General features: G+C 64.1%; 114 protein-coding genes (2 of these 114 only partly in view). 66 read left to right on the top strand and 48 right to left on the bottom strand.

Annotated features, from left to right (window positions below; all coding sequences use genetic code 11):
- Positions 1-303, top strand: partial view of a response regulator transcription factor gene (locus tag ACTXGA_RS08240; protein WP_443392668.1) — the 3' end only. It extends 396 nt beyond the left edge of the window; the window shows 303 of its 699 coding nt (coding positions 397-699); its start codon lies beyond the left edge, outside the window; its stop codon occupies positions 301-303.
- Between the two features lie 25 nt (positions 304-328).
- Here ACTXGA_RS08240 and ACTXGA_RS08235 read toward each other — a convergent pair whose 3' ends face one another.
- The 5 genes from ACTXGA_RS08235 to ACTXGA_RS08215 form a co-directional block, all read right to left on the bottom strand.
- Positions 329-1,489 (bottom strand): hypothetical protein, encoded by a 1,161-nt coding sequence (locus tag ACTXGA_RS08235; RefSeq protein WP_443392667.1) that lies wholly within the window; start codon positions 1,487-1,489, stop codon positions 329-331.
- Between the two features lie 21 nt (positions 1,490-1,510).
- Complete coding sequence (locus ACTXGA_RS08230) at positions 1,511-1,699, bottom strand: hypothetical protein (protein WP_443392666.1); 189 nt, start codon at positions 1,697-1,699, stop codon at positions 1,511-1,513.
- A 166-nt stretch (positions 1,700-1,865) separates the two neighbouring features.
- Positions 1,866-3,068 (bottom strand): hydantoinase/carbamoylase family amidase, encoded by a 1,203-nt coding sequence (locus ACTXGA_RS08225; RefSeq protein ID WP_443392665.1) that lies wholly within the window; start codon positions 3,066-3,068, stop codon positions 1,866-1,868.
- Between the two features lie 191 nt (positions 3,069-3,259).
- The gene (gene fdhF, locus ACTXGA_RS08220) at positions 3,260-6,043 is read right to left on the bottom strand and encodes a formate dehydrogenase subunit alpha (protein WP_443392664.1); all 2,784 of its coding nucleotides are present in this window, start codon (positions 6,041-6,043) and stop codon (positions 3,260-3,262) included.
- Positions 6,044-6,288: 245 nt separating this feature from the next.
- The gene (locus ACTXGA_RS08215; protein ID WP_443392663.1) at positions 6,289-7,611 is read right to left on the bottom strand and encodes a GGDEF domain-containing protein; all 1,323 of its coding nucleotides are present in this window, start codon (positions 7,609-7,611) and stop codon (positions 6,289-6,291) included.
- 240 nt (positions 7,612-7,851) lie between these two features.
- Here ACTXGA_RS08215 and ACTXGA_RS08210 point away from each other — a divergent pair, with 240 nt between their 5' ends.
- The 15 genes from ACTXGA_RS08210 to ACTXGA_RS08140 all read left to right on the top strand — a co-directional run bounded on the left by ACTXGA_RS08210 (position 7,852) and on the right by ACTXGA_RS08140 (position 20,580).
- Positions 7,852-8,712 carry a branched-chain amino acid aminotransferase gene (locus tag ACTXGA_RS08210; RefSeq protein WP_443392662.1) on the top strand — a complete coding sequence of 287 codons (861 nt, stop codon included), beginning with the start codon at positions 7,852-7,854 and terminating at the stop codon, positions 8,710-8,712.
- A 32-nt stretch (positions 8,713-8,744) separates the two neighbouring features.
- Complete coding sequence (locus tag ACTXGA_RS08205) at positions 8,745-9,398, top strand: hypothetical protein (RefSeq protein ID WP_443392661.1); 654 nt, start codon at positions 8,745-8,747, stop codon at positions 9,396-9,398.
- A 90-nt stretch (positions 9,399-9,488) separates the two neighbouring features.
- On the top strand, positions 9,489-9,944 hold the full coding sequence (locus ACTXGA_RS08200) for a universal stress protein (RefSeq protein ID WP_443392660.1): 456 nt from the start codon (positions 9,489-9,491) through the stop codon (positions 9,942-9,944).
- Positions 9,945-10,006: 62 nt separating this feature from the next.
- Positions 10,007-11,059: a COG3904 family protein gene (locus ACTXGA_RS08195; protein WP_443392659.1), complete on the top strand. Its 1,053-nt coding sequence runs from the start codon at positions 10,007-10,009 to the stop codon at positions 11,057-11,059.
- Positions 11,060-11,143: 84 nt separating this feature from the next.
- Positions 11,144-11,707: a NifU family protein gene (locus ACTXGA_RS08190; RefSeq protein WP_443392658.1), complete on the top strand. Its 564-nt coding sequence runs from the start codon at positions 11,144-11,146 to the stop codon at positions 11,705-11,707.
- Complete coding sequence (gene tsaB / locus ACTXGA_RS08185) at positions 11,697-12,344, top strand: tRNA (adenosine(37)-N6)-threonylcarbamoyltransferase complex dimerization subunit type 1 TsaB (RefSeq protein ID WP_443392657.1); 648 nt, start codon at positions 11,697-11,699, stop codon at positions 12,342-12,344. Before ACTXGA_RS08190 ends, tsaB begins: the two co-directional genes overlap by 11 nt.
- Positions 12,334-12,747: a GNAT family N-acetyltransferase gene (locus tag ACTXGA_RS08180; RefSeq protein ID WP_443392656.1), complete on the top strand. Its 414-nt coding sequence runs from the start codon at positions 12,334-12,336 to the stop codon at positions 12,745-12,747. Before tsaB ends, ACTXGA_RS08180 begins: the two co-directional genes overlap by 11 nt.
- A gap of 126 nt (positions 12,748-12,873) precedes the next feature.
- Positions 12,874-13,878, top strand: coding sequence for a BMP family lipoprotein (locus tag ACTXGA_RS08175; RefSeq protein WP_443392655.1), 1,005 nt, complete (start codon positions 12,874-12,876; stop codon positions 13,876-13,878).
- Positions 13,879-13,998: 120 nt separating this feature from the next.
- Positions 13,999-15,603, top strand: coding sequence for an ABC transporter ATP-binding protein (locus tag ACTXGA_RS08170; protein WP_443392654.1), 1,605 nt, complete (start codon positions 13,999-14,001; stop codon positions 15,601-15,603).
- Between the two features lie 95 nt (positions 15,604-15,698).
- On the top strand, positions 15,699-16,793 hold the full coding sequence (locus ACTXGA_RS08165; RefSeq protein WP_443392653.1) for an ABC transporter permease: 1,095 nt from the start codon (positions 15,699-15,701) through the stop codon (positions 16,791-16,793).
- A complete protein-coding gene (locus tag ACTXGA_RS08160) occupies positions 16,793-17,422 on the top strand; it encodes a LysE family translocator (protein WP_443392652.1) in 630 nt (209 codons plus the stop codon). Before ACTXGA_RS08165 ends, ACTXGA_RS08160 begins: the two co-directional genes overlap by 1 nt.
- Before the next feature lie 3 nt (positions 17,423-17,425).
- On the top strand, positions 17,426-18,391 hold the full coding sequence (locus ACTXGA_RS08155; RefSeq protein ID WP_443392651.1) for an ABC transporter permease: 966 nt from the start codon (positions 17,426-17,428) through the stop codon (positions 18,389-18,391).
- 88 nt (positions 18,392-18,479) lie between these two features.
- Positions 18,480-19,394 (top strand): sulfite exporter TauE/SafE family protein, encoded by a 915-nt coding sequence (locus ACTXGA_RS08150; protein WP_443392707.1) that lies wholly within the window; start codon positions 18,480-18,482, stop codon positions 19,392-19,394.
- Complete coding sequence (locus tag ACTXGA_RS08145; protein ID WP_443392650.1) at positions 19,394-20,152, top strand: TIGR02186 family protein; 759 nt, start codon at positions 19,394-19,396, stop codon at positions 20,150-20,152. The genes ACTXGA_RS08150 and ACTXGA_RS08145 overlap by 1 nt, the downstream gene beginning before the upstream one ends.
- Positions 20,149-20,580: an acyl-CoA thioesterase gene (locus tag ACTXGA_RS08140; RefSeq protein WP_443392649.1), complete on the top strand. Its 432-nt coding sequence runs from the start codon at positions 20,149-20,151 to the stop codon at positions 20,578-20,580. Before ACTXGA_RS08145 ends, ACTXGA_RS08140 begins: the two co-directional genes overlap by 4 nt.
- A gap of 185 nt (positions 20,581-20,765) precedes the next feature.
- Here ACTXGA_RS08140 and uvrC read toward each other — a convergent pair whose 3' ends face one another.
- The 5 genes from uvrC to ACTXGA_RS08115 all read right to left on the bottom strand — a co-directional run bounded on the left by uvrC (position 20,766) and on the right by ACTXGA_RS08115 (position 28,098).
- A complete protein-coding gene (gene uvrC, locus ACTXGA_RS08135) occupies positions 20,766-22,637 on the bottom strand; it encodes an excinuclease ABC subunit UvrC (RefSeq protein WP_443392648.1) in 1,872 nt (623 codons plus the stop codon).
- A 308-nt stretch (positions 22,638-22,945) separates the two neighbouring features.
- On the bottom strand, positions 22,946-23,737 hold the full coding sequence (locus tag ACTXGA_RS08130) for an SDR family oxidoreductase (protein WP_443392647.1): 792 nt from the start codon (positions 23,735-23,737) through the stop codon (positions 22,946-22,948).
- Between the two features lie 10 nt (positions 23,738-23,747).
- Positions 23,748-24,695: a calcium/sodium antiporter gene (locus ACTXGA_RS08125; protein ID WP_443392646.1), complete on the bottom strand. Its 948-nt coding sequence runs from the start codon at positions 24,693-24,695 to the stop codon at positions 23,748-23,750.
- A 192-nt stretch (positions 24,696-24,887) separates the two neighbouring features.
- Positions 24,888-25,685 (bottom strand): S49 family peptidase, encoded by a 798-nt coding sequence (locus ACTXGA_RS08120; protein ID WP_443392645.1) that lies wholly within the window; start codon positions 25,683-25,685, stop codon positions 24,888-24,890.
- Positions 25,686-25,896: 211 nt separating this feature from the next.
- Complete coding sequence (locus ACTXGA_RS08115; RefSeq protein WP_443392644.1) at positions 25,897-28,098, bottom strand: primosomal protein N'; 2,202 nt, start codon at positions 28,096-28,098, stop codon at positions 25,897-25,899.
- A 55-nt stretch (positions 28,099-28,153) separates the two neighbouring features.
- On the opposite strand from ACTXGA_RS08115, the gene fsa reads away from it, so the two are divergent.
- Positions 28,154-28,807, top strand: a complete 654-nt coding sequence (gene fsa, locus ACTXGA_RS08110; RefSeq protein WP_443392643.1) for a fructose-6-phosphate aldolase — start codon at positions 28,154-28,156, stop codon at positions 28,805-28,807.
- Between the two features lie 190 nt (positions 28,808-28,997).
- Here the strand turns inward: fsa and ACTXGA_RS08105 are convergent, their stop codons facing one another.
- Both ACTXGA_RS08105 and parA read right to left on the bottom strand, forming a co-directional pair.
- A complete protein-coding gene (locus tag ACTXGA_RS08105) occupies positions 28,998-29,840 on the bottom strand; it encodes a DUF6206 family protein (RefSeq protein WP_443392642.1) in 843 nt (280 codons plus the stop codon).
- A 24-nt stretch (positions 29,841-29,864) separates the two neighbouring features.
- Complete coding sequence (gene parA, locus ACTXGA_RS08100) at positions 29,865-30,506, bottom strand: ParA family partition ATPase (RefSeq protein ID WP_443392641.1); 642 nt, start codon at positions 30,504-30,506, stop codon at positions 29,865-29,867.
- Between the two features lie 153 nt (positions 30,507-30,659).
- Between parA and ACTXGA_RS08095 the strand changes: the two genes are divergently transcribed.
- The gene (locus ACTXGA_RS08095; protein WP_443392640.1) at positions 30,660-31,361 is read left to right on the top strand and encodes a hypothetical protein; all 702 of its coding nucleotides are present in this window, start codon (positions 30,660-30,662) and stop codon (positions 31,359-31,361) included.
- Between the two features lie 76 nt (positions 31,362-31,437).
- Here ACTXGA_RS08095 and ACTXGA_RS08090 read toward each other — a convergent pair whose 3' ends face one another.
- Both ACTXGA_RS08090 and ACTXGA_RS08085 read right to left on the bottom strand, forming a co-directional pair.
- On the bottom strand, positions 31,438-31,854 hold the full coding sequence (locus ACTXGA_RS08090) for a DUF4864 domain-containing protein (RefSeq protein ID WP_443392639.1): 417 nt from the start codon (positions 31,852-31,854) through the stop codon (positions 31,438-31,440).
- 76 nt (positions 31,855-31,930) lie between these two features.
- Positions 31,931-33,508: a lysine--tRNA ligase gene (locus tag ACTXGA_RS08085; protein ID WP_443392638.1), complete on the bottom strand. Its 1,578-nt coding sequence runs from the start codon at positions 33,506-33,508 to the stop codon at positions 31,931-31,933.
- Between the two features lie 103 nt (positions 33,509-33,611).
- Between ACTXGA_RS08085 and ACTXGA_RS08080 the strand changes: the two genes are divergently transcribed.
- Both ACTXGA_RS08080 and ACTXGA_RS08075 read left to right on the top strand, forming a co-directional pair.
- Positions 33,612-34,034: a tellurite resistance TerB family protein gene (locus ACTXGA_RS08080; protein WP_443392637.1), complete on the top strand. Its 423-nt coding sequence runs from the start codon at positions 33,612-33,614 to the stop codon at positions 34,032-34,034.
- A 181-nt stretch (positions 34,035-34,215) separates the two neighbouring features.
- A complete protein-coding gene (locus ACTXGA_RS08075) occupies positions 34,216-34,644 on the top strand; it encodes a L,D-transpeptidase (protein WP_443392636.1) in 429 nt (142 codons plus the stop codon).
- Positions 34,645-34,718: 74 nt separating this feature from the next.
- On the opposite strand, the gene dacB is transcribed toward ACTXGA_RS08075, so the two are convergent.
- Together dacB and ACTXGA_RS08065 are read right to left on the bottom strand one after the other, a co-directional pair.
- Positions 34,719-36,224, bottom strand: a complete 1,506-nt coding sequence (gene dacB / locus ACTXGA_RS08070; protein WP_443392635.1) for a D-alanyl-D-alanine carboxypeptidase/D-alanyl-D-alanine endopeptidase — start codon at positions 36,222-36,224, stop codon at positions 34,719-34,721.
- A 58-nt stretch (positions 36,225-36,282) separates the two neighbouring features.
- On the bottom strand, positions 36,283-36,888 hold the full coding sequence (locus ACTXGA_RS08065; protein WP_443392706.1) for a nicotinate-nucleotide adenylyltransferase: 606 nt from the start codon (positions 36,886-36,888) through the stop codon (positions 36,283-36,285).
- 248 nt (positions 36,889-37,136) lie between these two features.
- Between ACTXGA_RS08065 and ettA the strand changes: the two genes are divergently transcribed.
- Positions 37,137-38,792, top strand: a complete 1,656-nt coding sequence (ettA, locus tag ACTXGA_RS08060) for an energy-dependent translational throttle protein EttA (protein ID WP_443392634.1) — start codon at positions 37,137-37,139, stop codon at positions 38,790-38,792.
- Positions 38,793-38,796: 4 nt separating this feature from the next.
- Positions 38,797-38,988, top strand: coding sequence for a hypothetical protein (locus ACTXGA_RS08055; RefSeq protein WP_443392709.1), 192 nt, complete (start codon positions 38,797-38,799; stop codon positions 38,986-38,988).
- Here ACTXGA_RS08055 and ACTXGA_RS08050 read toward each other — a convergent pair.
- The 3 genes from ACTXGA_RS08050 to ACTXGA_RS08040 form a co-directional block, all read right to left on the bottom strand.
- Positions 38,907-39,329 (bottom strand): REP-associated tyrosine transposase, encoded by a 423-nt coding sequence (locus tag ACTXGA_RS08050; RefSeq protein WP_443392633.1) that lies wholly within the window; start codon positions 39,327-39,329, stop codon positions 38,907-38,909. The genes ACTXGA_RS08055 and ACTXGA_RS08050 overlap by 82 nt on opposite strands.
- 366 nt (positions 39,330-39,695) lie before the next feature.
- Positions 39,696-40,169 (bottom strand): DUF2938 family protein, encoded by a 474-nt coding sequence (locus tag ACTXGA_RS08045; protein ID WP_443392632.1) that lies wholly within the window; start codon positions 40,167-40,169, stop codon positions 39,696-39,698.
- A 37-nt stretch (positions 40,170-40,206) separates the two neighbouring features.
- Positions 40,207-40,866, bottom strand: coding sequence for a hypothetical protein (locus ACTXGA_RS08040; RefSeq protein ID WP_443392631.1), 660 nt, complete (start codon positions 40,864-40,866; stop codon positions 40,207-40,209).
- A gap of 215 nt (positions 40,867-41,081) precedes the next feature.
- Here ACTXGA_RS08040 and ACTXGA_RS08035 point away from each other — a divergent pair, with 215 nt between their 5' ends.
- Positions 41,082-41,552, top strand: coding sequence for a hypothetical protein (locus tag ACTXGA_RS08035; protein WP_443392630.1), 471 nt, complete (start codon positions 41,082-41,084; stop codon positions 41,550-41,552).
- A gap of 276 nt (positions 41,553-41,828) precedes the next feature.
- On the top strand, positions 41,829-42,035 hold the full coding sequence (locus tag ACTXGA_RS08030) for a cold-shock protein (protein WP_443392629.1): 207 nt from the start codon (positions 41,829-41,831) through the stop codon (positions 42,033-42,035).
- Between the two features lie 33 nt (positions 42,036-42,068).
- Here ACTXGA_RS08030 and ACTXGA_RS08025 read toward each other — a convergent pair whose 3' ends face one another.
- Together ACTXGA_RS08025 and ACTXGA_RS08020 are read right to left on the bottom strand one after the other, a co-directional pair.
- Positions 42,069-42,455 (bottom strand): acyl-CoA thioesterase, encoded by a 387-nt coding sequence (locus tag ACTXGA_RS08025; RefSeq protein WP_443392628.1) that lies wholly within the window; start codon positions 42,453-42,455, stop codon positions 42,069-42,071.
- A gap of 79 nt (positions 42,456-42,534) precedes the next feature.
- A complete protein-coding gene (locus tag ACTXGA_RS08020; RefSeq protein WP_443392627.1) occupies positions 42,535-42,990 on the bottom strand; it encodes a hypothetical protein in 456 nt (151 codons plus the stop codon).
- 267 nt (positions 42,991-43,257) lie between these two features.
- On the opposite strand from ACTXGA_RS08020, the gene ACTXGA_RS08015 reads away from it, so the two are divergent.
- A complete protein-coding gene (locus ACTXGA_RS08015; protein WP_443392626.1) occupies positions 43,258-43,692 on the top strand; it encodes an RbsD/FucU family protein in 435 nt (144 codons plus the stop codon).
- Positions 43,693-43,975: 283 nt separating this feature from the next.
- Here the strand turns inward: ACTXGA_RS08015 and ureG are convergent, their stop codons facing one another.
- The 12 genes from ureG to ACTXGA_RS07955 form a co-directional block, all read right to left on the bottom strand.
- Positions 43,976-44,587: an urease accessory protein UreG gene (gene ureG / locus ACTXGA_RS08010; protein ID WP_443392625.1), complete on the bottom strand. Its 612-nt coding sequence runs from the start codon at positions 44,585-44,587 to the stop codon at positions 43,976-43,978.
- Positions 44,584-45,219 carry an urease accessory protein UreF gene (locus tag ACTXGA_RS08005; RefSeq protein ID WP_443392705.1) on the bottom strand — a complete coding sequence of 212 codons (636 nt, stop codon included), beginning with the start codon at positions 45,217-45,219 and terminating at the stop codon, positions 44,584-44,586. Before ACTXGA_RS08005 ends, ureG begins: the two co-directional genes overlap by 4 nt.
- Positions 45,215-45,685 carry an urease accessory protein UreE gene (ureE, locus tag ACTXGA_RS08000; RefSeq protein ID WP_443392624.1) on the bottom strand — a complete coding sequence of 157 codons (471 nt, stop codon included), beginning with the start codon at positions 45,683-45,685 and terminating at the stop codon, positions 45,215-45,217. Before ureE ends, ACTXGA_RS08005 begins: the two co-directional genes overlap by 5 nt.
- Positions 45,682-46,269: a hypothetical protein gene (locus ACTXGA_RS07995; RefSeq protein ID WP_443392623.1), complete on the bottom strand. Its 588-nt coding sequence runs from the start codon at positions 46,267-46,269 to the stop codon at positions 45,682-45,684. The genes ureE and ACTXGA_RS07995 overlap by 4 nt, the downstream gene beginning before the upstream one ends.
- Before the next feature lie 112 nt (positions 46,270-46,381).
- Positions 46,382-48,091, bottom strand: a complete 1,710-nt coding sequence (gene ureC / locus ACTXGA_RS07990; RefSeq protein WP_443392622.1) for an urease subunit alpha — start codon at positions 48,089-48,091, stop codon at positions 46,382-46,384.
- 367 nt (positions 48,092-48,458) lie between these two features.
- Positions 48,459-48,854, bottom strand: coding sequence for a carboxymuconolactone decarboxylase family protein (locus ACTXGA_RS07985; protein ID WP_443392621.1), 396 nt, complete (start codon positions 48,852-48,854; stop codon positions 48,459-48,461).
- On the bottom strand, positions 48,854-49,159 hold the full coding sequence (locus tag ACTXGA_RS07980) for an antifreeze protein (RefSeq protein WP_443392620.1): 306 nt from the start codon (positions 49,157-49,159) through the stop codon (positions 48,854-48,856). The genes ACTXGA_RS07985 and ACTXGA_RS07980 overlap by 1 nt, the downstream gene beginning before the upstream one ends.
- A 3-nt stretch (positions 49,160-49,162) precedes the next feature.
- Positions 49,163-49,981, bottom strand: a complete 819-nt coding sequence (locus ACTXGA_RS07975; protein WP_443392619.1) for a cyclase family protein — start codon at positions 49,979-49,981, stop codon at positions 49,163-49,165.
- Positions 49,982-50,023: 42 nt separating this feature from the next.
- Positions 50,024-50,341, bottom strand: a complete 318-nt coding sequence (locus ACTXGA_RS07970; protein ID WP_443392618.1) for an urease subunit beta — start codon at positions 50,339-50,341, stop codon at positions 50,024-50,026.
- Positions 50,338-50,496 carry a hypothetical protein gene (locus tag ACTXGA_RS07965; RefSeq protein ID WP_443392617.1) on the bottom strand — a complete coding sequence of 53 codons (159 nt, stop codon included), beginning with the start codon at positions 50,494-50,496 and terminating at the stop codon, positions 50,338-50,340. The genes ACTXGA_RS07970 and ACTXGA_RS07965 overlap by 4 nt, the downstream gene beginning before the upstream one ends.
- 40 nt (positions 50,497-50,536) lie before the next feature.
- Complete coding sequence (locus ACTXGA_RS07960; protein ID WP_443392616.1) at positions 50,537-50,839, bottom strand: urease subunit gamma; 303 nt, start codon at positions 50,837-50,839, stop codon at positions 50,537-50,539.
- Between the two features lie 4 nt (positions 50,840-50,843).
- Positions 50,844-51,686 (bottom strand): urease accessory protein UreD, encoded by an 843-nt coding sequence (locus ACTXGA_RS07955; RefSeq protein WP_443392615.1) that lies wholly within the window; start codon positions 51,684-51,686, stop codon positions 50,844-50,846.
- A 379-nt stretch (positions 51,687-52,065) separates the two neighbouring features.
- On the opposite strand from ACTXGA_RS07955, the gene urtA reads away from it, so the two are divergent.
- The 6 genes from urtA to urtE all read left to right on the top strand — a co-directional run bounded on the left by urtA (position 52,066) and on the right by urtE (position 58,276).
- Positions 52,066-53,346 carry an urea ABC transporter substrate-binding protein gene (gene urtA, locus ACTXGA_RS07950; protein WP_443392614.1) on the top strand — a complete coding sequence of 427 codons (1,281 nt, stop codon included), beginning with the start codon at positions 52,066-52,068 and terminating at the stop codon, positions 53,344-53,346.
- Between the two features lie 104 nt (positions 53,347-53,450).
- Positions 53,451-55,394, top strand: coding sequence for an urea ABC transporter permease subunit UrtB (urtB, locus tag ACTXGA_RS07945; protein ID WP_443392613.1), 1,944 nt, complete (start codon positions 53,451-53,453; stop codon positions 55,392-55,394).
- Between the two features lie 2 nt (positions 55,395-55,396).
- On the top strand, positions 55,397-55,612 hold the full coding sequence (locus tag ACTXGA_RS07940) for a hypothetical protein (protein ID WP_443392612.1): 216 nt from the start codon (positions 55,397-55,399) through the stop codon (positions 55,610-55,612).
- Complete coding sequence (gene urtC, locus ACTXGA_RS07935) at positions 55,609-56,775, top strand: urea ABC transporter permease subunit UrtC (RefSeq protein ID WP_443392611.1); 1,167 nt, start codon at positions 55,609-55,611, stop codon at positions 56,773-56,775. The genes ACTXGA_RS07940 and urtC overlap by 4 nt, the downstream gene beginning before the upstream one ends.
- Positions 56,772-57,515 carry an urea ABC transporter ATP-binding protein UrtD gene (urtD, locus tag ACTXGA_RS07930; protein WP_443392610.1) on the top strand — a complete coding sequence of 248 codons (744 nt, stop codon included), beginning with the start codon at positions 56,772-56,774 and terminating at the stop codon, positions 57,513-57,515. Before urtC ends, urtD begins: the two co-directional genes overlap by 4 nt.
- 62 nt (positions 57,516-57,577) lie before the next feature.
- Positions 57,578-58,276, top strand: coding sequence for an urea ABC transporter ATP-binding subunit UrtE (gene urtE, locus ACTXGA_RS07925; RefSeq protein WP_443392609.1), 699 nt, complete (start codon positions 57,578-57,580; stop codon positions 58,274-58,276).
- 16 nt (positions 58,277-58,292) lie between these two features.
- Here urtE and ACTXGA_RS07920 read toward each other — a convergent pair whose 3' ends face one another.
- Positions 58,293-59,816, bottom strand: coding sequence for a trimethylamine methyltransferase family protein (locus tag ACTXGA_RS07920; RefSeq protein ID WP_443392608.1), 1,524 nt, complete (start codon positions 59,814-59,816; stop codon positions 58,293-58,295).
- Positions 59,817-59,978: 162 nt separating this feature from the next.
- On the opposite strand from ACTXGA_RS07920, the gene ACTXGA_RS07915 reads away from it, so the two are divergent.
- From ACTXGA_RS07915 to ACTXGA_RS07900, 4 genes are all read left to right on the top strand, one after another.
- Positions 59,979-62,405, top strand: a complete 2,427-nt coding sequence (locus ACTXGA_RS07915; RefSeq protein ID WP_443392607.1) for an FAD-dependent oxidoreductase — start codon at positions 59,979-59,981, stop codon at positions 62,403-62,405.
- Positions 62,406-62,488: 83 nt separating this feature from the next.
- Positions 62,489-62,956: a DUF411 domain-containing protein gene (locus ACTXGA_RS07910; RefSeq protein WP_443392606.1), complete on the top strand. Its 468-nt coding sequence runs from the start codon at positions 62,489-62,491 to the stop codon at positions 62,954-62,956.
- A 327-nt stretch (positions 62,957-63,283) separates the two neighbouring features.
- On the top strand, positions 63,284-63,856 hold the full coding sequence (locus tag ACTXGA_RS07905) for a hypothetical protein (protein ID WP_443392605.1): 573 nt from the start codon (positions 63,284-63,286) through the stop codon (positions 63,854-63,856).
- A gap of 478 nt (positions 63,857-64,334) precedes the next feature.
- Positions 64,335-65,297 carry an aldo/keto reductase gene (locus ACTXGA_RS07900; RefSeq protein ID WP_443392604.1) on the top strand — a complete coding sequence of 321 codons (963 nt, stop codon included), beginning with the start codon at positions 64,335-64,337 and terminating at the stop codon, positions 65,295-65,297.
- Here ACTXGA_RS07900 and ACTXGA_RS07895 read toward each other — a convergent pair.
- Complete coding sequence (locus ACTXGA_RS07895; RefSeq protein ID WP_443392603.1) at positions 65,282-66,121, bottom strand: metallophosphoesterase; 840 nt, start codon at positions 66,119-66,121, stop codon at positions 65,282-65,284. The two genes, ACTXGA_RS07900 and ACTXGA_RS07895, sit on opposite strands and share 16 nt — an antisense overlap.
- A 182-nt stretch (positions 66,122-66,303) precedes the next feature.
- Here ACTXGA_RS07895 and ACTXGA_RS07890 point away from each other — a divergent pair, with 182 nt between their 5' ends.
- The 8 genes from ACTXGA_RS07890 (at position 66,304) to ACTXGA_RS07855 (ending at position 75,884) form a co-directional block, all read left to right on the top strand.
- Complete coding sequence (locus tag ACTXGA_RS07890) at positions 66,304-67,122, top strand: ABC transporter substrate-binding protein (protein ID WP_443392602.1); 819 nt, start codon at positions 66,304-66,306, stop codon at positions 67,120-67,122.
- Between the two features lie 132 nt (positions 67,123-67,254).
- A complete protein-coding gene (locus ACTXGA_RS07885; protein ID WP_443392601.1) occupies positions 67,255-68,067 on the top strand; it encodes an amino acid ABC transporter permease in 813 nt (270 codons plus the stop codon).
- Complete coding sequence (locus ACTXGA_RS07880) at positions 68,067-68,795, top strand: amino acid ABC transporter ATP-binding protein (RefSeq protein ID WP_443392600.1); 729 nt, start codon at positions 68,067-68,069, stop codon at positions 68,793-68,795. Before ACTXGA_RS07885 ends, ACTXGA_RS07880 begins: the two co-directional genes overlap by 1 nt.
- 148 nt (positions 68,796-68,943) lie before the next feature.
- The gene (locus ACTXGA_RS07875; protein WP_443392599.1) at positions 68,944-70,887 is read left to right on the top strand and encodes an SH3 domain-containing protein; all 1,944 of its coding nucleotides are present in this window, start codon (positions 68,944-68,946) and stop codon (positions 70,885-70,887) included.
- Positions 70,888-70,928: 41 nt separating this feature from the next.
- Positions 70,929-73,499 (top strand): DUF4384 domain-containing protein, encoded by a 2,571-nt coding sequence (locus ACTXGA_RS07870; protein WP_443392598.1) that lies wholly within the window; start codon positions 70,929-70,931, stop codon positions 73,497-73,499.
- A gap of 13 nt (positions 73,500-73,512) precedes the next feature.
- On the top strand, positions 73,513-74,238 hold the full coding sequence (locus ACTXGA_RS07865) for an OmpA family protein (RefSeq protein WP_443392597.1): 726 nt from the start codon (positions 73,513-73,515) through the stop codon (positions 74,236-74,238).
- 214 nt (positions 74,239-74,452) lie between these two features.
- Positions 74,453-74,923, top strand: a complete 471-nt coding sequence (locus ACTXGA_RS07860; protein ID WP_443392596.1) for a MarR family winged helix-turn-helix transcriptional regulator — start codon at positions 74,453-74,455, stop codon at positions 74,921-74,923.
- 61 nt (positions 74,924-74,984) lie between these two features.
- Positions 74,985-75,884: an FkbM family methyltransferase gene (locus ACTXGA_RS07855; protein WP_443392595.1), complete on the top strand. Its 900-nt coding sequence runs from the start codon at positions 74,985-74,987 to the stop codon at positions 75,882-75,884.
- Here ACTXGA_RS07855 and ACTXGA_RS07850 read toward each other — a convergent pair.
- The gene (locus ACTXGA_RS07850) at positions 75,874-76,998 is read right to left on the bottom strand and encodes a Gfo/Idh/MocA family protein (protein ID WP_443392594.1); all 1,125 of its coding nucleotides are present in this window, start codon (positions 76,996-76,998) and stop codon (positions 75,874-75,876) included. The two genes, ACTXGA_RS07855 and ACTXGA_RS07850, sit on opposite strands and share 11 nt — an antisense overlap.
- Before the next feature lie 139 nt (positions 76,999-77,137).
- On the opposite strand from ACTXGA_RS07850, the gene ACTXGA_RS07845 reads away from it, so the two are divergent.
- From ACTXGA_RS07845 to ACTXGA_RS07805, 9 genes are all read left to right on the top strand, one after another.
- On the top strand, positions 77,138-78,169 hold the full coding sequence (locus tag ACTXGA_RS07845) for a LacI family DNA-binding transcriptional regulator (RefSeq protein WP_443392593.1): 1,032 nt from the start codon (positions 77,138-77,140) through the stop codon (positions 78,167-78,169).
- A gap of 212 nt (positions 78,170-78,381) precedes the next feature.
- On the top strand, positions 78,382-80,283 hold the full coding sequence (locus tag ACTXGA_RS07840) for a bifunctional 5-dehydro-2-deoxygluconokinase/5-dehydro-2-deoxyphosphogluconate aldolase (protein ID WP_443392704.1): 1,902 nt from the start codon (positions 78,382-78,384) through the stop codon (positions 80,281-80,283).
- Positions 80,280-80,708, top strand: a complete 429-nt coding sequence (locus ACTXGA_RS07835; protein ID WP_443392592.1) for an OsmC family protein — start codon at positions 80,280-80,282, stop codon at positions 80,706-80,708. Before ACTXGA_RS07840 ends, ACTXGA_RS07835 begins: the two co-directional genes overlap by 4 nt.
- On the top strand, positions 80,705-82,519 hold the full coding sequence (gene iolD, locus ACTXGA_RS07830) for a 3D-(3,5/4)-trihydroxycyclohexane-1,2-dione acylhydrolase (decyclizing) (protein ID WP_443392591.1): 1,815 nt from the start codon (positions 80,705-80,707) through the stop codon (positions 82,517-82,519). The genes ACTXGA_RS07835 and iolD overlap by 4 nt, the downstream gene beginning before the upstream one ends.
- 63 nt (positions 82,520-82,582) lie before the next feature.
- Positions 82,583-83,482, top strand: coding sequence for a myo-inosose-2 dehydratase (iolE, locus tag ACTXGA_RS07825; protein WP_443392590.1), 900 nt, complete (start codon positions 82,583-82,585; stop codon positions 83,480-83,482).
- Positions 83,483-83,486: 4 nt separating this feature from the next.
- Positions 83,487-83,726, top strand: coding sequence for a hypothetical protein (locus ACTXGA_RS07820; protein WP_443392589.1), 240 nt, complete (start codon positions 83,487-83,489; stop codon positions 83,724-83,726).
- Positions 83,723-84,889: a phytanoyl-CoA dioxygenase family protein gene (locus ACTXGA_RS07815; protein WP_443392588.1), complete on the top strand. Its 1,167-nt coding sequence runs from the start codon at positions 83,723-83,725 to the stop codon at positions 84,887-84,889. Before ACTXGA_RS07820 ends, ACTXGA_RS07815 begins: the two co-directional genes overlap by 4 nt.
- Before the next feature lie 44 nt (positions 84,890-84,933).
- The gene (gene iolB, locus ACTXGA_RS07810) at positions 84,934-85,758 is read left to right on the top strand and encodes a 5-deoxy-glucuronate isomerase (RefSeq protein ID WP_443392587.1); all 825 of its coding nucleotides are present in this window, start codon (positions 84,934-84,936) and stop codon (positions 85,756-85,758) included.
- 60 nt (positions 85,759-85,818) lie between these two features.
- The gene (locus ACTXGA_RS07805) at positions 85,819-86,271 is read left to right on the top strand and encodes a hypothetical protein (protein WP_443392586.1); all 453 of its coding nucleotides are present in this window, start codon (positions 85,819-85,821) and stop codon (positions 86,269-86,271) included.
- 3 nt (positions 86,272-86,274) lie between these two features.
- Here ACTXGA_RS07805 and ACTXGA_RS07800 read toward each other — a convergent pair whose 3' ends face one another.
- The 4 genes from ACTXGA_RS07800 to nudC all read right to left on the bottom strand — a co-directional run bounded on the left by ACTXGA_RS07800 (position 86,275) and on the right by nudC (position 90,029).
- The gene (locus ACTXGA_RS07800) at positions 86,275-87,678 is read right to left on the bottom strand and encodes an FAD-binding oxidoreductase (protein ID WP_443392585.1); all 1,404 of its coding nucleotides are present in this window, start codon (positions 87,676-87,678) and stop codon (positions 86,275-86,277) included.
- Complete coding sequence (locus ACTXGA_RS07795) at positions 87,675-88,469, bottom strand: DUF4198 domain-containing protein (RefSeq protein ID WP_443392584.1); 795 nt, start codon at positions 88,467-88,469, stop codon at positions 87,675-87,677. Before ACTXGA_RS07795 ends, ACTXGA_RS07800 begins: the two co-directional genes overlap by 4 nt.
- Before the next feature lie 79 nt (positions 88,470-88,548).
- Complete coding sequence (locus ACTXGA_RS07790) at positions 88,549-89,010, bottom strand: SRPBCC family protein (protein ID WP_443392583.1); 462 nt, start codon at positions 89,008-89,010, stop codon at positions 88,549-88,551.
- 53 nt (positions 89,011-89,063) lie between these two features.
- The gene (nudC, locus tag ACTXGA_RS07785) at positions 89,064-90,029 is read right to left on the bottom strand and encodes an NAD(+) diphosphatase (protein ID WP_443392582.1); all 966 of its coding nucleotides are present in this window, start codon (positions 90,027-90,029) and stop codon (positions 89,064-89,066) included.
- A 179-nt stretch (positions 90,030-90,208) separates the two neighbouring features.
- On the opposite strand from nudC, the gene ACTXGA_RS07780 reads away from it, so the two are divergent.
- On the top strand, positions 90,209-92,188 hold the full coding sequence (locus ACTXGA_RS07780) for a bifunctional 2',3'-cyclic-nucleotide 2'-phosphodiesterase/3'-nucleotidase (RefSeq protein ID WP_443392581.1): 1,980 nt from the start codon (positions 90,209-90,211) through the stop codon (positions 92,186-92,188).
- 49 nt (positions 92,189-92,237) lie between these two features.
- Here the strand turns inward: ACTXGA_RS07780 and ACTXGA_RS07775 are convergent, their stop codons facing one another.
- Both ACTXGA_RS07775 and ACTXGA_RS07770 read right to left on the bottom strand, forming a co-directional pair.
- Positions 92,238-93,095: a 2-keto-4-pentenoate hydratase gene (locus ACTXGA_RS07775; RefSeq protein ID WP_443392580.1), complete on the bottom strand. Its 858-nt coding sequence runs from the start codon at positions 93,093-93,095 to the stop codon at positions 92,238-92,240.
- Positions 93,096-93,323: 228 nt separating this feature from the next.
- On the bottom strand, positions 93,324-94,085 hold the full coding sequence (locus ACTXGA_RS07770; protein ID WP_443392579.1) for an NAD kinase: 762 nt from the start codon (positions 94,083-94,085) through the stop codon (positions 93,324-93,326).
- Between the two features lie 172 nt (positions 94,086-94,257).
- Between ACTXGA_RS07770 and glyA the strand changes: the two genes are divergently transcribed.
- On the top strand, positions 94,258-95,553 hold the full coding sequence (gene glyA, locus ACTXGA_RS07765; RefSeq protein ID WP_443392578.1) for a serine hydroxymethyltransferase: 1,296 nt from the start codon (positions 94,258-94,260) through the stop codon (positions 95,551-95,553).
- Between the two features lie 181 nt (positions 95,554-95,734).
- A complete protein-coding gene (locus ACTXGA_RS07760; protein WP_443392577.1) occupies positions 95,735-96,121 on the top strand; it encodes an ester cyclase in 387 nt (128 codons plus the stop codon).
- 64 nt (positions 96,122-96,185) lie between these two features.
- Here the strand turns inward: ACTXGA_RS07760 and ACTXGA_RS07755 are convergent, their stop codons facing one another.
- Together ACTXGA_RS07755 and ACTXGA_RS07750 are read right to left on the bottom strand one after the other, a co-directional pair.
- Positions 96,186-96,440, bottom strand: coding sequence for a hypothetical protein (locus ACTXGA_RS07755; RefSeq protein WP_443392576.1), 255 nt, complete (start codon positions 96,438-96,440; stop codon positions 96,186-96,188).
- A 4-nt stretch (positions 96,441-96,444) separates the two neighbouring features.
- A complete protein-coding gene (locus tag ACTXGA_RS07750) occupies positions 96,445-96,945 on the bottom strand; it encodes a transposase (protein WP_443392575.1) in 501 nt (166 codons plus the stop codon).
- A 364-nt stretch (positions 96,946-97,309) separates the two neighbouring features.
- On the opposite strand from ACTXGA_RS07750, the gene ACTXGA_RS07745 reads away from it, so the two are divergent.
- Positions 97,310-98,230: a manganese-dependent inorganic pyrophosphatase gene (locus ACTXGA_RS07745; RefSeq protein WP_443392574.1), complete on the top strand. Its 921-nt coding sequence runs from the start codon at positions 97,310-97,312 to the stop codon at positions 98,228-98,230.
- Positions 98,231-98,377: 147 nt separating this feature from the next.
- Here ACTXGA_RS07745 and sfsA read toward each other — a convergent pair whose 3' ends face one another.
- Positions 98,378-99,085, bottom strand: a complete 708-nt coding sequence (gene sfsA, locus ACTXGA_RS07740) for a DNA/RNA nuclease SfsA (RefSeq protein ID WP_443392573.1) — start codon at positions 99,083-99,085, stop codon at positions 98,378-98,380.
- A gap of 49 nt (positions 99,086-99,134) precedes the next feature.
- Between sfsA and ACTXGA_RS07735 the strand changes: the two genes are divergently transcribed.
- The 4 genes from ACTXGA_RS07735 (at position 99,135) to ACTXGA_RS07720 (ending at position 102,187) form a co-directional block, all read left to right on the top strand.
- The gene (locus tag ACTXGA_RS07735; protein WP_443392572.1) at positions 99,135-99,869 is read left to right on the top strand and encodes a competence/damage-inducible protein A; all 735 of its coding nucleotides are present in this window, start codon (positions 99,135-99,137) and stop codon (positions 99,867-99,869) included.
- A gap of 62 nt (positions 99,870-99,931) precedes the next feature.
- Positions 99,932-100,696, top strand: a complete 765-nt coding sequence (locus tag ACTXGA_RS07730; protein ID WP_443392571.1) for a GNAT family N-acetyltransferase — start codon at positions 99,932-99,934, stop codon at positions 100,694-100,696.
- Positions 100,693-101,262, top strand: coding sequence for a peroxidase-related enzyme (locus ACTXGA_RS07725; protein ID WP_443392570.1), 570 nt, complete (start codon positions 100,693-100,695; stop codon positions 101,260-101,262). Before ACTXGA_RS07730 ends, ACTXGA_RS07725 begins: the two co-directional genes overlap by 4 nt.
- A complete protein-coding gene (locus tag ACTXGA_RS07720; RefSeq protein WP_443392569.1) occupies positions 101,234-102,187 on the top strand; it encodes an OmpA family protein in 954 nt (317 codons plus the stop codon). Before ACTXGA_RS07725 ends, ACTXGA_RS07720 begins: the two co-directional genes overlap by 29 nt.
- Positions 102,188-102,265: 78 nt before the next feature.
- On the opposite strand, the gene ACTXGA_RS07715 is transcribed toward ACTXGA_RS07720, so the two are convergent.
- The gene (locus ACTXGA_RS07715) at positions 102,266-103,171 is read right to left on the bottom strand and encodes a LysR family transcriptional regulator (RefSeq protein WP_443392568.1); all 906 of its coding nucleotides are present in this window, start codon (positions 103,169-103,171) and stop codon (positions 102,266-102,268) included.
- A gap of 205 nt (positions 103,172-103,376) precedes the next feature.
- Here ACTXGA_RS07715 and ACTXGA_RS07710 point away from each other — a divergent pair, with 205 nt between their 5' ends.
- The gene (locus ACTXGA_RS07710) at positions 103,377-103,820 is read left to right on the top strand and encodes a DUF4399 domain-containing protein (protein ID WP_443392567.1); all 444 of its coding nucleotides are present in this window, start codon (positions 103,377-103,379) and stop codon (positions 103,818-103,820) included.
- 77 nt (positions 103,821-103,897) lie between these two features.
- Here ACTXGA_RS07710 and ACTXGA_RS07705 read toward each other — a convergent pair whose 3' ends face one another.
- Both ACTXGA_RS07705 and ACTXGA_RS07700 read right to left on the bottom strand, forming a co-directional pair.
- Positions 103,898-104,458, bottom strand: a complete 561-nt coding sequence (locus ACTXGA_RS07705) for a type 1 glutamine amidotransferase domain-containing protein (RefSeq protein WP_443392566.1) — start codon at positions 104,456-104,458, stop codon at positions 103,898-103,900.
- 104 nt (positions 104,459-104,562) lie between these two features.
- Positions 104,563-106,587 (bottom strand): FAD-dependent oxidoreductase, encoded by a 2,025-nt coding sequence (locus tag ACTXGA_RS07700; RefSeq protein ID WP_443392565.1) that lies wholly within the window; start codon positions 106,585-106,587, stop codon positions 104,563-104,565.
- Between the two features lie 130 nt (positions 106,588-106,717).
- Here ACTXGA_RS07700 and ACTXGA_RS07695 point away from each other — a divergent pair, with 130 nt between their 5' ends.
- The 5 genes from ACTXGA_RS07695 to rsfS all read left to right on the top strand — a co-directional run.
- Complete coding sequence (locus ACTXGA_RS07695; RefSeq protein ID WP_443392564.1) at positions 106,718-107,812, top strand: hypothetical protein; 1,095 nt, start codon at positions 106,718-106,720, stop codon at positions 107,810-107,812.
- Between the two features lie 52 nt (positions 107,813-107,864).
- Positions 107,865-108,857 (top strand): deoxyribose-phosphate aldolase, encoded by a 993-nt coding sequence (gene deoC / locus ACTXGA_RS07690; protein WP_443392563.1) that lies wholly within the window; start codon positions 107,865-107,867, stop codon positions 108,855-108,857.
- 38 nt (positions 108,858-108,895) lie between these two features.
- A complete protein-coding gene (locus tag ACTXGA_RS07685; RefSeq protein WP_443392562.1) occupies positions 108,896-109,180 on the top strand; it encodes a hypothetical protein in 285 nt (94 codons plus the stop codon).
- Positions 109,177-111,513: an aldehyde dehydrogenase family protein gene (locus tag ACTXGA_RS07680; RefSeq protein ID WP_443392561.1), complete on the top strand. Its 2,337-nt coding sequence runs from the start codon at positions 109,177-109,179 to the stop codon at positions 111,511-111,513. Before ACTXGA_RS07685 ends, ACTXGA_RS07680 begins: the two co-directional genes overlap by 4 nt.
- A gap of 229 nt (positions 111,514-111,742) precedes the next feature.
- Positions 111,743-111,961: the 5' portion of a ribosome silencing factor gene (gene rsfS, locus ACTXGA_RS07675; RefSeq protein ID WP_443392560.1), read on the top strand. It continues 135 nt past the right edge of the window; only the first 219 of its 354 coding nucleotides appear in the window; its start codon is at positions 111,743-111,745; its stop codon lies off the right edge, out of view.

Below are 111,961 nucleotides of genomic sequence, written 5' to 3'. Positions count from 1 at the left end.
AATGGCTGGACCGCGCATTTCGACCGCTACGCGCTCGAGGATGAAACCGGCGCGGAAACCGCCTTCAGCCATGCCGAGGGCGAGGTGCTGCGGCTCTTCCTCGAAAGCCCGAAACGCCTGATCACCCGCGCCCACATGCAGGAAAGCCTTGGCGGCGCGGCAGGCGAAAGCTTTGACCGGGCGATGGACGTGCGCATCTCGCGCCTGCGCACGAAACTGCGCGAAGACCCGAAAAACCCGCGCCTGATCAAGACGATCTACGGCGCGGGCTACATTTTTCTCGGCGACGTCAGCTGGAGCTGATCAGGCGGCACCCGTAGGGCGGGGTTCACCCCGCCGCCGACACCAATACCTGCCACAGCGGATACACCACCCCGCCCGGCAAGGCCCCGATCGAATTCGTCACTGGCACGATCACCAGCGGCGCGGCCCACAGCGCCCTCTGCCACCGGCCCGGCGGCTCCGCGACCCGCAACCTTCCCAGCGCCAGCGCCAAACCCATCGCCACAACACCGCAGAACACGTGCATCCCCACCCAGCGCCCCCAATCCAGCGCGACCGGGTACAGCGGCACAAAGGGCAACGCCAACCCAAGGCCAATGGCAATCCCGACACGGGGATGATCCGACCGCCACAGGATCAGCGCCAAGGGCATCAGCGCCACCAGATAGGCCAGTGCAAAGCTTCCCACCGCCAGCGGGTTCAGCAACTTCCGCACTTCTCGCATCCCCTGCGCGCGGTCCATTTCCAGCCACTGGATTGCGCCGTCGCAAATCAGCGGGTCCATGCCCCGTTCCAGCAGCGGACGACAGACCAGCGCCGCCTCCGGCACCTCGGAAAACCGCAGCGCATAATGCAGCGCCAGACCGGCGGCGATGCTGCTCGACACCGCCAGCGCCGCCAACAGCCAGCCCGCGACCTGCCCCCGGCCCAGCCACAACAGCAACAGGTAGCAGGGCAGCAGCAGCACCAGCGCCTCGTGCCCCAGAAACCCCAGCCACAGCAGCCCGGTCCCGGCCACCAACAGCGGCGCCGCACGCCGCACCAGCGCCAGCGCACACAGCGCCAGCGCCGTGAACCCCACCAGTTCCTTGCGCAGCGCGCCCTCGTGGCCCGCCACCCAGAGCACGGCAAAGAACCCGCAGGACAGCGCCAGCGACAGCGCGATCTCCGGTCCCAGAATCCGCAACAGCCGATGCACCGTCAGGCACAGCCCGACAATCAGCACCATCTGCACGCCACAGACCAGTGCCAGCAGCGGCACGCCCGTCAGGTCGTGCAGCGCGATAAAGGTATCTCCGAAAAAGGCCCGGCGCACCTCGACCAGCGTGCCATTGATCAGCCAATCGCCCTGCCGCCACGCGCTGCCACCTGTCGCGAAATCCCACCCGATCCGCAGCCCCAGCACCAACGCCGCAGCGGCAAACAGCACGTCCAGCGCCCGGTGCGGAATGGTCACAGCAGGATGCAGGATGGGTGATCGGCGCATCGCCGCGCCGCGCGCCGCGCCTTATGGCCCGGCAAAGCTGTATCCCACCGTCTGCCCCAGCAGGGAATGGATCCACGGCAGCACCATCACGGCGACCACGCCCACCACGGCGCCGATGCCCAACCGGATCGGGGCCGAGCCCAGACTGGGTCCGGCAAGGCCAAGAACACCGCAGACGGTGGCGTAAAAGACAAGCGAAACAGGGTCCATGACGGCACCTCCCTGCCCCTCAGCCTAGAACAGCTCTGCCCCTCGGGGAAGGTCGGATTGGCCTGACCCGAAAGGGCGGCTTTCCTAAGGAATGGTAAATTCGCGCCTGTAACCCATTGATCTGGCATTCCCCCTAAGCTGTCCACGCGTGGACATCACCCGGCCATCACCCCGCCAATCTCTCTACCGCCCCGGCCAGAACCTTCAGCCCGGTCACAAGATCCGCCTCCGCCGTGTCCTCGGCGAAATCATGGCTGATCCCCCCGATCGACGGCACGAACAGCATCCCCGTGGGCATCACCCCGGCCAGGTTCGAGGCATCATGCAGCGCCCCCGACGGCATGGTCCGCCACCGCCCCGGAACGACCGCCTCCGCCGCCTCGCCCAGCGCCGCCCGAACGCGCCCATCCATCGCCACCGGCGCCACGCCCAGCATCGGTCCCATGCTCAGATCCAGCCCCCGCCGCGCCGCCACCTCGGCCGCCGTCTCCCGCACGATCCGCTCCATCCGGTCCAACCGGTCCGGATCGCCGTCACGCCACTGCATCGAAAACGTCACCCGCCCCGGCACGATGGAATGGGCATTGGGATGGACCGAGACATGCCCCACCGTCCAGACCGTCGCCGGCGTGACCACATCCCGAAACCGCGCATTGATCAGCCCGTTGACCTCCGCCAGCCCCTGAAAGGCATCCTTGCGCACCCCCATCGGCGTGGTGCCCGCATGGTTCTGCTGGCCGTCCAAGGTGATCGCCATGTCCCGAATGCCGACGATGGCCTCCACCACGCCCACCGCCTCACCGCACGCATCCAGAACCGGCCCCTGCTCGATATGCATCTCCAGAAAGCCTGTGAACCGCGCCGGATCGACCCAATCGCCCAGCCGCTCTCCCATCGCAGCGCGCGCCTCGGCCAGCGTCACCCCCACCGGATCGGTCAGCCCGTCGACCTGCGCGCGCGACAAGGCCCCGGTCCAGGCGGCACTGCCGGTGGTCACGCCAAACCGGCCCTCTTCATCCTGAAACGACACGACCGACACGGCAGGTCCCCCGGCCGCGCGCACCGCCCGCGCCACTTCCAGCCCCGCGATGACCCCCAGGGCACCATCCAGCCAGCCCCCCTCGGGCTGGCTGTCCGAATGCGACCCGATCAACAGCGACGGCCCATCCGCTAAACCAAAGAGCGAGCCCATCGGATCAAACACAGGGTCCAACCCCGCCTCGGCCATCCGCCCGGCCAGCCAGTCCCGTGCGGCGATATCGGCCTCCGAATAAGCAGGGCGGATCACCCCCTTGCCAACGCCCGCCGCGCCGAACCCCCGCAGGGCGTGAAGATCATCAAGGAAACGATCGGGATCAACGGGTATCATGGGCATCTCCGCAAGGTATCACCCCGGACGACACACCCCGGGCTTCTTCTCTTTCTAAATACGCAATCTGCCCCGAGCCACAGGCGCGACACCGGCGGAACCCGATCACGACCGCCCCAAGCGGTCCGAGGCGACGGCCGCAGGCCGACGCCGAGACAGCCTGCGCGCGCCGTCAGGCGCGCACATTTGGATCACTCGGCGGCCACCTGCCCCGCGTCGACCTTCTCGACCCGGACAGCGGAATACTTGAACTCCGGGATCTTGCCGAATGGGTCCAGCGCCGGGTTGGTCAGGATGTTGGCCGCCGCCTCGACATAGGCGAAGGGCAGGAACACCATGTCCTCGGCCACCGCGCGGTCCGCCCGCGCCATGACCTCGACCGAACCCCGCCGCGTGGTCAGCCGCACGACCCCTCCGGGATCGACGCCCAGCCGCCGCAGCGTCTTGGGATGCAACGAACAGTTCGCCTCCGGCTCCATCGCGTCCAGCACGCTGGCCCTACGGGTCATCGACCCGGTGTGCCAATGCTCCAGCTGCCGCCCGGTGGTCAGGATCATCGGGAAACGCTCGTCCGGCACCTCGGCGGGCGGCGTCACCCGCGCAGGCGTGAACTTGGCCCGTCCGGCCCGACGGGGGAAGCCGTCGCCAAAGACCACCGCCTGCCCGGGGTCGTCCGGACCGTTACAGGGATAGGTGACGGCGGATTCCGCCTCCAGCCGTTTCCAGGTGATGTGATGCAGGCTGCGCATCGACATCTTCATCTCGTCAAAGACCTCGCGCGGATCGTCGTAGTCCCAGTCCAGCCCGACGCGCCGCGCCAGATCAACGATGATCTCCCAATCCTCGCGAGCCTCGCCCGGCGGGTTGACCGCCTTGCGCGCCACCTGAACCTGACGGTTGGTATTGGTCACGGTTCCGGATTTCTCCGGCAGGGCCGAGGCGGGCAGGATGACGTCGGCAAAATTGGCCGTTTCGGTCAGAAAGATGTCCTGCACCACAAGGTGATCCAGCTGCGCCAGCGCCTTGCGGGCGTGTTCCACATCCGGGTCCGACATGGCCGGGTTTTCACCCAGGATATACATGCCCTTGATCTCACCCCGGTACACGCGGTCCATGATCTCAACCACGGTCAAGCCCGGTGCGGCCTGAATCTCGGTCCCGCGCCAGATGTGCTTGAACAGTTCCCGAACCTCGCCATCCGTGACCGACTGGTAATCCGGCAGCACCTGCGGGATCAGCCCCGCGTCCGAGGCGCCCTGCACGTTGTTCTGGCCGCGAAGCGGGTGCAAGCCGGTGCCCGACCGCCCCACCTGCCCGCAGAGCAGCGCAAGCGAAATCAGGCAGCGGGCGTTGTCGGTGCCGTGGATGTGCTGCGACACACCCATGCCCCAGAAGATCATCGCCCGCTGGGCGCTGGCATAGCTGCGCGCGACGGTGCGGATTGTCTCTGGATCAATGCCGCAGAGTTCCGACATACGCTCCGGCGTAAAAGCACGGATGTGGTCGCGGAATTCAAAGAACCCCTCAGTGAAGCCCTCGATATACTGCCGGTCGTAGAGCTTTTCCTCGACGATCACGTTCATGATCGCGTTCAGCAGCGCCACGTCGGTGCCCGGGCGGAACTGCAGCATGTGCTTGGCGTGCCGCTTCATCGCGGTGCCGCGCGGATCCATGATGATCAACTCGCCGCCGCGCTTCGCGAACTGCTTGAAGAAGGTCGCGGCGACAGGGTGGTTCTCTGTCGGGTTGGCACCGATCACGATGGCCAGATCGGCATTCTCGATCTCGTTGAAAGTGGCCGTCACCGCGCCGCTGCCCACGTTTTCCATCAGCGCCGCCACCGACGAGGCGTGGCACAGCCGCGTGCAGTGGTCGACGTTGTTGTGGCCAAAGCCCTGTCGGATGAACTTCTGGAACAGGTAGGCCTCTTCGTTGGTGCATTTGGCGCTGCCAAAGCCCGCGACAGAGGTGCCGCCATAGTAGCTGCGCAGGTCCGCCAGACCATGCGCCGCCTTTTCCATCGCCTCTTCCCAAGTCGCCTCGCGGAAGTGCGTCCACGGGTTGTTTGGATCGACGTTCAGCCCCTTTTCCGGCGCGTCAGAGCGGCGGATCAGCGGTTTGGTCAGGCGATGGGGGTGGTGAATATAGTCGTATCCGAAACGGCCTTTGACGCAGAGCCGTCCTTCGTTCGCGGGGCCGTTGATGCCTTCGACGTATTTGACCTGACCGTCCTTGACCTTGATCGACACCTGACAGCCGACACCGCAGAAGGGGCAGACGGATTTGACCTCTTCGTCGAAATCCGCGCGGTCACCCACCTGATTTTCATCCACCACGGTCGACGGCATCAGCGCGCCCGTCGGACAGGCCTGCACGCATTCGCCGCAGGCCACGCAGGACGACGCGCCCATCGGGTCGGCAAGGTCAAAGACCGGGTAGGCATCGTGACCGCGCCCTGCCATGCCGATCACGTCGTTGACCTGCACCTCGCGGCAGGCCCGCACGCACAGACCGCACTGGATGCAAGCGTCAAGGTTGACCTTCATTGCCACGTGGCTGTCGTCCAAGAGCGGGATGCGCTCTGCCTCCAGCGTCGGAAAGCGTGATTCCGTAACATCGTTCTGGGCCGCCATGTCCCAAAGTTGTGAGGATTTGTCATGTGCTGCCGCCTGTTCCGGCTGGTCGGCCAGCAGCAGTTCCATGACCATCTTGCGGGCGGTTTCGGCCCGGGCGCTGGCGCTTTTGACCACCATGCCCTCGGACGGTTCGCGGATGCAGGAGGCGGCCAGCACCCGCTCGCCTTCGATTTCCACCATGCAGGCGCGGCAGTTGCCGTCGGGGCGGTAACCGGGCGCGGGCTTGTGGCACAGATGCGGGATCTTCAGGCCACGGCCATTGGCCACTTCCCAGATGGTCATGCCTTTTTCCGCCTCGACCTCTTGGCCATCCAGCGTGAATCGGATCGTTTCGGACATGCGCGTCTCCCGTCGTTTGCGCAATCTTTAACAATCGGCGGCCTTCGTGCGACTGACAATCCCGACCTTCAGAGGCGTTTTTGCGGCCCCGGCGTTTCCGATACAGGTCAGTGGGCCATGTTGAGGGGCGGCAGGACACCTTCGCCGAGGTCCATCCGGTGCCCAGACGATCTGTCACCACCGCGCGCGCGATCGCGAGGCGGGCACAGCCGGTTTCCAGTCCGCCACGTCGGTCCGGTCCGCGTTCAGTTCAGGTTTCCGTGAAAAGCCGGGGCGTTCAGGGCGCGTTTTTTCGCCCAGTACATGGCCGCATCCGAGTGTGCCAGCAGGGTTTCCCAATCCTCCCCCATGCCGCCAATTGCCACCCCGATCGACGGGCGCAGGACGCTGGCATGTTCCTCGAACCGGATGGTCTGGCCACACAGATCGGCAATCCGCTCGGCGACCTTGCGGGCGGCGCGGTCCGGATGCCGGTCGACAATCAGACAGATGAATTCGTCGCCGCCCAGACGCGCCACGAAATCGCCGTCGCGCACCGCGCTGCGCAGCCGGTCCGCCGTCACCTGCAGGGCCATATCGCCGGACTTGTGGCCGTGGGTGTCGTTCAGCGCCTTGAAGTCATTCAGATCGAGGTTCAGAACGCCAACCCGGCCTTCTTCCAGCGCAGCCTGCAAGGACGAGGTCTGCAGCGTTTCCTCCAGCCCCGCGCGGTTCAGCAAACCGGTCAGCGGATCGGTCGAGGCGCGGACCGTTGCCACGTTCAACCGCCGCGCCTGCCGACCAAAGAAGCGGCCAGCGGCAAAACAGATGGCCAGCATGGCAAATCCCGTGGCCACGACCACCGGCAACCCCTCTTGCCGCAACCCGGTCCCGGGGGCCGGCCTGTCCCAGCTCAGTTGCGCCACCTGGCCGTCCGGCCCCATCAGCCACAGCCCGTCCCGGCCGTCCGCATCCTCGAAAGGCGTCAGGTCTGGTCGACTGGCCCCTGTCAGCTGTTCCAGCCGCATCAGCAGCGTTTCGGCCTCGGTCACGCCGACCATGATCGGATACTCCTGCTCCGCCGCCGCTGGCAGGTTCTCGGGGGTGATCCGGGCCACGGCGACAAGGGCTGCGACGCCGTCCCAGGGCGCAAAGCCGGATACCGCGCCATATGCCTCGGGCGGGCTGTCGCGCAGGTCCGCAAGAAAGGGGGCCATGCGTGCCGCATCGAACTGAGTCGCCGGGTCGGCAGCGTCCGGCGATCCATAGGCGTGCAGCAGCGTGCCATCAGGGGACAGAAGGAAGATCCAGTCAAACAGGTCGCTCTCTGCCGCCGCCGAGCCGATGTTGTCGTACAACCCCGCCTCGTCGCCAGCGGTCATCAGGTCATGGGCCAGCGTCCAATGGGCATAGTCCCGCACCGCCAGCGACAACATCGCCAGCCGTTCTTCAAGGATCAGCTGGTGCGCCTCGCGCATGTGCTCCCGCGCCTGAACGTCGATCCGGTGCGTCAGCCAGAACAGCATGGCCACAAGCGCTGTCACCGACAGCGCCCCAAGGCACAGAAGAAGCGTATAGATGTACCGCATCCGACCGATGGTCCTGCATCCGGGTTTTGCTCGCCTGACCAATCACGCAGGAAAGTGTTGAGATCTCCTTTCAGGCAGACCTTGAATTTCGCCATGTCCATGGCATCGCAGGGCCGGGTTTGCCGTGCCGGAGCGCGCAGCCCGATGGGGCGGAGCCCCTCTCCCGCCCCGCCGCCGATTGACCTCTGGACCTCGCTGCCGCCGCCGCCTAGCCTGCGCCCGAATACGAGGGAGATCACCATGGCAACCGGCAGCAATATCCGCACCTTTTTCAACGGCTCGTGGCAGGACGGTGACGTCATGGTGATGCGGGCCGCCGATCATGGCGCGTGGCTTGGCTCCAGCGTCTTTGACGGCGCGCGTTATGTGCAAGGGGTTTCGCCGGATCTGGACCTGCATTGCGCCCGCGTGAACCGCTCTGCCGAGGCGCTGATGCTGCGGCCCACGATGACGACCGAGGACATGGTTGCGATCGTCGAAGAGGGGCTCAAGGCCTATGCCCCGGGAGCAGCGGTCTACATCCGCCCGATGTACTGGGGCATCAACGGCGACGTGACCGCCATCGTTCCGCAGCCCGACGAGACCGGTTTCGCCATCTGCCTCGAAGAGATTCCGATGGCGCCGGACACTGCCAGCGCCACGCTGGGCTACACCCGGTTCCGCCGCCCGGTGCTGGAGGATGCGGTGGTCAACGCCAAGGCCGGCTGCCTGTACCCCAACAACGCGCGGATGCTGGCAGAGGTCCGGTCGCGCGGGTTTGCCAATGCGCTGGTCGCGGATGCAATGGGCAATGTGGCCGAAACCGCCACCGCTAACATCTTTATGGTGCGCGATGGCGTGGTGTTCACTCCCATTCCCAACGGCACCTTCCTGTCCGGCATCACCCGCGCCCGCCACATCGCCAATCTGCGCGCCGATGGAGTCGAGGTGCAGGAAACGGTGCTGACCTTCCGGGACTTCGATGACGCCGATGAGGTCTTCATGTCCGGAAACATGAACAAGGTGACACCCGTCACCGCGTTCGAGGACAAGTCCTATCAGGTCGGCCCCGTGACCCGCCGGGTTCGCGAACTCTATTGGGACTGGGCGCTGAGCGCCTGAGACCGGGGCGCGGTTCCGGGACAGGACAAGCCATGGACGTGAAACTGGGCATCCTGCTGGTGATCCTCGGCCTGTTTGTCGCGATCATCACGGCGGTTCACCGGGCCAACCGGCCCGCCCCGCGCCGCGTGCAGGAACGACCGCTCGGCCCGTCGCTGGACGACCAGATCTCGGGCCTCGCCCGTGCCGAGCTGGTGCTTTTCCCCGGCGTGACCCGCGACGACCTTATCGACTTCGGACCAGAGGAAACCTATCGCGGCGATCCCTGGCGACTGCTGTTGATGACTTACGCGATCCGTGTCGATCGGCCGCCACATCCCCCCTATTGTCCGCGCGCATGCCGGGTCTGTTTCGACAGCCTCGACTCGCTGGATGATTTCGAAACCGCCATCAAGGATCTGGCCCGTGTCGCCGAGGTGCCCTGCGAGGTCGAACGCGGCGATGGTCTGCGGCTGCGGATCGGAGGATCCGTCCGCGCGCTGTCGCCTGTTCTGTCCGAAAGGAAAATGGACTTCGACACCTTTCAGGTGGTGCTGGACATGCTGCAGGAGGCCATGCCCGAGGGAAGGCGCCTTTACGGGCTGGATTTCCATCCACAAATCGCCTTCTACAACCTTGACGACGCCGGGTTCGAACTGATCGAAGAACGCTTTCCCGGCCTTTTGACCGAAGACCCGCTGCCCTAGGGCCTGCCCTGCCACACCGGCCCGACGCTGACCGACAATGCTGGACAGCCGGGTGCCCCTCTGCCACGATCCCCGCTCAGGAGAGAAAAAATGCGCAAGTTCCTCGTCGTTCTGGATGACAGCCGCGAATGCCTGAACGCCATGCGCTTTGCCGCCATGCGCGCGGCCAAGAGCAAGGGTGGTGTAGCCATCCTTTCGGTTATTCCGCCGGACGAATTCAACCATTGGATCGGCGTCGGCGACATCATGCGCGAAGAGGCGCGGGAACGCATTCAGGCGCATTTCGAGGTCTTCGCCAAGTGGATGCGGGACAAGCAGGGCGTGGACCCCGAACTGGTCATCCGCGAGGGCGATCCGATCACCGAGATCCTGGCACAGGTCAAGGATGACCCGGAAATTGGCCTGTTGGTGCTGGGCGCAGCCGTGGACAAGAAAGGGCCCGGCCCGCTGGTCAGCCAGATGACCCGCAACGCGGGAACCCTGCCGATCCCGATCACCGTTGTGCCCGGCGATATGTCCAAGGAGCGGCTGGAGGCGATTACATAGGCCTCGGTCTAACGGCTCGCCCGATCTTTTTCACTGACATCATTTGGTTTCTTGCTTCGATCATGCGTTTTGTCATTTGCTTGCTTGCCATTCTTTTCGCCGCCCAAGGATCGCGTGCCGAAACGGCGCTGGAGTATGAGTGCCTCGGCAATCACTTCGAAACATGCTTTGTTGTCATCGACGGACAGATCGAACCCGGCCTCACAGACAGACTTCGACGAGAATTCCCGGAAGGGATCGAAGGCCGGCGTCTGTACCTCAACAGTCCGGGCGGAAATTTGGGCGAGGCGCTAAAACTTGGACGTTATATCCGAAGCACCGGCCTTATCACCCTGATCGGCGCCAAACGGGCGGAACGCTTCAACGAGGATGGCAGCAAAAAATTCCTCGAGGGCGACTTTCCCAAAGCTGGCATCTGCGAAAGCGCATGCGTCTATGCCTTCATCGGCGGCCAAGAAAGATACTTGGCAGACGGCCAGACGCTCGGGCTTCATCAGTTTCGAGCCGAAAAAGGCGAGATCAACAGTCAGTCAGCGCAAGTGATCGCCGGGGATCTGGTCAGCTACATGGTCGAAATGGGCGTGGACGCCCGGATCTTCAAACTCGCTTCGGGTACGGGGTCTGACGACATGTACAGACTGACACACGATCAAGCGCTCCAATACGACCTGATCACGCCGCGAGGATATGAGCCTTTCTTCATGGAACCCTACAGGAATGGGGTGATCGCATCCTCCCGGCGCGCCAGTCCGACGAACGGGTATGATCTGGCGAACCAGATCACCTTCTTGTGCCGGAACAATGAGCCCTTCGCCTTGATTCGCGCTGTAGGTGTGAACACAAACCTCGCGTCAGAGGCCACCACGGCAACGATCTCCATGGATGGGCGGAACTACCCGGGAACCGCGCGCGTCGAAGCCCGATCAACCGGGGACTGGGACTACATTACGCTGTCGCTGACCCGCTCCATGGCAGATGACCTGATCGGCGCTGATGAGGTGTATTTGGCAGCCGAATACAGCCGCGCCTCAGGGGCCGCACGCCGGGTATCCCTGGATCTGTCTGACATGGACCGGGCCATGATAAAGTCGGCATTCACCCTTTGCATCGAGTGACACACTTTTTAGAACCGTTCCAATCCTTGACGCTGAGCGCCCCGAAGCGCATATAGGCAAGACGCCATAAAAAGGTGATCCCAGATGTTCATTCAGACCGAATCCACGCCCAACCCCGCCACGCTCAAGTTCCTGCCCGGTCAGACCGTGCTGGACATGGGAACGGCTGACTTCCCCTCGCCCGAGGCGGCAGGCGCCTCTCCTCTGGCGCAGCGTCTCTTTGCCGTGGACGGCGTGACCGGCGTCTTTTTCGGCAATGATTTCGTCACCGTCACCAAGGGCGACGCGACCGATTGGGACCATGTCAAACCAGCGATCCTTGGCGCGATCATGGAGCATTTCCAATCCGGCCAGCCGGTGATGGCGGATGGCGCGGCGCAGGCCGGCGGCCATGCGGATCACAGCGGAGAGGATTCCGAGATCGTCGGCCAGATCAAGGAACTTCTGGACAGCCGCGTGCGTCCTGCCGTGGCTCAGGACGGTGGCGACATCACCTTCCACGGATTTGACCGCGGTGTGGTCTACCTGCACATGCAGGGCGCCTGCGCGGGCTGCCCCTCGTCCACGCTGACGCTGAAGATGGGCATCGAGAACCTGCTGCGCCACTACATCCCCGAAGTGACCGAGGTGCGCCCGGTTGCCGTCTGACCTCCTCGTTCTGGCTTTTGATACATCGGCGGCGCATTGCGCCGCCGCTTTGCTATGCGGGCCTATGGTTCTTGCCTCCCGCCACGAAGAGATGAAGCGCGGACAGGCCGAGCGCCTGATGCCCCTGCTCGAAGAGCTTCTCGAGGAGGCCGACCGCAACTGGTCCGATCTTGACGCCATCGGCGTGGGCATCGGCCCCGGCAATTTTACCGGCATCCGCATTTCCGTCAGCGCCGCACGCGGGCTGGCACTTGGCCTTGGGATCCCGGCGGTGGGCGTGTCCATCCTTGATGCCCTGGCCTTGGACGCCGGGTTTGTCCTGACCGCCGTCGAAGCACCGCGCGGCACGCTCTATTCGCAAATTCCCGGCGGTCAGCCGGTCCAGTCCTCGCTGGAAGAAATGCCGCTGCCGCCCGCCCGTGCAGAGGCCAACGTGATTGGACACAGGGCCGAAGAGATCGCGGCGCGCACCGGCGGCCTTGTTCTTCAGGCAAAATACCCCCTCGCCGAGGCCATCGCGCGAAAAGCCATGCGGCGGATGCACAACGTCTCGCTGCCGCGTCCGGCGCCGCTCTATATCCGCCCGGCGGACGCCGCGCCGTCACGGGACACGAAAGCGGTGATCCTTGACCCCTGAAGCCGCGTCGGACATCGCCGCACGCGCCTACCGGCACATGACGCCGTGGCGTGCGGACCAGATCGCCGCCACGCTGCGGCAGCCCACCGCCCTGCTCAGCACATCCGACCATGCCTTCGTTCTGGGTCAAGTCATTGCCGATGAGGCTGAAATCCTCGCGCTTGCCTGTGACCCGGACTTTCAACGCCAAGGCGAGGCCGCCCGCGCCCTCGACAGGTTCCACACCGCCGCCGCACAGCGGGAGGCCACGCGTGTTTTCCTGGAGGTCGCCGCAAGGAACGCCCCTGCCCGCGCCTTCTACGAGGCGCGGGGATATACCCGCGCCGGGCTGCGCAAAGGCTACTACCCACGGCCCGACGGAACCCGTGATGATGCGTTGATCATGACGCGGGCACTGCCCTGACGTCACGCCGCCCGGACCCGAAGCACCCCAAAAACCGGTTGACCCCTCCCGTGCGCTGCGGCTTTGATTGCCGCATCACAAACGGAACGGATGGCTTGTCCATCCGTCACACTCAGGGAGTTTTCCATGACGTTCATTGCCAAGACCCTCGGCACCGTCGCCGCACTGGCACTTTCCGCCGGTGCCGCGATGGCCGATGCCGCGCTGATCTACGACCTCGGCGGCAAGTTTGACAAATCGTTCAACGAGGCCGCATATACCGGCGCCGAACGCTTTGCGACCGAAACCGGCGGCACCTACCGCGACATCGAAATCCAGTCCGAAGCCCAGCGTGAGCAGGCCCTGCGCCGCTTTGCCGAGGCCGGCTTCAACCCGGTCATCACCACCGGCTTCGCCTTTGCCGAGCCGATCGGCTCAGTCGCGCCCGACTATCCCGACACCAAGTTCGTGAACGTCGACGGCTGGCTGCCCGAGGTGCCGGAGAACGTCCTGCTGATCAACTTCCAGGAACATCAGGGATCGTACCTTGTCGGCATGATGGCCGCGATGAAGTCCGAATCCGGCACCGTCGGTTTTGTCGGCGGGATGGACATTCCGCTGATCCGCCACTTTGCCTGCGGCTACGCGCAAGGCGCCAAGGCGGTGAACCCGGACATCAAGATTATCTCGAACATGACCGGCACCACCCCCGCCGCATGGAATGACCCGGTGAAGGGCGCCGAACTGGCCAAGGCGCAGGTCGGCCAGGGTGCGGACATCATCTATGCTGCCGCCGGGGGCACCGGTCTGGGCGTTCTTCAGACCGCCGCGGATGAGGGCATCCTGTCCATCGGCGTCGACAGCAACCAGAACCACCTGCACCCGGGCAAGGTGCTGACCTCGATGCTCAAGCGCGTCGATGTGGCGGTTTATGAATCCATGAAGGCGGGCGCCGATCTGGAAACCGGCAAGTTCATGACGCTGGGACTCGAGGAAAGCGGCGTCGGCTACGCGATGGACGACAACAACGCCGACCTCGTGACCGAGGACATGATCGCCCGTGTCGAGGAAGCCAAGGCCGCGATCATCGACGGCTCGCTGGACGTGGTGTCCTACTACGCCAACGACAGCTGCCCGGCGCTGGACTTCTGATCTGATTGGCGGACCGGGAGACCTGTCCCGGTCCGCACCCCGCTCATGTCGGGCCATCCATGGCCTGAACCAGGGTCCGCCCTCACGGACGGACCCGAGCAGTTTGCACAAGGCTCCGCAATGACCGATACCCCCGCCATCGAGCTCAAGGGCATTTCCAAGGCCTTTGGCCCCGTGCAGGCCAACAAGGATATCTCGATCCGTGTGATGCCCGGCACGATCCACGGCATCATCGGTGAAAACGGCGCGGGCAAATCGACCCTGATGTCGATCCTCTACGGCTTTTACAAGGCCGACGCGGGCCAGATCTTCATCAATGGCAAGAAGACCCAGATCCCCGACAGCCAGGCCGCCATCGCGGCGGGCATCGGCATGGTCTTCCAGCATTTCAAGCTGGTCCAGAACTTTTCTGTCCTCGAAAACGTCATCCTCGGGGCCGAGGACGGCGGGTTGCTCAGGCCCTCGCTCGCCAAAGCGCGCGGCGTGCTCAAGCAACTGGCCGCCGACTACGCCCTGAACGTCGACCCCGACGCGCTGGTCGAGGATCTGTCGGTTGGCCATCAGCAGCGGGTCGAAATCCTCAAGGCGCTGTACCGCGAGGCGGAAATCCTGATCCTGGATGAGCCCACCGGCGTTTTGACCCCGGCCGAGGCGGATCACCTGTTCCGCATCCTCGAAGGGCTGAAGCGCGAAGGCAAGACGATCGTCCTAATCACCCACAAGCTGCGCGAGATCATGGAGATCACCGACTCCGTCAGTGTCATGCGGCGCGGTGAAATGACCGCCACAGTCAAGACTTCGGAAACCTCTCCAGAACAGCTGGCCGAACTGATGGTGGGCCGCAAGGTGCTGCTGCGAGTGGACAAATCCCCACCGAAGCCGGGCAAGCCGGTGCTGGAAATCGAAAACCTGCGCCATACCGACGAGAGCGGTGTCGAACGGCTCAAAGGCATCTCCCTGACCGTGCGGGCGGGCGAAATCCTTGGCATCGCGGGTGTCTCCGGCAACGGCCAGTCGGAACTGCTGGAGGTGCTGGGCGGCATGGTTCCCGCAACCGGCACGATCCGCGTCAACGGCGATGAAATCGACCTGACCGGCAAACATTCCGATGGCCAGAGCCGCCGACGCCGCGGCATCGCCCATGTCCCCGAAGACCGCCAGCACGAGGGGTTGATAATGCCCTTCACAGCCTGGGAAAACATCGCCTTCGGCTATCACCACGACCCGAAATACCAGAAGAACGCCCTGCTGATGGACAATGACGCCATCCGTCAGGACGCCGAAGAAAAGATGCAACGCTTTGACGTGCGCCCGCCGAACCCGGCGCTGGCGGCGCGCAATTTCTCGGGCGGCAACCAGCAGAAGATCGTTCTGGCGCGTGAAATCGAAAGCGATCCGGAAATCCTGCTGGTCGGCCAGCCCACGCGCGGCGTCGACATCGGCGCCATCGAATTCATTCACCAGCAGATCGTCGCCCTGCGCGACGCGGGCAAGGCGGTGCTGCTGGTTTCGGTCGAACTGGATGAAATCCAGTCGATGTCCGACCGCATCGCGGTGATGTTCGACGGCAAGATTATGGGTGAGCGCCTGCCCGAAGAGACCAACCAGACCGAACTGGGCCTGCTGATGGCTGGCGTGACGGAAATGCCGGACAAGCCACTGATCGAGGCGGTGGACGAACAATTCGAAGCCCAGAAAAACCGGGGGGCCACGAAAAATGTCTGACATGCACGTCTGTGGCCGCTGCCTGATCGAAAAACGCCCGCCAGAGACCTGTGTCGCCGGGCCCGAAGTCAGAACAACACGCACCGGAGGCGCACATGGATAAGATGCCCGCCTGGGCCGATGCGGTCCTCGTTCCCCTGATCTCGATCCTTCTGGCGGCGATCCTGTCAGCACTGGTCATCCTCGCCATCGGTGAAAACCCGATCGAGGCCTTCAAGCTGATGGTGCAGGGCGCGCTGATGCGCTCCTCCGGCTGGGGCTATACGCTTTATTACGCGACAAACTTTACCTTCACCGGCCTTGCGGTCGCCGTCGCCTTTCACGCCCGCATGTTCAATATCGGCGGCGAAGGACAGGCGCTGATCGGCGGGCTTGGCGTGGCACTGGCCTGTCTCTACATTCCGTGGCCGCACTGGACCTTGGCCCTTGTCGGGACCACAATGATCGCCGCAATTTTTGGTGCGGCATGGGCCTATATCCCCGCCATCCTGCAGGCGAAACGCGGCAGCCATATCGTCATCACAACCATCATGTTCAACTTCATCGCCGCGGCGGTGCTGAACTACGTGCTGGTGAACCTGCTGCGGCCCAAGGGCTCGATGGAACCCGCCACCGGCGCCTTCCCTGAGGCGACACATCTGCCGACCTTCCAGCAGATGTTTTCCACCTCGGAAACCGTGCTGTTCCGGGGATCGCCGGCCAATGTCACCTTTTTCCTTGCCATCCTTGCCTGCATCGCCGTCTGGCTGCTGATCTGGCGCACCCGTCTTGGTTATGAAATCCGTTCATTCGGGCATTCCGACACGGCGGCGCGATACGCGGGCATCTCGCCCGTGCGGACCACCGTGATCGCCATGCTGATCTCGGGCGGACTTGCAGGCATGATGGCGCTGAACACCACGATGGGAGAGGCCGAACGGCTGGTCCTGAACGCCTCCGAAGGGGCGGGTTTCATCGGTATCGCGGTGGCGCTGATGGGGCGCTCGCATCCCGTGGGCGTATTCCTTGCCGCGCTGCTGTTCGGCTTCCTGTATCAGGGCGGGGCGGAACTGGCCTTCTGGGCGAATATCCCGCGTGAACTGGTGACGGTCATTCAGGCGCTGGTGATCCTGTTCACCGGCGCGCTGGACAACATGGTGCGCTCGCCGCTGGAAAAAATCTTTCTCGCCATGCGCAAGGGCAAGGCGTGATGCTGGTCGAATATCTGCCTTCCCTGCTGGTCGCATGGGGCGTCCATGCGCTGGCGCTGGCTTCTCCGGGGGCCAACGTGCTGGCGGTGATCGGCACCGCGATGAGCGCCGGACGGAGTGAGGCCTTGGCCATGAGCGCGGGCATCGTCTCCGGTTCTGTCCTGCTGGCCTCCGGCACCATTGCGGGCCTTGGCGCGCTGATCCTGACGTGGTCGCAGGCCGTGCTGGTCATCAAGCTGTTTGGCGCGGGATACCTTGCTTGGCTGGGGTACAAATCCCTGCGCAGCGCCGCCCGCCCCTCTTCCGATCCCGCGCTCAGCGCGCTGACCGGCAGCCCGGCGAAACTCTACCGTCAGGGCCTGATCCTGCAGATCAGCAACCCCAAGGCCATCCTTGCCTACCTCGCCATCGTCACGCTGGCACTGGGCGGCACCGCCCCTGCGCCCATCGCGGCGCTGTTCGTGATCGGGGCCGCGACCAACTCGGCCATCATTCACGCCCTCTACGCTTTGACCTTCTCTACCCGGCCGATCGTTGCGTTGTATCTGCACGCCCGCCGGGGCATCGACGCCGCCCTCGGCGCCTTTTTCTGTTTCGCCGCCGTCCGGCTGGCCCTGTCGAAAGGCTGACACATGGATCTCGCCACGATCATTCAGGTCCTCGAATCCTCCATTCGCCTGTCGACCCCCCTGCTCTTGGCCTGCCTTGCGGGGCTGTTTTCCGAACGGGCCGGGATCTTTGACATCGGGCTTGAGGGCAAGATGCTGATCTCCGCCTTCTTCTCGGCCGCAGCAGCCTTCTACACCGGCAACGTCTACCTTGGCGTTCTGGCGGGGATTGCCGCCTCACTGGTGTTGTCGGCGATCCACGGGCTGGCCTCGATCACCTTCCGGGGCAATCAGCTGATCTCGGGCGTCGCGCTCAACTTCCTCGCCTCCGGAATGACCGTGCTGATCGCGCAGGATTGGTTCCAGCAGGGCGGCAAGACGCCGACACTCCAAGGCGCGGCCCGGCTGCAACCGATCAATTTCCCCTTCGCCGAGAGCATCCGCGAGGTGCCGGTGATCGGCCCGATCTACGCTGACCTTTTGTCGGGCCATGCCTCGCTGGTCTATGTGGCGCTGCTGCTGGTGCCGGTGACGTGGTGGGTGCTGTTCCGCACCCGCTTCGGACTGCGCCTGCGCGCCGTGGGTGAGGCACCCGAGGCGGTGGACACCGCCGGGGTTTCTGTCATCGGGCTGCGCTTTGCCGCTGTCGGTATCTGCGGCATTCTCTGCGGCATCGCGGGGGCCTATCTGGCCACCGGCCTGCAGCCCTTCTTTGGCAAGGAAATGACCGCAGGGCGCGGCTATATCGCGCTGGCGGCACTGATCTTTGCCAAATGGCGGCCATGGTACGCGCTTGGCGCCTGCCTGTTGTTCGGCTTTCTGCAGGCGGTGGCGCTGCGGTTCCAGAGCATCCACCTTGGCCCGGTGACGGTGCCGGTGCAGGTGATGGACGCCCTGCCCTACATCCTGACCGTCGTCATCCTCGCCGGATTCGTCGGCAAGGCAATCCCGCCCCGCGCCGGCGGAGAACCCTACGTCAAGGAACGCTGACCACAGGCACGCAAGTCCTGAAAAATTCCTGCCCAATCCGTGCAATGCTGCGCTTGCACAGGCTGGTGCAATGGGTCTAGCTTGGGACATGCAGGTCTACCTTCCCATCGCCGAGGTCTCTATCAATATCTTCCTCCTGCTTGGCCTAGGCGGCCTTGTGGGCGTGCTCTCTGGCATGTTCGGGGTGGGCGGCGGATTTCTCCTGACGCCGCTGCTGTTCTTCATCGGCGTGCCACCGGCTGTCGCCGTGGCCACCGGCGCCAACCAGATCGTCGCCTCCTCTGTCTCGGGCCTGATGGCCCATCTCAAGCGCAAGACAGTGGACCTGCGCATGGGCACGGTGCTGTTGATCGGCGGCCTGATCGGCGCAGGTCTGGGCGTCTTTCTGTTCAACTACCTGAAGTCGCTGGGTCAGGTCGATCTCCTGATCAACCTTTGCTACGTGGTCTTTCTCGGCATCATCGGCGCGCTGATGTTCGTCGAAAGCCTGAACGCCCTGCGCAAATCCCGCCGTGGTGCCCGCCCGCCCCGCAAGAAACACAACTGGGTTCACAACCTGCCGTTCAAGATGCGCTTTCGCACCTCGGGCCTCTATATCTCGGTTATTCCGCCGGCTCTGGTGGGGCTCAGCGTCGGCGTCCTTTCGGCGGTGATGGGGGTCGGCGGAGGCTTCATCATGGTCCCGGCCATGATCTACCTGCTCAACATGCCGACCAAGGTGGTTGTCGGCACCTCGCTGTTCCAGATCATCTTTGTCACCGCCTTCAGCACGATGCTGCACGCCACCACCAACTACACGGTCGACGTGATGCTGGCGGTCCTGCTGATCGTCGGCGGCGTGATCGGGGCGCAGGTGGGCACCACCATCGGCACCCGCCTGCGGGCCGAACAACTGCGCATCCTGCTGGCCGGTCTGGTTCTGCTTGTCTGCGGCAAGCTGGCGCTGGACCTGTTGCTCACCCCTTCCGAACTCTACCTCATCGCCGGGCCGGGGGGGCACTGATGCGGTACCTGATTGCCCTCTTCCTGACGCTGCTCTCCCAGCCCGCCAAGGCCGAGGAAGTCGTGCTTGGCCTCAGCCATGACACCGTCCAGATCTCGACCGATTTCGACGGCTCCGAAATCCTGATCTTCGGCGCGGTCAAACGCGACAGCACCATTCCCGACGAACCGCTTCAGGTCATCGTCGCCGTCGCGGGCCCCAAGACACCGCTCACCGTCTGGCGTCAGGCGCGCCGCTTCGGCATCTGGATCAACGCCCACGCGGTTGAGGTCGACGCCGCGCCCAGCTTCTACGCCATCGCCACCTCGACCGCCTGGAACGAGGCGATTTCCGACACCGAGGACCTGCGCCACCGGATCTCGATCCCGCGCGCCATCCGCTCTGTCGGCGCGCCCATGGACATCCCCGACGCCCAGAGCTTCACCGACGCGGTGATCCGCATCCGCACTGAGGCGGGGCTCTACCAGCTCCATGAAAACACCGTCACCCTGCGCGAACAGACGCTCTTCGACACGGCCATTTCCATGCCGGCAAACCTGACCGAAGGCGCCTACCCCACCCGCATCTTCCTCACCCGTGGCGGGGCCGTTATCTCGACCTATGAAACGGTGATCGAGGTGCGCAAGGTCGGCCTTGAACGCTGGCTCTACATTCTGTCACGGCAGCAACCCTTCATCTACGGGCTGATGTCGCTGGCCATCGCCATCGCAGCGGGCTGGGGCGCCTCCTCCGCCTTCCGCATCCTGAGATCGCAATGAGCCGCACGCCCCCTGGCACCCGCGCCGAATACCGCGCGTTTCGCATGCTGCCCACCCGCTGGATGGACAACGACGAATACGGTCACATGAACAACGCGACCTACCTGTCGCTCTTCGACACGGCGATCAGCCTCTGGCAGATGGACAATGGCATCGCCATACGCGGCCCCGGGGCGCTGCGCTTTCTGGTGGTCGAAACCGGCTGCCGCTACCACGCCGAAGCCGGCTTCCCGGACGTGATCCATGCCGGTCTGCGTATCGCGCATCTCGGCACTTCCTCCATGCGGACAGAGGTCGGGCTGTTCCGCAATGACGAAACCACGGCCTGTACCGAAGGCTTCTTCACCCAGGTCCTGACCGGCGACGACGCCCGCCCAATGCCGATCCCGGATGAGATCCGCGCCCGCCTTCAGACCCTCCTGACCTGACAGGCCGCGCCGCGGATCCGCCGCCCGACCCGCCCGACACCACTCCCGTCTTCTTTGGGCTCAGAAATACCTCGGGGTGAATTGGTCCCGGACATGGTCCGGGGGCAAGAGGGGCAGCGCCCCTCGCCCGCTTGCGGGGTCCCCCCGCAAGCTCCCACAGACGCTCCGCAGGCGCGCCCGCCGGATCACGCCTTTTCGTGAAAAAACGCGTAGATCCGTTCCGCCAGGGCCTCGCTCACCCCCTCGACCGCCTTCAGATCGGCAAGATTGGCGCGGCTCACCGCCTTGGCCGATCCGAAATGCGCCATCAGCGCGCGTCGGCGCGCGGCGCCCACACCCGGCACCTCGTCCAGCGGATTGGCCAACTGCGCCTTGGCCCGCTTGGCCCGATGCGTGCCGATCGCAAACCTGTGCGCCTCGTCGCGCAGGCGCTGCACGAAATACAGCACCGGATCGTTGTGGCGCAGCGCAAAGGGCCGCTGCCCGGGGCGGTGGAACTCTTCCTTGCCGGCGTCCCGGTCGATCCCCTTGGCCACCCCCACAAAGGGCACGTCGTCCACACCATGTTCCGCCATGATCTCGGCCACAGCGCTTACCTGCCCGGCGCCGCCGTCGATCAGCATCAGGTCCGGCCACAGCCCCTTGTCGCGGTCGGGATCGTCCTTCTGCAACCGTGTCAGGCGGCGATGCAGGACCTCCTTCATCATGCCAAAGTCATCCCCCGGCACCAGATCCTCACCCTTGATGTTGAACTTGCGGTACTGGTTCTTGATGTAGCCGTCCGGCCCGGCCACGATCATCCCGCCCACGGCATTGGTGCCCTGGATATGGCTGTTGTCGTAGACCTCGACCCGCGCGGGCGGCGCATCAAGGCCAAAGGCCTCTGCCAGCCCCTTCAGCAACTTGGCCTGCGCCGCGCTCTCGGACATCTTGCGGCCAAGGCTCTCCCTGGCATTGCGCAGCGCCCCGTCGATCAACTCCGCCTTCTCGCCCCTCTGCGGGACGGTGATCTCGACCTTGCGTCCCGCCTTCTCGGCCAAGGCTTCACACATTAAGTCCACATCCTCGATCCCGTGGCTCAGAAGCAGCAAGCGCGCCGGTTCCTTCTGGTCGTAGAACTGGCCCAGAAAGGCCTCCATGACCTCTGCGTGACTTACGTCCTCGCCCACGCGGGGATAGAAATCCTGATTGCCCCAGTTCTGGTTCGCGCGGATGAAAAACACCTGCACACAGGCCTGCCCGCCTTCCATGTGCAGCGCGATCACGTCGGCCTCGGCGGTGGTCTGCGGGTTGATCCCCTGCGCCGTCTGCACCTGAGTCAGCGCGCGGATACGGTCGCGCAGGGCGGCCGCGCGCTCGAACTCCATCGCCTCAGAGGCCTCTTGCATCTGCGCCTTCAACTGCGCCTGGATCTGCGTCGATCGCCCCGACAGAAACCGCTGCGCGTCCTTGACGCTGGCGCCGTACTCCTCGGGGCTGATCTTGCCCACGCAAGGCGCGCTGCAGCGCTTGATCTGGTGTTGCAGGCAGGGCCGCGTGCGCGTCTCAAACATCGAGTCAGTGCAGTTGCGCAGCAAAAACGCCTTCTGCAACTGGTTCAGCACCCGGTTGACCGCGCCCGCGCTGGCGAAGGGACCATAGTAGTGGCCCTTTTCCTTCTTCGCGCCGCGATGCTTCTTGATCATCGGGTATTCGTGATCGGTCACGAGGATGTTCGGAAACGACTTGTCGTCGCGCAAGAGCACGTTGAACTTGGGCTTCAGCTGCTTGATCAGGTTCTGCTCAAGCAGCAGCGCCTCTGTCTCTGTCCGCGTGGTCAGGAACATCATCGACGCGGTGTCAGAGATCATCCGTTCGATGCGCCGCGAATGCTGCGCCGAGGGCCGGGAATAGCTCGACACCCGCGCCTTCAGGTTCCGCGCCTTGCCGACGTAGAGCACGCGCGACTGCTCATCCAGCATCCGGTAGACACCCGGAGAACTGTCCAGCGTCCTCAAATAGCCCTGAATCACCTTGTAGCCTGTCAGGACCGGATCGGTGCTTTCCTCACCCTGCATTCCACCTCACCCGTTAACGTTGTGTTAAGCTTCGATTCTGCTCTTGGCTGCAATGCCATGGTTGCCGTTTCAAGTAGGATTGCATCCACTGAATATGTGGATAAGTCTGTAGGCAAAATCTGGGCAGGTCGATTTTTTCCTTGTATTGAGCCTACTTCACAGGATTGCACAAAATTTAGGCGATAAATCAATCCATTGATTATAAAGGATATTTTTTACCACGTTACGCAAACCCTTGAGAAACTTTACATTTTTGTAACGCTTTTGTCAGGGCTCTGTGACCAGTGCAAAACTCTTTCGGATAGGTCCTATTCCACCCCGGTGACATCGGGAGTCTGCCATGCGAGGTGCTGCCCCCCGTCCACGCAGAACAGCTGTCCCGTGACGCTTTTGGCCGACAAAAGGTAAACCAGAGCCGCCGTGATATCCTCGGGATCAGAGCCGCGTTCCAGCACGGTAGCGGCCCGCTGGCGGGCAAAGGCCTCTGCGTCCTGCCGTCCGCCTTGCAGCGTCGGCCCCGGCCCGATGGCGTTCACCCGCACCCGTGGGGCCAGCGCCTGCGCCGCCGTCCGGGTCAGCGTCCAGAGCGCCGATTTGGCCAGCGTGTAGGTCATGAATTCGGGCGTCAGCTTGCGCACCCGCTGGTCGATCATGTTGACCACCAGCCCCTGCGCCACAGGCTCTCCCCGGTCATCGTACAGGGGATCGGGCATCTGCGCAGCCAGCGCCTGCATCAACACAAACGGCGCGCGCAGGTTGGAGCCGAAATGCCGGTCCCAGCTGTCGCGCGTGGCACTGCCGATATCGTCATGCTCAAAGATCGAGGCGTTGTTCACCAGAACCGTCAGCGGCCCGCCCAGCGCCTCCGCCGCCCGCCCGACCAGCGCCCCGGTCTGCGCCTCGTCCAGCAGGTCCGCCTGCAGCGCCGCGGCCTGCCCGCTCCGCGCCCGAATGCCTGCGACTACCTCCTCGGCGGCCGCCTCGGACCCGGCATAATGCACCGCCACAGCGTAGCCCTGTTCCGCCAGCGTCTCGGCCATCGCACGGCCCAGCCGCCGACCAGCGCCTGTCACCAGCGCGCGCCCCGTCACATCGCTCATGTGCGCTCCTTCACAACAGTACGATTGTGACATAGCCCAGATAAAGCGCCGTCAATCCGATCCCCCAGGGGCGTGTCAGATCGCGGCCGAAAAAGACGAAAGGCAGCAGGATCAGCGACGCGCCCAGCATCACCCACAGGTCGAACTGCAAAAAGCCCGGACCGACGCCGATCGGCGCGATCAGCGAGGCCACCCCGATAATGGCCAGCAGGTTGAACAGGTTGGAACCGATCACGTTGCCGATGGCCACATCCGCCTGTTTGCGGATTGCCGCCATGACCGTCGTCGCCAGTTCCGGCAGGGAGGTCCCCAGCGCCACCAGCGTGAGTCCGATCACCGCGTCCGGAACCCCGAACATGCGGGCGATTTCCTCGGCGCTGTCCACCAGCAGATCCGCCCCCAGCGGCAGGCCGATCAGGCCCAGCGCCAGAAACAGCCCGATCTTCCACCACGGCATGTCCGGATCTGCGCCCTCGGGCTCTTCCAGGTCTTCCTCGGCCTGCCCGGCCGCCCGATGCGCAAGGGCATCGCGCACCTGGCTGCCCAGGATCACCACAAGAACCGTCAGCAGGATCAGCGCCGAGATCCAGTCGAACACCCCGCGAAAGGCCAGCGCGATGAACAGAACGGACCCCGCCAGCATCTGCAAATAGCTCTTGCGGGTGTCGCACTGGCTGGTGTGCATGATCGTGATCAGCGCGGGCACCCCCAGCACCAGCAACACGTTGGCGGTGTTGGATCCCACGACGTTGCCCAGCGCGATGCCCGGTGCACCGTTCAGTGCCGCCTTGATGGAAATCAGCAATTCCGGGGCAGAGGTGCCAAAGGCCACGATGGTCAGGCTGACGATCAGCGCCGGGATCCCCATGCGCAGCGATACGTTCACCGCCCCTTTGACCAGCGCATCCCCGGCCAAAAGCAGAATCAGCAGGCCCAGCCCCGCATAGACGAAAACCATCTCAGCTTTTCCCCTTTTGGCAGTCGCAGGGACCCTTGCCGATCTTGTAGCGCCCGCACTTCGGGCATTTCTGAGACCCTATCCGCGTGCGCTTGCGCAGGGCGTCCAGTTGCTTGGACCCCGGCATCCGGAATTTCCCGAAAAAGCCAAGAACAGCGATAAACGCCAGGAACAGCGCGACAATCTTGACGATCAAGACAGACCAAACCGCGCAAATTCAGCGCGTTCCTCGATCTCGCCCAGTGCGCCCTGCACCGCAGAGGCACCCAGTCGCGGCAAAAGCGGCTTGCGCGCCTCATAGCGCTTGAACCGCACCTTGTCTCCGAACATCTCTTTCATCTTCGGGACCAGATGACCGACACCGTCGATCAGACCCTCGTCCAGCGCCGCCTGACCAACCCAGACCTCACCGGTGAACAGGTCGGGATTGTCCGACAGCTTGTCGCCGCGCCGGTCCTTCACATGGCCGATGAAGGTGCCGTGCAACTGCTCCAGCAGCTTGCTCAGCCGTTCGACATCCTCTTCCTTTTCAGGGCGGAACGGGTCCAGCATGCTCTTGGATTTTCCGGCCGTGTGCACGCGCCGTTCGATCCCCTGCCGCTGCAGAAAGACCGGCAGGCCAAAGCCCGCGGAAATCACGCCGATGCTGCCCAGAACCGAACTGGGATCGGCCCAGATCTCATCGGCCGCACTGGCAATCCAGTAGCCGCCAGAGGCCGCCACATCCTCGACAAAGGCATAAACCGGCACCTCGGACTCTACGGCCAACCGCCGGATCCGCGCCCCGATCAAAGAACTCTGTACCGGAGAGCCGCCGGGAGAATTGATCTCCAGCGCCACGGCGTCCGGCTTGGACTTGAACGCCTTTTCCAGGATTGTGGCCAGCGACCGGTCGCTGATGCTCGACCGCCCGGCCATGCCGATCGCGCCCTGCAGGCGCACGACAGAGACCCGCGGAGCGGATTTCATGAAAGGGATCCAACGTCTCATGCGCAGCGATGTAGAGGCGGGCCGCTGGACAAACAAGGCAGACACCGAAAAGACCCGACGTTGTGGCCCAATGGCCGCTTGTCTTTGCCGGAAAACCGGGCACCGAAAAGACCGCATCAGCGGGGCAATCCGCCTCTCTCTCGCGCACCCCCCCAAGGGACGGTGGGCGGGGCGATGTTGCCGAAGGCGACGAGCGTCGTCCCTCTGTCCCTCAGAAGAAACTCTGAGGGTCGATATCGATCGCCATCCGCAAATCGCCCGACAGCCGCACCTGCGCCGCCCAATCGGCCAGCGCCCCCTGCAGCGCCACACCCTTCGGTGCCTTGATCAGCAGGCGAACCCGGTGCCGCCCCCGGACCCGTGCAATCGGCGCGGGCGCGGGACCATAGACCTCGGCCCCGATCTCGCGCAGCACCCCGTCATTCCGTGCGAGGTAGTTGCCAAGGTCAAACACCTTGCCCACATCGCCACCGGACAGGATCACCCCGGCCAGCCGCCCATAGGGCGGCATGCCCACCGCCCGGCGCTCATCAGCCTCGGCGGTCCAGAACGCCTCTTCATCCCCACCCAGAATCGCCCGGATCACCGGGTGCTCGGGCTGATAGGTCTGCAACAAGGCCTCGCCGGGTTTTTCCGCCCGCCCCGCGCGCCCCGCAACCTGCCGCATCAGCTGAAAGGTCCGCTCGGCCGCGCGCAGGTCCGATCCCTGCAGGCCAAGATCCGCGTCGATCACCCCCACCAGCGTCAGCAGCGGAAAATTGTGCCCCTTGGCCACCAGTTGCGTGCCAATGACGATATCCGCCCCGCCCGCCGCAATCGTCTCGATCTGCGCCTTCAACTCGCGCGCCGTGCCGAACAGGTCCGAGGACAACACCGCGATTCGCGCATCGGGAAAGGCTTCCGCCGCTTCCTCGGCCAGACGCTCGACCCCCGGCCCCACGGCGGCCAGCTTGCCCTCGACCTGACAGGAGGGGCAAACCTCCGGCAGCGGTTTGCTCTCGCCGCACTGATGACAGACCAGCCGTTTCAGGAACCGATGCTCGACCATCCGCGCGTCGCAATGGTCACAGCCGATCTGCATCCCGCAGGCCCGGCACAGCGTCACCGGCGCATAGCCGCGCCGGTTGATGAACAGCAGCGCCTGTTCGCCCTTTTCCATCCGCGTCTTGACTGCGCGTTGCAGGCTGGGCGAAATCCAGCGGTTCGACGGCAGATCCTCGGCCCGCATGTCCAGCGCCTTCATCTCGGGCAGCACCGCGGCCCCGAAACGCGACGTCAGGTCCAGACGCTTGTACTTGCCCGCGTCCGCATTGGCCCAGCTTTCCAGCGAGGGTGTGGCCGAGGCCAGCACCACCTGCGCCCCAAGGATCGAGGCGCGCAGCACCGCCATGTCCCGCGCGTTGTAGAGAACCCCGTCTTCCTGCTTGTAAGAGGTGTCATGTTCTTCATCGACGACGATCAGGCCCAGCCGCTGAAACGGCAGGAACAGGGCAGAGCGCGCGCCGACAACCACCTGCGCCTGCCCGTCTCCCACCATGCGCCAGACGCGGCGGCGTTCGGTCATGGTCACCCCGGAATGCCACTCGGCCGGGCGCGCGCCAAACCGCGCTTCGACCCGCGTCAGGAACTCGGCCGACAGCGCGATTTCCGGCAACAGGACCAACGCCTGCCGCCCCTGCCGCAGTGCCTCTGCCACGGCCTCGAGGTACACCTCGGTCTTGCCGGAGCCTGTGACGCCCTTCAACAGCACGGTTTCATAGCGCCCGGCCCGCTGACCGGCGCGCAGAACCTCTGCCGCCATGCCCTGATCCGGCGTCAATTCCTTGTTGCCCCGGTCCGGATCCAGCGGCGGAAAGCCGGTGTCACGCGGCGTGTCCTCCTCAAGGATCGCGCCGCTCTTGACCAGCCCCTTGACGACAGAGGGCGTCACCCCCGCCATCTCGGCCAGTTCCTTGAGCGTCAGCGCCAGCCCGCCCACCTCGCGCGCGGCATCGATCACCCGCGTGCGCGCATCGGTCATGCGTGGCGGCTCGCCCTCGCCCAGCCGGTAAACCTTGCGCATTGAGGGCGGATCGCCCAGCCCCGGCGCCCGCGTCGCCAGCCGTAGCATCGCGGGCAAGGGCGTCAGCGTGTAGGCGGCGGCCTTTTCGATGAAAACGCGCATCTCCTCGCGCATCGGCGCGGCGTCCAGCACCCGATTCACCCTGCGAATCTTCGAGATGTCGAAATCCCCGCGCCCCGGTCCCCAAACCACGCCCAGCACTTTGCGCGGCCCCAAAGGCACCTCGACAAAGGCCCCCAGCCAGCAACCGCCCTCCGGCGCGCGGTAATCCAGCACCCGGTCCAGCGGCTGCGTGGTCAACACCCCGACAAGGGCGCCTTCTTCAAAGAATTCCGGGGTAGTGATCGGCATGCAAAAGGGGTAAATCGCTGAACACGAAAGGCCAAGCCATCAAGGAGCGTAGCCGATGAAATTCTTCGTAGACACCGCAGAGATCGACGCCATCGCGGAACTGAACGACCTGGGCATGGTCGACGGCGTCACCACCAACCCGTCGCTGATCATGAAATCCGGCCGTGACATCCTCGAAGTCACCAAGGAAATCTGCGACCTCGTCTCGGGCCCGGTTTCTGCCGAGGTGGTCGCCACCGAGGCCGACGCCATGATCGCCGAAGGCCGCAAGCTGGCGGAAATCGCCGAGAACATCGCCGTCAAGGTGCCGCTGACCTGGGACGGGCTGAAGGCCTGCAAGGTGCTGACCGACGAAGGCCGCATGGTCAACGTCACGCTGTGCTTTTCCGCCAATCAGGCCCTGCTGGCCGCCAAGGCGGGCGCAACCTTCATCTCGCCCTTCATCGGGCGGCTGGATGATCTGAACATGGACGGTCTGGAACTGATCGCCGACATCCGCGAGATCTATGACAACTACGGATTCGAGACGCAGATCCTCGCCGCCTCGATCCGCACCGCCAACCACATGTCGGACTGCGCCAAGATCGGCGCCGACGTGGCCACCGCGCCTCCGGGTGTCATAAAGGCGATGGCGAACCACGTGCTGACCGACAAGGGGCTGGCTCAGTTCCTGAAAGACGCGGAAAGCGCGGGCATCAAGATCGTCTGACCGCGCAAGTCCCGAACAAAGGAGTGGGGGCGCTGCCCCCACACCCCCGGCGGTATTTGAAAAGAGAAGAAACGAATAGGCGCGCCCCTTGCTTCTTCTCTTTCTAAATACGCCTCTTACCATTTCTGATTTTCGAAACGGTATGGGCAGCGCCTGCCCCTTTGCCGCAGAGGTTCTGGCCCGAACGGGTTCAGACGTTCGGCTCTCCCTGCAATCCCAACAGCTTGCGGAAACCGGTCCAGTAGCCCGGCAGCTTCGGCGGATCTTGCAGTCCGGCCAGCGCCTCCTCCGCCCAGGGCGCCATGGCGCGCGTGGCGAAGTCGCGGCCCCAGTCCAGATAGGCGCCCGCGTGTTCTGGCCGCAACCGGCAGGCCGAACCCACCAGACCGACCAGCGTTTCCGGTGGCGAATACCATTCGTCCTGAATGCCCGTGACCCGCCGCTGCATCAGCGGCCCGACAATCCGCATCAGCCGTTTGTCGGAAAAGGTCAGCAGCATACGCCCCATTTCCGCGCGCGAGTAATGGATCAGCGGCGGGAAGGTGTCGAAGAACACCGCCTCACCCGCGACAACCGCGAAATTCCGGATCGAGGGGTGAAAGCCGATCCGCCCCTCCTGCCCCTGTGCCCAGAGCCAGAACCGCGCGATGACCTGGCCCGCCGCCTCCATCATCTGCAAGGTTTCTTCCAATGAACCGGACTGCATCCGCGGGCGCATCAGGCTGTCGGTCGGCAGGGCCTGCTGCACGATCACCGGCACCTGCGCCCCGTCCAGATCCACGGTCAGCATCTCTGTCTCCGGCATCGGCACGCCCGCCGCCAGCAGGGCCGCCACGTAATCATCATGGCACCGCAGCAGCCGGTCCAGCTCCGCCGCATCGCGTAGCCCGCGATAGACCTTGATCACCTTGTCCGAATACGGCCCCTCGGCCGGCCGGAACGGTGCGCAGAAATAGCCGAGGCGGGAAATCGTCTGGCCGCGCGCATCGGCATCGGCGCGGATCAGGCGGGCAAGTTCGGCGGTATCACGCATGGGCAGGTCTCCTTCGCCGCTCGTTTACGCGCTCCCGAGCCGCTGCGCCACCTCCTCCAGCAGCGCCGCGATCTCATCGCGCGCACGGCTCTTGCCGCCTTCCTGTGCGCCGCGCCCCTGTCCCATCGCTTCGGCATAGCCGACACGGTTGCCCAGGGCCGCCTTTGCCACATCGGCCCCCAGCCGGGTTGCCGCCTGAACCACTTCGGCGTTCAGCCGCGTGCCGACGCGGGTCCGGTTCATCACCAGCAGCGTCGGACAGCGTTCGCGGGCGGCCAAATCCAGCACGCCTTCGGTCGCCCAGAGATCCACATGGCTGACGGACACCGGCACCACCACCAGATCCGCAACCCGCAGGGCCGGACGCAGATCGCTGTCCGCCTTGGGCGGCGTGTCGATGATGACGATATCATTGGCCGAGGTCAGCTTGCGCACCTCGTAGGACACGCCCCAGGCCGATGAGGTGGCGAAATCCATCCCCTCGCAGCTCTCCGGCGCGTTGTCGACACGGGTCATGAACCAGCGCCCCAGACTGCCTTGGGGGTCGAGATCGACCAGAGCCACCGTTTTGCCCTGCGCGCGGAACCCCAGCGCCAGATGGGCGGCCAGCGTGGTCTTGCCGCTGCCGCCTTTCTGCTGCGCCACCGTGATCACTTGTCCTGCCATTTGCGCTCCCCCGCGTGCATGTGGGCCGACTGTGCACGGGCCATGCGGGGGAATCCAGACCCGGCCGCACAATGCGCCCCGGCCTTTTGGCAAAAACGGTCTCTGGCGGCGGAACGCCGGATTTACAATCCGTTAACCAACGTGAAGATAGGGTTGCTGGATACAGCCGCTGCCACGGTTATTCCCATGCGCCTTGCCGCCCTGCTCTTTGTCATAATCTGCCTGGCCGCCCCCGGGGCCGAGGCCGGAGCTTGGCCGCGCCAGAAGGGCGACGGGTTTGCCAGCGTATCCGTGCGGCTTGGTTGGCCCCAGGATGTGAGGGAATGGATTTCGCTTGAACCGACGCGGGACTATTCCACGCTCTACGTCGAATATGGCCTGACGGATCGGCTGACACTGGGGCTGGACCTTGGCCACTCGGTTTCGGGGGCCGGCAAGACCGTGGCCTTTCTGCAATACCCGCTCCGCCGGGCCGACACCGGCCCGAAGGTCACCGGGCAACTGGGTTTCGGCGTGATTTCCGGCAAGGAGGTCGTGCGCCCGGGCGTATCTCTTGGCTGGGGACTGGAGAAAGGCTGGATCTCGGTCGACAGCGTGGCCGAGGCCTATCTCCAGACGGGACACGTCGACTACAAGGTGGATTTCACTTGGGGGCGCAATATCGGCAAGAACGGGCACAAGCTGATCCTGCAGCTTCAGACCGGCCAACCGGACGCGCGTGCGCCTTTTGCGCGGCTTGCACCCTCGCTAGTGGTGCCGGTGCGCGGCAGGTTCAAGGTCGAAACCGGGGTAACGATCGGACTGACCGGAGACAAGTCCGTCGGCTTGAAACTGGGCCTCTGGACGAACTTCTGAACTTGGCCCCAAAGGTCACGGGCCGCCGCGCAGCGGGCCAAGACAACCCCCACGGTGACGGCCCGGGGGGCTCCGTTCAGGCAGACACACCGGGCGCCGGAAGCACCTTCACGGCGGCAATCCGCCATGCGCCATCAACCTGAACCATCTGGTACTCCAGCACAAAGCGTTTGCCCTCCGCATCAGAGACCAGAACCTGTTGCGACAATTCCCCGTCAATCGTTCGCAGCGGCCCGAATTCCACGTCGCTTGGCCGCCAGACCATCGGGTAGCCCCGCCGCACCATGGCCCCAAAATTCTCGGGCGTGCGGAACATGTAGCGGATCGACGGGCTGGCGAAATCAAAGGCCGCCCCGAAATCATCCTTCAGGAAGGCGTCGATCTGGCTCTGGATTGTCCCTTCGATGGCGGGGTTCGGGGTCAGTGCATCCTGGGCCCAGACCGCCCCGGTCAGGCCGATACCGGCGACCAGTCCCAACAGTACCTTGCGCATGGCATTCTCCTCGTGGCTTTCCCAAAGGTAAGCCACAAGGAGACGAGGTCAAAATCACGCCCCGGTGACGACGCGCTCAGCCCAGTTCGCCCGCAAGGCCCCTTTCGATCAGCGCCACGGTCTCATCGACACCGTAGAGCGCGATGAACCCGCCGAACCGCGGTCCCTGGCTCTGGCCCAGCAGCACCTCGTAAAGCGCCTTGAACCAGTCGCGCAGGTTCTCGAACTCATGCGCCTTGCCAACGGCAAAGACCATCGACTGCAGCGTTTCGTCGTCGGTCGCCCCGTCATGCGCCCGCAGCTGCGCGGCAAGGTCTTCCATCGCGGCCCGCTCTTTCTCGTCCGGCGCGCGGAAGGTCTTGTTCGGCAGGACGAAGTCCTCGCAGTATTTCACCGCATAGCCCGCCGCCGCATCCAGATCGGGATGCGTTTCCGCCGTCGCATCAGGCGCATAGCGGCGGATGAAACCCCACAGTGTTTCCTTGTCATGCGCACCCGCCGCGCTGGCAAGGTTCAGCAGCATCGAGAACGGCACCACCATCTTCGATTCCGGCACCTCACCGTTGTGGATATGCCAGACCGGGTTCGCCAGCTGCGCCTTCTGATCCTGCGTCGCGTAGGCGCGCAGCTGCTGGTGATATTCGTCCATCGCCTTGGGGATGACGTCAAAATACATCCGCTTTGCCGTCTTGGGCTTGAGGAACATGAAATAGGACAGCGACTCGGTCGAGGCATAGGTCAGCCACTCGTCGATCGAGATGCCGTTGCCCGAGGATTTGGAGATCTTCTGACCCTTGTCGTCGAGGAACAGCTCATAGGTGAAATGCTCCGGCGCCTTTGCCCCCAGCGCCCGGCAGATGCCGTCATAGATCGGCGTGTTGGTGCTGTGGTCCTTGCCATACATCTCGAAATCGACGCCCAGCGCGGCCCAGCGCGCGCCGAAATCCGGCTTCCACTGCAGTTTCACATTGCCGCCGGTGACGGGCAGCGTCCATTCGCGCCCATCTTCGTCGTCAAAGGTGATCTCACCCTTTTCCGCGTCCACGTTCTTCATCGGCACGTACAACACGCGCCCCGTTTCCGGGTGGATCGGCAGGAAGATCGAATAGGTTTGCTGGCGCTCCTCGCGCAGCGACTTCAGCATGATCTTCATCACGTCGTCATAACGTTCCGCCGCCCGCAGCAGGATCGGATCGAACTGGCCCGAGCGATAGAATTCGGTCGCCGAATAGAACTCGTACTCGAACCCGAAGGTATCGAGGAACCGCCGCAGCATGGCGTTGTTGTGGTCGCCGAAACTGTCGAATTCGCCGAACGGGTCCGGCACCGATGTCAGCGGCTTTTGCAGGTGCTCGCGCAGCATCTCCTGCTGGGGCACGTTGCCCGGCACCTTGCGCATCCCGTCCAGATCGTCCGAAAAACAGATCAGCCGCGTCGGAATGTCCGAAATCACCTCAAAGGCCTTGCGGATCATCGTGGTCCGCAGAACCTCGCCAAAGGTGCCGATATGCGGCAGGCCCGAGGGGCCATAGCCCGTCTCGAACAGCACGTAACCCTTGTCGGGGGGCGCCTTTTCATAGCGTTTGAGGATCCGGCGCGCCTCTTCGAAAGGCCATGCCTTTGAACTCATCGCGGCGTCACGCAGATCGGACATTTCAGTTGCTCCTGATGGAATGTTGCGCGCGCTTCCTATTGCCCCCCCGCCTCGCCGTCAATAAATTGCAGGGCTCAGGCACAATTCAGAACCAGAGGCCCCCATGTCCGACGAAGCCCACCCGCTCAGCCCGCAGGACTGCCTTGTGGCCCTGATGATCGCCGTTTCCGCATCGGATGAGAACATGCGCACCGCCGAACTGATCAAGATCGACTCGACGGTCAATCACCTGCCGATCTTCGCGGATTACGATTCGGACCGCGTTCGGGACATGTCGAGGCTGGTCTTCGACCTTTTCGAACAGGAGGACGGGCTGGACGCGCTCTTTGGGCTGATCCGGGACAACCTGCCCGAACGGCTGCACGAAACCGCCTATGCGCTCGCCTGTGACGTCGCCGCCGCCGACGGCAAGCTCTACGAGGCAGAGCTGCGCCTGCTCGAAGAGATTCGCCATGAGCTGGAAATCGACCGCCTGCACGCCGCCGCCATCGAACGCGGGGCGCGCGCGCGGCACCTTTCGCTGTGACTTTGCATTAAATCCGCCGGGCCGTCGCAGAATCGTTGCATAAATCCCATAGATTTCAGCGCAGTTGGCCCGGAACCCGCAAAGGTCAGGGAATCCGGACTGACCGGCGGTTAACCGCACGGTAGTCTCTCTTCAGGCAATTTTCCGCCAAAGCTGCCAAGCTTGATACCTGGAGGGACAAATGAATAAACTTGTGGCTGCTGCGCTTGGCGCGGCACTGTTCTGCGTTACACCGATGATGAGTCTTGCCGCCCCGCTGGTGGCCAAGGTCGACGTCTCAAACCAAACCATGGTCGTGATCTACAACGGGCAGGTCGCCTATCGCTGGCCCGTGTCCACCGCGCGCCCGGGCAAGATCACCCCGCGTGGCCAGTGGAAGGCCCAGTGGCTGTCCCAGTACCACAAATCCAGCCTCTACAATAACGCGCCGATGCCCTACTCGATCTTCTTCAACGGGGATTACGCGATCCACGGCACCAACCAGATCAGCCGCCTTGGCCGTCCGGCCTCTGCCGGCTGCGTGCGCCTGCATCCCGAACACGCCGCCGTGCTGTTCCGGCTGACGCAGAAGGTCGGGACCGAAAACATGAAGGTCGTGATCGACAACTGATCCCGCACGAAACACAGCAAAAGCCCGGGCCGGTTCTGCCACCGCCCGGGCTTTTTCATGCCGGTTTCAGACCTTTAGCCGGTATACAGGATGCCCCAGCGATCCATCAGCGCCTGCTGCAGCCGCTTTGCCCGGCCGTTCCAGCTGCGCCCGCCATCGGGGCGTTCCCGCTGATCCACCGTCAGACCGTCGCGGCGCGGAATATCGGCCGCAAAGATCGCAAAGGCCAGTTCCGTGCCGTCCGGCAGATCGATGAACCCCGCCAGCCCGCTGACGAAATTCAGCGTGCCGGTCTTGGCGCGCACCTTGACCGGGTGATCCTCGATCACCTTGTAATCGTCATCGCGCATCTCGATGGCCTTCAGCAGCGGCTTGATCCCCTGCCGTTGCCGCAGCGCCCGCAGGCAGCCCACCATCTGCGCCGCGCTGATCCGCGACTGATCGCCAAGGCCGGAATGATCCACAAGCGCCACACCGGGCACGCCCAGCGTCTGCAGGCACCATGCGTTCATGGCCGCCGCGGAATCGCCCAGCGTCGCCGGGGCCGCCCCGGTCCGCGCCACCGTGGCCGACAGCCCGACAACCTCGGCGGTCAGGTTGGTCGACCACTTCAGCATGTCCCGCAGGATCACCCGCAACGGCGCGCTCTCATGGCTGGCCAGTTCGGTCCCTCCGGGCGCGGCCGTGGCCACCTTGGGTGTCCCGGTTGTGATCCCCTGCGCACGCAACAGCGTCTGGAACACTTCGCCCGCATACAGTTCCGGCTTGCGCACCGGCAGCCACCGCGCCCCGCCATCGCCCAGCGCCCCGCGCGCCACTGTCCAGTTGTCGCGCCCGCCCCGGTCCTCATAGGTGTAGATCGGCAGTTTGCGATCGGCGAGCACCATCTTGGCCAGCCGCACATCCGGCGCATAGGCGGCAGAGCGCGCCTGCATCGTGACCGTGTAGTCGCTGCCCGCCCTGCGCCATTCGAAATGCACGCGGTTGTAGTTCAGGTTCAGCCCGGACACCGAAGGGTTATAGCCAACGTGATCGGGCTGCAGCGGGTCGATCCCCGGCAGCGTCGGCAGCCCGCCGCCCCAGACCTTCAGCTCGCCGGTGATCTTGGTCACACCGGCCTCGCTCACCGCCTTGGCAAGTCCGGCCAGCCCGTCGGTGTCCAGCGTCGGATCGCTGCCCCCGGCCAGCACCAGATCGCCGTCAAGAACCCCTTCGGCAATCGGCCCGGTCGCCACCACGCGGGTCACGAAATGATGCCCCGGCCCCAGCGTGTCCAGCGCATAGCCCGCCGTCAGCGCCTTGGCGACACTGGCCGGCGGCAGGCCCAGCGTCCCTTCGTGGCTTTCCATCACCTCGCCGGTGGCCACCTTGGCCACGCTGAAGGCAACCTTGCCATCCAGCCGGGCCTTTTCGATCAGGGCCTCGGCGGGGGGTTGAAACTGCTTCAATAAATCGTCGGACCGGCCCACCGGGCGAAGCGAGGTCAAAGGCGGTTCCGCTAGCACCGGAAAGGCCGCGCCGCTCATGGCAAACCCCGCGGCCCCGCTCAGGAACGCGCGTCTGGAAAAACCTTTTGTCATGGCGCTGATCTAAGCGATTCCCCGGCGGCGCGGCAACCGGCATGTTTGCCGCCGCTCTTCACGATTTCGCAGCCGTGTTCCATCGACCAGCCTCCCGGATGGCGGTCGAACTGAGATCGCTCATGGGCATGTTCACGAAACACCACGCAGGGGGCGCCATGACGGGCAACCGCGACGCGGCGCGCTTGCGCAGCTTGGCCGCGCGATAGATCCGGGCCGCCGGGGCGCTGCGCGCCGCGATGCGCAGACCCGGCCGCGCCAGAACCCCCACCGGCACCGTGTGCAGGATCTGCTTCCAGCTGTCCCAGCGATGGAACTGCGCAAGGTTGTCGGCCCCCATCAGCCAGACGAAATGCACGTCCGGATGGCGCGCCTGCGCCGCGGCCAGCGTCTCTGCCGTGAACCGCGTCCCGGCGCGCGCCTCGAAATCGCTGATCAGAATGCGCGGGTGTCCGGCCATCGCCTCCGCCGCCGCCATCCGCTCTTGCAGCGGCGCGGGCGGATTGGGTTTCAGCGGATTGCCTGGGCTCACCAGCCAGATCACCAAATCCAGCCGGAACCGCTTCAGCGCCTCGCGCGTCAGGTGCAGGTGCCCGGCATGCGGCGGATCAAAGGACCCGCCCAGCAGCCCCACCCGCGCCCCGGAGGGCAGCGCCCGTCCCATCAGGACACCGCTTTCGCGCGGCACGCGCGCCCGTGTCGGCAGTTGCACTCTCCAGACCTCCCGTGGCGCAGCGGCCCGCCCCGGACCAGTGCGGCGCGGCGATTTCTCCGATACGCGCTCCCGCCGGTTGAGGCAAGCGCTGCCCCCTGCCCCGGCCCCATATCGCACTGGCGTCAGCACCGATTGCACCATCCCGCACTTCGGGATACTTCACCCGGAACAGCGCGCACGCATGACAGGAGCGGATCATGGCCTCGTATCAGTATGTCTACCACATGGATGGCGTCTCCAAGACCTATCCCGGCGGCAAGAAATGCTTTGAAAACATCCGCCTGAACTTCCTTCCCGGGGTCAAGATCGGTGTCGTCGGCGTCAACGGCTCGGGTAAGTCGACGCTCATGCGCATCATGGCGGGCATCGACAAGGACTTCACCGGCGAGGCCTGGGCCGCCGAGGGCGCCAAGGTCGGCTATCTCCCGCAGGAGCCACAACTGGACGAGTCGCTGAGCGTCCGCGAAAACGTCATGCTGGGCGTGGCCGGGAAAAAGGCCATCCTCGACAAGTACAACGACCTGGCCATGAACTACTCGGACGAGACCGCCGACGAGATGGCCAAGCTGCAGGACCAGATCGACGCCGAGAACCTCTGGGATCTCGACAGCCAGATCGACGTCTCGATGGAGGCGCTGCGCTGCCCCCCCGATGACGCCGACGTCAAGACCCTCTCGGGCGGTGAACGCCGCCGCGTGGCATTGTGCAAGCTGCTGCTCGAAGCGCCCGACATGCTGCTGCTCGACGAACCGACCAACCACCTTGACGCGGAAACCATCGCCTGGCTGCAGAACCACCTGATGGAGTACAAGGGAACGATCCTGATCGTCACCCACGACCGCTATTTCCTCGACGACATTACCAGCTGGATCCTCGAACTCGACCGTGGCCGCGGCATCCCCTACGAGGGCAACTATTCCGCATGGCTGGAACAAAAGGCCAAGCGGCTGGAACAAGAGGCGCGCGAGGACAAGGCCAAGCAGAAGACGCTGGAACGCGAACTGGAATGGATGCGGCAGGGCGCCAAGGCGCGTCAGGCCAAATCCAAGGCCCGGATCAACTCCTACAACGAGATGGCCAACCAGTCAGAGCGAGAAAAGGTCGGCCGCGCTCAGATCATCATCCCCAACGGCCCGCGTCTGGGCCAGAAGGTGATCGAGGTCGAGCACCTGAAAAAGGCCATGGGCGACAAGCTCTTGATCGAGGATCTGTCCTTTTCCCTGCCGCCGGGCGGCATCGTCGGCGTGATCGGCCCCAACGGCGCGGGTAAATCGACCCTGTTCAGGATGCTGACCGGCCAAGAGGCGCCCGACGCCGGGACGCTGGAATACGGCGACACGGTCAAGCTGGCCTATGTCGACCAGTCGCGCGATGACCTCTCGGCCAATGATACCGTCTGGGAGGCGATCTCCGGCGGGGCCGAACAGATCAAGCTTGGGGATGCGGAAATGAACTCCCGCGCCTATTGCTCGGCCTTCAACTTCAAGGGCGGCGACCAGCAGAAGAAGGTCGGCCTGCTCTCGGGCGGTGAACGCAACCGCGTGCACATGGCGCGTCTGCTGAAAGAGGGCGGCAACGTCATCCTGCTCGACGAACCGACCAACGACCTTGACGTGGAAACCCTGCGCGCTTTGGAAGACGCGCTGGTCGATTTCGCCGGCTGCGCCGTGGTCATCTCACACGACCGCTTCTTCCTCGACCGGATCTGTACCCACATCCTCGCGTTTGAGGGTGAGGCGCATGTGGAATGGTTCGAAGGCAACTTCGAGGATTACGAAGAGGACAAGAAGCGCCGTCTGGGGGCAGATGCGCTGGAGCCGACACGGTTGAAGCACAAGAAGTTCACGAGGTAGTCCGATGAAAATCGATCAACTGAAATCTGCAGTTTGCGATCTCGACCAAAACTCTTTGATTGAATTGGCCCGAACTGCTTTGTCTGAAGTCGCCAAGCACCAAACAACTACACATCATGCAGTAATCGCCGGACTAAGCGATCGTGAACGACTCGAATGGGCAGAAGCGTTCAAGCAGTATCCCGACCCTGCTTGAATTCGTCTATGTGCGGCGGGGTTTACCCCGCCGCCGGGTCCGAAATCCGGCACGCTCGGCGCACGTCCACTCTGCCGTACAAACTTCGAAAACCGCGCCTTGATCATCCCCCAACGCTGGGAATACGACGCCTCCTCCTCCGGCAGGGTCCACACCGCGTGCATGTGATCCGGAAGAACAACCCAAGCATCTATTCCGAACGGTCGCCGCGCCCGCGTCGCCTGAACTGCCTCGCGCAGAATATCGATTTCGTCGACCAACAATGCGCTGCCCCTCTGCGCCAGGCAGACGGTGAAGAAGACAGTTCCTCCGCTAATCTTTGGACGGCGGTAGTTGGGCATGCCGCAATGTTGGAACAGGATGGTTAATGCCGGGTAAGCGGCGGGGTAAACCCCGCCCTACACGACTGACGATAATCGGCTTGTTCGTTTAAACGTCGGGCGGCGAAAGCCGCCCCTCTACATGCGCTTCGAAAACGGCAGAATTCCCCACCTAACACGTTGCAAACGAACCGGAAACTACCTCCCCAATCCGCCCGGAACAAGGGCCGCAGGCCCGCCGGGCGAGCGCTTGACCGGCCCCACCGGGCAGGCGCTTTGTCAAGCCAATCCGCTTCCAGGGGAACTCTTACGGAAGCAGCAGGATAAACTGCCCCCTCAAAGGTCGCTGCGCCTCCCCGCCGGTCAAGCCCCCGCCCGGCTTCGCGCTCACCCCAACAACGCCGTCCCCCACATCCCCAGCGCAAACACCGTATGCGCCACCAGACCCAGGCCGCGCACTTTCGACGGATTCGGCGTCTTTGACGCCGCCCAGCCCAGCCCCATGCCCGGTTGCAGCAGGAACCAGCCCCCGGCAATCGTCACGATCCCCCAGATCCACGCCTGCCAGAACACCGGATCGCCGAACCACGCCCGTCCCACGATCAGCGCAAAGACCACGCCATAGACCACGCCGACGAAGTAGTGGAACGCCAACCCGATCGCGTATTCGCCCCGCATCGGCGCGACCGCGCCGATGTCGTCGTGAAACACCCGGCCCCGGAACAGCCCACCAACCCAGCGGCCCACGTTGCCCCAGTTCGGCACCGGCAATCCGGCCAACCGGTTCAGCAGCCACGCCCAGACATCCATCGCCACGGTTCCGCCGATCCCGATCAGCACACCAGCCCAGATCACACCCATGTTCCATCCCCGGCACGGAAGGTGCCCCAACGGCCCCTCATTTGCATATCACCAGAAACGACGCCAGTTCCTGTTCCGGATCGATGGCATAGGGGTTCAGCACGCAGCTGTCGTTCAGCTTGGCGGTCTGCGCCTGGTAGACGTCTATCGTCTGGGTCGTCGCTTCAAACACGTCGGACATGGTGAGGCTCACGTAATTCTGGCCGCTGTAGGTCGCCACCTTGTGCATCGCGAACAGCAGGGTTTGCGTACCCACCGCGCGGCTGTCCCCGATGCCCATCTGAAAGCGGTCGCCGCTCTGCATCACCTCCAGCGGGTCGGCGACCAGCGTGCTGTCGATCACCGCGCGCCCGCTGTCGGCGGCGGTGGCGGCGTCTGATACTGCAAGAATCGACCGCAGGGTTTCAGACACGCATTTCATGTAGATTTCCTCGGCGTCGTCCACCGGGTCATAGGTCAGCGTCTCCAGCACCATACCCGCCTGATCGGCGTTCAGCGCCGACCCGCGTCCGCCGCGCAGGACCGAAAAGGCCGAACTCAGGCGCGTGTCAAAGCGGGTCTGGGTCTCAAGGTTGAAACCGGCCGCGCAAATCGCCCCCGCCGCGCGGATGACAGAAACATCGATGTCCTGGGCAGAGGCCGGCGACGTCAGGCCGACGAGGGCGCAAATCGCGCCGAAAAGGGGACGATACCTCATGGAAATCACTCCTGTGGAAACTGCGGCAAGGCTACCAAAGGGCCCCCCGCCTTCCAAGCCCGTTCGTTACCGAAGGGTAAAACCGCGCCTGTAACCCCTTGATTTTGCATTCCCCCTAACCTGTCCACGCGTGGACACCCCGCGTCAGGCCGGTTTCATGATACCCTTAGGTCAGGCCCCATTTTTTCGGGGGGCCGATTCTGGAGGAGAAAATCATGTTTTTCACCCGTTTCACCGCCCTAGCGGCGGGTTTTGTTCTATTTGCCACGCCCACCCTTTCCGAAACCATCGACGCCGCCGGCACAGGACACGGAAAATCCACCGCCACGCCGGTCCCCGTGAGCGAGGGCCTTGTCATGGTCCACGCCACCTCGATGTATGACCGCTTCGAGACGGAAGACCCGAACAATCCCTTCGCCAGCGCCAAGGGCCCCTGCTTCGGCTCGATCCTGATCGACAAGGGCGCCGTCTCGGGCGAAGGCCTGTGCCACTACACCGACGGCGACGGCGACGTGGCCGCGATCAAGTGGATGGCCAAGGGCATGAGCGCCGAAGGCCGCACACAGGGCGACTGGATGGTCCTTGGCGGCACCGGAAAATGGGCCACGACAAGCGGCGGCGGCACCTTTGACGCCGGGGGCGATCCCTATACCAACAATGTCACCGGCGAGATGACCCGGAATTGAGTTCGGAGGGGGCGCCGACCCGGGCGCCCCCTTTCATCGCGGCCCATCCTGGACAGTCCCGGCCTATTTCCCTCAGCTCCGGCAAAGGCCCGCCAGCCCCCCGCATCGCCGTCAAATCATCTTGCTCCGACTCGGCAAATCTGCGATGCGCCGCCTCGCGACGTGACCACTATCGCCAACCTGTCTCCCATACGGTGACAGAGCAACCGATACTGCTCTGACCGGCGCCGGGCCGCAGCATTCCCGCGTGCGGCAACCCCACAGGAGACCCACGGAATGGCCACTGGCACCGTGAAATGGTTCAACACCACCAAGGGCTACGGCTTCATCGCGCCCGATGGCGGCGGCAAGGACATCTTCGTCCATATCTCCGCTGTCGAACGTTCGGGCCTGACCGGCCTTCAGGACAACCAGAAAGTCAGCTTCGAGCTGCGCACCGGCAAGGACGGCCGCGACACCGCTGCTGACCTGCAACTGCTGTGACAGGAATTCCGGGACCGGCCCCTTTGGCCGGTCTCATCCCTCGGGCGGGACCGCCCGCTTGTTTCCGTCCTCGTCTATGGCGACGAAGGTAAAGACCGCCTCGGTCACCTTTTCCTGTTTGCCGATCCTGTCGCGCAGCACCCAGGCCTCCAGCGCGATCCCCATCGAGGTTCGGCCGATCCGCGCGATCCGGGCATAGACGCAGAGCACATCGCCGATCTTCACCGGGCGGATGAATTTCATCGCATCGACGGCGATCGTCGCCACCCGGCCTTGGGCACGCTGCCCCGCGATGATCCCGCTGGCAATGTCCATCTGGGACAGCACCCAGCCGCCAAAGATATCGCCATTCACATTGGCATCCTTGGGCATCGCGATGGTCTGAAGCGTCAGTTCGCCGCTTGGGCCGTGATCGTCCATTGCCATGCTCCCGTTGGTCCCGTTCAAGGCCGTCCTGTTCAAGCCTGCCCCACAATCCGGCCTGAGGCCAGAGCAGAGACTACTTCAGCGCCCGGTTCAGAAAGAGCCCCGCCCCGGCAATCAGCAGCCCCATCAGTCCCAGAACCGCCGCGTGTAGCGTGCCAAACAGATCCTGCCGGTTCGCCATCGGTTGCCCACCCACGATGCGCAGCCGGATCTCTGAGCCGGGCGGATAGGTCTCCACCACGGCGCGGGCACGGTCGGCGTCGCCCCGTTGACCGACGGCGTGAAATCCCTTGACCGCAACCAGCCTGTCGCTGTCACGCGGCCATTCCACCGTGATCACCGGATCGGTCCGCGTGGTGCCGTTGCCCACCGGAGAGGTGACAACGTCTGCGTTTTCGACGACCAGTGTCGCCCGCGGGCTGAACAGGGACAGGGGCGGCGGATCGCCCAGACGGGCGCTGACAGTGGCCATCCAGATCAGGACAAGCCCCGCCGCCAACACCCCGTATCGCACCGCACCGATCAGCATCGCCGCACCTTTCTTGCTGCCCTCAACGCCGGGTTCGCGCCCGGCCTCTTGTCATCACTCTGTTCTATCAACCGCGGACTCATACGCGGCACGGGACAAGCGGCCCAGACCGCAATCCCCACAGGCGATCCATCTCTATCGCGCAGGGTTGTCGCAAAGAGCGGCCGCGCTCAAGTGGATTGATCTGGACACGGCAGAACCCTTGCCCCCCCTTGCGCGGCCCCCGTTCCATGGTCTTGATGGTCAGGAAAACCGGAGGTCCCGACCATGCTGCACAACATCCCCGCCATCCTGTCACCCGACATCCTGCATTGCCTGCGGGCCATGGGGCATGGCGATGAACTGGTCATCGCGGACGCGAATTTTCCCGCCTACTCAATGGGCTGCCCGGTACATCGGCTGGATGGGATCACCGCCACAGACACGCTGAAGGCGGTCCTGACCCTGATGCCTCTGGACAGTTTCGTGACGGCCCCGGCCCATACCATGCAGGTGGTTGGCGACGCCTCGGCCAAACCGGAAATCGTCAAGGAATTTCAGGGCATTATCGACCAGACCGCCGACAATCCGGCGCCGATTGCCACGTTGGAACGCTTTGCCTTCTACGAACGTGCCAAGACCTGTTTTGCCGTGATTCAGACCGGCGAAACAAGGCTTTATGGAAACATCATCCTGACCAAGGGGGTCATTCCGCCAAAGTGAACCGGTTGGTATGGTTTTCGTGACTGTCGGGAATCTGCGCCCTGCCTCATCTTGGAAGACAGAGAAGGAGAGCCAAGATGACCAAGCAAATCCATCCCCGCCCCGCACAGCACAAGACCCCGGTTCCCGGCCACCGCAACAAGCCCAAGACCTACCGCTTTACCGATTGGGCGGCCTTCTGATCCGCCCGATCACCCCACTGATTTGAAGACCCTTTTTCGAACAGCCATTACCATCGCCGGCCCGTTTTCAGCCCGGCACATCCCAACCGATCGGTCAGCGCCTACAGACCCGCGATTTCGCGGATCCCTGTCACGATCTGCTCTACGCCTTCGCCGTGCCGCAGCGCCGAAAAGACAAAGGGCCGCCCGGCACGGACCCGCGTGGCGTCCCGCTCCATCACCTCCAGCGAGGCGCCCACATGAGGCGCCAGATCGGTCTTGTTGATCACCAGCAGGTCCGAGCGCGTGATCGCCGGTCCGCCCTTGCGCGGGATTTCTTCCCCTGCCGCCACGTCGATAACGTAGACCGTCAGGTCCGCCAGTTCCGGGCTGAAGGTCGCCGACAGGTTGTCCCCCCCGGATTCGATCAGCACCACTTGCACCTCTGGGTGCCGCTGCCGCATCTCGGCGACGGCAGCAAGATTGATGGACGCATCTTCGCGGATCGCCGTATGCGGGCAGCCCCCGGTCTCGACCCCAATCACCCGGTCAGCGGGCAGGATCTGCATCCGCATCAGCGCTTCGGCATCCTCCTGCGTGTAGATGTCATTGGTGATCACACCGATGGAAAACTCATCCTTCAGCCGTTCGGCCAGACGCGCGGTCAGGGTGGTCTTGCCCGCACCGACGGGTCCGCCGATGCCGATCCGAAGGGGGCCGTTCATTTGGGTCATGATTGGAAAAGCCTCGGTTCCAAGGTCTCGTGTTTCATCGCGGCGATATCCGACAGGAAGGTATTGGAGGACATCTCTTCCAGCGTCATCCCGCCCGTCCGCGCCGCCACCTCTGCGCATAGTGGCGACAGGCGCGCCAGAACGCCCTGCGCCGCCGTCTGCCCAAGGGGCATCAACCGCTGCGCCGCCGACACAAGGTTGCCGGTGAAGGCCTGCAGATAGAGGGCGGCAACCGCCTCCGGCTCCATCCCCACCTGCCGCGCCGCCGAACCCAGTGCCACCGGCAACAGCACCGCGGGCAGGTCCAGCGCCCAGACCTCTGCCGTCACCTGCGCGAATGCCGAACCTTGCCGCTCTGCCTCTCGCAGGCGTTCGCGCGCGGGCTGCCATGCCCGCGCCAATGCGTCCAGCTCCTCCGCTGGGTGCTCCCCCCGCCATGCCAGCCAGATCCACAGGGCATCGGCCTTGCCCGACCCCTCGGTCAGAACGTCGGCCAGCCATGCCTCCAGCGTGGCGGCATCCGTGACCCAGCCGTCCCGCACCGCCGTTTCCAACCCGTGCGAATAGGCAAAGGACCCGACCGGATAAGCCGGGGACAGCCATTGCGTCAGCGTCAGCAGGTTTGCGTCAATGGGCATGGGCGGTGTGGCCATGTTCATGGCTATGCGTGCGACCGTGGCCATAGGCTCCGCCTTCGGGCGTGAACGGCTCCACCACCTCCGAAACACCTGCCCCCAGATGCTCCAGCATGTGGCGGATCACCGGGTCGCGCTGGATCAACAGCCGCCCTTTGGCGATCTGGCAGGGGGTGTGGCGGTTGCCGATGTGCCAGGCCAGCCGCGGCAGATCGCCGGTGACGGCCAGCAGCTCTTCCTCGGCGGCGATGATCTCGATCTTCCGGCCGTCGGCACGCTCCAACGCGTCGCCGTGGTCCAGAGAGGTCGTCTGTTCCAGATCGACGACGAACCGCTCTCCGCCCACGGTCGTCAGCACCTTGCGGCGCAGGAACCGTTCGTCATAGGTCAGCCGGCAGGTATCATGCGCACCGGACCACGCCCCGGCACGGTGCAGGGTCTGGGCGACGGGTAGTTCGCTCACTCGATCACCTCGATGTTGGAATAGATGTAGCGGGTCGCCCCGTCCACGCTGTCACTGCCGACGTAATAGGCAAAGCCGAATTCCGGCAGGTAATACAGATAGTCGATCGTCTCGGTCTCATCCGGGCTATAGCGGACCTCGGCCACGATCATCTCATATTCGCAGGCGCCGAAATTGAGCAGGCTTTTCTGACCAAAGCTGTAGATCTGCTGCTCCTTGTCCAGATCGCCCGCGTAATTGACCACCACATCATAGGTGACGCTCGCGCCCGGCTCCGGCACCTTTAGATCCTCCGGCTTGCCCGGAAAAGCATAGGTCGTGCGCGTGCTCAGATCCGGAGTCCCGTCGATGACATCCACGTATTCCAGCAGATAGACCCCCTGCCCCAGCAGGTTGCGCGTCACGTCCCCCTGTGCGGTGATATACAGCACCTCTATCAGGCCTGCGGATTGCCGACGGTATTCCTCGGTGTCGGTGCCATCCACGGTGAAACGGATGCCTTTGCCCATGTCGTCGGCCACGGGGCATGCCATCGCCATTGGCGCGGCCAGACACAGGCAGGATGCAAGGACGTGGAAGCGCATGATAGTTCTCCGTTCATCGGGGCGTGGCAGGGTTCAGCGCCGACGGTCATCGCCGCTATACCCTGCACCTTGCGGGACCCGGCCCTGAGGATCAAGCAACCAGAGACAGCGCTCAGAAGAGGAAGTAGCGCTGCGCCATCGGCAGTTCGCTGGCTGGTTCGCAGGTCAGCAACTCGCCATTCGCGCGCACCTCGTAGGTTTCCGGGTTCACCTCGACCTCTGGCGTGGCGTCGTTCAACAGCAGGTCCTTCTTGCCGATCCCGCGCGTGTTGCGCACCGCCACCGTCTGCTTGGCCAGTCCCAGCGCCTTGCCGATCCCCTCGGCCTGCGCAGCCTCCGACACGAAGGTGACGGCAGAGTTTTCCACGCTGCGCCCGTAGGCCCCGAACATGGGGCGCGAATAGACCGGCTGCGGCGTCGGGATAGAGGCGTTGGGATCGCCCATCTGCGCACAGACAATGGTGCCACCGATCAGCACCATCTCCGGCTTCACCCCGAAAAAGGCCGGGCTCCACAGCACCAGGTCGGCGCGCTTGCCCTCTTCGATGCTGCCGATCTCATGTGACAGACCATGCGCAATCGCCGGATTGATGGTGTATTTGGCGATATAGCGGCGGACGCGGAAATTGTCGTTGTCGCCGACCTCCTCGGCCAACCGCCCGCGTTGCTTCTTCATCTTGTCGGCGGTTTGCCAGGTGCGGATCAGCACCTCACCCACGCGGCCCATGGCCTGACTGTCCGACGCGATGATCGAAAACGCGCCCATGTCGTGCAGGATATCCTCGGCGGCGATGGTCTCACGCCGGATGCGGCTTTCGGCAAAGGCCACGTCCTCGGGGATCGACTTGTCGAGGTGGTGACAGACCATGAGCATGTCCAGATGCTCTTCGAGCGTGTTGACCGTAAAAGGCCGCGTCGGGTTGGTCGAGGACGGCAAGACATGCTCTTCGCCACAGATCTTGATGATGTCCGGCGCGTGGCCACCGCCCGCGCCCTCGGTGTGAAAGGCATGGATGGTGCGGCCCTTCATGGCCTTCACGGTGTTTTCCACGAAACCGCTTTCGTTCAGCGTATCTGTGTGGATCATCACCTGCACGTCCATCGCGTCGGCTACGCTCAGGCAGCAGTCGATGGCACCGGGCGTCGTGCCCCAGTCTTCGTGCAGTTTCAGACTACAAGCACCGCCCAAAACCTGCTCTTCCAGCCCTGCAGGCAAAGACGCGTTCCCTTTGCCTGCAAAGGCAAGGTTCATCGGAAAAGCATCCGCCGCCTGCAGCATCCGCCCGATATGCCAGGGGCCCGGCGTGCAGGTGGTGGCCAGCGTGCCATGCGCCGGGCCCGTGCCGCCGCCCAGCATGGTGGTCAGGCCCGAATGCAGGGCATCCTCGATCTGCTGCGGGCAGATGAAGTGAATGTGGCTGTCGAACCCGCCCGCGGTCAGGATCTTGCCCTCTCCGGCAATCGCCTCGGTCCCGGGGCCAACGATGATATCCACGCCCGGCTGCGTGTCCGGGTTGCCTGCCTTGCCGATCTTGTGAATGCGCCCGTTCTTCAGGCCCACGTCCGCCTTGTAAACGCCGGAATGGTCGACGATCAGCGCATTGGTGATGACCGTGTCCACGGCCCCCTCCGCCCGTGTCGTCTGAGCCTGCCCCATGCCGTCGCGGATCACCTTGCCGCCGCCGAACTTGACCTCTTCGCCATAGGTGGTGAGGTCCTTCTCCACCTCAATGATCAGATCGGTATCGGCCAGCCGCACCCGGTCCCCGGTGGTGGGGCCAAACATGGCGGCATAGTCGGCGCGTTTGATGGTGGCTGGCATGGATTAACCTTTTCTTCGCGTTTGAACGAGTGCGACCGCATTTGCCGCGCTCTTCGACAGGACTTTTTGAGGATCAACTCTTTTCATGTGTCCGATGATTCAAAATTGTATTTGGAAGCGAATCATATTGTGCCTAATGAACTAGATGTCTCAAAGCAGAGGGCATCCAATGTCGAGCACAGCCTTCCTGGCCGAGGCCCTCCCCACACTCTTTTTTCTTTCCACCCTCCGCCGCTGGCGCGCGGGCGGGGGCTTCTGCCCGGCCGGGGCCGCGCGCGGGCCAGCCCCCGCCCGCCCCCATGGGCGGGGGCTTCACCCCCACCCGCGGTCGAGGACTGCCCGGCTCTGATGTCCTGCGACATCCAAGTCATTCCTTGAACGCCTCGTCGACCGGCACCTGCAGGGCACTGGCCAGCGCATTGGTCTGGCTCGCCATCCCGACCACGGCCAGCAACTCGCCATACATCCCGGGCGTCATTCCCTTGGCGCGGGCTGCGGCCGTGTGCGAATGGGCGCAGTATTCACAGCCATTGCTGGCCGAGACCGCCACGTAGAGCATCTCCTTCACCAGCGGATCCAAGGCCCCCGGCCCCATCACCACCTTCAGCCGCTCCCACGTCGCCTTCAGCAGCGCCGGATCATGCGCCAGCGCCCGCCAGAAATTGTTGACATAATCCGTCCCCCGCACCGCGCGGATGTCCTCGAACACCGCCAGCGCCTCGGGTGACAGCTCCTCATCGGACAACAGCCGAACCGTCGCCATCAGGGCCTCCTCTTGGGGCCGCGCTTGGCAAGCCGCACCACGTTGGACCGGGTCTTGCGCCGGAGCGGGGCGATGGCGGCGGCCATCGGGTCGCCACCATTCATCGCCGCCATCGACGCTGCATTCATCGCCTTGGCAAAAGCCGCGGATTTTTCGCTCACCATGAGGCTGTTCTCACGCGGACTGACCGACCAGAACCCGGCCATCCCCATCAGACGCATGGAAATCACCGCCTGCGCCTCGGCCGTCATCCAGGCCAGATGCGCCATATTTATCCATAGATCGAACGGGGAAAACCGGGCCATTTCTTACACCATCGCAAATATGCGGGCAGGCCCACCAGAGCCGCGCGCGTGTTTCGGAGCACCCACGATCAGGGTCGCCCCGGCCGCAGGTACGTTGCCAAGATTGGCAAGGTTCTCGATCCCGTAACGGTTGGTCGGCAACCAGGCGTAATGGGTCTCGAAGGTGGTCGAATTGCCTGGATCCAGCGACAGGGTGTCAGCGGCGATCGCCACCGTTCCGGTCTCTTCCATCAGCATCTGGGCCGCTTCGACGTGGAAGCCGGGGAAATGCATCATCCCGTCCCCGTCGGCGTTGCGGTATCCCTCCCCGGTGACCTTGGCCGCCCAGCCGGAATCCATCGCGACACAGGCCCCATCCGGGATATCGCCATGCGCGGCGATCCATGCCTTCAGGTCGTCCGGCGTCACCATCGTGTCGGCATCCTCGGCGGCGCGGGCAGCGATGTCGATCTTGACCAGCGGACAGACAAGGTTTTCCACCGGGATCTCATCCACCGACTGCCCGTCCGCAGAGAAATGCAAAGGCGCATCCACATGGGTGCCGGTGTGTTCGTTCATCGTCAGACTGAACAGGTTGAACCCGTCCTGCGCGAAATCCGCGCCCTTTTCATAGGAAATCCCCGGCACGCCGAAATAGGTCGGAAAGCTTTCGTCATAGGTATGGGTCATGTCCATGACGCCCCCGCCATGGCTGGCCGCCTGCGCCGGTCGCGCGCCCGCCCCAAGGGCCGCAGCCGCGCCCAGCGCCGCGCTGGCCTGAAAGAACGAACGCCGCGACAGCATCCGTTCCTTGACCGACTTCATCACGCAAATGTCGCACATGGTCTTTCCTCCCGGTTGATAATCCGGACAGTCTCCACCGACTCAGGCGGGCCCGTCCAGCGCGCCCATCACCTTTTGGTTGAAACCATAGATCCGGCGCGCGCCGGAAATCGGGATCAGCTGCACCTCGCGCGCCTGCCCCGGCTCGAACCGCACCGCCGTTCCGGCCGCGATATCCAGCCGACAGCCCCGCGCAGCGTCGCGGTCGAAGTCCAGCGCCCCGTTGGCCTCTGCGAAATGATAGTGCGACCCCACCTGCACCGGGCGGTCGCCGGTATTGGCGACCTTCAGCGTGATCGCCTCGCGGCCCTCGTTCAGGGTCAGGGTGCCCTCGGCGGGCATCACCTCTCCGGGGATCATCGACGGGCCCAGATCACCAGCGCGGTCGCGATCAGCGCCACCGCCGGCAACAGCGCCAGCCAGCTTTCCGCGCCATGCGGATGCAGGTGCCCGCCCCCATGTGCCAGCGCGGGTGTGGCCAGAACGGCGGCGGAAAATGTCATCAGTGTCTTCATCTCTGTCCCCTGTCTTCTTCTCTTTGGAAAATACGCAAATTCACCGGATCGGATTGTGCACCGTCACCAGCTTGGTGCCGTCCGGAAAGGTCGCCTCGACCTGCACTTCGTGGATCATCTCGGCGATGCCCTCCATGCACTGTTCGCGGGTGATCACCTCCGCTCCCGCCTGCATCAGGTCGGCCACCGACCGCCCGTCGCGCGCGCCCTCGACCACCGCGTCGGTGATCAGGGCAATCGCCTCGGGGTGGTTCAGCTTCACGCCGCGGGCCAGTCGCTTGCGCGCCACCTCGGCGGCCATCGCGACCAGCAGCTTGTCTTTTTCGCGCGGGGTCAGTTGCATGGTGTCAGAGTCTCCACGAAATCGGCAATGTGTCCCGGCTGAGCCGGTCAAGTATCGGCAGCAGGCTGCGCCGCAAGGCCATGCCGTCCTCCGCCAGCAGTCGAACCGCCAGCGTGTCGGGACGCAAGAGCGAAACGCCCCCGGTCGCGGGCAACATGCGCCGCATTGGCTCCAGGTGCGCCTCCGCCTCGGGCGCGACGAAGACAAGACTGACCATGGCGCAGGCGTCGCCGCCAACCGCGCGGCGGGCCATGCGCGCCTGCAGGTCCCCCTCCAGCGACATCGCATCCAGATACAGCGGTGCGCCCTCGCGCCAGACCTCGATCCGGTCTCGAAAGGTGACATCGTGCAGGCGTTCGCCCATGGCCGTCCGGCCAAAGATCACCGGCTCGACCAGCAACAGCCGCGCGTCCCCGGCCAGGTCGACCCGCAGGCGGCGGTGCAGGCGCGCGCCTTCGAACAGGATCAGTTCCTGCGGCAACCAGTGCAGGGCGCTGCCCGGCCCCGCCGACAGCTGCGTCGTCACGCGCGCCACATCGGCGGAGGCGCGATAGGCCCGCTCCGCCGCCTGCGTCGTCAGCGTCAGGGCCGATCCGGCCCCCGCGCCCGCCCGCAGGTCCAGACTGTCGCCGCCCGTCAGACCGCCGGAGGTATTGATTACAATCGCCTCGACCGCATCGGCGCATCTGGGAAACAGGGTGCGCAAACAGCCCGAGGTGCGCAGGCGGTCGATCGCGGACACCGTGCCGCGCGCCTTGGTCGTCAGCTCCAGCGTGCCGCGCGCACGGGGCAATAAAACGCCACCCGGCGCGCCGTCTGCCACTTCTTTGCGCAAATGCAGTGTCACTGTTCCCCCGGCGACATTTCTTGCCCCGATACCGCCATCCAGAACGTCGCATTGCAACCGAATCCCGGGATTCCCCCCAAGAGCGCCCGGCGTCACCGATCAAAAATTAATCATCTTGCAGTAATACCGCACAAAAATCAGGCACAAACCGGAGTCTCCGCCCCCCGCACCGCCGCAAGATTGACCAAACGAAAGCTGGGCCAGATGACTCGTGGCACCCCGTCCGGGAGGCAAACGCAACCGGGATGAGGGTGTGTGACGACCCACGCGCATTCCACCTCGAATGGGCCGCCACACGGGATGCAACTTTATAGTTGCGGGGGATGACCTAACGCGTCCGGGGGACTTGGCGCAAGGACTCGCCCGCGGGGAGACAGAAATGAACCGTTTCACGAAACTGCTGTCCGGTGCTGCCGCACTGGCCATCGTCGCCGGTAGCGCAAGCGCGCAGGATTGCACCGTCAAGGTCGGCGTGCTGCACTCGCTGTCCGGCACCATGGCGATCTCGGAAACCACGCTCAAAGACACCATCGAAATGCTGGTCGACCAGCAGAACGACAAGGGCGGCCTGCTGGGCTGTGAACTTGAAGCGGTCGTCGTCGACCCGGCCTCCGACTGGCCGCTGTTTGCCGAAAAGGCGCGCGAACTGCTGACCGTACATGAGGTCGACGTGATCTTCGGCAATTGGACCTCGGTGTCGCGCAAATCCGTGCTGCCCGTGATCGAAGAACTGAACGGCCTGCTGTTCTACCCGGTCCAGTACGAAGGCGAAGAATCCTCGAAAAACGTCTTCTACACCGGCGCCGCTCCGAACCAGCAGGCGATCCCGGCGGTCGACTACTTCCTCGAAGAACTGGGCGTCGAGAAATTCGCGCTGCTCGGCACCGACTACGTCTACCCTCGGACCACCAACAACATCCTTGAATCCTACCTGAAGTCGAAGGGCATCGCCGAAGAGGATATCTTCGTCAACTACACCCCCTTCGGTCACTCCGACTGGGCCACCATCGTGTCCGACGTCGTCGCCCTGGGTGAAGACGGCAAGATGGTCGGCGTGATCTCCACCATCAACGGCGACGCCAACATCGGCTTCTACAAGGAACTGGCCGCAGCAGGCATTTCCGCGGACGATATCCCCGTCGTGGCCTTCTCGGTCGGTGAAGAAGAGCTGTCCGGCCTCGACACCTCCAACCTCGTCGGCCACCTCGCCGCGTGGAACTACTTCCAGTCCGCCGAAACCGACGCCAACGCCGAGTTCATCGCAACCTGGAAGGCCCGCATGGGCGAAGACCGCGTGACCAACGACCCGATGGAAGCCCATTACATCGGCTTCAACATGTGGGTGAACGCCGTCACCGCCGCAGGCACCACCGATGTGGATGCCGTGCGCACCGCGATGTACGGGCAGGAATTCCCGAACCTGACCGGTGGCACCGCCGTCATGCTGCCGAACCACCACCTGACCAAGCCGGTCCTGATCGGCGAGATCACCGCAGACGGTCAGTTCGACATCATCAGCCAGACCGACCCGGTGCCGGGCGATGCATGGACCGACTTCCTGCCGGAATCGGCTGTGCTGAAGTCCGATTGGAAAGACCTCGGCTGCGGCATGTACAACACCGAGACCTCGACCTGCGTGCAGATCAAGTCGAACTACTGACCTGATCCCTGCGGGGCGTCCCCACGCCGCCCCGCAAGCCCGCACAAACCGCGCGGGGCGGTTCGCCGCCCCGCCGCCTTTCCCTCTGACAGACAGGCCGTTTCATGCTCCGTGTCCTTCTCGCGGTATCTGTGCTCCTTTGGCTGCCGGCAGCCGGTTTTGCGCAGGATCTGCAAACCCTTCTGCAAGAGCATCAGGCGCAGGTCGCCAAGCCCTCGCGCAGCAAGGTCGGCCCGGTGCTAGAGGCGCTGTCTGCCTCCGGTCTGCCTGAGGTGCCCGAATTTCTCGAACGCTGGCAGGACAAAAATGTCTACGCCCGCAAGGACGACGGCCTGTTCTTCTTCGTGCAGGAAACCGGCGATACCGTCACCCTGCTGGACATTTCCACCGCCGAGCCGGTCGAAACCGGCGTCGCCCCCGGGGCGCTGCAACAGATCAAACCCAACGGCGGCGTGCGCCGCGCAATTGCCGAGGCGCTGGTCCAGTTTCAGCTCTCCGACCCGGACATCGCCCGCCGCACCGACGCCGTCGACGCCATCTCCCGTGGCCTGGACCCCAGCCAGATCGCGCCGCTGGCCGCCTCGATCGAGGGCGAACCGGACGCCGCGCTGAAATTGCGCAAGACCCGCCTGCTGAACTACCTCGCCGCCCGCTTTGGAGAGACGCCCGAGGCCCGCATCGAAGCCGTCAAAGCCCTGTCCGAAGATCTCTCCGTCGAAGGCCGCGCCGTTCTCTCGCAGATCCTCGCCACCAAGACGGAGATCGCCCAGACCATTCCCGACGGGACCAACGTCAAACGCACTCTCACCCCCGGCACCGACCTGTCCGAGACCGAAGCCTATGCCATGATCGCCAAGGTCGCCGGTGCCCCGGCCCTGCTTGACCCTTCCGACGTGCGCCCGGCCCTCGAAGCGCATGTTTCGGGCGGCAAGGTTGGCGGACAGTCCGTAGCGCAACTCGCCTCCGCCGAGGCACGGCTGCGCGCCTACGACGCGCTGGCCGCCGAAGGCACCGTTCCGCCCCGCGCCACGCCTGAGGTGATCGCCGAAACTCTCGCCGCATGGACCATCTTCGAGGCTTATGACGAACCCGATCCCGCCATCACCGATGCCGCTGAAAGCACGCAGAAGGTGGTGCAGGCCCGCGTCGGCACCAGCCAGGCCGCCGACCTCGCGCTCGACGCCATCTCGCTGGCCTCGATCTACTTCCTCGCCGCCATCGGCCTTGCCATCACCTTTGGCGTGATGGGCGTCATCAACATGGCCCACGGCGAATTCATCATGATGGGCGCCTATACCGGCTATGTCGTGCAGCTGTTCATCCCCGACTACACCCTCTCGCTGATCGTCGCCTTGCCGCTGGCCTTTGCCGTGACGTTCGGCGCGGGTGTGGCGATGGAACGGCTGGTGATCCGCTGGCTCTATCACCGCCCCCTGGAAACCCTGCTGGCCACCTTCGGTGTCTCCATCGCGCTGCAGCAGCTGGCCAAGAACATCTTCGGCACACAGGCGCGCCCGCTGACCTCTCCCGGCTGGCTGGACGGCGCGTGGCAGATCAACGACGTGATCGCCATCAGCTACATCCGCATCGCGATCTTCGTGCTCGCTCTGCTCTTCCTCTTCCTGCTGCTCTTCATCCTCAAGAAAACCCGCCTCGGGCTGGAGGTGCGCGCCGTGACGCAAAACCCGCGCATGGCCGCCTCGATGGGCATCAACCCCGACCGCATCAAGATGATGACCTTCGGCCTCGGCTCCGGCATCGCGGGCATCGCAGGTGTGGCCATCGGCCTCTATGCCAAGGTCACCTCGGAAATGGGCGCGGACTACATCGTGCAAAGCTTCATGACCGTGGTTGTCGGCGGCGTCGGCAACGTCTGGGGCACCCTCGCCGGTGCCTTCATGATCGGCACGCTGCAAAAGGGGATCGAATGGTTCAACCCGTCCAACACGCTGGCGGCGCAGACCTACATGATCCTCTTCATCATCCTCTTCATCCAGTTCCGCCCCAAGGGCATCGTCGCCCTCAAGGGCCGCGCGGCAGGAGACTGATCATGCGCACCCTGTTCTGCAGCCACCTGAACGACATGCCCCTGCCAACCGCGCCCCAACAGCCGCCCGGCAACCCGGGCGGCAGCGCCCCCACCGCCTGCCCCGCCCCCAAGGTTTCTTTGGGCCGAAAATACCTCGGGGGTGAATTGCCCGCAGGGCAAGAGGGGGCAGAGCCCCCCACCCCGTCCCGCACCACACCCATGGGAGTCCCGGCATGAAACGCAGCTTCTTCGCCCAGAACCCCTCGATCCTCTGGTTCCTCGCCATCCTCGGCCTGTTCACGCTGGGCGTCACCCTGATGGCAGAGGCCACCGGCACCGGCCTGATCTCCACCAGCTTCGTCAAGACACTGGGCAAGACGCTCTGCCTCTGCCTGATCGCCATCGCGATGGACGTGGTCTGGGGCTATTGCGGCATCCTCAGCCTTGGCCACTTCGCCTTTTTCGGCATCGGCGGCTATGCGGTCGGCATGTGGCTGATGTATGCGCGCACAGAGGTCATCGTGACCGACAGCATGGCCGCGCAGACAATCCCGCCCAGCCCGCAGGAAATCTCGGACGCCATCGCCAGCCAGATCTTCGGCGTGGTCGGCGCGTCGGAATTCCCGCCGATCTGGGCCTTTGCCCACTCGCTGCCCCTGCAACTGCTGATGGTGGTTCTGGTCCCCGGCCTATTGGCGCTGGTCTTCGGCTGGCTGGCCTTCCGCAGCCGCGTCACCGGCGTGTACCTGTCGATCCTGACACAGGCCATGACGCTGGCGCTCTCGCTCTACCTGTTCCAGAACGACAGCGGCCTGCGCGGCAACAACGGTCTTTCGGGCCTGCAAAACATCCCCGGATTCGAGAGCACGCCGCAAAGCATGGTCTCGATCATCTTCTTCTGGGTCTCGGCACTGGCGCTGGCCTTGGGCTACATCCTTTTCGCCTTCGTGACCTCGGGCAAGATGGGCAGCGTGATCCGCGCCATCCGCGACGATGAAACCCGCGTGCGCTTCCTTGGCTACCACGTGGAAAGCTACAAGCTCTTCGTCTTCACCCTGACCGCCATCATCGCCGGCATCGCGGGCGCGCTCTACTACCCGCAGGCGGGCATCATCAACCCGGCGGAAATCGCCCCCATCGCCTCGATCTACCTGGCGGTCTGGGTCGCCATCGGCGGGCGCGGGCGTCTCTACGGCGCGGTGCTCGGCACGGTCTTTGTCACGCTGCTCAGCAGCTGGTTCACCGGCGGCGGCGCGCCCGACATCAACCTCGGTTTCTATACCATCAAATGGACCGACTGGTGGCTGGTGCTGCTGGGCCTCTCCTTCGTCGCCGTCACGCTGTTTGCCCCGCAGGGTCTCGGCGGCCTCGTCGACCGGATCGTGAGGAAAAAGGCATGAGCAAGACCCTCCTCGAACTCTCTGGCGTCTCCGTCTCCTTCGACGGCTTCAAGGCGATCAACAACCTCAGCTTTCAGATCGGAGAGCCTGAATTGCGTGCCATCATCGGCCCCAATGGCGCGGGCAAAACCACCTTCATGGACATCATCACCGGCAAAACCAAGCCGGATGAGGGCCACATCCTCTGGGGCGACAAAGGCATCTCGCTGCTGGGCATGTCAGAATCTGCCATCGCGCGCGAAGGCATCGGCCGCAAGTTCCAGAAACCCACCGTGTTCGAGGCGCAGACCGTGCGCGAAAACCTCGCCATGGCGCTGAAAAACCCGCGCGGCCCCTTCGACGTGTTGTTCTACAAGAAAACCGCCAGGGGCGCCGGTCGGACCGAGGAAATCGCCGCCCAGATCGGCCTGACCGAGGAACTGACCCGCCCGGCGGGTGAACTCAGCCACGGACAGAAACAGTGGCTGGAAATCGGCATGTTGCTGGCGCAGGAACCGCGCCTGCTGCTGGTGGATGAACCCGCCGCCGGGATGACCCCGGCAGAGCGCGAAAAGACCACCGAAATGCTGGTCGAGGCCGCGAAAACCCGCGCCGTCGTCGTCGTCGAACATGACATGGAATTTGTCCGCCGCCTAAACTGCAAGGTGACGGTGCTGAATGAGGGATCCGTCCTCGCCGAAGGCTCCATCGACCATGTGACCAGCGATCCGCAGGTCATCGAAGTCTACCTGGGGCGCTGACCCATGGGCTTCTTCTCTTTGAAAATACGCAAAAATGTCCGGACGACAGGAACACCACGCCCATGCTGAGCCTCTCCGACCTGACCCTTCACTACGGCCACAGCCAGATCCTGCACGGCATCTCGATGCAGGCGAAACCGGGTGCCGTCACCTGCCTCATGGGCACCAATGGCGTGGGCAAGACCTCCTTGCTCAAGGCCATCTCCGGCACGCACGCCCGTTCTGGTGGTGAGATGAGCATCGAAGGCAACGACATGCCCAAAAACACCTCCGCCCATGCGCTGGCCCGCGCGGGCGTTGGCTATGTGCCGCAGGGGCGGGACATCTTTCCGCTGATGACAGTGCGCGAAAACCTCGAAACCGGCTATGCCTGCATCCCGAAATCCGAATGGGGCATCCCGGAGGAAACCTTCGAGCTGTTCCCGATCCTCAAGCAGTTCCTCAACCGGCGCGGCGGCGATCTGTCAGGCGGGCAGCAACAGCAGCTTGCCATCGCCCGCGCGCTGATCGCCAAGCCGAAACTCCTGCTGCTGGACGAACCGACAGAGGGCATCCAGCCCAACATCATCAAGCAGATCGGCGAGGTCATCAAATACCTGCGCTCCAAGGGCGACATGGCGATCATCCTCGTCGAACAGTTCTTCGACTTCGCCTATGACCTTGGCGATCACTTCGTCGCACTCGAACGCGGCCGCGTGATCCACAACGCGACAAAGGCGGACACCCCGCGCGAGGTGCTGTTGAAAAAGGTCTCTGTCTAGAACCCGCAGACCGGGATCAGCGGATCTGTGGAAAGGCCGCGCGAATGGCGCGGTCCTGCGCCGCGCTCAGGTAATCGGGCCGGTGCGTGTCCAATATGCGCCGCGCCTCGATCCGCGCCCGCGCCCAGGCGTCCTGCGCGCCCGCCATCTCCCATGTGCGCGGCGCATCCCGATCCGCCAGCCGCGGGTAGAGGTAATCCCGCTCCATCGCCGCATGGGTCTGTGCCGAGCCAAGGAAATGCCCCTCGCCCAGCACCGCCTCGCGGATGCTGTCGAACCCAAGGCTTTCCTCGCTGACCTCGACCCCGCGCAGCACGCGGTAAACCGCGCCCAGCATCTCGTTGTCGAGCACAAACCCCTCGAAACTCGCCCCCAGCAGGGCCGCCGTCATGCCTGCGCTTTCATAGACCAGATTGCCGCCCGCCAGCCCCGCCGCCAGCGCGGTCAGCGCCTTTTCCGCCCCGTATTGCGCATCCACCGCTTTGGCATCCGTCATCGACGAAGCCACCCCCGACACCAGCCCCAGCCAGTTCGACAGTTGCGCAGAGGCCGCGTTCATCAGCGCCACCTCACCCCCGCCGCCGGAAAAGGCACCGGTGCGCAGGTCGATCACGAAGGGCCAGTTGGAAAACACCATAGGATGACCGGGCCGGATCACATGCACCATGACAAGGCTGGCCAGCGTCTCGGCCAGCGACTGCGCCAGGAACCCGGCCAGCGTCGCCGGAGCCGTGGCGCCCGATTGCGCGGCGGTGATGCAGGACAGCGGGATATTGTGCGCGATGCAGGCATAGACCACCTCCACCGCGTCCGCCCCATAGCGCATGGGTGAAATCACCGGGCTGATATGCGCCTTGACGAAGGGCCGCTTGGCAAAGGCCCCCTCATGACCCAGCACCATGTCCATCATCGCCACGATGGGCGCCACGCTCTCGGCCAGCGTAAAGGCCGTGGCCACCGGCTTGGTCGTGCCCGCCAGCAGCGCGTAGGCCGTGTTCACGTCAAGGTCGAACACCTCTTCGACGTCCGTGGCGATACAGCAGCGCGTAAACCAGCTGACATTGGTCAGCGCATCCTGCAGCCGCGTGAAATCATGCAGGTCCTGCAGGGTGGACGGCCGGTAACGCCCGCTCTCAATGTCCAGCACCTGCACCGCCGCACCCCCGGTGCCAAAATGCACCCGGTCGCCGCCCACCTCTATATCCCGCGCCGGGTCGCGCCCATGTAGCACGAATTGACGTGGCGCGCGGCCCACCGCCTCATCCACCAGCGCCTCGGGGATCAGCACCCGCGCGCCCTGTTCCACGGCCCCCGCGCGCAGCAGATCGCCCTTCAGCCGCTCCGGCACCTCGCCCATACCCAGCTCTGCCAACAGCCGTTTCGCCGTGCTATAGATCGCGCGCATGTCCGCCTCTGACAGCGGCGCATAGCGCCCGCCGCGCTGCCCCGGTGGCGCCGGATTCAACGGCCCCACCGCCCGCGCCGCATGCCGCGCCTCGCGCCCGCCGGGACGCCGTTTTCTGCCCTGATCGCTTGTCATGAAACCACTACGCGGCCCCCGCTGCGTTCTGGCAAGCGGGCAAATGTGGCTGAAGGCTTTCGAAAACCTAGTTTTCAGGAGGCTGAAGTCACCGATACCCCCTTGCCGCACAACCGAAAAAGCCGCTCCCTTGCCGCCATTCCCCGTGCTCAGGAGGCCCCCATGAAATCGACGACTCGTGCTGTGGTGATCGGCGGCGGCATCGCCGGTTGTTCGACCCTTTACCACCTGACCCAGGAGGGCTGGACCGATGTCATGCTCCTCGAACGGGATGAGCTGACCTCGGGCACCACATGGCACTCCGCCGCGCAGGTGACCAACTTTGGCATGACGCAAACCATGGTCGGCCTGAAAAGCCACTCCATCGCACTGTATAAGGAACTGGCCGAGGACCCGGATTACCCGATCACCTACCACCACGCCGACGGCGGCATCCGCCTTGCCAACACAGAGGCGCATATGGACGGCTACCGCCACTTCGCCTCGATGGCGCGCGGCATGGGGGTGGAGTTTGAGGTGATCGACGCCGCCGAATGCGCCCGCCGCCACCCGTTGATTTCAACCGACAACCTGATCGGCGGGCTGTGGGATCCGCTGGACGGCGACATCGACCCGGCGCAGCTGTGTCAGGCGCTGGCTCGCCGCGCGCGCAAGGCGGGCGCAGAGGTCCACCGCAACACCCCCGTCACCGCCCTGCGCCAATTGCCCGACGACACGTGGATCGTCACCACGCCAAAGGGCGAGATCCACGCAGAGGTCGTCATCAACGCCTGCGGCTACCGCGTGAACGAGGTCGGCGCCATGATGGGCGTGCACCACCCCGTCATGTCGATGGAACACCAGTATTTCGTGACCGAGGAAATCCCCGCCATCGCAGAGGCAGACCACAGGATGCCGCTGCTGCGCTGCCCGATCTCGGACTACTACTCGCGTCAAGAAAAGAACGGGTTGCTGGTCGGCTTCTACGAACAGGACTGCCGCACATGGGGCATGGACGGCATCGACCCGAACTTTGTCAACGCGCTCTGCCCCGATGACCTCGACCGCGTGATGGACGTGCTTGAGGGCGCCTTCGCCCGCATGCCCGCGCTGACAGAGGTCGGCATCACCACCGTGGTCAACGGCCCCATCACCTATACCATAGACGGCGCGCCGCTGGTCGGCCCGATCCCGGGCAAGCGCAACGCCTATTGCATCATCGGGTTGCGCGCCGGTCTGGGCGAGGGCGGCGGCCACGGCTGGCTGCTGGCACAACAGATCGTCCATGGTGAGGCCTGTTACGACACATGGGTCATCGACCCGCGCCGCTACACCGGCCACACCAACGTCGAACTCTGCGCGCGCTACGCCGTGCAGGACTACCAGAACGAATTCCGCTTCCACTTCCCCAACGAACACCGCCCCGCAGGCCGCATGGCCAAGACCACGCCCCTGACCCCGGTCCTGCAGGCCGAAGGGGCGCATTTCGGCCCCGTCAACGGCTGGGAACGGGCAGAGGTCTTTGCCCCCGGCCTGCACATCACGCCCAGCTTCCGCTTTGATGAGGCGCATGACGCCGTGGCCGCCGAGGTGAATGCCGTCCACACCGCCGTCGGCCTCTGCGAGGTCAACGGCTTCAACCGGCTGGAAATCACCGGCGCCGACCGCCACGCATTCCTTGACCGGCTCTGCTGTGGCCGCGTCACCAAAAAACCCGGCCGCGTGGGCCTTGGCTACCTGCTGAACGACCACGGCATGATCAAGGCAGAGGCGACATTCGCCAACCTGCCCGCCTCGGACCGAGGGCCTGCGCGGGTCTGGTACGGCTCTGCCGCCGCATCCGAATTCCACGACATGGATTGGCTGATGGCGCACAAACGCGCCGATGAGGACGTGCAGATCCGCAGCCTCACCAACGATTTCACAATCCTCGTGCTGGCAGGACCCAAGGCGCGCGACTTGCTCACCGCCACCTCACGCGGCGACTGGTCCGCGCAGGGCTTTCCCTGGCTTTCGGCCCGCGAATGTTTCATCGGCTTCGCCCCGGCCACCGTTCTGTCCGTCAGCTTCTCCGGCGAACTGGCCTATGAAATCCACGTCCCCAACGCCTCCCTCTTTGCCGCCTACACCGCCCTGCGCGAGGCGGGGGACAAGCACGGCTTGCGCCTCTTCGGCAGCCACGCGGTCGACTCCATGCGGCTCGAAAAGGGCTTCCTGCACTGGAAGGCCGACCTGCTGACCGAATTCACCCCCTTCGAGACCGGGCTGGACCGCTTCGTCAAACTCGACAAGGAGTTCATCGGCAAGGAGGCCCTTCTGAAACGCCAAAAGGACGGCCCGCGCAAATGCCTCGTCACCCTCAGCCACGACGCCCCCGACCGCCGCGCCGCGCCCGGTGCCTCGATGATGATGGGCGAAAAGGTGGTCGGCACCGTGACCTCCGGCGCCTACGGTTTCCGCACCGGGCTGAACCTTGCGCTGGGTTTCGTCGATCCGGACCTTGCCACCCCCGGCACCAAGCTGCAGCTTGACCTGCTGGGCCAACGCTTCAACGCCGAGGTCATCGACCCCAGCCCCTATGACCCCGACATGACCCTGCCACGGGGATGACGCGCCCGCCCTTGACCTTCCCCCAACCGGAACCCCTATTTAACCTGTCAGACCCGGACAGAACCAGACAGGGAATGCACACCATGACCAAGACCGTTCACCGCCGGGGCCTCTTTTTGGGGGCCCTCGCCATAACCACCCTGCCCGCCGCATTGCGCGCCGCCGCGCCGGAAATCCACGTCTTGAAGGACCGCAACTGCGGCTGCTGCGGCGCTTGGGTCAAGATCCTGCAAAGCGAAGGGTTCACCGTCACGACAGAGGACACGCATAACGCAGCCCTCATCCGCTACAAGATGGACAACGGCATCCCGCCCGCGATGACCTCCTGCCACACCGCGCGGATTGACGGCTACCTGATCGAGGGCCACGTCCCCGCCGCCGACATCCGCCGCCTGCTGGCCGAACGCCCCGACGCCCGCGGCCTTGCCGTGCCGGGCATGCCCTACGGCTCCCCGGGCATGGGGCCAGAGTCACAGCGCGAGGCCTACGACGTCCACCTCATCCACCGCGACGGCACCACCGAGGTCTTTACTCGCTACGAGGGGGCCTGATCCTGCGATAGCGGATAGGGTGAATAGGTGAACGGGCGGCGCTGCGCGTGCAGACGCTTGAAACACATACGACATTGGCTTCCCCCGCCTATTCCGTCAGCATTTTGACGATCACTAACCCTTGACTGCAGCCGTGCAGGCTTTCAATAATGTTCTGTAATCATAGCTTTCTACAGGATTTAGTTAATGCCTTTGCCCTTACTTGCGATAGCGATCCCAGTCCTGCATTCGTCCGGAGGATGGATCGCCTCTACGAGTGCCGCTGGATACATCGCGGGCTCTTTGTCCAGCACTTGGATCGGAGCATTCGTTTTGGGGAATGGTACGTTGCTCAGCAGCGTCGGTCTTGTGTCCGCCGCAGGCATCTTCGGAGCCGCAGGCGGCCTGTCAGCGCTAACTTCCACGGCCGCGCTTTCGGTCGGATCTGCACTAACTGCGGTCGGTTTGGGCGGCGTCGCGAGTTCACTAGGTATCGCGCCTGTAGCAACTTTTTTGGGCCTGACCCCAGTCGGTTGGGCAGTGGCTGGAACCACTACTTTGATTGCCTCAACTTTTGGACTCTACTTCACCCGCAAAACAATGCGGCGGCTCAACGAAGAGCGTGAAAAAGGCGGTCTTGAGTCAATCTCGATAACTCAGATCGTAAAAGAGGTCCGTCTTCTCGAAGCACGATCATTGGAAGCCATACTTGTGCGGCTGTCCTTTGAGATGGACGCCGTTCAACTTTTTAATCACCAAAAGAACCTATCAGTGGATAGTCAGGTATTTTCAGTTCACCGCTTGAAATATGTCGTCAACAAAGATGGATCAGAGGAACTCGTTTTTGTCACTCGGGCGGGACGCAAGAAAAAAATTCTTTTGATTAAAGCAGCGTCCGAACCAGATGGTCTGCCTAACTAAGGAGATATCTGGTTACCAGTGAAACGTTCCACTCCTCTCGTTTTGGGACGTGCGAAAACCGCCCTGTCTAACGCCGCCACGAACCCCGTTCAAAACCCAAACAGTTATTAAACGTTTTTTGCTCGCTGTTGATCGCAGACATTTGCGGTCGATGCAGCATGCGAACATCTGGACTCGGAACGGACATCGCTCAACACCTGATCACGCATCCAACGACGCGCGACCAGCATCACATTCGGGAACAAGTCTTGCCCCTTCGTGCCGGGCCTTTTCAAGGGCCTAAAGACGATTACCCGTTCCTTCAGTAAAGAGACACTGCGCCGGTCATTTCCTAACGAAGGGTAAAACCGCCCCTGTAACCCCTTGATTCTGCATTCCCCCTAAGTTGTCCACGCGTGGACACCCCAAACGCCCCCCTTGCCACACGGCTCCGATCCGGTCACAAATCCCCCAAACCCCGGACACTCAGGAGGCCCTCATGGCCCGCTACGCCCTCGGCAAGACCGAACTCGAAGTGACAGACCTCTGCTTCGGCGCCTCCGCCCTTGGCGACATGCCCGACACCTACGGCTATTCCGTCAGCGAGGATCGCGCCCGAAACACCGTCAATGCCATCTTCGACGGCCCGGTGAACTTTCTCGACACCTCCAGAAACTACGGGTTTGGCCGGTCAGAGGAACGCATCGGACAGGTCATCAAGGAGCGCGGCGGCCTGCCCGACGGCTTTGTCCTGTCCACCAAGCTGGACCGCGACATGGAAACCGGCCGCTTCGACGCCGCCCGCGTGCGCCAGTCGCTGGAGGAAAGCCTGACCGCGCTCAACCTCGACAGCATCCCCCTGCTTCACCTGCATGACCCCGAACACGCCCGCAACCTTGATGAAATCACCGGCACAGGCGGCGCTCTGGATGAATTGTTCAAGCTCAAGGAAGAGGGGCTGGCCACGGCGGTCGGACTCGCCATGGGCCGGCTGGACGTGATGGAACCGATCCTGCGCAGCTATCCCTTCGACGCCCTGATCTCTCACAACCGGTTCACCCTGTTGAACCGCGCCGCCTCGGACATGTTCGACTATGCCTATGATCAGGAGATCGCCGTGCTGAACGCCGCGCCCTTCGCCGGGGGCGTGCTGGCCAAGGGCAGCGCCAAGATGCCCCGCGTGACCTATCAGGAGGCCGACGACGCCGCGCTCGCCCCGGTCCGCGCAATCGAGGAAATCTGCGCCCGTCACGACGTGGCGACCGGTGCTGCCGCCCTGCAATTCTCGCTGCGCGACCCGCGCATCACCTCCACCGTGATCGGGGTGTCCTCTCCCGAACGGGTGCAACAGACGCTGGACTGGGCCACGACCAAGCTGCCCACCGCACTTTGGGACGAACTGGATGCCCTGCCCTATTCCTCCGAAGATCCCGAGGCAAACCGGCTTTACAAACCCGGTTGAAACCCAAGGGCCTCCCTGGCCCAGTCCTGCCAATCATTGCCATGCCAGATCACCTCGCCCTCCCAGGCAAAGGGGATCTGGTGAATGACGACATCCTCCCCCCGCAGCAGGATCACGCGATAGGACGGCTCCAAAGGCCCCATCCCGGATCTGTCCGCGGGTGACAGGTTCGGGATCACCTGGTGCACGGTCGAGGCCACGCCGGAAAAGGGAATGCCTGCCAGGGTGCCGCAAAGCGGTTCATGGACATGGCCGAAAAAGACATGCGCCACGCGGTCCCGGTGCTGCTTCAGCAACGCCCGCAGCGCGGCCTGATCCGCATCGTTCAGCGACAGCACGTCCGTCGACGGATCGCCCAGATGCAGGATATTGTGGTGAAAGAACAGGAACGCCCGTTTGCAGCCGTTCAACTGTCCCCGCAGCCAGTCGAGACGCGCGGCGCAGAAATGCCCCACATGGGTCTGCGGCTGCACCGTATCGCAATAGATGAACCGCCCGCCCGACAGATCCTCAGCGTGGTTGATGAAGCCGTAATCGTCGCGGGGGTGATCGGTGAACACCTTCAGGAACTCAGCCCGGTCATCGTGGTTGCCCAGCATCAGGCGCACCGGCATGGGCAGCACCCGCAGCGCCTGCTTCAGCGCGGCATAGGCCTCGGGTTCGGCCCAATGGGTCAGATCGCCGGTGATGACCAACCGCTCTGCATCGCGATGGTTCTCTGCGATATGCCCAAAGGCGCGCGCCAGACGTTCATGCGGATCGATCCCGTCGACCAACACACCCGGCCCGGCCAGATGAATATCCGACATGTGAACGATTTTCATGGCCTGTCCCGTTGCTGCCCGGCAAGATCCTATCGCGGGCCGGTCACAGTTTCACGACACTCCCGGCCCTTGCGGCTATCCCGCGCTCAGCGCCCGCGAACGCCGCCAAAGACAACATGAATTTGACAAGTAGCCCGGCTCTGGCAAAGCTGCGACCAACCATAATCCGACAGGGGTTCCCGATGAAACTGTTCTCCACCTCCACGGCGATGGCCTGCCTCTTGGCAACTGCCGCCTTTGCCCAGAACGATTGCGCCACGGGCAAGACCCTGACCGACGGCACATTGACCGTCGCCACCGGCAACCCGGCCTTCTTTCCATGGGTGCTGGACGATGCGCCCGAAAGCGGCAAGGGGTTCGAGGCCGCAGTTGCCTATGCGGTCGCTGCCGAGATGGGCTTTGCGCCCGAGAATGTCACCTGGGTCCGCACCTCCTTCGACCAGTCGATCCAGCCCGGCGCCAAGGATTTCGATTTCAACCTTCAGCAGTTCTCGATCACCGAAGACCGCGAAAAGGTCGTTGATTTCTCGGTGCCCTACTACAGCTCCGCCATGGCCGTCCTGACCACCCAATCCGTGGTCGACGGCGGGGCAGAGGCCAAGGTCGACAGCCTCAAGACGCTGCTCTGGGGCGCGGATGCCAACACCACGGCGGTCCCGATGCTGACGGACCTCATCGGCCCGAACAAGCAGCCAAAGCTCTACGGCGACAACGTGGACGTGACCGCCGCGATGCAGGCCGGCCAGATCGACGCCGCGCTCTTTGACCTGCCGACGGCGCTGTACCTCTCCGCGGTGGTTGTCGAAAACGGCGTGATCCTTGGCCAGTTCCCGCCTGAACGCTCCGAAAACCCGGACCAGTTCGGCCTGCTGATGGAAGAGGGCAACCCGCTCAAGGCCTGTGTGGACGCCGCGCTGACCGCCCTGAAGGACAGCGGCAAACTGGCCGAGATCGAGGCCGAATGGCTGCAGGCTACGACCGGCGTGCCCGTCATCGAATGAGGGCGGGGGGCCGCCGCTGCCGCGCGCCCTTTACCTCTTCTTTGGTTTCATAAACACCCTCGGGGGAATCGCGCTCCGCGCGATGGGGGCAGAGCCCCCGTCCCCCCACCTAACCTGTGCAAACACGACATAATGCCCACCCGCCGCCAGATCTACGAAGCCCGCCAAAGGCGACGCGCCAACCTGATCGCAGGCGGGTCAACCGCTGCGGTGATCCTTGCGCTTGTGCTTCTGGTCCCGCTCGCGCCCGGCTGGGACCGCGTCCAGCGCAGCTTTTTCAACGGCGAGGTCTTTGCCAAGACATTCCCGGGCCTGCTGGAGGCCTTCCTCTTGGACATCGCCATCTTTGCATGGTGCGCGCCGCTGATCGCGGCCCTCGGCCTTGCGGTGGCCATTGCGCGTGACCTGAGCACACCGGCGCTATACCCCATCCGTCTGGTGGCGATCCTCTATACCGATATTTTCCGCGGCCTTCCGGTGATCCTCGTGATCTACCTGATCGGCTTCGGCGTTCCCGGCCTCGGGCTGCCGCGCCCGTGGAACTCTCCCTATATCTGGGGGTCTCTGGCGCTGATCCTCGTCTACGCCGCCTATGTGGCCGAGGTCATCCGCTCCGGCATCGAATCCATTCACAACAGCCAGCGCGCCGCAGCGCTGTCGCTGGGGTTATCCCCATCCGACACCATGCGCTTTGTCATCCTGCCTCAGGCGATCCGCCGGGTCGTGCCCGCCAACATGAACCTGTTCATCGCCCTGCAGAAAGACGTGGCCCTGCTGTCCTTCATCGGCCCGGTCGAGATTTTCAGGCAGGCCGGCGTCTACAAATCCCTGATGGCCAATTTCACCCCCTACGTCGGGGCCGCGCTGATCTTTCTGGCGATCACCATCCCGGCGACGCGCTATGCGGATCACCTGATGAACCGTCAGCGCAAGGCGCGCAGCTGATGCAGTCACTTGTCCTGTCCGACATCCACAAGAGCTTTGGCGACAACAAGGTGCTCGACGGCATCGACCTAACAGTCAAGGCGGGCCAGATGATCTGTCTGATCGGCGCGTCGGGGTCGGGCAAATCCACGCTCCTGCGGTGCATGAACCTGCTGGAGCCGATCGACGACGGCCACATCACGCTGGACGGCATCGACATATCGGACCCCGGTTTCGATCCGCAGCCTGTGCGGCAGCGCATCGGCATGGTGTTCCAGAGCTTCAACCTGTTTCCGCACATGACGGCGCTGGACAATGCCCTGCTGGCGCCGCGCCGCATCCACCGCCAAAGCCGCGCGGACCTCGAACCGCAGGTCGCCGCGCTGTTTGCCCGGTTCGGTCTGGCCGACCGGATGCACCATTACCCGGACCAACTCTCGGGCGGGCAGCAACAGCGCGTCGCCATCGTGCGCGCCCTTGCCATGCGCCCCGAACTGATGCTCTTCGACGAGATCACATCGGCGCTGGATCCGGAGTTGGTGGGCGAGGTTCTGGACGTGCTGCGGCAACTGCGGGCCGAGGGCATGACCATGGTTCTGGCCACCCACGAGATGGGGTTCGCGCGTGAACTGGCGGATCAGGTCTGTTTCCTCGATCAGGGCCGAATCCTCGAATCCGGACCGCCCTCGCAGCTCTTCGGTGCCGCCAAGGAGCCGCGCACCCGGGCCTTTCTCTCCCGCGTGCTGTAATCCGTCGCCCCGCGAAACCCACCCAAACTTGCGTTTTTGCAAGGGGTTTTGCTTTGGGGTCGGGTTTTCCTTCGTTGACGCACAGGCATCTTTCGACCCAACATGAAGGCAAGTTGTTAAGAAACCTTTTTTCGAAGGGAATATCGCCGTGCGTACCGCTGCTGTACTCGCATCCTTGACCGCCGCTCTGGGCCTGTCGGTTTTTTCACCGGCGCGCGCGCAGGGGCAAGAGTTCGTCGGCTTCGACCGGTCGAGCTTTGGCAAGGTGGTGCTCAGCCGCAATCAGGCAGCTGGTGGCGGCAGCGACATCACGCTGGAACTGGCCGTTGGCGAATACAACAACGAACCGATCCTGAACTATTCGGAGAACAGCGTCTTCTCCAAGATGGGCCTCGCCGTGGGCCGTTTGGACATCCTGACGGACACCGGCGTCTATCCCTGCACCGCCTTCATCGTGGATGAAAAGCACATCCTGACGAACCATCACTGCGTGCCCGGCATCCTGGACAACGAACGCGCCGGTGCAACGCGCATCGACTCCGTCATGTTCATCGCGGGCTATCGCCAGACAGGGGTCGACGCCGGCACGCGCCGTTACACGGTCATCCCGACGCCGGTGGAAACCTCCAAGGCGCTCGATTACGCGGTGCTGGAGGTGATCGGCGATCCCTCTGCCGATTTCGGCAAGCTGGAACTGACTGCTGTCCAGCCGCGCGACAACGATCCCTACTGGGTCATCGGCCACCCCATGGGTGAGGCCCAGCGCATCAGCCGCGAAAAGTGCCGCGCCAACAGCCCAGCCCTGTCGAACAAGCAATTGCTGCACACCTGCGACACGCTGCCGGGCAACTCGGGCTCGCCCGTGATCGACGCCAGCCTGCAAAAGGTCGTCGGCCTGCACCACGCTGGGTCGAACCGGGATGCGGTCAACTATGCCATTCCGATGTCGGACATCCTGGCCGAGTCCAAGATCCTGAAGGCTGCCGCCGTGCCGCAGCCGGAGCCGACCCCCACACCGACGCCGACACCCGGTACCGGCAAGGACGTGGTCATCGTGCCGCCCGATCCGGGCGTCGACGAAAGCGCGCTGAAGATGTGCGACGCCCTCTATGACGAGGCCAAGGACTACGCCCAGTGCTTTGCCTATGAGGCTTATCTTCAGGTTTGCGGCGATCACACCTATTCGATCCTCGCCAAGTCCTACATCGCCCGCGAATGCAACGACGTCGTGGATGGTGGCGGCAACGGCGGTGGCGGCGATATGGGTATTGTGACCCCTGCTCCGACCCCGACGCCGACCCCGGTTCCCACACCGACACCGGCCCCGGTGGAGAACAAGAACCTGCGCCCCTGGTGCAGCAGCAGCAACCTGAACACAACCGAACGCACGATCTGTTCGGACCGCTATATCGCCGGTCTCGACGAAGAGATGGAAAAGGCCTATGCCGCGCCCGCCCGTGCCGTGTCCCGGACCGAGCAGTTCCAGTGGCTGCAGGGCACGCGGAACCGGTGTGGTGCCGACACCGGCTGCCTTGCACGGGTCTATATCGAGCGCATTTCCTACCTGAAGACGCCCGACACCACGACCCCGCCGGACACAGGCCACAGCTTTCCGATGTATGTCACCGGAACGGACCACCTGAACGTCCGCTCGGGCCCCGGCACCCAGTATGGCGTGATCAACCGGATCGACTTTGGCGACAAGGTCACCGTGCTGCGCAACAGCGACGGCTGGAACAACGTGCGCCTCTCGAACGGCCAGAACGGCTGGGTTTCCGGCCGCTACCTGGCCTCGTCCAAGCCCACGCAAAAGCCCGTCACGCAGTGCACCGCCACCGTGATCAACCTCAAGCGTTACAGCTCTCGTACGCGCAACGATGGTTCGGGCTTCCTGAATATCCGCACGCAGGCCAGCACCCGCGGACGGATCATCTCCGAAACCTATCTCGGGGACACCCTCAAGGTGCTGAACCAGAGCGGCAGCTGGGCACAGGTCCAGTGCATCTCGGGCCAGTGCAGAAACCCATATAAAGGCACCGGCGGCGTCACCGGCTGGGCCTCCAAACGTTATCTCTCGATCCGGTGCCAATAACCAGATTCCACCCAAGCCCCCTTTCAACAGGAGACTATGTTATGCAACCCAACGACCTTATGAAGGTGAGCGTCATAGCCTTGGCGACCGCCTTTGCCCTGCCCGCCTGGGCGCAGGATTCAACCCTGCTGATTGATCCCGAAGACCTGAATTATCAGCTTCCAGCAGATGCCACAGATTATGAAAAGAACGCCTATGCCGTTCTGGACAAGTATTGCGCCGACTGCCACCAGCAGGGCGCTCTTGGCTCCGGCCTGACCAAGCCCAAGGCCGGTTTCGGCCATGTGCTGGACCTGCGCCGCCTGTCCAACGACCCGACCTTCGTCAAGCTGGGCGATCCGGCCAACTCGAAGCTGTATCAGGTGATCACCGGCGGCGCACCGGCCATGCCGGACAACTGCTGGGATCCGTCCTGCGTGCCCACCGAGGCAGAGCTGAAGCAGCTTGAGGACTGGATCGTCGCAATTGGCGCCAGCGCGCCGGACCCGCGCGAGTATATCTCGCTTGCCGATATGTACGCGATGGCGCATGCCGACATGCAAAGCCTGCCCACCAACCGCCGGGACCGCGTCCGCTATATCTCGATGCGGCCGATGTGGAACGACCCCGAGGTGACGGACGCCAACTATCAGGCGTACCTTGCGGGCACCGTCAAGCTGATGAACGCCCTCAGCTGGAACCCCAATGTCTACCGTTTCGAAAAGGTCGATGAGCATGGCATCCTGCTGCGCGTCTTCCTGCCCGATCTGGACTGGACCCACGAAACCTGGAGCTATCTCGAGGCCGAATACCCCTATGCGATGGAAAGCGACGTCGACCCGTATCTCGGCTCGCTGCAGCATCTGGCGGGCACCAAGGTTCCGGTGATCCGGGCCGATTGGTTCGCCGCGACCGCGTCGGTTTCGCCGCTGTACTATGACATGCTGGGCCTGCCGGACACCGTGCAGGGTCTTGAGGCCAAGCTGGGCCTGAACATGAAGAACAACATCCTGAACGAGCAGGTCATCCGCGCCGGCTTTCAGGACTCCGGTGTGTCTTCGCACAACCGCCTGATTGAACGGCACCCGCTGGGCACCGGTTTTTTCTGGACGTCCTATGACTTTGCCGGGTCCAAGGGCCGCCAGAGTTTCTTTGAATACCCGCTGGGTCCGATCGAGGCCTATGGCCCCGATCTTGCCTTCGAACATGACGGTGGCGAGTCGATCTTTACCCTGCCGAACGGCTTCCACGCCTATTACCTGAACACCGCAGACGGTGCCCGCCTGAACGTCGGCCCGACGTCCATCGTGCGCGACACCGACTATCCGGATGGTACGGGTGAGGTGGTCAACGGCATCTCGTGCATCTCGTGCCACTCCAAGGGCATCCGCCTGAACGACGACTCCGTGCGGGACGTCGCGATGGGCAACCTGGCCCTGCCGGCGGCGGCGCGTCAGACCATCGACGCGATCTACCCGGGCAAGGACGTGGTGAACGAGTACTTCCAGCGTGACACCGAGGCTTTCCTCAAGACGCTGGAATCCGCGGGCATCGAGCCGCTGACACAGGCGGCAGGTCTTGAACCGATCCGTGGCCTCTTTGTCTATCACGTCGACTACTTCGTCGACTTCGACCAGGCGGCCAACGAATTGGGCCTGACCGCAGAAGAGCTGCGCCGTCGCATGGCCTTTGCCGGGCATGACATGGCCGGTCTGCTGACCCGTCTGGATGTTTCGCCGATTGCGCGGGACGAATGGACGGCGGCCTACCCGGTCCTGCTGGAAAAGCTGACGGACTACTACCCGTACCGGACCGACTACGTCTCGACGGCGGACCTGTCCTACTCGACCAAGCAGATCGTCAAGGACACGCCCTACGCGCCGGTCAAGAAGGTGGTCAAGGTCAAGGCGGACGGCCACAAGGACGTCGACTATGTCGAGCCGACCAAGGCCCCCGACTACGTCGAGCCCAAGAAGCCGGTCGACTATGTCGAGCCCAAGAAGCCTGACGAATACGTCGAGCCCAAGAAGGACGCGACCACCTATGTCGTGACCGGCAAGGAGCCGATCAAGACCCACGATGATGCCAAGAAATACGGCGACAACTATGATCCGCTTCAGCACTCGGCCGCCGTGCAGAGCCACCTGACGGTCTACACCGACAAGCCGACCTACAAGGTGGGTGACGAGCTGAAAGTCTTCATCGAACCGCGCCACGACTGCCGTCTGACACTGATCTCGATCGACGACGATCATGACAGCTGCGTGCTCTACCCCTTCCCGGGTCTGCCGGACATCGTGATCCCGGGTGGCACCCAGTACGTCTTCCCGCCGCAGGGTGCGCTGCGCACCTCCGAACCGGGGCTCGAGACCATCCTGGCGATCTGCAACGGTAGCGATGCAGCCATCGACAAGGTGACCCGCGATACCTCCAAGGTGTCCTGCTCGGCTGGCCACAAGACCGTGTCCAAGGACCACTACGAAGGCATCGTCAACGAAACCCTGGTGCTTGACCTGAATGCTGGTGCCAAGGATGCCAAGAAGTCCGACAGCGGCGTCGACTACCGCGCCGTGTCCAAGCACAACCCCGACGTGACCAAGGCTCAGATCTCGGTCGTGGTCCGGGAGTACTAAGGAGATGAGAGCGATGCGAAAGCTTACCTTGAGCGTCGCTCTCTGCCTTGGCCTGCCGATGGCGGGCCATGCGCAGAGCGGCGAAATCTTCATCCCCGGTTCCGACCCGCTGGTCGAAATCAAACCGCAGCCGCAAAGCCAGATGGCAAGCTGCCTGCTGAACCCCAACGCCGCCAACTGCGCCAGCGTTGACATCGACCCCGGCGGTATCGCCTTTGAAAGCGCCGGGCCGCAGGTCGAGTTCGAAACCCTCGTTCTGGACCTCGACACCAACAAGGTGACGGTCACCAAAACGCCGCCGCCGGAGCCGCCCAAGTATGACGCCCCGCAGCCCAAGACGACGGGCAAGGTGGCATTGCCCTCGGTCGCGATCACCATCGAATTCGACTATGACAGTGACCGCATCCGCCATGACCAGCGCGGCAAGATCGACAGCCTGCTGGCCGCGCTGAACGATCCGGCGCTCAAGGGCACGTCCTACGCCGTGATCGGCCATACCGACGCGGTCGGCTCCGAAGGCTACAATTGTGACCTGTCGCTGCGCCGCGCGGCCTCTGTCACCCGCTCGCTGGAAGGGGCCTATGTCAGCGTTCCCCTCTACCCGGTTGGCTGGGGCGAATATGTGCTCAAGAACGAGTACGATCCGCGCGCGGCGGAAAACCGGCGCGTGACCTTCATGCGCCTGCCCAATACGCCGGGTTCGGTGCTGCAAACGGCAAGCGCGGTCTGCCAGTACTGACCCTCTGGTGCGAGACAAACGAAAACGGGCGGACCTTTGCGGTTCGCCCGTTTTTTCTTGGCCGCGACGAATTCGAACTATCAGTGTCGCCACCCAAGGCCCGAAACATGAATGGAAAAGTCGATTTTGCCTTCACCTCTTCAGATTAGTCGTTAACCTTGGGAAAGCCGGATTACGGCCCGACTGACAAAAGACTTTGGAAGGATGTCCGATTATGGTTGGTGTGATTACATCGAGCGACGAACCGCAGGCGAAGCTCGGCCAATTCCTCACCTACCGGATGTCACGCCTTCAGGCCAAACTGAACGCACAGGCCTCACGCATATTGCGGGATCACGCGGGGATCACCATCACCCAATGGCGTATCATCGCCGTTCTGGGGGATGGCGGCAGTTGCACCGCGGCACAGCTGTCCCGCATGACGGCCATGGACAAGGGCCTGATCAGCCGCAACGTCAAGACGCTCAACAGCGAAGGGTTCATCACCATTTCGCGCGACAGCAGCGACAACCGCGCTTTGCACCTGAACCTGACCGACAAGGGGCACAAGGTCTTTGACCACACCTTTCCTCGGATGAGCGCACGACAAACGGCACTGCGGTCCTATCTCGACGAGATCGACCCAGAGCTTTTGTTGCTGGCCTTTGATAAGCTGGAGCGCGCGGCCGAGGATCCCACCGTCTAGGGGCGCAGCCGCTTTCGCAGGCTCTGACCACCGGCACCAAAACCTCCACGAAGGCCATCGAATGTCCCAGGATCAGGAACTCTTCATCGGCGCGGCTCGGCTTGTCCTGCCGTCGGAACACCGCCTGCCCAGGATCATGGCGGATCATCCGCATTACGATTACCTCTACTGGAACCTGATCCGCGCGATCCTTGAGGACAACGCCATCAAGGACGGCGCCCTGATCGACATCGGCGCCAATGTCGGTGACACGATCAGCCATTTCCGCCGGTTTTCGGAAGGTCCGGTCTGGGGCATCGAACCCGATCCCGGCTATTTCTCCTATCTGGAACGCAACACCGCCCAATTCGAAAACATCCGGCTCAGCCATGCCATTGCCGCCCCGGACGCAGCGCAGAACCGCGTGCGGCTGGCCGTGCATCATGGCACCGGCTCTTCGTCGCTGGAGGACGAGGAGGCCGAACTCTACCGTGGCGACCGCATCTCTCCGCAAGAGATTGCCGAGGCGTTGACACCGGAAACCGTCCTGAAATCCGATACCGACGGGTTCGACGGGCGGATCATCCGCACCGTGACAGAGATGATGGCGCAATCGCGCACCCGCCCGGCCATCATCGCGTTCGAAGGCCCCACCCGCCAACAAACAGAGCGCGGGCAGATCGACGAACACCGTGGCGCGCTGCGCCGCCTGCAACAACTGGGCTACCGGGTGCACATGCTGACGAATACCGGGCATCCGGTCGCGACGGTCGGGTGCAGCACCAGTGCGCTGGACCTGATGATGGACACGCACCGCAACGCGCTGCAGGCGGGCACCATGATGTGCCCCTACCTTGACTTCATCTGTGTTGCCCCCGGGCTGGGCGCCAACGCGCTGTTCTATCCGCCCCGCGTGGCCAAGGCGATCTGGGCGGATATCCACCCGCCCGCCGAGACCGCCGAGGACACCGCTAAATCGTGACGCGCGCGCAGCCCTGTGCGGCGCTTTCGGCAATGGCGTGGATGACCCGTTCGAACCCCAGCGCGTCCTGCATCGTCGGGAAACAGGGCCGACCATCGCGGATCGCGCGCAGCAGGTCCCCGGCTTCCAGCGTCTTGAGGTCGCCGAACCCCAACTGGTGGCCCGGCGCCGGGACAAAGGCACCGTAGGGGGCGTGTTCCGGATTGGTCAGGATCGTGCGAAAGCCCTGTTCGGACTTCGGCCCTTCGTTGACGTACAACTGCAACTCGTTCATCCGCTCCTGCGCAAAGCAGATCATGCCCTTGGTGCCATGCACCTCCCAGTCCAGCCGGTTCTTGCGTCCCCAGGCCGACCGTGAGGTCGAGATGGATCCATGCGCACCACTGGCAAAGCGCAACAGCGCCGTGGCGGTATCCTCGTTCTCCACCACAGCCCGGCCCGACCCGTCCGGCAAGGGCCGGGTTGCGTGGATGATCTGCGTGTCGGCGACAAGGCTTTCGATGGGGCCGCACAGCCCCACCACCAGTGATACAAGGTGACACCCAAGGTCGCCCAGGGTGCCCAGCCCGGCATCCTTCAGCCGCGCTCGCCAAGTCCACGCAAGGTCCGGATCCGCCTGGTAATCCTCATCCACCCAGCCGCGCACATGCACGACGCGCCCGATCCGGCCTTCGTCGATCAGCTTCTTCGCGTGCAGGAAGGCCGGATTGCGGATGTAGTTGTAGCCAACCATGGTCACGGTTCCCGCATCGCGCGCCACGGCGACCATCTCTTCGGCGTCCGCCATGGTCAGCGCCATCGGCTTTTCGCACCAGACGTGTTTGCCGGCCTTCAGCGCCGCGCAGGCCATTTCAAGATGCAGGTTGTTCGGAGTGGTGATCGAAACCACGTCCACGCGCGGATCCGCGACCAAGGCACGCCAGTCATCGGTCGCGCGGGCAAAGCCGAACTGATCGGCCATCTCTGCCGCTTTGGCCTCGGGCGTGTCACAGAGCATCTCCAGCCGAACCTGCGGCAGATCCCGCCCCAGCACCGCCCGTGCCGCCCGCCACGCCAGGGCATGGGTCTTGCCCATAAAGCCCGTTCCGATCAGACCGATTCCCAGTTCCGTCATGGCGTCCTCCTGCCGCTGTCAGTCCTGCCTACCCCACAGGGATCTCTCCCTCCCAGAGTTTCCGCTCATCGGGGATTGGAAATCTTTCAAAAACCATCATCATGCGGGAAACACCTCTCTCAGACTTGCAGGACCAGTTATGGCCAAACGCCCGACCATTACCGACCTCGCCCGCGAAAGCGGTGTCAGCGTGGCCACCGTGGATCGCGTTCTGAACGGCCGCGCCAAGGTGCGCGAGGAAACCGCCCGCCGTGTCTATGAGGCCGCGCAGAGGATCGGCTATCACGCCGCGGCGCTGATCGGGCAACGCATGTTTGCCGATCTGCCGGAGATGCGTTTTGGCTTTGTCTTTCCAAAGGGGCGGCAGAATTTCTGGCAGGCGGTTGCGCGCGAAATGGAGATCGCCGTCAACAACGCCCCCGGCATCCGGGGCCAGATGTCGCTGGAATTCGTGGCCTCGCAAAGCCCCGGCGACATCGCCGACCTGATGACCAAACTGGCCGGTTCCTGTCATGCGGTCGCCGCCTCTGCCGTCAACCACGTCCAGATCACCGACACCGTCATGCAATTGCAGGAACAGGGCGTTCCCTGTTTTTCCCTGCTGAACGATTTCGCGCAGGGCGTCCGGCAAGGGTACGTCGGGCTCAACAACATGAAGGCCGGGCGCATCGCCGCGCATATGATGCTCAAGGCCACCGCGCGGCCGGGCAAACTGGCGGTTTTTGTCGGCGGTTATCGCTGGCACGGGCATGAATTGCGCGAAACCGGCTTTCGCAGCTATTTCCGCGAATACAGCCCGGATTTCACCGTGCTCGACACGATGGTGAACCTCGAAACGCGGCAGTTGACCTATGAGGCGACGCTGGAACTCTTGCAGCGGCACCCGGATCTGCGCGGTCTTTATTGCGCGGGCGGCGGCATGGAAGGGGCCATCGCCGCCCTGCGCGAGGCCCGCGCGCCGGGGCAGGTCGCGCTGATCCTGCACGAACTGACGCCCGAGTCGCGCGGCGCCCTTGTGGACCGCTACGCCGAAATGGCGATCGCAACCCCGCTGGAGCGGCTCTGCGCGGCGACCGTCCGGCTGATGACCGAAGCTGTCCAACGGGATGACACGGCGGCGGCAGGCCAGCATTTCCTTGGCCCGGATCTCTACCTGCCCGAATCCGTCTGAAACCTGTCAGCCCTGTTTTGGCCCGCCGACAGGGTTTCGATCATGCATGCCATGTTCCGGCCCTCCGCTCCATCATGATCCCTCATGAATGCAAGGAATCACTCCATGGGGAATTGACCAGACCGCCCCTGCCGGATCACCTTGGCGCCGACACGCGCCACGCTGAGGAGAGTGGCGCGTTCCCTATCGACGTTCCGGAAAGGCAGTTTGGCATGGGCAAGACCCTTGATGTGATCACCATTGGCCGATCCTCCGTGGATCTCTACGGCGCGCAGATCGGCGGCCGCCTCGAAGACATGGCAAGCTTCAACAAATACATCGGGGGGTCGCCAACCAATATCGCTGCCGGGACCGCGCGCCTTGGCCTGAAATCGGCCTTGATCACCCGTGTCGGCGACGAACACATGGGCCGGTTCATCACCGAGGAATTGCAAAAGGAAGGCGTGGACACGCGCGGCATCGTCACCGATCCCGAACGCCTGACCGCGCTTGTGCTGCTGGGCATCCGTGATCAGGAACAGTTTCCGCTGATCTTCTACCGCGACAACTGCGCCGACATGGCGCTCTGCGAAGAGGACATCGACGAAGGTTTCGTGACCGAGGCCCGCGCCGTCGTCGCCACCGGCACCCATCTCAGCCACCCGCGTACAGAGGCCGCGGTGCTGAAGGCGCTGAACATCGCGCGCGCCAACGGCATGCAGACCGCGCTGGACATCGACTATCGCCCGAACCTCTGGGGGCTGTCCGGCCACGGCGACGGCGAAAACCGGTTCATCGCCTCCGACAAGGTGACCGCGAAACTGCAAAGCACGCTGCACCTCTTTGACCTGATCGTCGGCACGGAGGAAGAGTTTCACATCGCGGGCGGCAGCACCGACACCCTCGCGGCGCTGCGCGCTGTGCGCCGGGTGTCTGGCGCGACGCTGGTCTGCAAGCGCGGCGCGATGGGCGCAGTCGCCTTTACCGGTGACATCCCCGACAGCCTTGACGACGGCCAGTCCGGCCCGGGTTTCCCGATCGAGGTGTTCAACGTCCTTGGCGCGGGCGATGGGTTCATGTCCGGCCTGCTCAAGGGCTGGCTGACCGATCAGGACTGGCCCACCGCGCTGAAATACGCCAACGCCTGCGGGGCCTTTGCCGTCTCGCGCCATGGCTGCACGCCCGCCTACCCCTCTTGGGCGGAGCTGGAATTCTTCCTCAACCGGGGCGTCAAGGTAAAGGCGCTGCGTCAGGACGAGGAGTTGGAACAGGTCCACTGGGCCACCAACCGCAAGGGCGACTGGTCTACCATGCGGGTCTTTGCCTTTGACCACCGGATGCAGCTGGAGGATCTGCAAGGCGCGACGCCGGACAAGATCGGCGCGTTCAAGACACTCTGCCTTGAGGCCTGCGCTCAGGTTTCCAACGGCCAGCCCGGCTATGGCCTGCTCTGCGACTCTCGGCTGGGCCGCGACGCGCTGTACAAGGCGGCGGGTTCGGGTCTCTGGATTGGCCGCCCGGTGGAATGGCCGGGGTCGCGCCCCCTGACGCTCGAACCCGAAATCGGGCCCGATTATGGGGGCCTGAACGAATGGCCGCTGGAACATGTGGTCAAGGTGCTGTGCTTCTACCACCCCGACGACACGGCAGAGATGAAGGCAGACCAAGAGGCCACCGTCACCCGCCTGTTCCACGCCTGCCGCCGCAACCGTCTGGAATTCCTGCTGGAGGTGATCCCGTCCAAGGCCGGTGCCGTCGATGACGACACCACCGCGCAGGTGATCCGGCGCTTTTACGAACTGGGCGTCTATCCCGACTGGTGGAAGCTGGAACCGATGACAACGGCGCGGGCCTGGGAAAAAACCGTGGCCGCGATCGAGGAAAATGATCCCAACACCCGTGGTATCGTGGTGCTGGGTCTGGGGTCCGAAGATTCGGCGCTGAAGGACAGCTTTGAGGTCGCCGCCAAATATCCGCTGGTCAAAGGCTTTGCCGTCGGCCGCACGATCTTTGCCGAGGTGGCAAATAACTGGATGACCGGGGCGATCACGGACGCAGAGGCCGTGGCGCGGATGAAAGACAATTACGCCCGTCTCTGCGGCTACTGGGATGCCGCAAGGGGGATCATGAAATGAGCCGACATGTTGGAGTTACCTTTACCCCGGTTTCCGGCACGGGTGCCGGACTGGGCCGCACCGAAACCGGGCACGCCGTCATTGCCGACAGGCCGCAGGACAAGGCTGGCGGCAGCGGTCTGGGCCTGAACGGAGCCGAATTGCTGGCCTCGGCGCTGGGCGGCTGCTTTTGGAACGATCTGCATTACATCGCGGTCGAGCAATCGGCTGCGGTCCGCGTCGGCAGCGTCCATGCCGAAGTCGAACTTGCCGGAAGCCCGATGCGGATCGTCCGCGCCAAGATCGCGGCGCGGCTGGACGGACCGGACACCCTGTCCTGCCAGCGGGTGTTCGACCACGCACGCGAAACCAGCACGGTCGCGAATTCGTTGACCGGCGCGCTTGCCATTTCCTTTGATCTGATGACCGGCGGAGGCCCCCAATGACCACGATCCGACTGACCGCCGCGCAGGCGATGGTGCGCTATCTTTCGGCGCAGATGAATGAGGACGGCGAGCGTTTCCTTGCTGGCTGCTGGGCCATCTTCGGCCATGGCAACGTCGCCGGTCTGGGTGAGGCGTTGCATGGGGCCAAGGACGACTTCCCCACATGGCGCGGACACAACGAACAGACCATGGCGCACACCGCCATCGCCTTTGCCAAGCAGTCCCAGCGCAAGCGCGCGATGATGGTCACCTCCTCCATCGGGCCGGGGGCGACAAACATGGTCACCGCCGCCGCGCTGGCCCATGTGAACCGCCTGCCGGTCCTGCTGGTCCCCGGTGACGTCTTTGCCAACCGTGGCCCCGATCCGGTGCTGCAACAGGTCGAGGATTTTGAGGACGGCACGATCAGCGCCAATGACTGCTTCAGGCCGGTGTCGCGCTACTTCGACCGGATCACCCGGCCCGAACAACTGCTGACCGCCCTCCCCCGCGCGCTGGCCACCATGACCGATCCGGCACAATGCGGCCCGGTCACGCTGGCCTTCTGTCAGGACGTGCAGGCAGAGGCCTATGATTACCCGGCCAGCTTCTTCGAGCCGCGCACATGGTTCCTGCGCCGCATCCGCCCCGATCACCACGAATTGCACCGCGTCGTGGAAAAGCTTCGCGCCGCCAAGCGCCCGGTCATCGTCGCGGGTGGCGGTGTGCATTTCTCGGACGCCTGTCACGAGCTTCAGGATTTTGCCGAAACCCACAACATCCCTGTCGTTGAGACGCAGGCGGGCAAGTCGGCGCTGGCATGGGATCACCCGCTGAACCTTGGCCCTGTCGGGGTGACCGGCGCGGCCTCCGCCAATGCCGTCTGCGCCGAGGCGGATCTGGTTCTGGGCGTCGGCACCCGGTTTCAGGATTTCACCACCGGGTCGTGGACCGTGTTCAAACACGCCACCTTGGTCAGCCTGAACGTCAACGCCTACGACGCGGTCAAACACGGCGCGCTGCCGCTGCAATCCGACGCCAAGACCGGCCTGACCGATCTGGCGCTGGAGTTGACCAGTTACCGGGCCGAGGATGTCTCGCCGCAGCTCAAGGCGAACTGGTTCGCCTCTGTCGATCCCCTGACCGATGCGCCCGCTGACGGCAACTCCCTGCCCACCGATCAACAGGTGATCGGCGCGGTCCAGCGCGCCTCTGGCCCCGACACCGTGGTGATGTGCGCCGCCGGCACCATGCCGGGTGAGTTGCACAAGCTGTGGAAGGCCCCGCGCCCCGGTGCCTATCACATGGAATACGGGTTCAGCTGCATGGGCTATGAAATCGCCGGCGCCATCGGCATCAAGATGGCCCAGCCCGACCGCGACGTGATCTGCATGATCGGCGACGGCAGCTACATGATGGCCAATTCCGAACTGGCCACCGCCGCCGCCATGGGCATCAAGATCACCCTCGTGATCACCGACAACCGTGGCTTTGGCTGCATCAACCGGCTGCAGATGGGCACCGGCGGGGCCGAGTTCAACAACCTGCTGGACCACTCCTCGGCCGCCGCAAGCAACATCGACTTTGCCGCCCACGCCGCATCCATGGGCGCGGCTGCGGTTCAGGTTCAGACCATCGCCGAACTGGAAGAGGCGCTGACCCGCGCGCGCGACGCCACCGGCCCCTTCGTCGTGGTCATCGACACCGATCCCTACCCCAGCACGCCGCACGGCGGTCACTGGTGGGACGTGGCCGTGCCAGAGGTCTCGCCGCGCGACGAGGTGAAAGAAGCCCGCAAGACCTATGAGGCGGCCCTGAACGACCGCAGCTGACAGATAACAAGTGCCGGGCTGAAGCCCGGCCTACCCCTTGGCCCCAAACGGAAAGACTTTGACATGAGCGTCAAGATCGGGATCTCCCCAATCGCGTGGCAGAACGACGACCTGCCCGACATCACCGCCGCCTACACCATGGAACAGGCGCTGCAGGAAAGCCGCGAGATCGGCTATACCGGCGTCGAACGCGGCCAGCGCATGCCGCATGACACCGAAGGCCTGCGCGCCTACCTGGAAAAATACGACATCGCGCTCTGCGGCGGCTGGTGCTCGGGCAATCTGCTGGTCAACGACGTTCAGAATGAAATCGAGGCCGTGCGCCAGCAGGTTGAACAGTTCGTCGCCCTGAACAGCCCGGTCATCGTCTATGCCGAATGCTCGAACACCGTACAGGGCCAGCAGGGCACTCCGGTCAACAACCGCCCCAAGCTGTCCAAAGACGAGGTCCAGGCCTACGCGGCCAAGCTCTCCGAACTTGCCAAGTGGATGGCGGATCAGGGCATGCCGATGGCCTATCATCACCACATGGGCTCGATCATCGAAGATGAGGACGACGTGAACTGGCTGATGGAGGGATCCTCCGACGCGGTCTCCCTGTGTTTCGACACCGGCCACCTGCTGTTCGGCGGCGGTGACGTCATGGCAACGCTGGACCGCTGGTCGCACCGCGTCCGCCACGTCCACTTCAAGGACATTCGCCCCGCGGTGGTCAAAGACGTGCGCGCAAACGACCGCAGCTTTCTTGATGCCGTGATCGCGGGCGCCTTCACCGTGCCCGGCGACGGCTGCATCGATTTTCAGGCCGTCGCGGACAAGCTCAACGCGATGGATTACAACGGCTGGATCGTGGTCGAGGCCGAACAGGACCCGGCCAAGGCCCCGCCCTACGAATACTCCGAAAAGGGCTATCAGCATATCCTGCAGGTCTGCGCCAAGGCCGGCCTGACCATCGAGGCCTGATGCCATGAGCCTCAAGAGCACCTTCGACATACAGCATCCGTTCTTCCTGCCGCTCTGGCGGCGGATCGTTGTCGTGGTGCTCGCCCTTGGCTGGGCTCTGGTCGAACTGATCGGCGGAAACCCCGGCTGGGCCCTGCTCTTTGGTGCGAGCGGTCTCTACTGCGCGCACCAGTTCTTTGTCGCCTTCGACGCAGAGGCGATCCGCGAAAGACACAAACAAGACGATCAGGGAGAAGAGCCATGAAAGACACCGCCTATTTCGACATGACCGCCTGTGACCTGGCGGAATTCGCGCAACTGACCAGCCAGACGCTGGCCGTCTCCGATCTGCGGTTCGCTGCCTCGGTCGAAAAGAACGTCCCAGTCTACGACATCCCCGCCCTGCAGCCGGTGCTGAACGATACGGCGCAGCGTCAGGAACTCTTGGCGGAATGGGGGCATGTGCTGGGCAAATCCTCCGGTGTCCTCGCGCTCAAGTCGGCCTATTCCGATACCGCCCCCATCGACGCCGCGACCGAGATCTTTGACCGCATCATCGACCGCGAACAGGCGGCGGGCAAAGGGGCGGGAGATCATTTCGCCAAGGCGGGCGCCAATGCCCGCATCTGGAACGCACTGCAGAAACACTGCATCGAGGACCCGCAGGCCTTCGCGCTCTATTACGGCAACACGGCGCTCGCTGCGGTCTGCGAGGCATGGCTTGGCCCCTATTACCAGATGACCGCGCAGGTGAACCTTGTCCGCCCCGGCGGACAGGCCCAAACCGCGCACCGCGACTATCACCTTGGCTTTCAGACCGCCGAGGTGGCCGCCCGCTTCCCGGCGCATGTGCATGACCTCTCGGCGGTCATGACCCTGCAAGGGGCGGTGGCCCATTGCGACATGCCCATCGAAAGCGGCCCGACCAAGCTCTTGCCCTTCTCGCAACTCTTCCGGCCCGGCTACATGGCCTACCGCCGCGACGATTTCCGCGAATACTTCGAGGAACACTGCATCCAACTGCCGCTGCAAAAGGGTGACGCGGTGTTCTTCAACCCGGCGCTGTTCCACGGCGCGGGGGAAAACCGCAGCAAGGATATTCAGCGCATGGCCAACCTGTTGCAGATCTCCTCGGCCTTTGGCCGCGCGATGGAAACGATAGACCGCACCGCCATGTGCCGCGTGCTATATCCCGCCGTGCAGCAACTGCGCAGGTCGGGTCAGCTTGACACCGGCACCACGGCCGCCGCCGTGGCCGCCGCGGCCGAAGGCTATTCCTTCCCCACCAATCTGGACAACGATCCACCGCTGGGCGGCCTTGCCCCCGAAACGCAAGCCGCGCTGTTCCATCGCGCCCTCTCCGAAGGCTTCTCTCCCGATGCCTTCGCGCAGGCGCTGGACGAACAGAACGCCCGCCGCCAGCCCTGAGCCCAAGGCGCGCCCCCCAAGGCCCGAACCCCAAGGACAGACACATGACCCTGCTTCTCCGCAAACCCTCCGGCACCACTGGCAAGGTGCAGGACATCACCATCGAAAACGCCCGCACCCCGGAAAGCCCGGAATGGGCTTACGTCGGTTTCGATCTCTGGCGCCTCGCGCCGGGGGACACGGCCAGGGGCGCCACCGGCGACCTTGAGGCGATCCTTGTTCTGGTCGAAGGCAAGGCGCAGATCAGCGGCGCGGGCAAGGAGTTCGGCGAATTGGGCGAGCGGATGAGCGTCTTCGACCGCATCCCGCCGCACGCGGTCTACATCCCCAAAGGCGCGGACTGGTCCGCCGTGGCCACCACCGACTGCACGCTTGCGGTCTGCACCGCACCTGCCACCGCCGAGTACCCGGCGGCACAGATCGGTCCTGACGGGATCGACCTTGTCGAGCGCGGCAAGGGATCGAACACCCGCTACATCCATCCCATCGCGATGGAAGAGCGCGATGTGGCCTCATCGCTCTTGGTGACAGAGGTCTACACCCCGCAAGGGCACTGGTCCTCCTACCCGCCGCACCGTCATGACGAGGATGACTATCCCAACATGACCTACCTCGAAGAGACCTATTACCACCGCCTGAACCCGGCGCAGGGCTACGGTCATCAGCGGGTCTTTACCGAGGACGGCACATTGGACGTCACCATGTCCGTCTCTGACCATGACGTGACTCTGGTGCCCAAGGGCCACCACCCCTGCGCCGCCCCCTACGGGTACGAAATGTACTATCTCAACGTCATGGCCGGCCCGCTGCGCAAATGGCGCTTCAAGAACCACCCGGACCACGACTGGATTGCCCAGCGCGACGCGTAACACACTGGACCCCGACGCGCCGCTCTCCCTATGGTGGCACAAAGGGAGGCGCGCGCGACTATGTGGACCCGGCTGGTCGAGATTTCGAATACCTTTGTGTCATTGGCCGGGGCGGTGGCGGTTACTGTCGCCGTCGGCCACGCCGTCCCCGGCGTCGCCAGCTATATCAAGCTGGGATATGGCTATCTCTACGGCATCTCCGGCGCGGTCTATTACGAAACCGGCCCGGAGGATGACCTGACCAAGGACGGGCAGCTTTTCCTGATCAAACACGGGCCCCGCCGGTATGAGAACATATCGCGCGGAGACATCCTTCAGGCCAATTCCGCCGTCCGGTTCCGCAACCTGAGCGAAGACGCGGAGGGGTATCACATCGGTCCCGAGATTTTCGTGATGTCACGGGGGCAATGCGTCGTCGTCCGTCACCGGCTGACCGCCGAGTCGATCACCGGACCGCCGGGATCCGGCGGCTGGCTGCACGTCTCGACCAGCGCCTGCGGATTCTTCCAATAGGCCTCAGTCCGGCAGGACCTTGCCGGGGTTCAGGATGCCGTTCGGGTCCAGCGCCTGCTTGATTGCGCGCATCATGTCCAAGGCCACCGCATCCTTGCGCCGCGCCATCGACGGGCGTTTGCTCAATCCGATGCCGTGCTCGGCAGAGAACGAGCCACCCAGCGACAGGACCACATCCTCGACCGCTTCCATCACCGCATCCTTTGCCCCGGGATCGCACAACTGCACGGTATAATGCACGTTCCCGTCGCCCAGATGCGCCACCACAGAGGTCCGCGCGCCGGGATCAATCCCCGTAAGCACACTGTCCGCCCGGTCCAGAAAGATGCCAACCTTGTCCAACGGCACAGAGACATCGTTGACCAGCACATGCGGCCGGGCATAGGCCAGTTCGGCTGCCGCCTCGCGCAGCGCCCACATCCCGGTGCGTTGTGCCCCGGTCTGGGCCACAACGGCGTCCAGAACCGCGCCCTCCTCCATCATAGAGGCAAGCACCTCTTCCAGATATTCGGCCAGCGGCACCGCCCCGTTCGGCCCCGGGGTCACATCGCGCGGCGCGGTTGCGCCCAGTTCGACAAGGATGTTGACCGCATGTTCGCGGTCAAAGGGCGGGCGGGTGCCGGGATGCATTTCCTGATAGGCCCGCAGATAAGCGCCCGGCATGTATTCAAAGGCCTCGACCGCGCCGCCGGTGGCATCCTGCAACTGGTACAGCACCTCCAGCGCGCCAGCCACGGACTCTGCCGCCACCATCGCGGTGGCAAAGGCGCGCGGCTGCGGCACCAGTTTCAGCACCGCCCGCGTGATCACGCCCAGCGTCCCCTCAGACCCGATCAGCAGGTGCCGCAGGTCATAGCCGGTGTTGTTCTTGTGCAGTTCCGACATCAGGTCGACGACCCGCCCATCGGCCATCACCGCCTCCAGCCCCAGCACCAGATCGCGCGTATTGCCATAGCGCAGCACGTTGGACCCGCCCGCGTTCATCGCCAGCAACCCGCCGATCCGGGCCGATCCCTTGGCGCCGAAGGTCATCGGGAAATTCAGCCCCTCCGCCTCTGCTGCCGCGTGCAGGTCGCTCAGGATCACACCGGCCTCGACCACGGCCAGTCGCGCACCCGCGCGCAGTTCCTGAATGGCGTTCATCCGGTCCAGCGAGAGCATCACCGCCCCCGCGCCATAGCTGCCGCCCGACAACCCGGTGTTGCCGGACACCGGCACCACCGGCACCCGCGCCTCATTCGCCAGCCGCAACACCGCCGAGACCTGTTGCGTGGATCGCGGCCGCACCACGCAAAGCGGCTCCCACGTATACTGCCCGGTCCAGTCGCGCGACCACGCGCCCATGTCCTCTCCGGTCAGCAGGTCACCATCGCCCAGCACCCCGCGCAGATCGTCGATCAGGCTCATTCCGGCACCTGAAAGGTCAAAGAGGCCCAGAGGCTCTCCCACGCCGGGTCCTTTTCCTCGACCACGTCGAGATCGCGCATCACCACGCTGTCCACGAGGTAAAAATTGCCCGGCGTCACCTCGACCACGGCCCGCCCCTCGGCATCCGTACGGTAAAGCCGGATCGCCACATCGCCCTCGGGCGTCTTTTCGAACAGTTCCACCTGCACATCGGCGCGCGGTGCGCCTTCGTACAGCACACGCACGGGAAACCCGTCCGACAGGTCATCGGTGTAGGGATTCGCCTCGGCCACGATCTCGGTCAGCAGGCCGACCTCTCGGTCCGCCCCCGCCCCGTCACCCAGCGCGACAAGGCTCTTGGCGTGACGCGAATAGCGCTCATGCACAATCTCCTGACCCAGACCGCGCTCCAGATGCCGGTCGATGGCCCATTCGAAATCCTTGTGCTCGCAGAAGTTGGTGAATTTTTCCCACTCGCGATAGGTCAGGCTGTAATCGCGCGTCACATGCACGATGGTCGCCAGCCCCGTCCCCTCCGGCACCATGTCCAGTGCCGGACGATCACCAAGCCGCCCCTCGACCGGCTGCACCCCGGCGTCAGTAACGATGTCAAAGCGGGTGAAGTTGCGCGGGTTATAGCTGTAGGCCGCGCCCTTCAGCTCGCTCCCCACATGGATCGTCGCGACAACCGGCGCCCCTGTCGGCACCTCAAAGACCTGCGGTTCGATCCAGAATTCATGCGCCTGCACGGGCGCCGCCAGCAGCGCCAGCGCGGCAATCAGGTGTTTCATGCGGGCGTTCCTTCGGATGCGCAAATGCTCTGACTGCAATCTAGCGTTCCCCGCCCGCGCTGCAACGCCCCGCTTGGGGTCAGGCCACGCCACGCAGCCGCGTTTCCAACCCGGTGGCCAGTTCAGCCATCTTGCGGCGGAACCGCTTTTCCACGCCCCCCTTGGCCAGCTTCAGCGACTGCACCAACAGCCGCGCCGACAGGGTCTTGGGATGCATGACCGACACCATGTTGATCCGCGTCCGGTTGCGCGACAGCGCCACCACATCGATCTCAAGATCCGTCTCCAACCCACCCGACACGCTGTGAAAGGTCATCCGGTCGGGCGCGTCAAAAGTGACAAGCCGCACCTCGGCCTCACGTTTCTTGCCGCGAAAGGTGAACTTGGCCCGCCACGCCATGCCCGCGCCGGTGACTTCGCCCATGCGCATGATATCGACGCCGCGCCGCAGGGCCTGCCGTTCGATCATGTCGAAATCCGACAGCGCCGCAAAGACCTGATCCTGCGATGCCTCGATATCTTCGCTTGCCTTCAGTTCCATGTGCCCGATCTCGCCGTGTTGTTGTTTGCGGGAACCTTAGCGCAAGATCGGCTTCAATCCAATCTGTCCGCCATCCAGTTGCGCAACATGAAATGTGCAATTGCACCTTTTCTGGCGGGCATCAGCCCCTCGCGCAGGCCCGCCGACGCCTCTGCCGCCTCTTCGCGCGTGACCCAGATGGCGTCTTCCAGCTCGTTGGGGTCGATGCGGATGTCCTCGGTTTCGGCGACACCGTGACAGCCGAACATCAGCGACGATGGAAAGGCCCAGGGCTGGCTGGCCAGGTAATGCACCGGCCCCACCCGCACACCGGCCTCTTCGAAGACCTCGCGGCGCACCGCCGCCTCTATGGTCTCTCCCGGTTCGACAAACCCGGCAAGGCAGGAATACATCCCGTCGGGCCAACCGGGCGACCGGCCCAGAAGGCACTTGTTGCCCCGCGTGATCAGCATGATCACCACCGGGTCGGTGCGCGGGAAATGATGCGCGCCACAGGCCGGGCAGATGCGGGTCCAGCCCGCCTGATGCATCTCGCTGACCGCGCCGCATTTCGCGCAGAACCCGTGCGTGGCGTGCCAGCCGAACATCGCCTTGCCCGTCGCCGCCAGTTCGGCGTCGCGCGCCGACAGCCGGGTCATGATCCGGCGCAGTTCCGCAAACCGCCCCTCGGGACAGGCGGGGTGGCTGTATTCGCTGGGGTCCAGAAAGGACGCCTGCGCCTCGGCGTCGAAATCCGGCGGAGTCCAGCCGGAAATGTCATGACAGAACAGCGCCGCCCCGTCTTCGCGGCCCAGCAGGATCGGCGGCACACCCGCCTCTGCCAACAGCGGATGGGTCAGTGGCAGCCGCAGCAGGTCCAGCGCGCCCTCCCCCTTGACCAGCGGCTTGCCGCGCCAGATCAGAACCGTCCGCGCCCGGGCGTCCTGCATCGCCGCGGCAAGGGCCGGAATGTCGCCGCGCAGTTCCGCCGCGCGGTCCAGCCCCGATCCCCCGAAAGTCACCTGCTCTGCATGTCGCATCCGCGCCGCTCCTGTCCTTCTTGTCGCGGGCAGACATTCTCTTGCCTTGTCGGGGGATGCAAACCCATTCCGCGATCATGAAAATTGTCCTAACGTTGTGGTATCATCGGCAAGAGCGTCACAGCCCTGTGCAAAAACACCTGTATTTTCACCCCAACCCATGACCGGCGAGAAAAACCATGACAAGAAACAAAAACACTCCACTCAACCGGCGCCAGTTCCTTGCTGGCACCGCTGCCGGAACCGCCTTGATTACGCTTCACCCCTATTCGGCCCGCGCAGCCACCAATCAGGCGCATCTCCGCATCATGGAGACGACGGACATCCACGTGCATGTCCATCCCTATGACTATTACGCCGACCGCCCGCGCGACACCGTGGGCCTGTCGCGCACGGCTTCGATCATCGACGGTATCCGCGCCGAGGCGACAAATTCGCTGCTGGTCGACAACGGCGACTTTCTGCAGGGCAACCCGATGGGCGATTACATCGCCTATGAGCGCGGCATGAAGGAGGGGGACATGCACCCCATCGTGACCGCCATGAACACCGTCGGCTTCGACGCCGCCACCATCGGCAACCATGAATTCAACTACGGCCTCGATTTCCTGATGAAATCCATGGCGGGCGCGGATTTCCCGGTGGTTCTGGCCAACATCGCCAAGACCAAAGGCGCGACCCCGCGTGAGGATGAAACGCTGTTCAAGCCCTATGTCATCCTCGACCGGATGCTGACGGACGGCGCAGGCGAAAGCCACGCGATCAAGGTCGGCATCATCGGCTTTACCCCGCCGCAGGTCATGAACTGGGACCGCAAGCATCTGGAAGGCAACGTAGAGGCGCGCGACATCGTCGAAACCGCCCGCGCCTACGTGCCGGAAATGCTGGAACAGGGCGCGGAAATCATCATCGCGCTGTCGCACTCGGGCATCGGCTCTGCCGACCATGTGGACGGCATGGAAAACGCTTCTGTGCCGCTGGCCGAGGTTGAGGGCATTGACGCGCTCATGACCGGCCACTCGCACCTTGTCTTCCCCTCGCCCACCTATGCGGATTACGCGGGCGTCGACGTGGATGCGGGCACGATCCACGGCAAACCCGCCGTCATGGGCGGGTTCTGGGGCTCGCACATGGGTCTGATCGACCTGCTTCTGGAACGTGACGGCAACACATGGCGCGTGGTCTCCACCACCTCAGAGGCGCGCCCGATCTCAAAACGCAACGAGGACCGCAGCTACACCGCGCTGGTCGAGGATTATCAGCCGGTGATCGACGCCACGCAAAAGGACCACGACGAAACGCTGGCCTATGTCCGCCGCGCCGTGGGGCAAACCTCGGCCCCGCTGCACAGCTACTTTGCGCTGGTGGCCGATGATCCCTCGGTCCAGATCGTGTCCATCGCTCAGAAATGGTACATCGAACAGATGATGCAGGGCACCGAGTATGAGGGCCTGCCCATCCTCTCCGCCGCCGCGCCGTTCAAGGCTGGTGGCCGTGGCGGGCCAGAGTATTACACCGATGTCGCCCCCGGCGCGGTGGCGATCAAGAACGTCGCCGACCTGTATCTCTATCCCAACACCGTGCGCGCGGTGAAAGTGACCGGCGCGCAGGTCAAGGACTGGCTGGAACGCTCCGCCGGCATGTTCAATCAGGTCGATGCCGGCGCACAGGACGCACCGCTGCTGAACCCGGCCTTCCCGTCCTACAACTTCGACGTGATCGACGGCGTCACCTACCAGATCGACCTCAGCCAGCCGTCCCGGTACGGCCCCAAGGGAGAGCCGGAAAACCCCGACGCCAACCGCATCGTCGATCTGCAATACAACGGCCAGCCGGTGACCGATGACATGGAATTCATCATCGCCACCAACAACTACCGCGCTTCGGGCGGCGGTGACTTCCCAGGCGCCAAAGGCGACACCATCATCTTCGAGGCCCCCGACACCAACCGCGACGTGATCGTGCGCTACATCGTCGAACAGGGCACCATCAACCCGGCGGCGGATGCCAACTGGAAGTTCAAGCCGATGGAAGGCACCACCGTCGTCTTCGAAACCGGCCCCAAGGCCCGCGATTTCATCGACGACGTTCAGGCCGTGACCATCGAGGACGCAGGCGACGGCGCGGATGGCTTCGCGCTCTTCCGCATCAAGCTCTGAGGCGAAGGCCCCGGAACCGGAAAGGGCCGCCCCGGGGCGGCCCTTTTTCTCATTCGGTAAAGACCACCGACACCTCCGGATCGCCCGGCAGCCCGACATAGCTGACCGTCGCACCGCCCCCGGCCTTGGCCGGCGGCAACAGCGGCCCGATGGAGCCGACCGAAATCAGGTCGCCCGCCTTCAGCAGATAGCCCGCCGACATCAGCCACAGCACGGAATTCACCGGATTGCCCAGCACCGCCGCCCCCGGCGCCTCTGCCAGCACGGTGCCATCCGCCGCGCGCACCGTGACCTGCATCGCCGCCAGCGCGGCCAGCATCGTCGCCGGGTCGTCCACCGGGATCTCCGCCCCCAGCACACCCAGACGCGGCGCCACGCCAATCGCCGTCAGCGTCACCCCGTTGATCGGCTCTCCCTTCTTGAAGGTCAGGTCCGGCAGTTCGATGAACGGCCGCACGCCAGAGATAAAACCGATCGCCTCTTCCGCCGTGGTCGCGCCGTTGATGGCGTCATCGCCCACGACCAGGATCAGATCCGCCTCGAACAACGGGATCGCCCCGAACTGCGCGGGCACCTCGGCCCCGTCTTCCAACAGCATGTCGCGGTACAGCACCCCGCCCACCGGCTCGGTCACGCCAAAGCGTTCCTGCGCCGGTTTGCTGGTCAGCCCGGCCTTGTAGCCCACCAACGGCCCCAGATGCGCGGACAGCGCCTCGACCAGCATGTCCTGCGTACAGCGCGCATCCTCCATCGTGCCCCCGGGCACCAGCGCCACGGTCGGCACCTTGGCCAGATGATCGGCAACAAAGGCCTCGATGGCCGCCTCGGTGGCGCACTCCGCCCACGCCTGCGACAGCGGCAGCAAGGCCAGACCGCCCACAAGCAAACTCCGCTTCAAATTGATCATGAAATCCTCCCGGCAAAAGGGCCCCGCAAAGGCCCGACAAAAGCAGCCTGCGCATTCCCCCCTGAGTCGGGCAAGAGCGTTGACCGCGCCACGCGCGGTCAAGGGACGGTGGGCGTGGGTGAGGCACGATTCCGGCTTGCCGGACCAACCGTCCGGGGGACGGTTGGAGGGCCGAACGGGCGCAGCCCCGTTGCCGAAGGCAAACAGCGTCCGACCCCGCCCCGTCCGTCAGACGAACTGCTCGCGGATCAGCCGCTCTTCCAGCCCGTGGCCCGGATCGAACAGCACCCGGTGCACCACCTCCGGCTCGGACCGGATATGCACCGCCACCACGTCGCGCACCGCATCGCCGTCCGCCTCTGCCATGACGGGCCGCTTTTCGGGTTCCAGCACCTCGAAACTCACTTCCGCCGACTTGGGCAGCAAGGCCCCGCGCCAGCGCCGGGGCCGAAAGGCGGCCACCGGCGTCAGCGCCAGCACATCCGCGCCAATCGGCAGGATCGGCCCGTGGGCCGAGTAATTGTAGGCCGTCGATCCGGCGGGCGTCGACACCAGCGCCCCGTCGCAGACCAGTTCCGTCATCCGCACCTTGCCATCCACGCTGATCCGCAACCGCGCCGCCTGCGACCCGCTGCGGTGCAGGGAGACCTCGTTGATCGCCAGCGCCCGGTGCTCATGCCCCTTGGCACAGATCGCGCGCATCGCCAGCGGGTTGATCACCGCCTCCTCGGCCGCCTGCAACCGCTCCACCAGCCCGTGTTCCGAATATTCGTTCATCAGAAAGCCCACGGTGCCCCGGTTCATGCCATAGACCGGCACTTCCAGCTCCTGCGTCCGGTGCAGGGTGTGCAGCATGAAACCGTCCCCGCCCAGCGCCACGATCACGTCCGCGCCCTGCTCTGCATGGTCGCCATAGCGGCGCGTCAGCCCGGCCCGGGCCGCCTGCGCAATCGGCGCACGCGACGCACAAAACGCGATCCTCAATGTCATCGGGGGTTTCCTGTCGTCTTCATTCGGGGCGGATGGAAGCACATGTTCCCTCTCAGGGCCAGTGCTGCGGCCCCTATGCCGCTGGAATTCTCAACTGCGTCGCTTTAGGTTCTTTGACGCCCGGGCGGTTTCCGATACGAAACCGCCAAATCGAATCCTAAGGAGCAGCGCCATGAACGCCCCTCATCGCGACGACGGTTTCTTTACCGAGTCGCTCTCCTCCCGCGATCCCGAACTCTATGCCTCGATCACCGGCGAACTCGGTCGCCAGCGCGACGAGATCGAACTGATCGCCTCGGAAAATATCGTCTCCCGCGCCGTGATGGAGGCACAGGGCTCTGTCCTGACCAACAAATACGCCGAAGGTTATCCGGGCCGGCGCTACTACGGCGGCTGTGACTGGGTCGACGTGGCCGAAAACCTCGCCATCGAACGCGCCAAGCAGCTCTTCGGCTGCGAATACGCCAACGTGCAGCCCAACTCCGGTTCTCAGGCCAACCAGGGTGTCTATCAGGCGCTGATCCAGCCCGGCGACACCATCCTCGGCATGAGCCTCGACGCCGGTGGCCACCTGACCCACGGAGCCAAGCCGAACCAGTCCGGCAAATGGTTCAACGCCGTGCAGTACGGCGTGCGCAAGCAGGACAACATGCTGGACTACGATCAGGTCGAGGCGCTGGCGAAAGAGCACCAGCCCAAGCTGATCATCGCGGGCGGCTCCGCCATCCCGCGCCAGATCGATTTCAAGCGGATGCGCGAGATCGCCGATATGGTCGGCGCCTACCTGCACGTGGACATGGCCCACTTTGCCGGTCTGGTCGCGGCAGGCGAACACCCCTCGCCCTTCCCGCACGCGCATGTGGCCACCACCACCACGCACAAGACCCTGCGCGGTCCGCGCGGCGGCATGATCCTGACCAATGACGAGACCATCGCCAAAAAGGTCAACTCGGCCATCTTCCCGGGTATTCAGGGCGGCCCCCTGATGCATGTCATCGCGGGCAAGGCCGTGGCCTTTGGCGAGGCGCTGCGCCCCGAGTTCAAGACCTATGCGCAGAACGTCATCAAGAACGCGCAGGCGCTCTCGGATCAGTTGATCAAGGGCGGTCTGGACACCGTGACCCACGGCACCGACACCCATGTGGTGCTGGTTGACCTGCGCCCCAAGGGCGTCAAGGGCAACGCCACCGAAAAGGCGCTGGGCCGCGCGCATATCACCTGCAACAAGAACGGCGTGCCTTTCGACCCGGAAAAGCCCACCGTGACCAGCGGCATTCGCCTCGGCTCGCCCGCCGGCACCACGCGCGGTTTCGGCGAGGCAGAGTTCCGCCAGATCGCAGACTGGATCATCGAGGTCGTCGATGGCCTTGCCGCCAATGGTGAGGAGGGCAACGCCGAGGTCGAGGCCAAGGTCCGCGCCGAGGTCGAGGCGCTCTGCGCCCAGTTCCCGATCTACCCCGGCCTCTGATCCGGGCATACCGTAGGGCGGGGTTTACCCCGCCGACCAGCGGCGGACCCATCGGTCCGCCGCTTTCTTTTTGGGGGTGTCCGCAAAGCGTGTTGGTCGGCAATGCGGACGGAGCGGACATTCTGGTGCTCGGGCAGGAGGTCCCGTAGAAGTCAATGAGATCGAGCTTAGAGGTGGACCAATGACGCGAGACGAAATTGTAGAGTCCTACCGGCAATATATCGCGTGCTTGAATGGACAGGATTGGAATGCGCTGCATCACTATGTTGCCGACCAAGTCGAGTACAATGGAACCACTATCGGGCTCGACGGCTACCGTGACATGCTCGTCCAAGATTTTAGTGCGATTCCCGATCTTTCTTTCAATATTGCCATTCTTGCCTGCGACCCGCCGATGATCGCCAGTCGGCTGGCCTTCGATTGCACACCGGTAGGCCGGCTCTTCGGCCTACCGGTCGATGGAAAAAGAGTTCGCTTCGAAGAGAACGTTTTCTACGAATTCCAGCAGGGAGTGATACGGCGAGTCTGGTCTGTAATCGACAAGGCAAGCGTGGCCTCACAAATCTGAGGCTTTACCGTGCGGTATGGGCTCGGAGCGGACGTCGGACCGCATCGAAGTTGCGCTATGAGGTTCATATTTTGTCGACTGTTAGCGCCCCTCCCAGCCGCACCTCCAGCCAACCAATGTAGCCGTTGAGGTACTTCGTGGCCGGCCCGCAGAAGGGCTTGATGAACTTGTTGTATTGGGCGTGGAGCGAGTTCACGTTCTGGATGTGATAGCAGCCCGCGGCGACACGTGTGCCCGGCTTGCTGCCGACCACAAAGTGCTCAATACCGCTTGCCGTTGCGAGCTTCGAATAGCCGTTGACCCCGTCCGAGCAGAGCACGGCATCACCGAGAACCCTTCCCGGACTCCCGTTGGTAGGTCTCATCCGCCTCGATGATTCCGGAGAAGGCCGTCGCAGCACCTTCGCCGATGATCGAGAAGACCAGCATCCGCCACCGCCAGACCGTGTACTTGTTGAGCCCGGGCCGCTTCGCAAGCTTGCGCACCGACTGCGGCGCAGAGGTGCCCAGCATGTCCCTCAGCGCGACCATGAGCAGGTCAGGACGATGGATGCGACCGATGGCGCTCCCAGTTCGGCCTGAATAGGTCTTCTGGCAGCCTCCGCATCGGAAACGCTGGATCTTGGTCCGTGTGCAGACCCACTTCTGACGTCGCTCGTCGCCGCAGAACGGGCACTTGCGTTGTTGGTTTGTCCGTACCTCGATCTCCGAAATCGCCTCCGTCGTTCTCCGGAGGTCCCGGATCTTTGTCCGGGCATCCTCGATCTGGGCCGGGTTCAGCGCGTCGAGGGCATCGAGAAAGCGGCGAAAATCGCGGTGTAGCAATGAGTGCCCTCCGTGGTCTTCAGGGGAAGAGCTTGGCTTGTGTCCTCGAAACCGAAGCGAACCAACACGATTAGCGGACACATCCTTTTCTTGGGCGGCCCCGCCCCTTGCGGATTCGCGCACGCAACGCCGCTATGCGCCCGCCGCGACCCCGCGCATTCCGCGCCGATTTCCTAACGATCGGTAAATTCGTCCCTGTAACCCCTTGATTCTGCATTCCCCCTAAGCTGTCCACGCGTGGACACCCCCAGGGCCGCCCCAAACCGTCCCCAAGGTCGCACCCCCGCCCGCCGGGGTGACAAACCGGCCCGGCAGGGCTATGAGGCGCGAAAATTCGGCAACCATCGACCCCGGAAGGATTCTCATGACCACGCAGGTTTTCGGCCACAAATCGCCCGACACCGACAGCACCGGCAGCCCGATCATCTGGGCCTGGTACCTCAACGAAATCAAGGGCGAGGCGGCGCAGCCCTGCCTGCTGGGTGAACCCAACACCGAGGCCGCCTTCATGCTGGACCACTGGAAGCTGGAAAAGCCCGGCATCATCCAGGACGTGGCCGAAGGCGCCCCTGTCGTAATCGTCGACACCAACAACCCCGCCGAACTGCCCGCCTCGATCAATTCCGCCGACATCCGCGCCATCATCGACCACCACAAGCTGGTCGGCGGGCTGGAAACCAAGGGCCCGATCGACATCACCGTGCGCCCGCTCGCCTGCACCGCGACCATCATGGTCGACCTGATGGGTGACGACGCCGCCAAGATGCCCGAGGCGATCAAGGGCGCGGCGCTGACCTGCATCCTGTCCGACACGCTGGAATTCCGCTCGCCCACCACCACCCAGCATGACAAGGACGTGGCCCAGAAGCTGGCCGCCGAGCTGGGTCTGGATATCAGCGATTTCGCCGCCAAGATGTTTGCCGCCAAGTCCGACGTCTCGGCCTTCTCCGACGCCGAACTGATCCGCATGGACAGCAAGGAATACGAAGTCGACGGCACCAAGTTCCGCGTCTCCGTTCTGGAAACCACCGCGCCGGAAATCCCGCTGGGCCGCAAGGACAGCCTGATGGAAACCTACAAGACCGTTCAGGCCGAAGACGGCGTGGACGAGGTCCTGCTGTTCGTCGTGGACATCCTGAAAGAAGAGGCCACCCTGCTGGTCCCGAACGACCTGGTGAAGGGCGTGGCCGAAAAGAGCTTTGGCGCGACGGTGACCGGCGACACCGTGGTCCTGCCCGGCATCATGAGCCGCAAGAAGCAGATCATCCCGAACCTCAAGGTCTGAGGGGTCGGCCCTTTCAGGGCTGAAGGGAATGAGCCAGTTGCACGGGGGCCCTTGGCCCCCGTTTTTTTTTGATAGAGAGGGGACGCTGCCCCGTCGCCATTGTCTCTCGGACCAATGGCGCGACAAGAGCAACCCCCGAGGTATTTTTCAGCCCAAAGAAACAGGAAGCGGCCTGTCGAGGGTGACACCCTCTGGCGAGATCCGGCAGCCAAGGGCCATCGCCTCGACACCGGCGGCCCGGGCGCATTCGAAACCGTCGCCATAGGCGGGGTCGATGTCCGTGGCCAATGTGACCCGGCTGCAATCGGTCCGCTGAACGAGGTAGAGCATGACCGCCCGGTGCCCCTGCCCCGCCATCTCTGCCAGTTCTGTCAGATGTTTCGTGCCGCGCGCCGTCACGCTGTCGGGAAATTCAGCAAGGCCAGATTGGCGCGACAGGGTGACGGATTTCACCTCGACATAACAATCCGCGCGACCCGCGCCTGTCAGAAGGAAATCGATCCGGCTGTTGGTGCCGTATTTCACCTCTGGCCGGACGATGTCATATCCATCCAGCCCTGCGACCTCTCCGGCCATCAGGGCGGTTTTCAGCACCCGGTTCGCGGCCCCGGTGTCCACCCCGGTGAAATGCCCGCCCGGGTGTTCCACCAGCCGCCAGGCCCACTTCAGCTTCTTCTTCGGATCGTCGTTCGGTTCCAGCCAGATGCGTTGGCCTTCGTCCTTCAACCCCAGCATGGAGCCGGGGTTTGCCACATGGGCCGTCACTTCGCGCCCGTCCTCCAGCAGGCAGTCGGCGAGGAACCTCTTGTAGCGGCGGATCAGGGTGGCGGGGACGAGAGGGGTTTGAAAGCGCATGGTGGGGGCCTATACCGTGCAGGGCCGTCAACGCCAAGGAGCCTGCGCCATGCCCAATCCAACCGCCGCCATGCTGGTCATCGGGGACGAGATCCTGTCCGGCCGGACCCGAGACTCCAACATGCATTACCTGGCGCAGGAATTCACCAAGCACGGGATCGACCTGCGAGAGGTGCGTATCGTCAGCGATGACCGCGCGGCCATCATCGCGGCGATCAATGCCCTGCGGGGTTCCTACGATCATGTCGTCACCTCGGGCGGCATCGGGCCGACCCATGACGACATCACCGCCCCCTGCGTGGCCGAGGCCTTTGGCGTGGCGATCAGCATCCGCGACGACGCCCGCGCCATCCTGCAGGAGCATTATGACCGCACCGGCAGCGAGTTGAACGAGGCGCGGTTGCGCATGGCGCGCATTCCGGACGGGGCCGCGCTGATCGAAAACCCGGTGTCTGCCGCACCCGGTTTCACGCTGGAGAACGTGCATGTGATGGCGGGCGTTCCTTCGGTCTTTCAGGCCATGGTCAGCAGCGTCCTGCCCCATATGACCGGCGGTCAGCCGCTTTTGTCGCAGAGCCTGCGGATCGAGCGCGGCGAGGGTGAGATTGCCGGACCGCTGGCCGAGGTGGCCGCACGGTTTCCCGATCTGTCGATCGGCTCCTACCCCTTTCAGCGCAACGGGGTCTTTGGGGCAAACGTGGTGATCCGGGGCACTGATGGCAGCCAGATCGATGCCGCCATTTCGGAACTGGCGGCGCTTTTCCCCGAGGCGATGGCGCACTGACGCGCCCTACGCGCGCCTGCCGCATGGACAGCCTGCGGGGCAACGGCCATAACAGGGGCGTGATGCAGCATTCCGGCCCTGAAATGACCGCCGACCCGACCCGGTACTTCGACGCCATAGACGCCACGTGGCCCGCCGCCGCGCAGGTGCGGGCGGGGCCGTGGCTGCTGCGCGAGGGTCGCGGCGGCGGCAAGCGCGTTTCGGCGGCCACCGCCGCGGGTGACTGGCGCGAGGATGACCTATCGGCGGCCGAACGTGCCATGCGCCTGATGGGACAAACGCCGCTGTTCATGATCAGGCCGGAGGACGGGGCGCTGGATACGGCCCTTGCCGCACGCGGCTATGGCAAGGTCGATCCGGTGCAGATATGGTCGGCGCCGATTGGCGAGTTGACCGATCTGCGCCTGCCCCGCGTCACCGCCTTTGCCATCTGGGAGCCGCTGGCCATCATGCGTGAGATCTGGGCCGACGGCGGGATCGGACCGGCGCGCCTGCGGGTCATGAACCGCGTCAAGGGCCCCAAGACGGGCCTGTTCGGGCGGGTGTCAGATCGGCCGGCAGGTGCCGGGTTTTGCGCCATTCATGACGGTATCGCCATGGTGCATGCGCTGGAAATCTTGCCCGAACACCGGCAAAAGGGGCTGGGCGGCTGGATGATGCGCTGTGCCGCGCTTTGGGCGGAACAGCAGGGCGCGACGGAGATCGCCCTTGCGGCGACCTCGGAAAACGCCGCCGCGATCGCGCTTTATACCGGCTTGAAGATGCAGGTCGTCGGGCACTACCATTACCGGACGCTCGATGCAGATGACGATAGCGAGGACACGTGACAGACAGCCTTCCCACCGCGCTCAACCTGCCCATGGCCGATCCGCTGCCCGAGGCCACGCAAAAGTATTTCGACATCTGCCAGGAAAAGCTGGGCATGGTGCCGAACGTGCTGCGCGCCTATGCCTTTGACATCGACAAGCTGAACGCCTTCACGGCGATGTACAACGACCTGATGCTGGCCGACAGCAGGCTGAGCAAGCTGGAACGCGAGATGATCGCTGTCGTGGTGTCCGCGGTCAATCGCTGCTTTTATTGCCTCACCGCGCACGGCGCCGCGGTGCGCCAGTTGTCCGAAGATCCCAAGCTGGGTGAGATGCTGGTGATGAACTGGCGGGTCGCCGATCTCAGCCACCGCCACCGAGCGATGCTGGGCTTTGCCGAGAAGATGACCAAGGCCTCGTCCGAGATTGCCGAATATGACCGCGAGGCGCTGCGCGATGCGGGCTTTTCGGACCGGGACATCTGGGACATCGCCAATGTTGCGGGGTTCTTCAACATGACGAACCGCGTGGCCAGCGCAACCGACATGCGGCCCAATGATGAATACCACGCGCTGGCGCGGTAGCCTCTCCGGGCTTCTGCTGGCGCTGTGGGCCTTTGACGTCGGCGCGGCTGAACTGACGCTGCCCGCAGGCGCGCGACAGAGCTTCTCGACCGTGCAGGATCCGGGCGCCTATGCCTTGCCGACCGGCGCCTGGGCGCGGGGGCAGCTGCCGGTGCGCCGCGTCGAAGGGCGGGTCGAGGTGGCGGCCTGGCACATTCCGGATAACGCCGCCTCTCCTTTCCAGCTGGCAAAGCCATTGCGCGACGCGCTTGTGGCCGACGGGTTCGAAATCCTGCTGGATTGCCGGGCGCGGGCCTGCGGCGGGTTCGATTTCCGTTTTGCCACGCTGGTCCTGCCTGCTCCGGAGATGTTCGTCGACCTGACCGCTTTTCACTTCATTTCGGCCGTTTCCGAAGACGGCGGGGCGGTATCGATCCTGACCAGCCGCGACTCGCGGCAGGGATATGTGCAGATCATTCGCGCGGGTGGCGCGGCCTCGGGCAAGATCAGCGCGCCCGGTGGGGCCGCCGCGCCGGCACCGGCTGTTCCGCGGCCTTCCGTGAATACCGATGACCTTATCGCCGCCCTCGAAACGCAGGGCCATGTCATTCTGCGCGACCTTGTGTTCAAGCCGGGCTCCACCTCGCTTGGCGGTGGATCTGTGGCGTCGCTGGACCGTATCGCCGCCTATCTGGCCGCCAATCCGAAACGCCAGATCCTGTTTGTCGGCCATACAGATGCCACCGGATCGCTGGATGCAAACCGCAGCATCTCCAACCGGCGGGCACAGGCGGCTGTCGCCTACCTGCGGGAGCGGCACCGCACGCCCAGCGCCCAGATCGGCGCGCAGGGTGTCGGATACCTGTCACCGGTTGCCTCCAACCTGACCACCGAGGGCCGAGAGGCCAATCGCCGGGTCGAGGCGGTGCTGATTTCCACGGAATGAGCCGCTGACAAAGACCCCGAAACGACAAGAGGCGGCAATGCCGCCCCTTTTCGATCTTTGGTGCTGCGTCCGGTGGTGTCACCAGATCAGCGGCCCCTTTTCGGCAAATGCATGCACAAGGAAGTCGATGAAGGCCCGCACCTTGGGTTGGGTAAAGCGACCCGGCGGATAGACCGCATAGATGCCTTGGGTTTCCATCGGCAGATCGGGGATCGCATCCTCGACCAGACCGGCCTCCATCGCCTCGTGATAGAGATAGGAGGGCAGATAGGCGATGCCCAGACCGGCGATGCAGGCGTTCAGCAGCGATTGCCCGTCGTTCACCGTCAGCCAGCCTGCCGTACGCACCTGACGCTTTTCGCCCGAGGGCGCGGTCAGCTTCCAGACATTGCCGGAGGACTGGTTGGAATAGTGCAGCAGCTTGTGCTCGTTCAGGTCGTCGATCCGCGCGGGCCGTCCGAATTTCTCGAAATAGGCCGGGGCCGCGATCATCCGCTTGGTGGTCTCGGTCAGTTTGCGCGCCCGCAGGGTCGAATCTTCCAACTCGCCGATCCGGATCGCCATGTCGAAACCTTCGGAAATCAGTTCGACGTAGCGGTTGTTCAGCACCATGTTCACCGTGATGTCCGGGAACTCGGCCAGGAACTCGCCCAATACGGGGCTCAGGTGATTGACGCCGAAATCCGTCGCCACCGAGATGCGCAGCAGCCCCGAAGGCGCCGATTGCATCGAAGTCACCAGCGCGTCCGCCTCTCCGGCGTCGTTCAGCACACGCCGCGCGCGATCATAGTAGGCCAGCCCGATTTCCGTGGGCGACACCCGGCGCGTGGTGCGGTTCAGCAGCCGCGCACCCAGCCGAGCCTCAAGGCTCGACACATGTTTGGACACCGCCGACTTGGAGATTCCCATCTTCTTCGCCGCGTCGGTGAATCCGCCTTGGTCCACGACGGTGGCAAAGGCCTCCATTTCGGTCAGACGATCCATTCGGGTCTCCATTACGCATTACAACTTGAAGGCCTGTATCCCCTCGAACTGGGGCGCAACTTGGGCGCGGAGGCGACAATTGAGGGGTAATCGTGGGTGCTGTCAGCGTGATGGAAACGCAATTGGGCTGCATTTGCGCGCGCCAAGGTGTAGCCTGCCCCCATAACAACAACAAACTTTCACGTCATATTCGGGAGATTCCGTCATGTTCAAAACCTATGCCTTGGCCATTTTCACCGCCCTTGCCCCGCTTGCAGCGCTGGCCGGCGACACCCCGGCACCCGAGGGCGCGTCGCTCTATTTCATCAACATTGCGGACGGGGATTCGGTCAGCAGCCCTGTCACCGTACAGTTCGGCCTGTCGGGCATGGGCGTGGCCCCGGCCGGGATTGACAAGGAAAATACCGGCCACCATCACATCCTGATCGACCGTCCGCCCTTCGGAGAGGGGGACGAAGATGCCGACATTGCCGAATACGGCATTCCGGCTGACGACAATCACCGCCATTTCGGCGGCGGGCAGACAGAGGTTGTTCTGGGATTCGAGCCGGGCGAACACACGCTGCAGCTGATTCTTGGCGACATGAACCACGTCCCGCACGCGACGCCGGTCGTTTCCGATCACATCACGATCACCGTGACGGAATAATCGAAAGCAGCGGAAACAGGACGGGGCGCGCCGGTGATACGGCGCGCCCCTTCTGTAATCTCTGAAGATCGGAAAGGTCAGGCCGCTTTCTGGTTGTGGCGGCCTTCTTCGATTTCCTCGACGATCTTGGAGACGAAATCCTTCAGGTCGTCGGGGTTGCGGCTGGTCACGATGCCGCTGTCGGCGATCACCGGTTCATCCATCACCCGCGCCCCCGCGTTCTTGAGGTCGGTGCGGATGGACGGATAGGCGGTCATCTCGCGGCCAGCGACGATATCCGCCTCGATCAGCACCCAAGGCGCATGGCAGATCGCAGCGATCACCTTGCCCTGCTTGGCAAAGGCGCGCACCAGCGCGATGACCGGTTCCTCGACCCGCAACAGGTCGGGGTTGATCTGGCCGCCGGGAATGACCAGTGCGTCATATTGGTTGGGGTCGGCGTCGGCGATCTTGAGATCGGCCTCGGCCTCTCGGCCCCAATCGCTGCCTTCCCAGCCCTTGATGGCCTTGCCGTCCAGCGTGGCCACATGGACCTCTGCGCCCTTGGCGCGCAACTGGTCGCGGGGAAATTCCAGCTCTGACTGTTCAAAGCCGTGGGTCGAGATGATGAGGATCTTCGAGTTGCCGATATCGGGCATGGAAAGCCTCCATTTGTTGCTGTGTCTGGCAAGGCAACGTTCCGGGCGGAGGCCCGTTCCAAAACTCGTCGGATTTCCGGGCGGGTTCCACCGCCCGGACCGGCTTACAGGCTGGCGGCGAGACGCGTTCCCTGATCGATTGCGCGCTTGGCATCCAGTTCCGCCGCCACGTCCGCGCCGCCGATCACATGGGTTTCCACACCCTTGGCGATCAGCGCATCCGCCAGCGACCGTTCGCTGACCTGTCCTGCGCACAACACGATGGTGTCGCAGGCAATCACCTCGGGCCGTTCGCGCGCCTCTCCATAGCTGACATGCAGACCCGCGTCGTCGATCCGCTCATAATTCACGCCGCCGCGCATCTCGACGCCTTTCATCTTCAGCGCCGCGCGATGGATCCAGCCTGTGGTCTTGCCCAGCCGCTTGCCGGGACGCTCTGCCTTGCGCTGCAACAGGATGATGTCCCTTAGGGGCGCATCGGGCTGCGGCCCCTCGGGGGCTAGGCCCGCGCGCTCCTCTGCCGGGTCGGTCACCCCCCATTCGCGCATCCAGTCCGGCAGGCTTTCAGTCGGGCTGTCGTCGGTCACAAGGAATTCGGACACGTCAAAGCCGATGCCGCCCGCGCCAATCACCGCCACGCGCTTGCCCACCTCAGCCCCGTTTCGCAGCACGTCGACATAGCCCGTGACGGACGGATGATCCTGTCCCGGGATCTGGGGATCGCGCGGCAGCACGCCGGTTGCCACGATCACCACGTCAAAATCTGCCAGCGTCTCCGGTGTCGCCTCTGTCCCCAGCCGCAGCTCTACGCCCGCGTCCTCGACCATGGCGGCAAACCAATCCACCAGCCCGTGAAACTCTTCCTTGCCCGGCACCATGCGCGCCATGTTCAACTGGCCGCCGATCTGGTTGGCCTTGTCGAACAGCACCACGGAATGGCCGCGTTCCGCAGCCGTGATCGCCGCCGACAGGCCCGCAGGCCCCGCGCCAACCACCGCGACTCGGCGCGGCGCATCGGTCTTTTCCACGACCAGCTCGGTTTCGAAACCCGCCTTGGGGTTCACCAAACAACTCGACACCTTGCCCTGAAAGGTGTGATCCAGACAGGCCTGATTGCAGGCGATACAGGGGGCGATCAGATGCGATTTGCCGCCCGCTGCCTTGGCCACGAAATCGGGATCGGCAAGGAAGGGACGCGCAAGGCTGACCATATCGGCGCAACCCTCGGCCAGCACCGCCTCTGCCACATCAGGGGTGTTGATACGGTTCGAGGTGATCAGCGGAATGCCCACCTTGCCCATCAGCTTTTTCGTCACCCACGCAAATGCGCGGCGCGGCACAGAAGTGGCGATGGTGGGAATGCGCGCCTCGTGCCAGCCGATGCCGGTGTTGATGATTGTTGCGCCCGCCTCTTCAACGGCCTGCGCCAGCATCACCACCTCTTCAAAGGTGGACCCGTTCGGCACAAGGTCGATCATCGACAGCCGGTAGATGACGATGAAATCGTCGCCCACGGCGGCGCGGACCCGGCGCACCACCTCGACCGGCAGGCGCATCCGGTTTTCATACGACCCGCCCCAACGATCCGTGCGCTTGTTGGTGTGGGTGACAAGGAACTGGTTGAGGAAATAGCCCTCTGACCCCATCACTTCGACCCCGTCATAGCCCGCCTCACGCGCCCGCACGGCAGAGGTGACGATATCCGCGATCTGCTTTTCGATCCCTTCCTCGTCCAACTCCTTGGGCGGAAAGGGGGAGATCGGGGATTTGACCGGAGAGGGCGCCACACATTCCGCACCATAGGCATAACGTCCCGCGTGCAGGATCTGCATCGCGATCTTGCCGCCCGCCGCGTGTACCCGGTCCGTCACCATGCGATGATTGGCGATATCCTGAGGCGTGAACAGCCCCGCAGCCCCCGGAAACACCCCGCCTTCGCGGTTGGGTGCCATGCCCCCCGTCACCATTAGCCCCACATCGCCGCGTGCCCGGGTGGCGTAGAATTCCGCCACACGGTTCCAGTCGCCACGCTCTTCGAGATTGGTGTGCATCGACCCCATCAGCACGCGGTTCTTCAGCGTGGCAAAGCCAAGGTCGAGCGGGCGCAGCATGTGCGGATAATCTGTCATGGTGTCCTCCCAAATCGCCGACCACATCACATGATCGCTTTGACGCTGTCACGGTCAACGTCACGTCATAGCCCGCTTTACCCCATCGCACCGCTGCGTTAGCCCTGTCGCCCAAAGCGCAGGACCATCCATGAGCGATTTCGCCACCCTCAGCCTGACCGGAAGCGGCCTGACCCGCACCCCGCGGGTGCGGCCCGCGAAACGTACAGAGGGGTATCTGGACAGGTTCGATGGCGACACGTTGTGGCTGGACGCGGTCTGGCATGACGGGGCGGTCATCCTGATCTGTCCCCGCCTGAACAACCTTGATCGCACGGTGACGCGGGCGCAATTCTCCCTGGACGGCGTTGCCGTGAGGCCGAAGGTCAAACGATACTACCGCCACACCCTGATCCGGCTGCCTGCGGCGCAGCAGCCGCAAACTGTCGGCACCCGGATCGGTGACTGGCAAGGCGAAACGCAGGTGAACGGCCCCGATCACACTTTGGACGGGCAAAATGTCCTGATGACCCTGTCCAAGGACAACCACCCGGACTGGATAGAGGACTGGGGCCGATTTCACATCGCGCAACACGGCGCAAACGCCGTGCTGTTCGTCGACAATGGCTCTGACACCTATGGTCCGGATCAGATCCGCCCTGCACTTGAACGCGCCGGTTTCAAAAAGATCGTCATTCTCCAGACACCCCTGCGTTACGGCCCGCGCGGGTTACCACCTTTCGTCAATGCCGAATTGTTCCTGCAGACCGGCGTGCTCAACGCGCTGCAATTCCGGTTCCTGCAAGGGGCGCGTGCCGTGCTGAACTGCGACGTGGACGAATTGGTGATGACGCCGGGGCGCTCGGTCTTTGACCTTGCCCATGACAGCCGCTTTGGTTTTGTCAGCTTCCCGGGCCGCTGGGTACACCCCGCGCCAGAGGACGAAGGTCGACCCTCGCACGCGCGGCACAGTCATCGGGACGATCCGGCCAAGACCTGCCCGCCGAAATGGTGCGTCGTGCCTTCGGGGCCGCTGAAGGGTTTCCAATGGCGCGCGCATGAGATGGAGCGCCTGCCTTTTGCCAAACGCTTTCACGCGGATGACGCGTGGTTCTACCACTTCCGGAACATCACCGACGGTTGGAAATCTTTGAAACGCACCCATGTTCGCGACGGGGGCACCGTCCCGGACCCCGAATTGCAGGCGGCGCTGGCCGCCGCCAACCTGCCTCAGCGTTCCGCTTGAATTGGCGCGCGCGCGGGGGCAGGCTGAGACCAACAAAGTCAGGGAGGAGCCGGTGAGCACCACCGACGCACGCATCAGAACCGCGCAACTGCCGCAAGTGCAGGAAACGCGCAATCCCGGCATGGAACTGGACATGGACTGGGTCCGGGCCGCCCGCGCCAACCGCTCGGCGATCGAGCGGCGCGCCGGGACCTTGCCGGGACGCCGGTCCGTCAAGAAGGACTATCAGGCGGCATGGCTGGCACGCGCCATTTCCTGCATCGACCTGACGACACTGGCAGGGGACGACACACCCGGGCGCGTGGCACGTCTGTGCGCCAAGGCGCGGCAGCCGGTGCGCGCCGACCTGTTGCAGGCGCTGGGACTTGAGGGGCTGACCGTTGGTGCGGTCTGTGTCTACCACGACATGATCGGCCCCGCCGTCGCCGCCCTGCACGGCTCGGGCATCCCGGTCGCCGCCGTCTCTACCGGTTTTCCGGCGGGGCTGTCCCCCTTCCCCCTGCGCGTGGCAGAGATCGAGGAAAGCGTGCGCGCGGGTGCCCATGAGATCGACATCGTCATATCGCGCCGTCTTGTGCTGCGCGGCGACTGGCAGGGGCTGTACGATGAGATGCGCACCTTCCGCGCCGCCTGCGGCGAAGCGCATGTGAAGGCGATCCTTGCCACCGGAGAGCTGGGGACATTGCAGAACGTCGCCCGCGCCAGCCTTGTCTGCATGATGGCCGGGGCGGATTTCATCAAGACCTCGACCGGCAAGGAAAGCGTCAACGCCACCCTGCCCGTCAGCCTTGTGATGATGCGTGCCATCCGGGAATACCATCAGCGCACCGGCTATCGCGTCGGTTACAAACCGGCGGGCGGGATTTCCAAGGCCAAGGATGCGGTGACCTATCTGGCGCTGCTGAAAGAGGAGTTGGGCGACCGCTGGCTGCGCCCCGACCTGTTCCGCTTTGGCGCCTCCTCGCTCTTGGGTGATATCGAACGGCAGCTGGAACACCATGTGACCGGGGCCTATTCGGCGTCGTGGCGCCATGCGATGTCCTGATCCGCAAATGTCTGGGCAACAACACTTGAGGCCGCGCGATGGGGCCTGAATTCTCACTGGTCATGGTTGCCGCCCTTTTGATCATGGGCGCGCGCAACTGGCGGCACCGCCGGATCAGGCGCGCCGTTCGTGACCTGCCGACCATGATGCAGCGCCAGTTGGGCGAAGCCCCGGACTTTCTACCGCCCGAGGCGCCGCCGAAAGAACTGGAACCCTTCGCCGTTCTGCACCGGCGGACCGAACGCATAGAGAAAACGATCTGGGGCGTTGCCATCCTCTGGATGGGATACGTGGCCTACCTGGCTTTGGGAGCGACAGGATGACCGTAAAAGAGATCTTCGAAACGATGGACTATGGCCCCGCCCCCGAAAGCGCCGGGGATGCGCTGGCATGGATTGTCGATCAGGGCTCGCGCTTCGGGCATTTCATCGGCGGCACCTTCACCGATCCCGGCGAGGGCTTTAACAGCCGCAACCCGGCAACCGGCGAGGTTCTGGCCACGCTGACGCAAGCGACGCAGGCGGATGTGGATGCCGCCGTGGCCGCCGCCCGCGCCGCACAGCCCGCATGGGAGGCGCTGGGAGGACCGGGCCGTGCCCGTTACCTCTATGCCCTTGCGCGCCTCTTGCAGAAACACGCGCGCCTGTTCGCAGTGCTGGAGACGCTCGACAACGGCAAGCCGATCCGGGAAAGCCGCGACATCGACATTCCGCTGGCGCAGCGGCATTTCTACTATCACGCCGGGATGGCGCAACTGATGGACAGCGAACTGCCCGACCGGCAGGCGCTGGGCGTCTGCGGCCAGATCATCCCGTGGAACTTTCCCCTGCTGATGCTGGCATGGAAGGTCGCGCCCGCCTTGGCGATGGGCAACACGGTTGTCCTGAAACCGGCCGAATGGACCTCTTTGACCGCGCTTCTGTTTGCCGACATCTGCCGTCAGGCCGGACTGCCAAAGGGTGTCTTCAACATCATCACCGGCGATGGTGCCGTCGGCGAGATGATCACCTCCGCCGATGTGGACAAAATCGCCTTTACCGGCTCGACAGAGGTGGGGCGCAAGATCCGCGCCGCCACGGCGGGGCGCGGCATCGCGCTGACGCTGGAGCTGGGCGGCAAGTCGCCTTACGTCGTCTTCGAGGACGCCGATATCGACAGCGCGGTCGAGGGGTTGGTGGATGCGATCTGGTTCAATCAGGGTCAGGTCTGCTGCGCCGGCAGCCGCCTCTTGGTGCAGGAAGGCATCGCCGAGGTCTTTCATGATCGTCTGACCGCGCGCATGGACAAGCTGCGCACCGGCAACCCGCTGGACAAATGCATCGACGTGGGCGCCATCGTGGACCCCGAACAATTGCGCCGGATCGAGGCGCTGGTGTCCTCCTCCGACGGGACGGTCTATCGCGCAAACTGCCCCGTGCCCGAAGGCTGCTATTACCCGCCGACCCTGATCGCCGGCCTGTCACCCGCCTCGCCCTTGATGCAGGAAGAGATCTTTGGCCCGGTTCTGGTCTCGACCACCTTCCGCACCCCGTCAGAGGCGGTGGCACTGGCCAACAACACCCGCTACGGGCTGGCCGCCAGTGTCTGGTCGGAAAACATCAACACCGCACTGGATATCGCGCCGCAACTGGTGGCCGGTGTCGTCTGGGTCAACGGCACCAACATGTTCGACGCCGCTGCCGGGTTCGGTGGCGTGCGCGAAAGCGGCTTTGGCCGCGAGGGGGGCTGGGAAGGTCTGCGCTCCTACACCCGCGCCAAGGGCGAGGTACAGGAGCTCGATCCCATCGAACCCTTTCCCGGTGAAACCGCCGAACCGCAGGACGTGGACCGCACCGCCAAGCTGTATATCGGCGGCAAGCAGGCGCGCCCGGATGGCGGCTATGCCCGTAATGTCTATGACGCCAAGGGCCTGTTGATCGGGCAGGCCCCCATCGCCAACCGCAAGGACATCCGCAACGCGGTCGAGGCCGCGCGCGCCGCGGGCGGCTGGGCCAAGGCCACGGCACACAACCGCGCGCAGGTGCTGTATTACATCGGTGAAAACCTGTCGGCCCGCGCGTCGGAGTTCGCCACGCTGATCGAAAGTCTGACCGGCAAGAAAACGGGCGCGGCAGAGGTCGACGCCGCGGTGAACCGGCTGTTCACCTACGCTGCGTGGGCGGACAAGTTCGACGGCGGTGTACGCTCCGTTCCCATGCGGGGCGTGGCGCTGGCCATGAACGAACCCTGCGGCGTGATCGGCGCGCTCTGCCCGGATGACGCGCCCCTGCTGGGCCTTGTCTCTGTCATGGCCCCGGTGATCGCGATGGGCAACCGCGCGGTGCTGGTCGCGTCAGAGCCGTTCCCGCTGGCCGCGCTCGACTTCTATCAGGTGCTGGAAACCTCTGACGTACCAGGCGGCGTCGTCAATATCCTGACCGGCAGCCACGCAGAACTGGCCCCCACGCTGGCCGCGCATCTGGACGTCGAGGCGGTCTGGTCCTTCTCGTCGACCGATCTGGCCGCAGAGATCGAAAAGGCCGCTGCCGGAAACCTGAAACGGACATGGGTCAACGATGGTGCCGCGCGTGACTGGATGGGCGCCGAAGGCGAAGGCCGGGCCTTTCTGGAACAGGCGACAGAGGTCAAAACGGTCTGGGTACCCTACGGTGCCTGAGGGGTTACGCCCTTCGGACACCACCCAAAATGGCGTGGAATCAGGCAGCTATGCGGCCGGACGTTCAGTTTCGATGCACTGACATTGAGAATTTACATTCCGAATGCTATCTTTTAGGTACGCCCGCGCGCCAGGGCTGCCTTTGGCGCATTGTGAAAAGGAGGACTGTGTCCTGTCATCGACGACAATCGTGGCGCAAGCCGCAGATCAAGGCCGGGGTTTTGCGGCCATGACTCAGAGCGAACCGAACGCAGAGACGCTTCTCGCGGCGGTGCTCGAAATTCTCTCCGACAACAAGGCCGAAGACGTTGTGCAGATCGATCTGCGCGGCAAGACGGCTGTTTGCGATTACATGGTCATTGCGTCTGGCCGGTCGTCGCGGCAGGTCGCGGCCCTGTCGGAAAAGCTGGCAGACGGACTCAAACAGGATTTCGGCGTTCTCTCGACG

The sequence above is a fragment of the Antarctobacter jejuensis genome, from assembly GCF_052266595.1.
GTDB lineage: Bacteria > Pseudomonadota > Alphaproteobacteria > Rhodobacterales > Rhodobacteraceae > Antarctobacter > Antarctobacter jejuensis.
Note: the sequence above shows the minus strand (reverse complement) of the source record. Positions and strands in the feature narration are given on the sequence as shown.

Excerpts from the sequence above, each read along its gene's own strand:
- ACTXGA_RS08235 (WP_443392667.1), bottom strand. The coding sequence starts at position 1,489 with ATGCGCCGATCACCCATCCTGCATCCTGCTGTGACCATTCCGCACCGG.
- ACTXGA_RS08230 (WP_443392666.1), bottom strand. The coding sequence starts at position 1,699 with ATGGACCCTGTTTCGCTTGTCTTTTACGCCACCGTCTGCGGTGTTCTT.
- ACTXGA_RS08225 (WP_443392665.1), bottom strand. The coding sequence starts at position 3,068 with ATGATACCCGTTGATCCCGATCGTTTCCTTGATGATCTTCACGCCCTG.
- fdhF (WP_443392664.1), bottom strand. The coding sequence starts at position 6,043 with ATGTCCGAAACGATCCGATTCACGCTGGATGGCCAAGAGGTCGAGGCG.
- ACTXGA_RS08215 (WP_443392663.1), bottom strand. The coding sequence starts at position 7,611 with ATGCGGTACATCTATACGCTTCTTCTGTGCCTTGGGGCGCTGTCGGTG.
- ACTXGA_RS08210 (WP_443392662.1), top strand. The coding sequence starts at position 7,852 with ATGGCAACCGGCAGCAATATCCGCACCTTTTTCAACGGCTCGTGGCAG.
- ACTXGA_RS08205 (WP_443392661.1), top strand. The coding sequence starts at position 8,745 with ATGGACGTGAAACTGGGCATCCTGCTGGTGATCCTCGGCCTGTTTGTC.
- ACTXGA_RS08200 (WP_443392660.1), top strand. The coding sequence starts at position 9,489 with ATGCGCAAGTTCCTCGTCGTTCTGGATGACAGCCGCGAATGCCTGAAC.
- ACTXGA_RS08195 (WP_443392659.1), top strand. The coding sequence starts at position 10,007 with ATGCGTTTTGTCATTTGCTTGCTTGCCATTCTTTTCGCCGCCCAAGGA.
- ACTXGA_RS08190 (WP_443392658.1), top strand. The coding sequence starts at position 11,144 with ATGTTCATTCAGACCGAATCCACGCCCAACCCCGCCACGCTCAAGTTC.
- ACTXGA_RS08175 (WP_443392655.1), top strand. The coding sequence starts at position 12,874 with ATGACGTTCATTGCCAAGACCCTCGGCACCGTCGCCGCACTGGCACTT.
- ACTXGA_RS08170 (WP_443392654.1), top strand. The coding sequence starts at position 13,999 with ATGACCGATACCCCCGCCATCGAGCTCAAGGGCATTTCCAAGGCCTTT.
- ACTXGA_RS08165 (WP_443392653.1), top strand. The coding sequence starts at position 15,699 with ATGGATAAGATGCCCGCCTGGGCCGATGCGGTCCTCGTTCCCCTGATC.
- ACTXGA_RS08160 (WP_443392652.1), top strand. The coding sequence starts at position 16,793 with ATGCTGGTCGAATATCTGCCTTCCCTGCTGGTCGCATGGGGCGTCCAT.
- ACTXGA_RS08155 (WP_443392651.1), top strand. The coding sequence starts at position 17,426 with ATGGATCTCGCCACGATCATTCAGGTCCTCGAATCCTCCATTCGCCTG.
- ACTXGA_RS08150 (WP_443392707.1), top strand. The coding sequence starts at position 18,480 with ATGCAGGTCTACCTTCCCATCGCCGAGGTCTCTATCAATATCTTCCTC.
- ACTXGA_RS08145 (WP_443392650.1), top strand. The coding sequence starts at position 19,394 with ATGCGGTACCTGATTGCCCTCTTCCTGACGCTGCTCTCCCAGCCCGCC.
- ACTXGA_RS08140 (WP_443392649.1), top strand. The coding sequence starts at position 20,149 with ATGAGCCGCACGCCCCCTGGCACCCGCGCCGAATACCGCGCGTTTCGC.
- uvrC (WP_443392648.1), bottom strand. The coding sequence starts at position 22,637 with ATGCAGGGTGAGGAAAGCACCGATCCGGTCCTGACAGGCTACAAGGTG.
- ACTXGA_RS08130 (WP_443392647.1), bottom strand. The coding sequence starts at position 23,737 with ATGAGCGATGTGACGGGGCGCGCGCTGGTGACAGGCGCTGGTCGGCGG.
- ACTXGA_RS08125 (WP_443392646.1), bottom strand. The coding sequence starts at position 24,695 with ATGGTTTTCGTCTATGCGGGGCTGGGCCTGCTGATTCTGCTTTTGGCC.
- ACTXGA_RS08120 (WP_443392645.1), bottom strand. The coding sequence starts at position 25,685 with ATGAGACGTTGGATCCCTTTCATGAAATCCGCTCCGCGGGTCTCTGTC.
- ACTXGA_RS08115 (WP_443392644.1), bottom strand. The coding sequence starts at position 28,098 with ATGCCGATCACTACCCCGGAATTCTTTGAAGAAGGCGCCCTTGTCGGG.
- fsa (WP_443392643.1), top strand. The coding sequence starts at position 28,154 with ATGAAATTCTTCGTAGACACCGCAGAGATCGACGCCATCGCGGAACTG.
- ACTXGA_RS08105 (WP_443392642.1), bottom strand. The coding sequence starts at position 29,840 with ATGCGTGATACCGCCGAACTTGCCCGCCTGATCCGCGCCGATGCCGAT.
- parA (WP_443392641.1), bottom strand. The coding sequence starts at position 30,506 with ATGGCAGGACAAGTGATCACGGTGGCGCAGCAGAAAGGCGGCAGCGGC.
- ACTXGA_RS08090 (WP_443392639.1), bottom strand. The coding sequence starts at position 31,854 with ATGCGCAAGGTACTGTTGGGACTGGTCGCCGGTATCGGCCTGACCGGG.
- ACTXGA_RS08085 (WP_443392638.1), bottom strand. The coding sequence starts at position 33,508 with ATGTCCGATCTGCGTGACGCCGCGATGAGTTCAAAGGCATGGCCTTTC.
- ACTXGA_RS08080 (WP_443392637.1), top strand. The coding sequence starts at position 33,612 with ATGTCCGACGAAGCCCACCCGCTCAGCCCGCAGGACTGCCTTGTGGCC.
- ACTXGA_RS08075 (WP_443392636.1), top strand. The coding sequence starts at position 34,216 with ATGAATAAACTTGTGGCTGCTGCGCTTGGCGCGGCACTGTTCTGCGTT.
- dacB (WP_443392635.1), bottom strand. The coding sequence starts at position 36,224 with ATGACAAAAGGTTTTTCCAGACGCGCGTTCCTGAGCGGGGCCGCGGGG.
- ACTXGA_RS08065 (WP_443392706.1), bottom strand. The coding sequence starts at position 36,888 with ATGGGACGGGCGCTGCCCTCCGGGGCGCGGGTGGGGCTGCTGGGCGGG.
- ettA (WP_443392634.1), top strand. The coding sequence starts at position 37,137 with ATGGCCTCGTATCAGTATGTCTACCACATGGATGGCGTCTCCAAGACC.
- ACTXGA_RS08055 (WP_443392709.1), top strand. The coding sequence starts at position 38,797 with ATGAAAATCGATCAACTGAAATCTGCAGTTTGCGATCTCGACCAAAAC.
- ACTXGA_RS08050 (WP_443392633.1), bottom strand. The coding sequence starts at position 39,329 with ATGCCCAACTACCGCCGTCCAAAGATTAGCGGAGGAACTGTCTTCTTC.
- ACTXGA_RS08045 (WP_443392632.1), bottom strand. The coding sequence starts at position 40,169 with ATGGGTGTGATCTGGGCTGGTGTGCTGATCGGGATCGGCGGAACCGTG.
- ACTXGA_RS08040 (WP_443392631.1), bottom strand. The coding sequence starts at position 40,866 with ATGAGGTATCGTCCCCTTTTCGGCGCGATTTGCGCCCTCGTCGGCCTG.
- ACTXGA_RS08035 (WP_443392630.1), top strand. The coding sequence starts at position 41,082 with ATGTTTTTCACCCGTTTCACCGCCCTAGCGGCGGGTTTTGTTCTATTT.
- ACTXGA_RS08030 (WP_443392629.1), top strand. The coding sequence starts at position 41,829 with ATGGCCACTGGCACCGTGAAATGGTTCAACACCACCAAGGGCTACGGC.
- ACTXGA_RS08025 (WP_443392628.1), bottom strand. The coding sequence starts at position 42,455 with ATGGACGATCACGGCCCAAGCGGCGAACTGACGCTTCAGACCATCGCG.
- ACTXGA_RS08020 (WP_443392627.1), bottom strand. The coding sequence starts at position 42,990 with ATGCTGATCGGTGCGGTGCGATACGGGGTGTTGGCGGCGGGGCTTGTC.
- ACTXGA_RS08015 (WP_443392626.1), top strand. The coding sequence starts at position 43,258 with ATGCTGCACAACATCCCCGCCATCCTGTCACCCGACATCCTGCATTGC.
- ureG (WP_443392625.1), bottom strand. The coding sequence starts at position 44,587 with ATGACCCAAATGAACGGCCCCCTTCGGATCGGCATCGGCGGACCCGTC.
- ACTXGA_RS07995 (WP_443392623.1), bottom strand. The coding sequence starts at position 46,269 with ATGCGCTTCCACGTCCTTGCATCCTGCCTGTGTCTGGCCGCGCCAATG.
- ureC (WP_443392622.1), bottom strand. The coding sequence starts at position 48,091 with ATGCCAGCCACCATCAAACGCGCCGACTATGCCGCCATGTTTGGCCCC.
- ACTXGA_RS07985 (WP_443392621.1), bottom strand. The coding sequence starts at position 48,854 with ATGGCGACGGTTCGGCTGTTGTCCGATGAGGAGCTGTCACCCGAGGCG.
- ACTXGA_RS07980 (WP_443392620.1), bottom strand. The coding sequence starts at position 49,159 with ATGGCCCGGTTTTCCCCGTTCGATCTATGGATAAATATGGCGCATCTG.
- ACTXGA_RS07975 (WP_443392619.1), bottom strand. The coding sequence starts at position 49,981 with ATGTGCGACATTTGCGTGATGAAGTCGGTCAAGGAACGGATGCTGTCG.
- ACTXGA_RS07970 (WP_443392618.1), bottom strand. The coding sequence starts at position 50,341 with ATGATCCCCGGAGAGGTGATGCCCGCCGAGGGCACCCTGACCCTGAAC.
- ACTXGA_RS07965 (WP_443392617.1), bottom strand. The coding sequence starts at position 50,496 with ATGAAGACACTGATGACATTTTCCGCCGCCGTTCTGGCCACACCCGCG.
- ACTXGA_RS07960 (WP_443392616.1), bottom strand. The coding sequence starts at position 50,839 with ATGCAACTGACCCCGCGCGAAAAAGACAAGCTGCTGGTCGCGATGGCC.
- urtA (WP_443392614.1), top strand. The coding sequence starts at position 52,066 with ATGAACCGTTTCACGAAACTGCTGTCCGGTGCTGCCGCACTGGCCATC.
- urtB (WP_443392613.1), top strand. The coding sequence starts at position 53,451 with ATGCTCCGTGTCCTTCTCGCGGTATCTGTGCTCCTTTGGCTGCCGGCA.
- ACTXGA_RS07940 (WP_443392612.1), top strand. The coding sequence starts at position 55,397 with ATGCGCACCCTGTTCTGCAGCCACCTGAACGACATGCCCCTGCCAACC.
- urtC (WP_443392611.1), top strand. The coding sequence starts at position 55,609 with ATGAAACGCAGCTTCTTCGCCCAGAACCCCTCGATCCTCTGGTTCCTC.
- urtD (WP_443392610.1), top strand. The coding sequence starts at position 56,772 with ATGAGCAAGACCCTCCTCGAACTCTCTGGCGTCTCCGTCTCCTTCGAC.
- urtE (WP_443392609.1), top strand. The coding sequence starts at position 57,578 with ATGCTGAGCCTCTCCGACCTGACCCTTCACTACGGCCACAGCCAGATC.
- ACTXGA_RS07920 (WP_443392608.1), bottom strand. The coding sequence starts at position 59,816 with ATGACAAGCGATCAGGGCAGAAAACGGCGTCCCGGCGGGCGCGAGGCG.
- ACTXGA_RS07915 (WP_443392607.1), top strand. The coding sequence starts at position 59,979 with ATGAAATCGACGACTCGTGCTGTGGTGATCGGCGGCGGCATCGCCGGT.
- ACTXGA_RS07910 (WP_443392606.1), top strand. The coding sequence starts at position 62,489 with ATGACCAAGACCGTTCACCGCCGGGGCCTCTTTTTGGGGGCCCTCGCC.
- ACTXGA_RS07900 (WP_443392604.1), top strand. The coding sequence starts at position 64,335 with ATGGCCCGCTACGCCCTCGGCAAGACCGAACTCGAAGTGACAGACCTC.
- ACTXGA_RS07895 (WP_443392603.1), bottom strand. The coding sequence starts at position 66,121 with ATGAAAATCGTTCACATGTCGGATATTCATCTGGCCGGGCCGGGTGTG.
- ACTXGA_RS07890 (WP_443392602.1), top strand. The coding sequence starts at position 66,304 with ATGAAACTGTTCTCCACCTCCACGGCGATGGCCTGCCTCTTGGCAACT.
- ACTXGA_RS07885 (WP_443392601.1), top strand. The coding sequence starts at position 67,255 with ATGCCCACCCGCCGCCAGATCTACGAAGCCCGCCAAAGGCGACGCGCC.
- ACTXGA_RS07880 (WP_443392600.1), top strand. The coding sequence starts at position 68,067 with ATGCAGTCACTTGTCCTGTCCGACATCCACAAGAGCTTTGGCGACAAC.
- ACTXGA_RS07870 (WP_443392598.1), top strand. The coding sequence starts at position 70,929 with ATGCAACCCAACGACCTTATGAAGGTGAGCGTCATAGCCTTGGCGACC.
- ACTXGA_RS07865 (WP_443392597.1), top strand. The coding sequence starts at position 73,513 with ATGCGAAAGCTTACCTTGAGCGTCGCTCTCTGCCTTGGCCTGCCGATG.
- ACTXGA_RS07860 (WP_443392596.1), top strand. The coding sequence starts at position 74,453 with ATGGTTGGTGTGATTACATCGAGCGACGAACCGCAGGCGAAGCTCGGC.
- ACTXGA_RS07855 (WP_443392595.1), top strand. The coding sequence starts at position 74,985 with ATGTCCCAGGATCAGGAACTCTTCATCGGCGCGGCTCGGCTTGTCCTG.
- ACTXGA_RS07850 (WP_443392594.1), bottom strand. The coding sequence starts at position 76,998 with ATGACGGAACTGGGAATCGGTCTGATCGGAACGGGCTTTATGGGCAAG.
- ACTXGA_RS07845 (WP_443392593.1), top strand. The coding sequence starts at position 77,138 with ATGGCCAAACGCCCGACCATTACCGACCTCGCCCGCGAAAGCGGTGTC.
- ACTXGA_RS07840 (WP_443392704.1), top strand. The coding sequence starts at position 78,382 with ATGGGCAAGACCCTTGATGTGATCACCATTGGCCGATCCTCCGTGGAT.
- ACTXGA_RS07835 (WP_443392592.1), top strand. The coding sequence starts at position 80,280 with ATGAGCCGACATGTTGGAGTTACCTTTACCCCGGTTTCCGGCACGGGT.
- iolD (WP_443392591.1), top strand. The coding sequence starts at position 80,705 with ATGACCACGATCCGACTGACCGCCGCGCAGGCGATGGTGCGCTATCTT.
- iolE (WP_443392590.1), top strand. The coding sequence starts at position 82,583 with ATGAGCGTCAAGATCGGGATCTCCCCAATCGCGTGGCAGAACGACGAC.
- ACTXGA_RS07820 (WP_443392589.1), top strand. The coding sequence starts at position 83,487 with ATGAGCCTCAAGAGCACCTTCGACATACAGCATCCGTTCTTCCTGCCG.
- ACTXGA_RS07815 (WP_443392588.1), top strand. The coding sequence starts at position 83,723 with ATGAAAGACACCGCCTATTTCGACATGACCGCCTGTGACCTGGCGGAA.
- iolB (WP_443392587.1), top strand. The coding sequence starts at position 84,934 with ATGACCCTGCTTCTCCGCAAACCCTCCGGCACCACTGGCAAGGTGCAG.
- ACTXGA_RS07805 (WP_443392586.1), top strand. The coding sequence starts at position 85,819 with ATGTGGACCCGGCTGGTCGAGATTTCGAATACCTTTGTGTCATTGGCC.
- ACTXGA_RS07800 (WP_443392585.1), bottom strand. The coding sequence starts at position 87,678 with ATGAGCCTGATCGACGATCTGCGCGGGGTGCTGGGCGATGGTGACCTG.
- ACTXGA_RS07795 (WP_443392584.1), bottom strand. The coding sequence starts at position 88,469 with ATGAAACACCTGATTGCCGCGCTGGCGCTGCTGGCGGCGCCCGTGCAG.
- ACTXGA_RS07790 (WP_443392583.1), bottom strand. The coding sequence starts at position 89,010 with ATGGAACTGAAGGCAAGCGAAGATATCGAGGCATCGCAGGATCAGGTC.
- nudC (WP_443392582.1), bottom strand. The coding sequence starts at position 90,029 with ATGCGACATGCAGAGCAGGTGACTTTCGGGGGATCGGGGCTGGACCGC.
- ACTXGA_RS07780 (WP_443392581.1), top strand. The coding sequence starts at position 90,209 with ATGACAAGAAACAAAAACACTCCACTCAACCGGCGCCAGTTCCTTGCT.
- ACTXGA_RS07775 (WP_443392580.1), bottom strand. The coding sequence starts at position 93,095 with ATGATCAATTTGAAGCGGAGTTTGCTTGTGGGCGGTCTGGCCTTGCTG.
- ACTXGA_RS07770 (WP_443392579.1), bottom strand. The coding sequence starts at position 94,085 with ATGACATTGAGGATCGCGTTTTGTGCGTCGCGTGCGCCGATTGCGCAG.
- glyA (WP_443392578.1), top strand. The coding sequence starts at position 94,258 with ATGAACGCCCCTCATCGCGACGACGGTTTCTTTACCGAGTCGCTCTCC.
- ACTXGA_RS07760 (WP_443392577.1), top strand. The coding sequence starts at position 95,735 with ATGACGCGAGACGAAATTGTAGAGTCCTACCGGCAATATATCGCGTGC.
- ACTXGA_RS07745 (WP_443392574.1), top strand. The coding sequence starts at position 97,310 with ATGACCACGCAGGTTTTCGGCCACAAATCGCCCGACACCGACAGCACC.
- sfsA (WP_443392573.1), bottom strand. The coding sequence starts at position 99,085 with ATGCGCTTTCAAACCCCTCTCGTCCCCGCCACCCTGATCCGCCGCTAC.
- ACTXGA_RS07735 (WP_443392572.1), top strand. The coding sequence starts at position 99,135 with ATGCCCAATCCAACCGCCGCCATGCTGGTCATCGGGGACGAGATCCTG.
- ACTXGA_RS07730 (WP_443392571.1), top strand. The coding sequence starts at position 99,932 with ATGCAGCATTCCGGCCCTGAAATGACCGCCGACCCGACCCGGTACTTC.
- ACTXGA_RS07720 (WP_443392569.1), top strand. The coding sequence starts at position 101,234 with ATGATGAATACCACGCGCTGGCGCGGTAGCCTCTCCGGGCTTCTGCTG.
- ACTXGA_RS07715 (WP_443392568.1), bottom strand. The coding sequence starts at position 103,171 with ATGGATCGTCTGACCGAAATGGAGGCCTTTGCCACCGTCGTGGACCAA.
- ACTXGA_RS07710 (WP_443392567.1), top strand. The coding sequence starts at position 103,377 with ATGTTCAAAACCTATGCCTTGGCCATTTTCACCGCCCTTGCCCCGCTT.
- ACTXGA_RS07705 (WP_443392566.1), bottom strand. The coding sequence starts at position 104,458 with ATGCCCGATATCGGCAACTCGAAGATCCTCATCATCTCGACCCACGGC.
- ACTXGA_RS07700 (WP_443392565.1), bottom strand. The coding sequence starts at position 106,587 with ATGACAGATTATCCGCACATGCTGCGCCCGCTCGACCTTGGCTTTGCC.
- ACTXGA_RS07695 (WP_443392564.1), top strand. The coding sequence starts at position 106,718 with ATGAGCGATTTCGCCACCCTCAGCCTGACCGGAAGCGGCCTGACCCGC.
- ACTXGA_RS07685 (WP_443392562.1), top strand. The coding sequence starts at position 108,896 with ATGGGGCCTGAATTCTCACTGGTCATGGTTGCCGCCCTTTTGATCATG.
- ACTXGA_RS07680 (WP_443392561.1), top strand. The coding sequence starts at position 109,177 with ATGACCGTAAAAGAGATCTTCGAAACGATGGACTATGGCCCCGCCCCC.